Here is a 115,343-nt window from a genome sequence, read left to right on the forward strand (position 1 = left end):
ATAATATGACAAAAATGAGCACCCTGTGCTACATCCGCCGGGGCGGCGACGTCCTGATGCTGCACAGAATAGTAAAGAAAAACGACATCAACCACGACAAGTGGATCGGGGTCGGCGGCCATTTCGAGCACGCGGAAAGCCCTGAGGACTGCGTGCTGCGGGAGGTCAGGGAGGAGACCGGATACACTCTCACCTCCTTCAGGTTCCGCGGCATCGTGACATTCGTGTACGGAGAGGACACGGTGGAGTACATGCACCTTTTCACCGCGGATGGCTTTACCGGGGATCCGGTCGACTGTGACGAAGGCGTCCTCGAATGGATACCACGGGACCGGATACTGGATCTGGAACTCTGGGAGGGGGACAGGATCTTCCTGAAGCTTCTGGAGAAAGACATGGACTTCTTCTCACTGAAGCTGGTGTACAACACGGACGATGAGCTGGAAAAGGCTGTGCTGAACGGGCGGGAGCTCGATGCTTGATGCTTGAGGCGTGAGGCCTGGGACGTAGGATCAGGAATGGGGAAGCGCCGGTTCTCAGAAAGAGCCTGGGAAAACAGCCGTTCGAGTGTCGTAAAGCTCACGGGGTGCCACATTTATTCACAACAGATATATCTTCGTGCTTGTGACCCGGTGATGAGATTACCATCGATCAGTCGAGATCATACAGACCAGCGCCTTCCAAAAGCCGCCGGCCTCCGCAAACCGCAAAAACGGCCCGCGGCCCCATTTCCGGAACCGCCAGCCGTTTTTCAATTGCCGATATCGAGCACGGGCCGCGCGCCGCATTTCGCAGCGCCCGCGCGCCGCCCTTCGCATCATCTACGCACTGCTTTTTACAGCATTCGCGCGCCACGCGCCTCTTCCTATTTGCTTATCAGTCCTTTCTTGATCAGGAAGTTCCTCGCTACTGTGTCCACTGACTTTCCTTCCACGTCTACCTGATAAGTCATGTTCACCATGTCCTCGTTGCTGATCTGTCCGTTGAGCTCGCGCAGGACTTTTTTCAGCTCAGGGAAGCGCTTGAGCGTGTCGTTCCTAACGAAGAACGTCCCGTAGTAGTCAGGGAAGAAATGCCTGTCATCTTCCAGTGTGACCAGGCCGGCCTTCTTGTTCAGGCCGTCCGTAGCGTAGACCTCGGTGACCTGGAAGCTGCCGTTCTCTATGGCGTTGTACTTCAGGCTGGTATCGACGGATACGGTGTTCTTGAAGTTGAGACCGTAGAACTTGACGAATGGTTCGTACTTCATGCTTCCCTCGCGGCTGAAGAACTCGGACTCCGCGCCGAAGGTCAGCTGAGGAGCCACCCGCTGAAGGTCGCTGACCTTTTTCAAATTGTATTTATCAGCCACTTCCTTCGTGACAGCGATTGCATAGGTGTTGTCGAAGCCAAGCTTTCCGATGAGCTGGGAGTCATAGTGCTTTCTGGAATAATCGTCCACGTATTTCCACATGGTGGTGCCCGAAGGGACATCCGAAGTGTCCTGGTGCATGAACGTGGTGAGGATCGTGCCGTCGTAGCTGATCATCATGTCGCAGGACGGGTCGTTGCCCACCATGCACTTGAAGTTGTTGACCTGAGTCATCTGGTCCTTGATGGTGACGGTGTAGTCAGTCTGGTCTTCGACCAGATATTTCACCATCCGGTGCATTATCTGGGTCTCGCTGTAGTTGCCGTCGTAGAGGACAATCTCGTTGGTGCCGGAATTGCCCTTCATGCCGATAGGGATCATTATCAGCACGGCTATGCCGAGCACCACCGCGGCGGTGACCATCTGCCTCGTATTGCCGTGGGATTTTTTCACGTGCTTTTCATAGAGACCCATGGAAAGGTCCAGGATCACGGCGATGATCATCAGCGATGCGGTCCCCTTCATGAGGGTGCCCATGTCCTTGTTGCGGATGGCCTGGTTCAGTATGCCTCCGATGCCGCCGCCTCCAACGTATGCGGCGAAGACCGCGGTGCCGATGGCGTTGACGATGGCGATGCGGATGCCTGTGAACATCGTCGGGAAGGCGAGAGGGAGTTCTACCCTGAAAAGCCTTCCGGAGCGGCTCATCCCCATGCCCCGTGCCGCGTCCTTCACTCCGTCATCTACCTGCTGCAGGCCGATGCAGGTGTTCTGCACGATAGGGAGCAGGGAGTAAAGGGTTATTCCGATTATCACCGTGGTTTTTCCTGCACCGGCGAAGACCATTATGATGCCGAGCAGCGCGAGAGCCGGGATAGTCTGAAGGACGTCAACTGCCTTGAGGATCACCTTTCCGGGACCCGGGCGCTGATAGGATATGATCCCCAGTGGTATCCCTATCAGAATAGAAAAGAAGCCGGCTACCAGCACCATGAAAAGATGCTCGAGAATGATCTGTGCACTCATGACCTGCCTCCTTTCTTAAGCCCCTTAGGGGTGACTTTTTTCTGGAGAAGATCGATGATGCTGGTGAGCACAACGGCGAGTATTGCTGCCGGGATGGCTCCGATCAGTATCAGCAGGTTGTTGTTGGTGTACGTGCCCTGGTATATGAAATCACCGAGGCCGCCGAGGCCGATCATAGCAGCAAGCACCGCCCAGGATACCGTATATACTGTGGCCATGCGGAGGCCGGCGATGATGGTAGGCATCGCAAGGGGAAGCTCCACCTGGAAAAGCCGCTGGGTCGATGTCATGCCGCAGCCGTTGGCGGTGTCGATGTACTTCGGATCGATCTCCAGTATCCCGGTATATGTGTTTTTCATGACCGGGAACATCGCGTAGACCGACAGCGCTATTATCACGGTGGCGGGCTTCATCCCTATCCAGATGAAGAGCACGCCGATGAACACCAGGCCTGGAATGGTCTGGAAAATAGAAACTATGGGGAGCACCACGGTGGACCAGCTCGGTTTCCGTGACAGCAGGATCCCAACTATCAGCCCGATGGCGAAGCCGATGGCAACAGAAACCAATACATACACCGTATGGATCCCCAGAGCCTTCAGCAACGCAAGTCCATATGTGTTTATCAGTTCTCTCATTGCTCATCACCCCACAGATTTTCAGCCACACTGCGGGCGACACTGGTCTTGGTGACGATGCCGGCTATTCTGTCTCTGTCATCCAGGACTACCACGTAGCCCGCGCCGGAGTCTATCAGGTAGTCGAAACTCTCTTTTGCCTCGTCACCGACTCTGGCCGTCCGCTGCGTATCCCGCACGATAGGCTCGATGGTCTTAAGGGTCCTGCCGTATTTACGCAGATCTCCGATGGAGACGATGCCCATGTATTTCCCGTTACGGCTCTCTTCCACAAGCAGTGTGTCTACACTGTAGCGGGCCATCATCTCGGCACACTCGTGGACGCCGCGGTTCTTTGTGATCTTCCGGACATTGCGGAGCATGTAGTCCTCCACCTTGGTAGGAGCGGCCTGGTCGTGGACGTGCTTGCCAAGGAAAGACCTCACCAGGTCGGTGGCAGGATGGTCAAGCATCTCCTCAGGAGATGCGATCTGGATCACCTTGCCGTCTACCATGAAAATGATGATGTCCGCCAGCTTCAGGGCTTCGTCCATGTCGTGGGTGACGAAGACGATGGTCTTGTTGAGCTTCTGCTGCAGGCTCTTGAACTCCTCCTGCAGAGATGCCCGTGTCATAGGGTCAAGGGCGGAAAAAGGCTCGTCCATCAGTATTATCTCCGGAGATGCGGCCAGTGCCCGGAGCACGCCGATACGCTGCTGCTGTCCGCCGGACATCTCCGAAGGATACTTGTCTCTGTACTCCTCCATGTGGACCATGGCCAGCATGTCGTCCACGATCTTCTCACAGCGGGCCTTGTCGTATTTCAGGAGCCTTGGCACTACACTGATGTTCTCGGCCACGGTCATGTTAGGAAAAAGGCCTATCTGCTGTATCACGTAGCCTATGGAGCGGCGCAGCTCCACCTTGTCTCTGTCCATGATGTTTACTCCGTCGATCCGGACGGAACCCTCATCTATGTCGTTCAGCCGGTTAATGGTACGGAGCGTGGTGGTCTTTCCGCAGCCGGAAGGGCCGATCAGTGTCACGAACTTTCCGTCAGGAATTGTGAAGTTCAGATCCTTCAGGACCTGCTTCTTGCCGTAGTATTTGGAAACATGGTCGAATTCAATCATTTTCATCAACTCCTTTCACTAAGAGCCATTTATCGCGGGGGTGTTTTTTCAGGCGAAAAAAGATCTGGTGATGAAGCCATAAATGGCTGCGAGTCAATTAACGTCAATAATATTGCTATAATGCGGAATTGTAGCAGAATATTCGAAAAATGTCCATCGGTCATTTTTATGCATGACAATATCACTATCTTGTGTTCACGATATAACAAAAAATAAGATTATTTATATCGGGCGACAAAGAATTGCCTGCTGAAAAAATAAAAAATATGTGAATTTTATGTGAAGAGAACGCACCGCAGTCAAGCACCAGAATATGCAAAATAACGCATAATAATGCAAAAAATCAAGTATTGACCACGGTACAATATCGGCCGCACGATAAGTGCCAACTTCAATAAAAACCAATATTGTCAGATTAAGTGACCTTTGGTCATGATTTTCAAGTGGGATAAAAAAATCACAGTAAATTGTGAATATAATGCAAAGGAAACGGTTTACAAATGTGAAGGAAAAGTGTTAGAATCACCACAATGAAAAGTGACTGAGGATGCATCCGGCACTTTTGATTCATTATTTCGAGTACGTTACGATCTAATGTTAGGTTCTTATGTGGAGGTGTACAATGCCTGAAACTCAGACACAGGAAAGCAAGAGGAGGTATCCGTTCGCATTCTGGATATGCGGATGCACGGAGATCTTCGAGAGAATGTCTTTCTATCTCGGCAGGTCGCTGATCCTCGTGTTCGTTGCAGCAACAGTTGCAACCGGAGGACTGGGACTTTCCGACATTACCGCAGCGAAGATGCAGTCCAACCTGACCGCATTTTCATATCTGTTCGCTCTCTTGGGCGGATTTATCGTCGACCGCTGGATCCCGCCTCGGGTATCCACTCCTATCGGCATGCTGATCATCGCAGCCGGATATTTCTGCGGATCTATCGCTACTTCTGCCGGTATGGTCTACGTCATGATCTTCTGTGTTGCCTTCGGACTCGGCCTGTTCAAGACCGGACCAATGGTAGGAAGGATCGTAAAGACGGAAGATCTTAAGTCTGCTTACTCCATCCGTTACTCCCTGGTAAACATCGGTGCTCTGGTAGGACCGCTCCTGGTAGGCGTCCTGTACATGAACACGTTTGCTCATAATGGTGTCCTGGGATTCCGTCCATGCTTCAGACTGGCATCTATCGTTATCCTCGCCGGATGCGTATGGTTCACAGTTGGAATGCACCTGAAGGGCGGCGAGGCAGGAAAGAAGCCGTTCAAGGCAGAGAAGACCGAGGAGGAGCTCGCTCGTGAGGCAGCTCAGAAGGCAGCCAACAAGGAAGTAAAGCTGACCCTCAACTCCAACGAGAAGAAGCGTATCGCTGCCATCATACTCGTTTCTGCGTTCCAGATCGTATTCTGGCTGTTCTGGTACCTGGCTTACCTGCCGGCATATTACCACTGGGGAACAGCAATGAACTGGAAGATGGGTTCATTCACCATCCCGCAGACGTGGTTCGATGCTTGCAACGCTCTGTTCTGCATCATTTCCGGACCTATCACTGCTGCCCTCTGGCATAAGCTTGAGTCTCGTCCACAGGGCGACATGAGCATCTACAAGAAGCTGGGGATCGGCATCGCATTCCTGGGATGCGGATACATCTACTTCGCTATCATCGACGCTGTTCGTGGCAACTCAACTCCGAGCTGCCTGTGGCTCATCATTTTCCTGGTATTCCTCACTCTGGGCGAGATGTTCTTCTCCCCTCTGGGAAATGCCTTCATCGCCGAGTACTCACCGAGCCGTGTAATGGGCGTTATGCAGGCCGTATGGAGCCTTGGACTCTTCTTCGCCGCAAAGCTGTATGCTAACGTATACGCATTCGCTTTCGGCGGAAAGTTCTCCTTCGTACACGCTTGCATCGGCGTAGCCATCGTTGCATTTGCCTGCACAATCGTGCTGTTCATCATGGACAAGCCGCTGCGTTCGCTTGTTGAAAATAAGGACGAGAATGTTGAGGCTTAGTGCCGGCATCGGTCTGATTAAATGATTAACACCGCTCTGCCGTGAGGCAGGGCGGTTCTGTTGAAAGGAGATGTTTTTCATGAGCACTATTCCAGAAAGACTTGCTGATCTGAGAAAGAAGATGGCGGAGAATGGCGTCGATTATTACATCGTTCCAACTGCCGACTTCCATCAGGACGAGTACGTAGGCGAGCACTTCAAGGCCCGCGTGTTTATCACAGGATTCACAGGTTCCGCAGGAACGGCCATGATCTCAATGGACGATGCCCGGCTGTGGACAGATGGCAGGTATTTCATCCAGGCTGGAAAGCAGCTGGAGGGTACCACCGTGCAGCTGATGAAGATGTACGAGCCTGGTTATCCGAGCCTGAGCGAGTTCCTGGAGGAAAAGCTCCAGGCAGGCCAGACCATCGGATTCGACGGCAGAGTCGTTTCCATGGACGAGGGCACGGAGTATGCCGCGGTCGCAGAGAAAAAGCACTGCAACATCAAGTATGATGTCGATCTGATCGACGAGATCTGGAACGATCGTCCTCCGATGTCTGACAAGCCGGCATGGGAGCTTCCTGTTAAGTATGCAGGAAAGACGGCCGCAGACAAGATCGCGGACATCCGCGGAAAGATGGCAGAGGCCGGAGCAGATGTTCATGTGGAGACCACTCCGGACGACATCTGCTGGACCCTGAACATCCGCGGCGACGACATCGATTATTTTCCACTGCTCCTGTCCTACGCCATCATCACTCCTGAGGATTACCACCTCTACGTCGACGACGCGAAGCTGAGCGACGAGATCAAGGGCCACCTGGCTGAGCTGGGCGTGACCCTCCATCCGTACAACGATGTCTACGAGGACGTAAAGAGCATCTCGGCTGACCACATCGTGATGCTGGATCCTCACAAGGTGAACTACGCCCTCTACAGCAACATCCCTGCAGAGGTCGCCAAGGTCAACTGCATGAGCCCTGAGGAGTGCTTCAAGACGGTGAAGAACCCTGTGGAGATCGAGAACATCAAGAAGGCTGAGCTGAAGGACAGCGTGGCCCACATCCGCTTCATGAAGTGGCTGAAGGAGAACGTGGGAAAGATCAAGATCACCGAGATCAGCGCTTCCGACAAGCTGGACGAGTTCCGCAAGGAGATGGGCAACTACATCAAGCCGAGCTTTGAGCCTATTTCTTCTTATGCAGAGCACGCCGCTATAGTTCACTACGCTCCGACACCTGAGACGGACGTCGAGCTGAAACCGGAGGGCATGCTGCTCACAGATACAGGAGCAGGTTTCTGGGAGGGTTCAACAGACATCACCAGGACATACGTTCTGGGCCCGATCACCCAGCAGATGAAGGACGACTTCACTCTGGTCGCCATCAGCAATCTGTCCCTTGGCAACGCCGTGTTCACATACGGAGTCACAGGTGTGGCCGTTGACAACCTGGCCAGGAACCCGTTCTGGAAGCGCCGCATGAACTTCAACCACGGCACGGGACACGGCGTCGGATACCTGCTGAACATCCACGAGAGCCCTGCAAGCTTCCGCTCCAGGTTCATCGAGGGAGACACCGCGATCATGGAGGAGGGTATGGTCATAACTGACGAGCCTGGCTTCTACCGTGAAGGCTCCCATGGCATCCGCCTGGAGAACGAGCTGCTGGTCTGCAAGGACGAGACCAACGAGTTCGGGCAGTTCATGCACCTCGAGCCGATAACATGGATCCCGTTCGACCTGGATGCCATCAACCCGGACCTCATGTCCGTAGAAGAAAAGCAGATGCTGAACGACTACCACAAGCTGGTATACGATGTGACTTCGCCATACCTCAACGACGAGGAAAAAGAGTGGCTGAAGAAGTACACCAGAGCTATCTAGCAGCTTAAGCTATCCGGACGCGCTGGCCTTCAGCTCATTCAGCCGCGCTGGAAGGACCGGCTGATCAGGCCGGACGGCGGTCGAAAAAAAACAAGGAGGTGTCGCACCAAAGGGTGAGGCATCTCCTTTTCAATACTCGCATTTCTGTGTCAATGGCGTATCACCGGGGACGTTCACACTGACACATTTTGTGTCGCTGGGGACATTTCGCACTGGCACATCCCCACATCTCGACTCACTCCCGGGAGAGCAGCTGCAGCGAGCTTTCTTTTTTCCGGGAGACATCGCAGTTAGGAACATTACAGTTAGGAACATTACAGTTAGGAAAGATCGGCATCAAGGATGGCGCAAGTCATCTGGCTGTCCACTTTCCACTGGCTATGTCAGAAATGATCCCCTCCACAAGTTCGATGTCCAATGGATGATCGGCGGATTCGAATGTGGCGATCAGCTGGTGCCCCAGGTGGAATCCGTTGATCTCGTATTCGTTCAGCTTTTCCACTGCCTTGCTTGCATACTTCGGATCGTCCATCATCCCAAAATGTTCCCAGTATATTTCTTCTCTCGTCTCTGGATCGAGAAGTGTAAAATCAGGATAGACCCACTTTTCTGTCAGCGGAAGGAACAGGCCTCTTTCATACAAGAAGGGCAGTCCGAAATCCTTGAGATCAGTGGCAAGGATGTGTTCGGATTTGGAACGAGTGCGTATGCTGCTGACGCTGCCAAATCGCTTGCTTTCTTCTTTCAGTTTAAGGAACCTCGCAGGTCGATTGAGCCACCATTCAAAAAATTTATCATCTGAAAGGTAATAAGGTTTCACAAGCTCGATCATTCTGTCCGACATGGTCGATGTCATGGACTCAATGGTGCCATCCGGATAGAAATTAATAATACGCAGACAAAGATCGAGTTCCACGGAATAGATCATAGTGCCGGTTCCCGTGGCATTTTATTTATAGAGGTACCACGGAAAATATTAAATTCATGAATCTCGTGGAACCTGTTTTACAAAAGAGCCACGGAAAAGGGAGAAATGATAAATCGAGTGGTATCGAGTGGTATCTTTTTCGCATAAGTTCCACGGAATTTAAAAAAATGTCTGATCCCGTGGAACCCGCCGTGCGAAAGAGCCACGGAAAAGAGACGATCGCTGGATCCCGTGGCATTTTTCCAGACCGTAATATTTTACATCATCAACGAAATGCCGCTGATGTAGGGCATCCGTGTGACCAGTGCGCCGCAGTCACCGCGACCGAGGTGCGGCTTTTCCAGGTCGGTCCAACAATGGACACTGACCGCGAACCAAATCTGCCGGGGCACTGACCGCGAAACAGATTTGCCTGGGGCGCCGCCTGTGGTACCTACTGCGGCCTAGATCTGCCGGAGGGCGCCGTCGACTATTATGTCTTTTGAAAACTCCTCCATGGCCCGGCTGAAGTACCGGGCTTTTTTCCAGTAAAAGTAGATGTTCCGCGTCGCCAGGGGGCTTCCGAGCCGGTAGCAGCAGAGCGAGTCGTCGCCGGACGTCTTCGACAGGAGCAGCTGTCCCACGAAGGCTATGCCGCCGCCTGAGCTCGAGATATTGTAGGCGGTCTGCTGCTGATCCAGGAGATACGCGATGTCAGGGTGGAAGCCTTGCTCCTGGCAGATCCTGAGGGCCCGCGAGCCCGTGTCGTTGACGCTGCGCAGGATGACAAAGGGCAGGCTTTCGAACTTTTCCAGAGGCACCGGCAGGTGATCCTCACCGCAGAACTCCGGATCCCTGATCGAGTCCAGGGGCACCTGGTATTTTGTCAGCTCCGCGTTGATGGAATAACTCCGGGGGACCGTGAGGAGGAGCTCCTCGTCGCCGACGCATTTTCGCTGGAAGACGGCCGGGTCCAGCTCCTTGTTGTCCAGGAGGAAGTCGATCTTGCCGTCCCGGAGAAGGGTGATCAGCTCCGAGGACTTGGCCTCCTCGAGGGAGATGTCGAGCTCAGGGTATTTTCTGGAAAAGCGGGCTATCATCCGCGGCAGTACCCACGAGGAGAAAAAGCTGCTGCCGCCGAGGCGCAGTGTCCCGGTCTTCAGCGTGCCCATGTCGTTGACGTAGGAATGAAAATCCTTCTGGATGCTCATGATCTCCTCGGCGCTCTTGATATACGCCCTGCCGACGTCGGTGAGCTCAAGGGGTTTGGTGCTCCTGTCGAAGAGCGGGTATCCGATCTTCTGCTCGATGCGCTTAACGTTCGCGCTGAGAGACGGCTGAGAGATGTAGAGATTCTCGGCGGCCTTGGAAAAGCTCTTTTCCTTGTAGACCTCGTACACGTATTCCATTCCACGAAACATACGTCGCTCCTTTTCCTGTTTTCCGGCTCAAACACACTTTCCACGATATAGCGTAAAAACTATATAAAAAATAAAAATATATATATTAGCCTATGCACTTCCAGGACATTATACTTTATCCGTAAGAAAAATGGAAACAGTGGAGGTTGAAATAATGAATTTCCTGGATCTGCAAGGCATAAATCCATCAAAAGTGCACCATAACGCCAGTACAGCAGAGCTGGTCAGCGACGCGCTGAGAAGAAACGAAGGGATGCTCACCGACACGGGAGCCCTGGCCGTCCGCACGGGCAAGTACACCGGCCGATCCCCTGAGGACAAGTTCATCGTGGATTCCGCCGGCACGCATTCCAGGATACACTGGGGCAAGGTGAACCGCCCGGTGTCCCGCCAGGTGTTCAACCAGATACGCGAGGAGATGATCAGGTATCTCGATGGAAAAGAGATCTTCGTTTTTGACGGTTTTGCGGGGGCGGACCCGAAGTATCGCAGGAAGTTCAGGATCATCAACGAGAAGGCCTGGCAGAATCTCTTCATTCACGACCTACTCATAAGGCCTGACCAGGAAGAGCTGGAGGAATTTCTGAACCCTGATTTCACCATCCTGTCAGTCCCTGGATACAAGTGCGACTTCCGCCGCTTCGGCATCCATTCCGAGGCTGCCATCATGATCGACTACGACGCCCATCAGGCCATAATCGCAGGGACCGCATACGCCGGCGAGATAAAAAAGACCGTCTTTTCCATAATGAACTACGTGCTCCCTGTGGAGAACAACGTTCTTCCGATGCACTGCTCCTCAAACATGGACCCGGTGACTGGAGACACGGCTGTTTTCTTTGGCCTCTCGGGGACCGGAAAGACAACGCTTTCCGCGGATCCTTCCCGCATGCTCATCGGGGATGACGAGCACGGCTGGTCCAGGGACGGCGTTTTCAACATCGAGGGCGGATGCTACGCGAAGTGCATCGACCTCAAGGAAGAGGAGCAGCCTGAGATTTTCCACGCCGTGAAATTCGGAGCGGTGGTGGAGAACGTGGCAGTGGATCCGCATACGGGAGCAATGGACTTTTCCGACAGGACCCTCACGGAAAACACCAGGGTGGGATACCCACTTGATTTCATAACCAACTCAGTTGCCGAAGAAAGGGGCGGTATCCCTAAGACGGTGATCTTCCTCACCGCAGATTCCTTCGGGGTGCTGCCGCCGATCTCCAGGCTTTCCAACGAGGCGGCAATGTACCAGTTCGTCACGGGCTTCACCGCGAAGCTTGCGGGTACCGAGAGGGGAGTAAAGGAGCCGCAGCCGACATTTTCCACGCTGTTCGGTGAACCGTTCATGCCTCTCAAGGCCGAGACCTACGCCAGGATGCTGGGAGAGCGCCTTGAAAAATACGGGACAAAAGTATATCTCGTGAACACCGGCTGGTCCGGCGGCCCGTATGGTACGGGGCGCAGGATGAAGCTCAGCTACACCAGGGCGATGATCAGGGCGGCTCTGGCCGGCAGGCTGGAAAAGCAGGAGTTCGTCCACGACGACCTGTTCAACCTGGACGTGCCGAAGGCTTGTCCGGGGGTCCCTGCGGAGATCCTGAACCCGCGGAACACGTGGAAGGACAAGAACGCATACGATCAGCAGGCTCTCCGTCTGGCGGAGATGTTCGAGAAGAACTTCCAGGAAAAGTATCCCGACATGCCGGAGGAGATCGCCACTGCGGGACCGCATCCCGAGGCTCTGGAGTCGAAGGCTGTTTAGGACCGGAGTGTCGCGGTCTGTATCTTCGGGCGGAGGCCGGTGCCGGTAATTGAATATGTTTGACCAGAGGGAAGCCCGGGCATATACTAGGCGTAAGCCTGACCGCCCTCCGGTGATGTTTCTTATGAAAAAAGTTTTCAAAGGACGCTGCGGCAGACGCATCGTCCTTTTTTTGCGGGAACTCCCGAGGGTCACGGGACGCGCGCAAGCCTGCGAGGAGCGCGGGAGTATGCATATCGCCGCATATTCTGACATGACTGCGCTGCGCGCCAGTGGAAAAGGTCGCGGGTAATTGGAGGCGTTTACGGAAATGACGGGATTTGATGAAAGCGAAAAGCTGATTTTTGCCGGCCAGCTGCTCCTGGCCCTGTGCTGCGGAATCTACATCCCGTGGTGGTTCAAGGTCTTCAAGCCGGGGCAACCCCACGACTGGGTGGCCGGAGGAGCGGGTGCGATGCTCCTGATGACGTTCCTCTCGGGACTCGCCGGGTTCGTTCTGACCACCATGGGGAACAGCCGGGCGGAGAGCACGAGAGATTTTTTTCCGGGCTTCCATCCTCTGATGGCAGGCGTGATACTGTACTTCGCCATGATGGCCCTGACGGTGGCCGCCTTTCACCGCCCGGTGACCACAGAGCTTTTCCTGATCACCGGATGGCTGGTGCTGGAGGTCGTGACGGTCAACGCGCTGTACGGCACGGAACGCTTCGGCCACGGGATGGCCGTGGGTGCGATAGCGGTGGAGACAGCGGTATTCGCCGCGAACATGATACTATATGTTCTCTATTACCGGGTTGACCAGTGGCTGGCCTACCGGCTGGCGGCGGTGCCGCTGGCGCTGGACGGGGTGGTCATGCTCGCCATAGCCGGGATGATGTTTTTGCGAAGGTAGATCAATGAATTTTCTTGAAGAACGGATAATACAGTCCATGAACGACGAGACTGGGGATATAACATTCAGAAGGGGGTATTAAATGGAAAAACTCACACTTGAGGAAGCGAAGAAGATCAATGCCACCATGGTCACGGAGGAGCACCTGATCCTCCACGCGGCGAACGTTTCCGCCGCCATGGGCGCCATGGCCGATCACTTCGGAGAGGACAAGGAGGAGTGGGAGGCAGTCGGCTGGCTACACGACTTCGATTACGAAAAATATCCTGAGGAGCACCTGGCCCACACCGAGGAGCCTCTGCGGGAACTGGGAGTGCCGGAGGCCGACATCAGGGCTATACTGGCGCACGGCTACGGCCTCTGCAACGACGTAAAGCCTGAGACGAACATGGAAAAAAGCCTTTTCACCGTCGACGAGCTCACGGGCATCGTCCAGGCAGCCGCGAGGATGCGCCCTAACGGCATCACCGACATGGAGCTGAAGAGCTTCATGAAAAAGTGGAAGGACAAGCGCTTTGCCGCCAAGTGCGACAGGCCGCTGATACTCCAGGGCTGCGAGATGCTGGGCATGGACATCAGGGACGTGGCAGCCATCGTTATACAGGGCATGAAGGACCACGCAGAAGAGCTGCAGCTTACGGGAAAGTAAAAGGAGGACAACATGAGCATAATAAATTCACTCGAAAAAAGAAGAAGTTTCTATCAGATCAACAAGGAGCTGCCTGTGTCTGAGGCAGAGGTGGTGGACACCATCAAGAGGGCAGTGGTACTGGTGCCTGACGCCTTCAACATGCAGAGCGCCAGAGTCATCGTGGCTCTGGGCGAAAAGCAGGACGAGCTCTGGGACGCCATCTACGACGCCTTCGGCGGCAAGGTGAAGAGGGAGAAGATCGACGGCTTCAAGGCCGGCGCCGGCACCGTGCTGTATTTCATCGACAACAGCGTCGTGGAGGGCATGCAGGAGCAGTTCCAGCCGTACGCCGAAAACTTCCCGATCTGGGCGCAGCAGGCCAATGGCATGCTCCAGATCTCCATCTGGACCGCGCTCCGCGACCTGGGTATCGGCGCCAACATCCAGCACTACAACCCGGTGATCGACGAAACGGTTAAAAAACTTTTCGACGTCCCTGAGAACTACAAGCTCATCGCTCAGATGCCTTTTGGCGGGATCGTGGCTCAGCCCGACCCGAAGCCGGAACAGGATCCGGACGCGAGGGTAAAGGTATTCAGATAGCCGAGTGCGTTCGGCGCGGTCTGGGACGGTAAGACTCAGATGATGGACCGTGAGACCTGGCCGGCAGACCAGGATCCGGACGATGCGCTTCCGGGCGCGGCCTGGACATAAAACAAAAATCGAGGAGAGACGCGAAAATGAGATATCTTATTGTCGGTGCAGGCGGGACCGGCGGCATCCTGGGATATTATCTTTCCAGGGCCGGCCGCGACTGCGTACTCATCGCCAGGGGGGAGCACCTCAGGGTGATGAGGGAAAAGGGCCTGACGGTCCTGCATCAATGGGAGGACAGGTCTGAGACCCAGCCGGTGCAGGCTTATTCGATGGAAGAGTATCTGGCTGATGATCGGGAGAATGCCGGCGCTGCTGGCTGCGCTGATGGCCTTGGCGGCAGTACTGCAGTTGCTACCGAAGGCTCTGCCGCACCTGATGTGATCTTCGTCTGCGTGAAGGAATATTCCCTCGAAAGCGTCGTGCCGTTTCTGAACTCCGCCGCAGGCCCGGACACCGTGATAATTCCGATTTTGAACATCTTCGGCACCGGGGGCCGCCTCCAGGAAAAGCTTCCTGGCAAATACGTCCTCGACGGTTGCATCTATGTATCCGCCAACCGCGAGGCCCCGGGCCTGATCCGCCAGCACGCTCCGATTTTGAGGGTGCTCTTCGGCGCCCGCAGGGGACAGGAGGCGCGGCCGGTGCTGGACGAGATCCAGAAAGACCTTAACGTCTGCGGTATCACCGGCATCCACTCCGAAAACATCGAGCGCGATGCCCTCGGAAAATTTTCTTACGTGTCGCCGATCGGTGCCGCCGGCCTGTATTTCGGCGCGGTTGCCGGGGATTTCCAGTGCGACCTGGAAAAGAGGGCTTTCTTCGCCGCCATGATCCGGGAGATCGCTCGGCTGGCGGAAGCCATGGATTTTCCGTTCCAGGAGGACTACGTGGAACTCAACATGGAGATCATGGATAAGTTGCCGCCGGAAACGGACACATCCATGCAGCGCGACGTGGCCGCCGGAAGGCAGTCTGAGGTGGATGGTCTGGTCTACCAGGTGGTCCTCATGGGGAAAAAGTACGGGCTGTCTCTGCCATGCTACGAGAAGGTGGCCGCAGAACTGGAGAGGAGAGGGCTGAGAAAATAGTTTGGACATCATATGGACCCCGGCCAGAGATCGGCCGGGGCCTTTTTATGGAATGCTGATCAGCGAGCGCGAGAAGGGTTTGGGTCTCATCAGCGAGTCACATGATAGTAAATATATAGGACCGTGAGACCATCTCGTGTGACAGAATGATAGAAATCTTAGGTGAGGTTCGCTCGCTGCATAATTATGCTGTTTTATGCATAGAAATATCCACAATTTCGGATGAAATTGTGGATACCGCTTTTTTGAGATGAGGATTTTCCAAGGGAAATGCCGATTTTCGGCGTTTCCCTTGGAAAATCTGCCGATAGATCTCCTGAAAAAAAGAACATGATAATACAATCTCTGCCTTGGCGTCTGGGAATTGTCAGATCGTCACAGGAATCATACGCTGATAGTCTCAGACATATAGCAATGAGACCTGGGTGCCGACTGCGGTGAGACTGGTACTAGCTTGAAGACGGAATATAAATACTTTTTCTATTCATTACCCCGTCAGCTCCTCCGATCACTAGAAAAAGTTCCAGGGGAAACGCCGAAAAAATGGCATGTTTATGGAATCAAAAATTTACATAAATATCCACAGCCCATTGTAGAAACTGTGCTGACTATTTGTGCTGAAAAATTTCGCAACTGTCTATTTACAGCTGCGAAAATTCATGATTTTTGCGGTACGCAGGCGACTGGACGTCGCCTGCGTTTTTCACCCGGGCGTCCCCGCAAGCGCATCGCGCCTCTCCGCTGCGAGCGCGTCGCATCATTTCGCGTCCCCCAGACCGCCGTAGGCTCGACCCGGGCGCCCCGCAAGCGCATCGCGCTTTTCCCAACTCGCGCATAGCGCCAATTCGCAACCCGCTTTTTTTGCCAGTCCGCAATGCGTTTTCCAGGTGGCTACACCCGTCGGCTATCATAAAATCTAATACCTGATGTATCCAGTATACAAAACCTCGATCTTAATCTGGCATCTTTTGCGTTATCATTAAACTCGATATCACAAAATCAACATAGAAGAAGGTAAAGGTATTGAAGAAGATCATTTTTGTTTCCCATTGTATTTTGAACACCGCTTCAAAGGTGGAGCAGAACGAGGCGGGCCTCGAAGGAGAGTACAGGGAGCGCCGTCGCCTGATGGAGCTGGTTCTGGAGAAGGACATCCAGGTGATACAGCTCCCCTGCCCGGAGTTTCAAATCATGGGCTCCAGAAGATGGGGACATGTGCGAGACCAGTTCGACAATCCTTTTTTCAGATCTCGATGCAGGTCGATGCTGGAGCCGTTCCTCCTGGAGATGGAGGAGTACTGCAGCCGGCCGGACAGATTCAAGATCCTGGGAGTCGTGTCTGTAGAGGGGAGCCCTTCCTGCGGCCACGGGCTCACCTGCATAGGCGATTGGAGAGGGGAAGTCGAGACTGAAGACAGGTTCCGTGAGATCAGAGGCGAGCTGAAGATGACAGAAGGTTCCGGAGTCTTTGTTGATGTCCTGGAGAGCGAGCTCAGAGCGAGAGGCCTGGATATACCCGTCCTTTCGATGGACAGCATGAGCAAGGTGATATCCGGTATTTAGGGAAAAAGTCGTGCCGTTCCGGCCCGCTGTCACCGGTCGTAATGCTTCGAATGCTGGAAGCCGTGTGACAGGCGGAGCACCATGGCAGTAGATCGGACCTTTTTCCTCGAGTCACTTTATCTTATTTCTTATTCTATCAGTTACAGTTACATTTTAGGGAGAGTTTATCATGAGCAATAAAACAGAAACAAAGAGAGCGTATGTTCTTGCCTTCTGCGGCATTTCCATCGCCATGAACATCATTCTGGGCATCATCACCAGCGCACTGGGTATCCCGCTATACCTCGATACGCTGGGAACAGTTCTCACAGCCGCAATCATCGGCCCGGTTCCGGGAATGCTGGTAGGTGCGCTGTCCAACATCATCACAGGACTTATCTTCTCGCCTACTGACATTCCGTTCTTCATCGTAAACCTGGCTGTAGGTCTGATCGTGGGTCTCGTGTGCAAGAAGTGGAAGCTCAACCTGGTGTCCGCCATCGTTCTGGGTCTCGCCCTCGCTGTTATCTGCCCGGCCATCGGGACACCTATCGGCATCTACGTTTACGGAGGACTGAACGGGTCCGCATCCGACGTTCTCGTTATGTCTCTGGTACAGGGAGGAAAGAGCCTGTTCACCGCTTCATTCATCAGAAACATTATTTCCAACCTGATCGACAAGGTCGGCACGATGGTCATCGGGTGGGCTCTGATCAAGGCCATGCCAAACCGCTTCCTTGAGAACATCCAGAGGACAAAGGGCGTCAAGTAGTAAAGCCGGGGGCCAGCTGATGATCAATATAGAAAACGTTGTTCATAAGTACAAGGTGTGGGAAGGTGACGAGTCCAGGCTTCTGACCGCGCTGGACCACATCTCCTTTGAGGTCGGAGATGGCGGGTTCGTGGCGCTGCTCGGTGCCAACGGCTGCGGCAAGTCCACGATGGCAAGGCACACGAACGCGCTCCTCCTTCCGGATGAAGGAAAGGTCACCGTCGATGGCATGGACACCTCGGATCCGGAAAACACGAACATGATCCGGCGGAAGGTCGGCATGGTCTTTCAGGATCCGGACAACCAGATAATCGGCACCAGCGTGGAGGAGGATGTGGCCTTCGGGCCGGAAAACAGAGCTCTCCCGCCGGAAGACATCCGCCGGTACGTGGCCGACAGCCTGAAAGCTGTTGGCCTTTTTTCAGAGAGAAAAAGTTCTCCGGTCCATCTTTCCGGAGGCCAGAAGCAGCGTGTGGCTGTGGCAGGTGTCCTGGCGACGGATAACTCCTGCATCGTCCTTGATGAACCGACGGCCATGCTGGATCCAAGATCCCGGCGCGAGTTCATGGAGACCCTGGAAAAACTCAGGTCCATGGGCAAGACCATCGTCCTGATCACTCATCACACCGACGAGGTCACAGGAGCAGACGTGATCGTTGGGATGAAAGACGGCCGTGTGATCGCAAAGTCTTCACCATCCGAATTCTTCGGCAATAGAAAACTCATTCAGGAACTCAGGATGGACGTCCCGGCGTCTGTGGAGATCGGAAGATCCCTGGCGGACATGTGCCTGATACCGGAAGGGGTGTACCTTTCACCGGAGATTCTCTGCCAGACCGTGATGTGCGCCTGGGAAAAAGAAGGCAGCCTTCGGCCTGAGATGTCCGGCGATGCGCCGCAGACCGCTTTTTCGGAGAAGAACAGAGACTGCAGTGGCTGCTGCGATATCCGGAACGATAGCCGTAACGAAACTCGAAGCGAATTCCAAAATGACGCTCCGCCACTGATGCAGCTGCAGGAAGTATCTTTTTCATACGAACAGGGAACGGCGCGGGAAAAGTCCGTCCTTAAAAACATAACGCTCGACATAAGAAAAGGCGAATTCGCCGCTCTTGTGGGTTCCTCCGGATCGGGGAAGACCACTATGGTGAAACTTCTGAACGGACTCCTGAAGGCATCCTCAGGACGCATCTTCTTCGAAGGCGAAGACATATATGGGAAGAACTATCAGCTGAGAGGTCTGCGGAAAAAAGTTGGGATGATCTTCCAGAACCCCGAGCAGCAGCTCTTCTGCAAGACCGTGCTGAGTGACGTTGAATTCGGGCCACTTCACGTGGGCATGAGCCGGGAGGAGTCTGACGAGGCAGCCCGTCACGCCCTGGAGCTGGTTGGCATCACTGAGGACAAGTTCCAGATGAACCCGCTGGATCTTTCGGGCGGCCAGAAAAAGCGCGTCGCCATCGCCGGTGTTCTCGCCATGAGGCCTTCCGTACTCATCATGGACGAGCCTGCCGCAGGCCTGGATCCGGGATCGAGGGACCAGATCTTTCAGCTGATCCAGAGGATCCGCCGGGAAGAGGGCACTACCGTCGTCCTCATTTCCCATGACATGGACGAGGTGGCCAGATGGGCCGACCGTGTGATGGTCCTTCACGATGGCACCATCGAAGCTGACGGCCGGCCGGAGGATGTTTTTCAGGAGGAAAAGCTCCTGGAGGATACGGGCGTCGACCTTCCGCAGTCGGGGAAGATCATGAGACTGCTCAGGGAAAAAGGTTTTCCCGCTGGCAGGCTTGAGATGACGAACGAGGCGGCGATCCGGGCGATAGCCGCAGTTTTGAAGGCAGGTGATGAAAATGCATGAGGTCACTCTGGGACAGTACTATCCTCAGGACTCGGTATTCCACGGGCTCGACCCGCGGACGAAGCTGGGGACGATACTGCTGTATATCATCGGGCTTTTCCTGGTGAAAAACTCATTGTGGTTCCTGGCCTTTCTCGCAGTGCTCGTCATGCTGTTCAAGTCCGCCAGGATCCCGCTGTCATACATGCTGAAGGGGACGAAGGGCTTCGCTCTGCTCCTCGTGTTCACATTTATATTCCGCATGCTGTGCACGCCGGGCAGGGAGCTGGCCAGCTTCTGGATCTTCCAGATAACCATGGAAGGCATAAACAAGGGGATACAGCTGTCCGCTCGCATAGGACTCATGGTGGCCGCGGCCTCCCTGCTGGGGTACACGGCCACGCCGAAGGAGCTGGTGGACGGACTCGGCCAGGTCATTTCCCCGCTTAAAAAAATCGGCGTTCCCGTCTCCGACATCTCCATGATGGTGATGATCGCCTTTCGCTTCATCCCGATAATGATGAACGAGGCCTTCGATCTGATGGACGCCCAGTCGTCCAGGGGCGTGGAGTTCAGGCAGTGCTCGTTCGCGGAAAAGTGCAGGAACATTTTTGCTCTCCTCGTGCCGCTGTTCGTGAACTCGGTCTACAGGTCTGCAGATCTGGCTATGGCAATGGAGTCACGCGGATACACTGGGGACGGCAACGTGACCATGATGTATCCCCTCGAGTTCCACAGGGGTGACGGCATCCTCTGGGCTCTGTCTCTGCTGGTGTTCGCAGCAGTGGTGGCCCTCAGGATTCTGGGCTTGCTGTGATCCTGGGGAAAAAGTGAATTTCTATCTTCGAAAGAATTCGGGTCCCGGCGGGAGTCGCGAACTCTGACGGGGCTCAGCGGCCAAGCGACTCAGCGACTCCGGGAAAGTGCTGCTCGCGATGCTGATCACCGAGCGCGAGATAGGTTTGGGTCTCATCAGCGAATCACATGATAGTAAATATATAGGATCGTGAGACCATCTCGTGTGACAGAATGATAGAAATCTTAGGTGAGGTTCACTCGCTGCATAATTATGTTGTTTCATGCATAGAAATATCCACAATTTCGGAAGAAATTGTGGATACCGCTTTTTTGAGATGAGGATTTTCCAGGGGAAATGCCGATTTTAGGCGTTTCCCCTGGAAAATCTGCCGATCGATCCCTTGAAAAAAAGAACATGGCAATACAATTTTCGCCCTGGCGTCTGGGAATTGCAGGATCGTCACAAGAATCAAACTCTGATAGTCTCAGGAATATAGCAATGAAACCAAGATGCCTACTGCGGTGAGACTGGTGCCAGCTTGGAGACGGAATATAAATACTTTTTCTATTCATTACCCCGTAAGCTCCCCTGATCACTGGAAAAAGTTCCAGGGGAAACGCCGAAAAAATGGCATGTTTATGGAATCAAAATCTTACATAAATATCCACAGCCGTTTTTAGAAACTGTGCTGGTCGTTTGTGCTGAAAATTTTCGGAACTGTCTATAGACAATTCCGAAAATTTATGATCTTAAGCGCATCGCGCTCTTTCGCCGCCTCAAACCGCCGAAGACTCGGCTGGAGCGCCCCCCGCAAGCGCATCGCGACTCTCCGCTGCGAGCGCATCGCACCTATATTGCGCTCCTTCGCGGAACCGCAACGCGCTTTTTCCGGGCGCCCGCAAGCGCATCGCGCCTCTCCGCTGCAAGTGTATCGCACCACATCGCTCTCGTTTTCAAATTCCTTTCAAATTCGTGTTTTATAATACATTGTTATTTTCGGCTCGGGCGGCGTGGGCTGACAGCGCTGCCTGGTTTTGAGATGCCTTTTTTAACAACAGCAGGAAGGAACGATAACGAATAACATGAGCACAGCTTCAGAAAGCAAGAGAAAATATATTTTTGAGTCAGCGCCGGTGTCAAAAGCCGTGTGGTCCATGGCGATCCCAACTGTGGTCACGCAGCTCATCAACATTATCTACAACTACGCGGACACCTGGTACGTAGGCAGGACCGCCAATGCAGCAATGGTTGCAGCGCTGGGAGTCTCGTTCCCGATGTTCGTGATCATGGCAGCGATAGCCAATCTTTTCGGGATCGGTGGGGCCAGCGTGATATCAAGGGCCCTGGGTGAGGGGAACAGGAAGAAGGCAAGGGAGACCTTCGCCACCTGTTTCTGGTTCGGGCTCCTGGGGGCCGTGGTCTACATGGCAGTCATCAACCTGTTCAGGAGCAGGATCATCTACCTCGTGGGAGGAGACGAGAACGACTTTCAGTACGTGTCCAGCTACATGTTCTGGACCATGATAATAGGCGCAATTCCATCTGTGGGTAACGTGCTTTGCGGCCACCTCGTCCGCTCCATCGGTGCGTCGAAGGAGGCTGGCATCGGCATGTCCATGGGCGGCATCCTGAACATCATCCTGGATCCGATCTTCATGTTCGTCATTTTGCCCGACGGCATGGAGGTCACCGGTGCCGCCATGGCCACACTCATATCAAACACCGCGGCGTTCATCTATTTCCTTATATATATGAAAAGGCGTGATATCCGGTCGTCAGCCGACGATGCAGAGCAGAGCCGTGCCCAGTACCCGGGCATAATAAACCTGAAGCTCCCCGAGGCGGGCGCCATCTGGCCTGCCCTCTCACCGGTCCTCCTCATCGGATTCCCGGCGGCACTCCAGACCACCCTTGCCATGGTGTCCAACATTTTCGCCAACGTGTTGATCCGCCCATATGGCAGTAGTGCCGTCGCCGGAATGGGGGTGGCAAAAAAGATCAACATGATCGCCTTCAACACATGTATGGGCATGACCATGGGAGTGCTTCCGCTCCTGGGATACTCATTCGGCGCAAAAAATTTCAACCGCATGAGGCGCATTATACGCTATACTGGTACGGTAGTGGTCCTCTTTGGCAGCGCATGCACGGCGGTGTTCGTCATCGGCGCGCCTGAGATGATACGCTTTTTCATAGACGAGTCCGGCTCCGTCGAATACGGCACGGAGTTCCTCCGGATCATCGGCTTCGCCGCACCTATGGCCGCGCTCTCCTACCTGGCATATACTGTATTCCAGTCCGCCGGCATGGAGAAGTCAGCCTTCATCCTTTCCATTTTGAGAAAAGGTGTCCTGGACATCCCCGGGATGTTCATACTTCGCGCGTTCATGGAAGCGAGGGGCGTGTGCCTGGCCACACCGGTGGCGGAGATCCTTTCGGTATTCATAGGGCTGTTCCTGTATGCGTCCTTCCGCAGGAAGATCGATGCCATGGACGTGGAGACCGGGGAAGGCAGCCTGAGCGCATAGAATAGCAAGAAGGCAGAATAAGAAGGTAAAGGGTAATAAGGGGAGAGATCATGGGAAAAAACAGCGTTGACGGCGGTAAAAACAGGAGAAGCCTCGGGCGCAGGATCCACGACTTCGTGGGAGCGTATCGGCTGGAGATAAGAGCGAATAAGCGGACTTTTACCGTATACACCGTGCTGAGAGCACTGGTGGTCCTCTGCATCGTAAGGCAGTTCATGCTGGGTAATTATGAGGCGGTTTTCACTGCTGTTCTCACACTGGTGCTTCTGACGATCCCGGCCAGTCTGGAGCTCAGGCTCAAGGTGGATATCCCCCAGACCCTGGAGATAATAATCCTCATCTTCATATACTCTGCGGAGATCATGGGAGAGGTGAATCAGTACTACGCACGCATACCATTCTGGGATACCATACTCCATACCTTAAACGGGTTCCTGGCGGCGGCCGTGGGCTTCTCTCTGGTGCTGGTACTGAACAAGCGCGAAGATGTCATCTTCGACGTTTCGCCGTTTTTCGTGGCACTGGTGGCGTTCTGCTTTTCCATGACAACAGGCGTCTGCTGGGAGTTCATCGAATTTTCGCTGGACCATCTCCTGGGACTGGACATGCAGAAGGACACCGTGATACACACCATTTCCAGCGGCCTCCTGAGCCCGGACGGACGGACACCTGTCAAGATACACCACATCCACAATGTGGTGGTGAACGGGCAGGACCTGGGCGTGGGCGGCTACATCGACATCGGCCTCATAGATACCATGGAGGACCTGTTCGTAAACTTCATTGGTGCCCTCACATTTTCGATCATCGGCTATTACGGCTTGAAGGGCAACCGGATGCTCAGACATATAACAGGCATGTTCACCCTGCATAGAAAAACAGGATCCACGGATTACCTGGCCCAGGAAGAGGACCAGGATGCCGTGGACGATGCACTGCGCGAGATGGAGAAGAGATCAGAGGAAGAGAGCTAAGTGTTCTGATTTATTTATGTTTATTTATGGGGCTTTCTCATGTGGAGGGTCTCCTGGATAGAGCAGATCTTATCTGCTATGCAGATGGCGAGGGCCTCGTTTGAAGAAGGCGGGTCTTTGATGTTCAGGGGCCACATGTGGGTCTCGATGCTCTTCAGCTCCTTCTGTGTGAGGTGGAAATCCCGGGCGGCGTTGTACGCAGCGATATATGGATGGTGGTAGCCGTGGAGGTGATCACCGTGGCCGTGCCAGTCGTAGAGATAATAGTCGTGGAGGATGGCAGACCTGACCAGGGATTCTTCGTCCACCTTCAGGTGAAGGCGACGTGCTACCCTGATGCTCTCCCGGGCGACGCGGAAAACGTGATCGTATGAGGTCACATTCCCGTGCTGTATGAATTTTTTCATCTGGAGCACCCGCGGATCGGAGGCCATCTGCTCCATCAGGACGCGGATGCGCTCTTCTTCTGCGGGATCCTCCGGCATTTCCCAGGCGGTCCCCGCCTTATCATGTTTGCCTGCCTTATCTGCGTTATTTGTCTTGTTTGTTTTATTTGTAGTCTTGTTGCTTTTCATTGTCGCTCGTATCGTCTTTGTCACCTGCTGTGATCACAGGTGAACTGTCTGTTTTTTCTGTTTCTTTTACATCCTTATGGTCTATGTGGTCCTTGAGGGCGGTGAAGATCTCAGGATAGTCCCGGTGCTCCATATCAGGAAAAGCCCTGAGGAGACGGCCGATGCCTGCGACTTTGTGGTGGTTGACCTTTTCCAAGAGGTAGTCACGCAGCTCCTGCTGCCTCTTTTCCAGCTCCTGATAGCGCTGGAACGCCTCGTTCTCGTGCTTTTCCGCCCGTTCTTCAATGTTTTCCTTCAGCTCCGCTCCCGCGAGAGCGCCCTGTATCCTGGCTTCGTCGACGTGCTGGGCCGTGTAAATTCCGCCCTCTGCAAGTTTTTCGGTCAGGCCGTCACTGAACCGGCGCATTTCCTTCCTCACGTTGTCCAGCTCGGCTATCTTCTTGTTGAGCCCCGCCATTATGGAAACTGAAACGATGAAGTCCGCCAGGAGCAGCGCGTAGAAAATGCCCATGATGATCCAGCCCGGTTTATGCGGGATGCCTGCATGGGTCATGGTGGCGACCTGAGGCTGGAGTATCCTCACCACCATCAGTATGGCCAGACCCCACAGGATGCTGAACTCCGGGCAGATGTACCCGTGGAAGTTGAATGGCTTGTTGCTGTAGTCCCACCACCTGGCGTGGAAGATCCTGTCCAGCAGAAAGCCGCCAACAAGCTCCATGAGTGTGGAGAGGATCATGCCTCCAAGAAATATGTAAAAAGCGTTCACGCTGGTCATGTCATCCGCCAGCTGGCCGCTCTCAGAGGAGCCGATGAAATGGACCATGGCGAAAATGCAGATCATGGTCACTCCGTATATGGGGCAGACGGGGCCGTTGAGGAATCCTCTGTTCACCACTATCCCCTTGGATACCGCATGATATACTACCTCCAGGCACCAGCCAAGAAATGAGTAGATCATGAAGTACATGAGAAGATCGTATATCTCTATTCCGAAAATCACCATTTGCTTCCTCCCGTTCACCTGGCGGAGGGCCAGGCTGGAACCTTTCTCCAAAAGAAAAACGATATGGACCGATTATACAGCAGCAGGGCCGTGGTGCAAACTGCAGACTGCATGAAAAAAAGGATCCTATATGTAGGACCCTTCGAAGTACGGCTGCGGCAGGTCTGCCAGTTGGCCGATGGTTATAGATGAAAAATACTCCTCTGTGAGATGGCCCCATTCCTTCCACATGGTGACGGTAGGGCACTGATCCGCTCTGGGACACGGCTGTGAGTCCGGCTCGAGACAGGCAACGGGGGCCAGGTCGTCGGCCTCCAGGATGGATATCACATCCCAGACGGTGTAAGCGTAGGGATCGCGGCTGAGCTTGTACCCTCCGTTCTTTCCCCTTTTTCCTATCAAAAGCCCGTTGCGGACCAGGACCTTGGTTATGGCTTCAAGATATTTCTCTGAGATCCCTTGCCTTGTGGCGATCTCCTGAAGAGGAATGTAATTCTCATTACCGTCATGCTGAGCCAGGTCGACCATCTCACGGATAGCGTATCTTCCTTTTGTTGAGATCTTCATGAGTTCATCCTCCTTCTTTTCATTCTTCAATAGGATTGTAAATGATTATTGGAATAAAAACAAGAAAAACCTATTGACAAAGTGGGTAATTCAATTTATCATACCAATAACATATCAAACAGGTGGGTAATTAAGAAACGCCACAAACAATTCATAGGAGATTTGTGGAAAATCTGAATATCCGTACCGGGGTATATGGGATAAGAGATCATTATCGGATTTGTTTAAGGAAGGAGACAAGATCATGCAAGTGATATTCACGAAACTGCTTAGATCGAATTACAGGTTTGGGCGAATGTTAAGCTCTCGTGCAGATCAGACGGCGAGGGTGGAAAGTTCTTCCTGTCCTTCCTGTTGCAGGTTTTAGTCGTCGTCCTGATCTGTCCGGGAGAGACTCGCTGCTGACAGCTAATGAAGCGTCAGCGGAAAAGGGCCCAGAATAGAAATCAGAAAACCATTCAGACAATATCATTAAAAACGAACAGATCAAATAAAGGAGAAATTAAAATGAGCAACAACAATTACAGATTCGAGACACTGCAGCTTCACGTAGGCCAGGAGCAGGCCGATCCGGCAACAGATTCCAGAGCAGTTCCTATTTATCAGACGACATCCTACGTTTTCCACAACGCTCAGCACGCCGCTGACAGATTCGGACTGAGAGACGCAGGAAACATCTACGGAAGGCTGACGAACTCCACGGTGGACGTCCTGGAAAAGAGGATCGCCGCTCTGGAGGGAGGCGTTGCAGGCCTGGCTCTTTCATCGGGAGCAGCTGCTGTTACATATGCGATCACAGCGCTGGCAAAGGCCGGAGATCACGTAGTAGCACAGAAGACCATCTACGGCGGTTCCTACAACCTGCTGAAGCACACGCTGGCAGAGTTCGGCATCGAGACCACATTCGTAGACGCCCATAACCTCAGCGAGGTAGAGGGAGCCATCCAGGACAACACCAAGCTGGTATACCTTGAGACCCTCGGAAATCCTAACAGCGACATTCCAAATGTGGACAAGATCTCCGAGATCGCAAAGGCTCACGGACTCCCGGTAGTAGTGGACAACACATTCGGAACTCCATACTTCTTCAGACCTCTGGAGCACGGAGCAAACGTAGTAGTTCACTCCGCCACGAAGTTCATCGGTGGACATGGAACAACGCTGGGCGGCATCATCGTAGACGGAGGAAACTTCGACTGGGCGGCAAGCGGCAGATATCCGCAGCTCTCCGCACCTAACGAGAGCTATCACGGAGTATCCTTCGTACAGGCGGCAGGCCCTGCAGCGCTGGCGACATACATCAGAGCTATCCTCCTGAGAGACGAGGGAGCTACGCTTTCTCCGTTCAACGCATTCCTCCTCATCCAGGGAGTCGAGACACTTTCCCTGAGGCTGGAGAGACACGCAGAGAACACTAAGAAGGTCATCGATTACCTGAAGACAGAGCCTCTGGTAGCTCACATCAACCACCCGTCTCTGCCTGAGCACCCTGACCACCAGCTCTATGAAGAGTACTTCCCTAACGGCGGAGCTTCCATCTTCACCTTCGAGATCAAGGGCGGGCAGAAGGAGGCCTTCGCATTCATCGACGGCCTTGAGCTGTTCTCACTTCTGGCAAATGTCGCCGATGTAAAGAGCTTGGTGATCCACCCATACACCACGACTCATGCGGAGCTGTCCCCTGAGGAACTGGCAGATCAGGGCATCAAGGAAAACACCATCCGTCTCTCCATCGGAACCGAGAACGCCGAGGACATCATCGCAGACCTGAAGAAGGGCTTCGACGCAGTAAGAGCGCTGGAAAAGTAGTTCCTCGCAGTATCTGCATCAAACCATTTTCATAGGCAACTGACTTAACTCCATACCGAGCTCAGGGCACCATCAGGTGCCCTGCCGAAAGCCCGGTCCTGTGGAGAAGCCTGGAAAACAACATTTTTTCCAGAAGATAGCATATAATACACATACAGAAGGCTGAAACGAGCCGCCCTGCGGGGCATGAAGAAGGAAGGAAGTAACAGAAATGAGCAAGGTTTTTACATCTGCAGATCAGCTGATCGGAGGAACTCCGCTGCTGGAGCTCAAGAATATCGAAGAGGAGCTTGGACTTAAGGCAAAGATCCTGGCAAAGCTGGAGTACCTGAACCCTACCGGTTCCGTAAAGGATCGTATCGCAAAAGGTATGCTGGACGACGCCGAGAAGAGCGGAAAGCTGAAGCCGGGCTCCACCATCATCGAGCCGACCAGCGGAAACACGGGCATCGGTCTGGCATCCGTTGCGGCAGCAAGGGGATACAGGATCATCATTGTTATGCCTGAGACCATGAGCGTTGAGAGAAGACAGCTCATGAAGGCTTATGGCGCGGAGCTGGTGCTCACCGAGGGCGCTAAGGGAATGAAGGGCGCCATTGCAAAGGCCGACGAGCTGGCGGCAGAGATCGAAAATTCATTCATCCCTGGTCAGTTCGTGAACCCTGCAAACCCTGAGTATCACAAGGCTACGACAGGCCCTGAGATCTGGCAGGATACAGACGGAAATGTGGACTATTTCATCGCGGGCGTCGGCACAGGCGGAACGATCACAGGAACAGGTGAGTACCTGAAGTCACAGAACCCTGACGTGAAGGTCATCGCTGTAGAGCCGAAGGATTCCCCGGTGCTGTCCGAGGGAAAGTCCGGCCCTCACAAGATCCAGGGCATCGGTGCAGGATTCGTTCCTGATACTCTGGACACGAATGTATACGACGAGGTCATCACCATCTCCAACGAGGATTCCTTCGAGGGCGGCAGACTCATCGCTAAGAAAGCAGGCGTGCTGGTCGGGATCTCCTCTGGTGCGGCCCTCGAGGCAGCTATCGAGGTAGCAAAGAGACCAGAGGCCGAAGGCAAGACCATCGTTGTCCTCCTTCCGGACTCCGGAGACAGATACCTGTCCACACCGCTTTTCGAGTAGTAAACGATAGTCAGCAAGGTTATAGAAAGCGATACGCGGTCGCGATAGACATAGACTGCAGAATTGCGGATCTGCAGTGTCATCTGGTCAACTCCTTAAGATTTCAAATACATCACACTTCAAAAAAACACGGTTTTTTTCCCGGCCCCCATCGCCCATGGGAGCCGGTTTTTTCTGTTGCTGGGCATGAATTGCGACACATTGCGCCGGAGCGCAGCGCGCCGGATCGCGGCATTGGGATGGACCGTACTGGGCAGCGCTGGACCGGGCCGGATCGCGAAGCATCGCACCGGGACGTACTGGGCAGCGCCGGATCGGATCGCGAAGCATCCAACCGGGCAGGACTGGATAGTGCGCTGCCAGCGCATGAGAACGGCGATCCGCGCCGTGGTGCGTATGAAACCAATACGTGTTAAATGGCTTTGCGCACCACTGCGGTTTCAAGGCACCTCGATGTAGTGTGAAATCTTCTCGAAAAAGTGGCAATCCTTTTTTTATTGTTATAGAATACACCAGTATACGACAGACGGCCGCGCGGCGGCACGTACAGGAGGTATAATGAATTCGACCAAGTTTACAAGAAAAATCACTGCGGTGCTGTGCGCCGCTCTCATGATCACGGCCACGGCGGCCGCCGCGAGCGTCCCGACGTACGCGGGTATTTTTACAGGAGACAAGCCTTATCTGTCTCTCGGCGCGGATCTGACCGCCTCTGAAAAGCAGACCGTCTACAGCCTGCTCGGCGTTGACTCGAGTGACCTTAGCGACTACGGCCAGGAGACTGTGACCAATGCCGAGGAGCATGAATACCTGGACGATTACATTCCTTCGTCCCAGATAGGGACACGGGCGCTTTCTTCAGTCCTGATAGAGAAGGGCGACAGCGGAAGCGGCATCCAGGTGGAGACAAAAAACATCGCATACTGCACTGAGGGCATGTACCAGAACGCCCTGGCCACCGTGGGCGCCAAGGACATCAAGGTGACCGTTGTCGGACCGACTGAGATCTCCGGGACCGCGGCTCTGGTGGGAGCCATTAAGGCCTATTCCGGGATGACAGGAAAACACGTCAGCGACAGCCAGATCGATGGCGCCGTCGATGAGCTCACCACCACAGGTGACCTGGAGCAGAACACTGACGCCGACCCTGCGGCCGTGGAGGGCATGGTCGCGGATCTCAAGGAACAGGTGGCCTCCGGAGACGTGGACAACAGCGAGATCCCTCAGGCCATTGAGGAAACCGCCTCAAAATACGGCGTCACCCTCACCGACGCCCAGAAGCAGCAGCTCCAGAGCCTGCTGGAAAAGCTGTCCGGCCTCGACCTAAACCTCAGCGCCCTGAAGAGCCAGGCATCGCAGCTCATGGACAAGCTCGGCGACATGGGGATAAACGTGGAAAACGGCAAGAACCTCTGGCAGCGTTTCGTGTCCTGGATCCAGAGCGTGATGTAGGACATCTGCACCAGAGGGATGGATGAGGATTTTTCCAGTGAAAAGGGACGTTTTCGGCGTTTCCCCTGGAAAAATCCTCCTTATATCTCCACAAAAAAGTACAATCGACTTATCTTGTACTAAAAAAACATTTAGTGCATAGGATTTCCTATTATGAGTCATAAAAATGAGTCACAAATGGATTCAGATAATTAATATGAGACCAGAATTTGAGACCTGATTGCCTTTTTTTTGATCTTTCTGAATAATAATCAATGGAGCAAGAATTTTGCTGAGAAATTTTCCAGGGGAAACGCCGAGTTTTGGGCATGTGGAGTGGAATCAAATTTTTTCATATTTATGAATTCCTAGCGGTACGAACTGTACTTGTGGTTTTGATGATTTTTGCTTAAATCTGTATATTGACAGAAGCATGAAGATCTGATCCGATAGCATCTCAGCATCTGCCACTGCTTATCTCTATTTTTTCCTGATCTGTTTCTTCGATCTCAATCATCTCGAAACATGAAACCTGGTTTGCTTTTTAAACATATCTTCACTTGGTGACCAGCCTGCTCGTACTGGTATACCCTGGTACCACAGTTGCTATCCGAATGGTGTACACAGTTTCTTTGGGCAGACTGCTTGTGCAAAAAAATCACTTTAATCTACAAGTTTGTATCCAATTGTTCAAGGTGCATTGCGGCGCTATATGATTGGATGATATAAACTGAATGACCAGAATTTGCACCAGGCCACGCGGTTCGGTAGACCCGGTAGCCAGACAGTCTGGCAACTCAGCAACTCGACGACCCATTAAAGAGGGAAGGGCAGGATAAGTGTATGTCACTGGATCTGTTTAACAATGTTTCTCAAGTTATTTCCATATTGAACGGGAGACTCGAATTTCTGGAACAGCTGATAGATGAAAAGTCGGATGCAATCACTGCCGCTCCGGATGGACTCCTGACGATCATCGAAAGAAGTGAGCGTGACAGAGTGGAGTACTACTGGCGGATGAATAGCAGTGACAAGAGAGGAAAGTATCTGAGCAAAAAATGCGATGATCAGATCAGGCAACTTGCACAAAAGAAATATGACAGACTCACTCTTGAAGAGGCAATATCAGAAAAGGTTGAAATAGAAAGGCTGCTGAAAACATATTGCAGAGGTACAGTAGAATCCACACACAGCAGAATGAACAAGAGGTTTCAAAGTCTTTCGGAGCCGTTCATGGAAAGCGATGATGAGTTCCTCGAGAACTGGCTGAACCAGGAATTCGAACCCAACCCGTATCATCCTGAGGAAAAAATATACAGGGTCACGGACGATCTCATGGTGCGTTCGAAGGGTGAGCAGGATATCGCGATCATGCTGCTGATATATGGCATACCTTTTTTCTATGAAAAGCCGTTGACGCTTTTTGTGGATGACCGTGACGTCACCATTTACCCGGATTTCACCATCCTGGATGTGGCAAACAGGAGGGAGATCTACTGGGAGCACATGGGGATGATGGACATCCCGAGGTATCGAGAGTCGTCTCTATGGAAAATCAAGTGGTTTCAGTTGAATGGTTATGCTCAAGGAGAAAGTCTGATCGTTACTATGGAGGACGAGCGTGAAAAGCTTGATATGGTGCTTATCAAAAAAATAGTATCTCATATCGCCCCAGACGCGGGGCCGAAGCCGGGCGAGTGGAGATGCGATAAATTTTTTTCGTAAAAAACTCAAGCTGTATCAGGCCGCAGGTTGCGGGATGCCGCTACAAACGTGCGGCCTGCCAGAGCGAGCCACTGTAATATGCGATGTGCCGCAGCCTGCTGCATATTGCTACATTTCTTCTTTCAGGATTTCACCAGCGATCTCGATAGCTGCCAGAACCATGGGAGCACAGACCTTTTGCATGAGGCCCTGGGACTTGATCTTTTCAAGGTCTGACGGGTCTGCCGGATCGTAGTCCATGAGGAGCTGCGGACAGCTGCAGCTTCCAAAGCGCCGGGTAAACTCCTGGAGGAAGCGCTGGCGCTTTTCGAAAAAGGCGGTCCGCCGATCTGCCTGCCCCGGCACGAAATTGCCGAACCGGCAGCCGAGCGCCATGAGCGCACCGGTCACACACCCGCACGTGCCGGCGCAGGTCATACCGGACCCGAAACCCGCAGCGATCTTCCGGGCAGACCTGCCATCGATCCCTGCGGCCGGCGCCAGCGCCCCGAAAACCTGTGCGGCGCAGCAGATACCTTCCCCAAAACGCTGGTACACCAGCTCCGCCGTCAGAGGCTGCGCCTCGAATTCCCGCTCTTTTGCAGCGAGCTCATCGTCACTCATGCTGGTATGATTATTTGAATTTCTGCATGAATATTCACTGCTCCGCCTGTTCACATCATCACGTGAATATTCACCGCTCCGCCTGTTCACATCATCGCAGGAATATCCAACCCCGCAGCAGCAGTTTGAGTTCGCATCGTCACACGAATATCCGCCGCAACCATTGTCGCAGCTCTCATCAGCTTCCATTTCCCGGTGATTATATTCGTATTCACACATAACATCAGCCCCGTTCACATCTGTTTCAACGTGTTGAGTTCAACACGTCGAGTCTTACAACACTTTCAGCTCTCGCCGATATGATATCACAATTGGTTATAAAAATAACGACATCCAATTGAAAAGTGTTCTGCAAGTTCACGGCAGCTCTCGGATCTGTTCAAATTGATTTTAGATCCTGCAGATGTTTGCTATTCACTTAAATGTGAGATGGCAGTATTGCCTCCATTATTTTCTTATTCTGGCATGCAACAGGAACGCTGCCGCTGGCAGTGAACTGACTAGTGGCTGCTTCCAGCGGCACGGCGTTGTTGCTGGATAGCAGACCATGTTAGCTCAGTTGAAAGAAAACGAGAGCGGTCGAATCATAGATTTTTCAAAATGTAAATATACAGTTACTGAAATTTTCTGCCAAAATGAGGAGTACAGAGGTCAAAACCCTGTATTAATATTTATTCAAATTTGCGATTCCACTCCACATGCCCGAAAATCGGCGTTTCCCCTGGAAAAATTCTGCTTCAGAAATGAAAAGCAGGTGAGAAGCCGGCTCGGTTTACGGAAAAAGTCATTGCTCAGGGTCTCAGTGTCACAGTATCGTGCCACACGTGACCAACATGTGTGACCAAGGCCTTTGGATAGGTAAGATTACGCCACGCGTGTGGCGCAATCCCCCGATTGTACATCGATTGTATTTTTTTCCAGAGGAAACGCAAAGAATTTTTCCAGTAAAACATGGCATTTTCGGCGTTTCCCCTGGAAAAACACTTCTTCTCAATAAAAAAAAGATGGGTTTCAGCGTGTCAGGCTGTCCCATCCCTCAAATCTCGTCTGAAACTAGCGGACACTTGCCACTAGTGCGCAGCTAAAAGTCAACTGTCCGCGATACACGGACGCGCATTTCTGAAGCGGACGCATATTTCTGAAGCGGACGCGCATCTCTGAAGCGGACGCGCATTTCTGAAGCGGACGCGCATTTCTGAAGCAGACGCGCATCTCTGAAGCGGACGCGCATTTCTGAAGCGGACGCGCATTTCTGAAGCGGACGCGCATCTCTGAAGCAGATGCGCATCTCTGAAGCGGACGCGCATCTCTGAAGCGGACGCGCATCTCTGAAGCGGACGCAAATCCCTGAAGCGACCCGCTCCCTCGCGCCGACCCGCTCCCTCGCTCAGGCGGCCGGGCGCAGGCCGGGCGAATGCTAACAGAGATCGGGGTGCTTGCGCCCTCGCTCAGACGGGCGTAAGCCCAGCATGCAGGTGCAACCACTGCACACGGGCACTCAATACTATGCTTTTCCCCCGAGCCTGTCCCACAGCCTCCCGAAGAAGCCTTTTCGGTGGCCCGGATCCGGCTCGTGTATCGAAACCCTCATGAACTCGTCCTGGCTGCTGCACGGGGAAACGCTGCTCGGGCGGTTACGCTCATAGAGGCCGTTCGGAAGGACGGTGCTGGATTTCACGTCGTCGTGTAGCTGGACCTTGAGGATCCACTTCAGCTTTTTCTTCAGGTCCTGGTCGTAGACCGGGCAGGCGATCTCCACGCGCCTGTTCAGGTTCCTGGTCATGAGGTCAGCCGATGATATGTAGAGCCTGCAGTCGTCACCGCGGCCGAAGCAGTAGATCCTGGCGTGCTCGAGGTAGCGGCCGACGATGCTGACCACGTGGATGTTCTCGGTGTAATCCTTGACTCCAGGCAGGATGCAGCAGATACCCCTGATTATCATGTGGATCTCGACTCCTGCGCAGGAAGCCTCCATGAGTTTGTCGATGATCTCACGCTCGGTCACCGAGTTGGCCTTGATGCAGATGTATCCGTCCGGGCCGAGCTGGATCTGCTGGTCGATCATCTTGATGAGGGCCGGCTTGATGCCAGTCGGAGATGCCAGCAGGTGGTTGTAGTGGCCGTCCAGGTTGCTGACCATCATGTTCTGGAAAAAGGATGTTGCGTCCTCGCCGATCTCCCGGGATGCGGTCATGAGAGAGAGGTCGGTGTACTGGGCGTTGGTCTTTTCGTTGTAGTTACCGGTGCCCACTTGGGTGATGTAGTTCAGCTTTCCTCTTGTTTTCATGGTGATCAGGCAGATCTTGCTGTGGCACTTGTAGTCTTCAATGCCGTACATCACGGTGCACCCGGAGTCCTCCAGGACCCTGGCCCAGGCGATGTTGTTGGCCTCGTCGAAGCGGGCTCGGAGCTCCATGAGGACGATGACCTCTTTTCCGTTTTCCGCGGCGTGGCACAGGGCGCGGGCGATCTTCGAGGATGTCGCCAGCCTGTAGAGGGTGATCTTCATGGATACCACGTCAGGTCTTTCGGCGGCCTCCATCAGGAGGCGCAGGAAAGGATCCACCGAATCGAAGGGGTAGAAGAGCAGGCGATCCTTCCTCTGGATCTGCTCTATCATGTTTTCGGATGGGCTGAGATCCTCAGGCCATCTCGGTGTGTAGGGTTCGTAGAGCATCTCGGCGGCCTCCTCGGCAGGAAGCAGCTTTGACAGGCCGAACACATAGCTCATGTTGAGGGGGCATGGATCCTGGAAGACCTGATTTTTGTCAACTCCCACCAGATCTTCCAGCTTGTTCATGAACTTTCTGGAGATGGGATCGCTGACCTCCAGACGCACTACAGAGAGGCGGTTCCGCAGCTTGAGCATCTGGGAGAACCTCTCCAGGTAGTTTTCCTCGTTGTCGTCGAACTTATCGTCGTCGAAGTTTATGTCTGCGTTCCTCGTTACGCTTATCACGCAGGACTCCTGAATGGTGTACAGGTCGAACAGAGATGATATGAATTCCCGGATGATATTTTCGGTCCGGATGTATCTCAGACCTGGACCCGGAAGTTTGACGTAAGGATCCAGGGTCGTCGGCACGGGAGCCAGCCCGATGAAGTTCTTTCCATTGGAGTTGGTGAGAAAAGCGGTAACGTAAAGATTTTTGTTGATGAGGTGCGGAATGGGGTGACGGCTGTCGATGACCATCGGAGATATCACCGACAGGACGTTTATCGCAAAATAGTCCTGGATGAACTGCCTGTCGGTCTTCGTGAGCTGTGAGACAGAAAGGTCACAGATGTCACGCTCGTTCATTTCCCGCTGGAGCTCCTGATAGATGAAGGACTTCAGGGGCATGAGATCGTGGACGGCATCGTAGACCTTTTCCAGCTGTTCCTCTGCGTTCCAGCCGGTCTTGTTGTCACGCTCGTCCGGTGAGACCTGGGACATGTCCACCAGGCTTCCGACTCTGACCATGAAAAACTCGTCCAGGTTGCTGGAGAAGATGGAGACGAATTTAAGCCGCTCCAGCAATGGAAGACTGTGGTCTCCCGCCTCCTCCAAAACCCTCTGGTTGAACCGAAGCCAGCTCAGCTCACGGTTCTGGGTGTACACGAACTGCCGCGGCTGTTCCGACGGGCCGTTCTCGTTTTTTACATTTACTTGATCAATCGCTGACACAGGTATCCCTCTCTTACGCCGTATTTGCTGACGATAATCTCGTCGGCCTGGAATTTTTCTGCTATGTGCCTGAGGATAAGGGACCCGGGGATGAGTGTGTGGATGCGTTCAGGCTCGATCCTGAGGATAAGGTCCCGCACAGGGGTGCCGCCCTTGTAAAAGAACTCGTACAGCTTGTCCAGCTGATATCTGTCGATGGAGGTGCAGCTCTCCGGGAGGTCCAGGTAGCTGCGGGCGATCTTCATCACCGCTCTCGAGGTACCACCGGTGCACACCAGTGGAGAATACTTGCTGAAGTGGAAATCCTCAGCGCCGTCGATCTTCTCTTTTATCTCGTCCTCCATGCGCTGGAAGGAGCCAAGGCCCGGCAGTATCTTCCGGACGTTGTGCTTGAAAAGAGAAAGGGATCCCACTTTGAAGCTGGCGGATTCCAGGAGCTTTCCGTCCTCGTACTTCACGACCTCGGTGCTGGCACCGCCGATGTCCACGAAGGAACCGTTCCTGATCTTTTCCAGGCCGATCATGGCGCCTGCGTAACCGTAGGCGGCCTCCTCCTCGCCGCTGATCACCTCGATCTGGTAGCCGGTGGCGCCCTCGATGAAGTGGAGGGCCTCCTCTGTGTTGTCGATGTTTCTCAGCGAGGCGGTGGCAAAGACATTGGTATTCCTGATCCCCAGTGCGTTCAGCGTGTTCCTGAACTCGGAGAGACCGCTGCACGCGCGGAGGATGCCGGCGGTGGTGAGCCTGCCGTCCTCAACGTATCCTGCCAGTCCGGCCATGTACTTCTGCTTGAAAAGAACCTTGAAATCGCCGTGCCTCACGTCGAATACCGTGAGCCGCATGGAGTTGGAACCGATGTCGATCAGAGCCTGCTGCATTTACTTATCCTTTTTTTGTGTGATCGGGCCCGCAGATCCCGGAAATATCCACCGGACTATCCCGGCCTCATGTGCAATAACATTTATAAATTATAGGGTACTGCTGTAAAAACTTATGGAATGCTAACATTAATTCCTTGTTAAATCAAGTTGCGCACGGTGCGCGGCCGCGGTGGCCGGAGACTCCTTTTCATTGTATAATCAAAAATACGCGGGATGTTCCGCTGCGATGCGGCGGGGCGGTCCTATGGACCATACGAACAGAATTGGAGGTTGGTTATGTACGATTCGGATCAGCAGCTGAGACCTGTATTCAAGGATGGCGTGGCGCAGCCGGTATTTCCTTTTACCGACGGAAAGACGGGCGCGGCCTACGACAGGAATGCATCGCACGTCGTGAGGTACTGCGTCTACGTGGAGACGGACTTCGACATGGACGGGGATGGAAAAAGGGACCTGGTAAAAGCCTTCGTTCAGGTGCCGAGGGCAGCGGCTCTCGGGAGCTACAAGGCGCCTGTTGTCTATGAGGCCCGGCCGTATTCCTCCGGCATACAGGGGGACGCCTACGACCACATGAAAGAGGTGGACCACGGGAATTTCAAGGCTTTTCCTGACGACGGCCTCGAAAACCAGTGCGGCGGAAGGGCTCCGGAAAAGGAGATCACCACTCTGGAAGCCGCGGAGATCGCGGATCCTGCAGACTGGTACTACGAGGACAAGGGCAGAGGTGAGGGAGTCACCTGCTACGACAACATCGACTTATATGACTACTACCTCGTGAGAGGATATGCGGTGGTCCAGAGCGCCGGGATCGGCACCCTCGGTTCCGAGGGCTTCGAGTACACGGGCTCTTACTATGAAAGAGACGGATTCAAGGCCGTAGTCGAGTGGCTCCACGGAGACAGGATCGGCTTCGCGGACAGGGCCGGCACCATGGAGGTAAAAGCCGACTGGTGCAGCGGAAAGGTGGCCATGACTGGGCGGTCCTACGGAGGCACCATGCCTTTTGCAGTTGCCACCACCGGCGTTGAGGGCCTGGAGACCATAGTTCCTGTCGCGGGCATCGCCGACTGGTACAGCTTCCTGAACCAGCAGGGCGCACAGAGATACTGGCCGCAGGAGATGCTCATGAGCTTCCTGTCTTACTACTGCTCCAGCCGCTACAACGACCCGGAGCTCACCCCTGAGATGAGGGAGAAGATCCTCAGCTTCCACAACTGGTTCGCGGAGAAGCAGCTGGAGGGCGGATTCGATTATGACAGAGAGTTCTGGGATCCGGGCAACTACACACTGAACTGGGAGAAGATCAGGTGCAGCGCGCTCATCATCCACGGCTTCAACGACGAGAACGTTTCCACGAAGCAGTTCGAGATGATGCACGACTCCTTTGAAAAGGCCGGCAAGGACGTAAAACTGGTACTCCACCAGGGATTCCACTTCACCCCGACCATGGCCACCAAGGGATACGGCATCTCCGTCGACGGACAGAACTACGATGACCTGGTAAACAAGTGGCTTTCCCACTATCTTTTCGACCAGGAGAACGGCGCCGAGAACATGCCTGGCGTCCTGGCTCAGGACAACCTGGATCAGCACAACTGGGTGAAGGAAGACAGCTGGCACACCGGCAAAAACATCGCTCTCTCCAGCACAGACGCCGGCAACGTAACTCTTGACACGGAATGGAAGGCGGCAGGCGTGGACGCCGACAACTTCGACGAGAAGATGAGCCTCAGCTCCACCAACATGAACATGAGACTCTCAACAGACGAGCTGAAAAAGACTCTCACCATCCAGGGCACCGTCAAGGTCGACTTCAGCGCTGCACTGAAGACCGGGAACAAGGCCACGTTCTTCGACGGCGAGAACGCAAACGATGCCGACAAGATCACCATGAAGCTCGGCTCAGCCGCCGGAAAAATGGACGACGTAAAGCTTACAGTACTCCTCTGCGACGTCTGCGACCAGGAGTTCGAGAGCGTTCGTACCACAGATGCATCCAGGAATGTGGTACCGCTCAGGACCGTTGAGGAAAAGGTCATCGACAACGGCCCAGGCCTGCCGAGATTCGATCGCGTGGAGTTCGAGACCACCTCGAAAAAATACAGAGTCTTTTCCAGGGCATACATCGACCTGTGCAACCCTGACTCCGGCTACGCCCCGGAGACCTCTGAGAAGAGCATCGAGCTCAATTATGGAGAGTTCCACGACTATCACTGCTACCTGAACGCCACAAGATACACATTGGCGCCGGGGCACAGGCTGGAGATCGTCATCGGAACGGAGGATCCGGTGAACTGCCTGATCCACAAGAACTACTCCGTGGAGGTCGGCAGTTCCGTTTCCGCAGAGGTGCCGGTGACGGATATAACGGAAGAAAAAATGGAGATCAGGATGATCTAGAGCGCCGACGCGTCGACGGGAGGATCATGACCACCAGTTGAAGGAGAAGAAAAGAGCAGCAGATGGCGGGTCTGCTGCTCTTTTCGTAAACTCCTATGGAAAACGCAGGCAATTATGCGAAACTCCTATGGAAAACGCAAGATTTTTTGCAAAAGTCATAGGACTTTTTGCAAAGACCGGGAACTGGATCGCTACATCTCATTCCGACTGTTCGGGTCCGACACCCAGATCATCTCCTTCAGCCTGGTCTGCTTCCTCCGGCAGCACGACGATCCTTGATCCCCTGACGTCGGTCGCCTTCACCCGGGCACCCGCCGGAATGACTTTTTTCGAGATGACCTTTACTTTTTCCCCCTCAAGATCCACAAGTCCTTTGCCGTTTATCTCGCCGACGGCCGTTCCCGCGCGACCGACGAACTTTGATTCCAGGGCCTCCCGCCTGTTGTCCGCGGCCGTGCTGATCAGTATCTGGATCACGATGGTGATCAGGACGAGCACTGCGGTCATGATCGGCGAAAGCATGAGCAGGGCTATGGCGATGGACACGATGATGGCGCCGTTTGCGTTTGAGCCGGCGCTCTGGGATCTGCCGTACCAGAACGGGAGATCAAGGTGCCTTTCCACGGCGAAGATCACGATGGCGTAGACGTAGAGCAGCAGACCGATGATGTGCAGCCACGAACCGGAAAGCGAGTAGTTGGCTGCGGTCTCCCCGGTTCTGGTGTCAACTCCCAGGCTCGCGATCAGGGCTGGGATCGTGAGCCTGAAAAGAAAGGTGAGCACGATTATGCCAATGACCTGACTCGGTTTGATGTGTTTGGAAAAGCGTTTCATAAGACACCTCCGTTTCTGAGAGGTCCACGGCTTGCGGCGGCGCCAGCATCTGTTTGTGCCAGCCTGCGCCGCTGGCTTCCATGGCGCCGTTGGTGGTTGGCGGGGCCGTTGCTGGCTCGCGCCGCTGGCAGTTGGCGGGGCAAGGCGCCGGTTGGCGGGGCAAGGCGCCGCGCCGGCTCGCGTCACTGGCGGCTGCCTGATGCTGGTTTGCGCTACCGCGTTGTGCGACGCTTGCACTGAAGTGGCTCGCGCCGTTGGCGGTTGCCAGTGCTGTGGACTCTCTTCCTGATCCCATATATATCACGAAAAACTCCGATGTTAAGAAAAAACGCTCATTAAACGCTCATTTTTCGGGTATACCAACCGTAGAGTCGGGCGGTGAGACCGAATGTCAGAGATTCTGTGATGAGTTGTGGCCAGAGAGCAGTACAGAACGCGATTCCAGTTGAAAGTACTGCTCGTGGTTGGGCCTTCTTGGTCAGCGCATGCTCCGGGTCTCATATGTGAGTCATATGATAGTTAATGTATACGTTCGTGAGACCGATGTGTGTGACCGGTTAAGTAGATGACGTGGGTGAGATGTGCCTGGTGTATGTTTATGCGATACATTGTATGTGAACATCCACAATTTCGAATGAAATTGTGGATACCGCTTCTTTGAGATGAAGCTTTTCCAGGGGAAACACGGATTTTCGGCGTTTCCCCTGGAAAAGCTACCGGTCTATCACCATGAAAAAAGAACAATATAATACAATCCTCGACCTGGCGGCTGCAAGTCGCCAGATGGTCACAGTAAGCAGGCTCTATTAGTCACAAAATCATATCAGTAAGACTCAATATCTTGATGCTGTGAGACCAGTTCTCGCTTGAAGACAGAATAAAAATGCTTTTTCAATTCATTGCTTCCTCAGTGCCTCTGATCGCAGAAAAAAATTCCAGGGGAAACGCCGAAAAAGGGGTATGTAGAGTGGAATTAAAATTTTTCATAAAAATACACAGCAGATTTGGGAAACTGTATTGATGCTTTGAGAGGAAAATTTTCGGAACTGTCTATTTACAATTCCGAAAATTTATGATTGCCTTGCGGTGCGCAGGCGACTGGACGTCGCCTGCGTTTTTTCTCGCTTCAAGCGCATCGCGCCTCTCCACGCCAAGCGCATCGCGCCCACGCAGGTGCGGCCAGCACGCGATACAACGACATTAGTGCGCGTATCGCGGACAACACTTGCAAAACGCGCATCGCGCCTCTCCACGCCAAGCGCATTACGCTCACGCAGGTGCGGCCAGCATGCAATACAACGACATTAGTCCGCGTATCGCGGACAACACTTGCAAAACGCGCATCGCGCCTCTCCACGCCAAGCGCATCGCGCCCACGCAGGTGTGGCCAGCACGCGAAGCAACAACATTAGTCCGCGTATCGCGGACACCACTTGCAAAACGCGCATCACGCGCCGCTTGCGCATCGCGCTTTTCTGCTCCTGCCGCAAGCGCAACGCGCCGCCCCATCTGCTTTTAAGGAAATCTTAAGGCTGGTGTTCAAGGCCCTTAAGATTGCTTCCCTATACTTGATATCGTTGATCGAGAGAGAAGGAGGCGGAGAACTTGAACATTCTGATCCTCACAGCCAGATTCGGTATGGGACATGTCAAGGCGGCGGAGGCCGTGGAAGAGAAGCTGGGGGCCGACCCGCGCTTCGGGAAAGTGGAGACGGTGGATTTTATAGACTACCTTTTCCCGCATATCAGCAGAAAAATATACAGCACCTTCAACAGGATGGTGTTTCACAATACAGAACTGTACAACAAGGCAATCGACGCCACGGATAACGTGAGCCTGCTGCCGATGAAGGCCTACATATCATGGAAGATAGGCAGTCTCATCCGCCAGAAGGACGCTGACGGGATAATAGCGATCTTTCCCTGCTGTTCAAGATACGTGGCGGCGTACAAGGAGTTCACGGGAGACGACATCCCGCTGTACACATGCATCACCGACATCCATCCACACAACGAGTGGATAGCCGACCACACTGACGGGTATTTTGCAGGAAGCATGGAGACCAGGCAGCAGCTCATCGAGAGGGGCGTGTCGCCGGACCGCATCTGGGTGACCGGCATCCCGGTCCGCAGGGAGTTCACGGAAAAAAATCATCATCGCCCGTCGGAGGCTCCGGGGTCCCGCATGGCAGATGGGATGCCAGAGGGTTCGGCCTTCAGCGAGGCGACTCAAATGCCGGCAGGTTCGGCCCGCAGCGAGGCAACTCAGTTGCCGGAAGCTACGTCTCCGCGCATCCTGGTCATGGGCGGAGGTCTCGGCCTCGCCTCTGATCAGGAAAAGCTGGATAAGCTGCTCTCGGCCGTGGTAGGCAGATACGGCGCAGAGGTCACAGTGGTCTGCGGCAGCAATGCAGAGAGGAAGGCGGAGCTCGAGAGGGAGCATCCGGAGTTCCGGACGCTTGGATTCACAGATGAGGTGGACAGCCTCATGAGAGACTCCGACCTGCTCATAACGAAGCCGGGAGGGATCACTCTTTTTGAGGCCATCGAAACGGGGATCCCGCTGCTCTTCATCGAGCCGGAACTCAGCCAGGAGGTCTACAACGCCCGGTTCGCCGAGCGCCACGGGATCGCGAAAGTTTTCTGGTCGGGTGATGAGGTAACCCCGGAGGGGCTCATGTCTTTTCTGAGAGACGGGCGCGAGATGGAAAAAATGGAGAGGCACATGGCCGACCTCAGGTGGTTGTACGGAAGGGTCAGCATGACGGACGCCATCGACGCCATCGCAAGAAATACAGGAAGAAACAACGGCGGCCAGAGCCGGATAGGAGCGTTGAGCTATGGCTATTAGTGGAAAAAGTTTTTTTGCTGCCGCGGCAGTCGCGGCTGGCCTGTATCACCTGGCCCCCACGGCCAGAGAGAAGTACAGCTACATGCTCAGCACCAGGCGCGTCAGGAGCATGAAGGCAGGCGCCGGATCAGGTACTGGCACTGGCAGCGCTGAAAGCGCCGGCAATAGCGCAGGTGATGGCGCCTTCGGCGCCACAGAAGAAAAAAAAGTGATCTACCTCACCTTCGACGACGGTCCGGGAGAGCACACATTGGAGCTCCTGGACCTGCTGGAGGAATACGACGTGAAGGCCAGCTTTTTTGTGGTCACGGAATTCGTGGAGAAATACCCGGAGGCGGTGATAAGAATGAAGGATGACGGGCACCTGGTGGGACTCCACTCCTGGCGACACAGGAGCGCACTGCTCGCGTCCGGGGGCTTCACGAAAGAGTCTTTTTCCAGATCCATGAAGACCCTGAAAAAACTGGGTATCAGTCCGAAACTTTACAGGGCTCCCTGGGGGGAGATAAACAGAGAGACCATTCTGCAGACGGACAGGCTCGGGATGGAGCGTGTCTACTGGACCGTGATGGCAGAGGACTGGCGCGGAGGCCAGCCGGCGAATGTCACGGCCGGGAAGCTCCTGGCCAGGACGGGTCCTGAGGACGTGATCTGCATCCACGACGGAAGAGGGAGCAACGACGCGCCCGCCAGAACGATAGAAGCCCTGAAAATGGTGCTTCCCGTATGGAAAAGTGAAGGATACGAGTTCCGGACACTGGACCAGAGGGAATGCCCGGTGAGAGGATAGAGGAAGTTTTTTGCAGGTACAGCGAGGAAGACAGGGAAAAATAAATGGAGGAAATCGGTAGAAATCGGCCTGAAGTGAATGTAAGATTGGTGCTGAAGGAGGAAGAACTTATGAAATACACGGTTCTGGTGGCAGAGGACGACAAGGACATTGCTAATCTGCTGAAGCTGTATCTCACCAGCAGCGGATACGAGGTCATGGTCGCCGGAAACGGCCAGGAGGCTTACGAAATGGCCGTTGATAACCCGCCGGACATCGGGATCTTCGACATCATGATGGACAAGATGAACGGGTATGAGCTCACCATGAAACTGAGAGAGAAATACAGCTTTCCAATAATCTTTCTCTCTGCGAAAAACATGGACAGCGACAAGATCCTGGGCCTTGACCTGGGGGCGGACGACTACATGACCAAGCCTTTCAACCCGCTGGAAGTGGTGGCCAGGGTGAAGTCCAATCTCAGGAGATACTACGACCTCAAGGGCCCCGCAGGGCAGGACGGTCAGGAAGAGAGCCACGAAAGAGAGATCCTCAATGTGAAGGACCTTGTCCTGGATAAAGACGGGAAGACGGTGACCCAGGACGGCAGGGAACTGGTCCTCACGTCGACGGAATTCAAGATACTGGCCCTTCTCATGAAGGAGCCGGGAAGGGTGTTCACCAAGCAGCAGATCTGCGAGAACGTGATCGGTGACTACTTCCAGTCCGACGACAACAGCATCATGGTGCACATCTCGAATCTCAGAGACAAGCTGGGAGACGACTTCAGGCATCCCAAGTACATCAGGAACATAAGGGGTCTCGGGTACAAGATTGAAAAAGATGATCAATAAATACAAGGGGATCAGAGTGAAGCGGGGGAGCTTCATAAACACGATAGTCCGGAACTACATCATCTTCTCCGCTCTTCTGATAGTCCTGATCTATGCCGTGGCATACCTCACCAGCTACAACACATATGAATCGACCATCGATAATGGAGTGAAAAAGCTGGCATCTGCCTACAGAGAGGCAGATGATCTCGATAAGGTGAAATACCAGAAGTACATCGGAAATGGAAGCGGTGTCGTTATCCTGGACCGCAGCGGGAAGACGGTCTACATCAAGGGCAGATGCCCGGTGAAGACCTTCACCCAGGATTCAATAAAGCTCATCCCGAAAAACGATGAGATAGTAGATGTGGACATACACACATCGACGAGAGGAGACGGTGAAAAGGTACTCTTTATACAGAGGAGGTGGACCACCGACATCTATTCGGAATACATCGATTCTGCGGACACGGATGTGCTGGACACGAAGCACAACGTCATATATTCCACGAAATTCCCTGACAAGACAAAATACACGAATGATGAATATAAGGTCCTCACTGGAAAGTTCGGGAAGGACATAAGCATCATCAAGACCGGGCTGCGGCTCGATGGGAAGAAGTATACTCTCGTGGCGTTCCAGAAGCTGGACATGGTGTCCGCCATGAACCGCCGGGAGAGGAACACCCTCCTGATAGTCGCAGGAACCATCGTTGCCTACGTGCTGATGATACTCATCTTTTCCAGGCTCATCACCAGGAAGGTGAAAAAACCTGTCAACGCCCTGGAGCGGGCCATGAGCGACGTGAGCCAGGGAAAGACCGGAGGTCTCATAGTATACGACGGCCCTACAGAGTTCGTGGACATGTGCGACAGCTTCAACGTCATGTCAAAGAAGCTCGAGGAATCGGAGAAGGAGAACCAGGCCATGAGGGATGCCCAGCAGAAGATGATCTCCGGGATCGCTCACGATCTGAAGACTCCGGTCACCGTGATCCAGGGATACGCCAAGGCCATAAACGACGGCCTCGTGGACGACCAGGAGAAGTACCTCAAGACCATCGAGGAAAAGTCCCAGCGCCTCACGGAGCTCATCGACGAGTTCCACCAGTACGCCATGATGAACAGGCCGGATCTGAAGCTGAACATAGAGACCGTTGACATCTGCGAGTACACCAGAGAGTATCTCGCAGGAAGGTACCCGGAGATGGACATCGAGGGCAGGCACCTTTCCCTGGACATCCCGGACGACTGCATCCCTGTGAGGATAGACAAGTCCCGCTTCAACAGGGTGTACAACAACATAGTAAACAACTATCTCAAGTACTGCGGCGAAAATTCCACCTTCTACTGCTCCATATACCAGCGTGACGACAAGGCCGTGATAACCCTGGGCGACGATGGTCCGGGCATTCCCGCAGAAGTCCGGAAGACCATCTTCGATCCTTTTGTAAAAGGAGACTCCTCCAGGGCCTCCGGAGGATCCGGCCTCGGTCTATCCATCGCCAGAGACGTGGTGAGGGGCTGCGGAGGAAATATCATCCTCACGGATTATCCGGCGGATCCGATGAAGACCGAGTTCGTGATAACTCTGCCTGTCTGGCAGGAAGAGGGAGAGGACCGGAGCTCCCGCAGGACCGATGCCGGATCCGGGGAGGAAAAATAGAAAAATTCACATTTTCTCCTTGATGAAAGCCAGAATGATGGTAAAATATCCCTCGTACAAAAAAGAGAGACTTGTACAGAAAAGACGAGATGATCACATGATCATGGGATACAGGGAGTAGTTGGCCGGATCGCATCGAGCGTGATCCGGTTGCTGCATTCGTCATGCCGCTGCCGTATGGCAGCCGGATGCAGCGCGGTTTACATAAACGACGACGAGACTTTATCACAGACAAATCTGTGGTGAAGTCTTTTTTGTTTCCCCGGAGCCGGGTGGTGACGGGGATGAGTCAGCTCTGTGTTTCACCAGAAGAAAAGGAGTCTGCGTATGGAAAAGAGAAAGTACTGGCTGGAGGATTCCGGCCAGGTCATGGCTGACCTGGGGACGGGAGAGAATGGTCTTTCAGCCGTAGAGGCGGAAGAGAGGCTTAAGAAATACGGCTACAACAAGCTGAAGGAGGCGCCGAAGGATTCTGCGATGAAGCGGTTCCTGGCACAGCTGAAGGATCCGATGATCGTGATCCTGCTGGTGGCAGCCTTCATATCGGCGGTCCTGGATGTTTTTGAGGGAAAGACCCCGTACGACACCCTGATCATCGCCTTTGTGGTCATTGTTAACGGCATTCTTGGCGTGGTCCAGGAGAGCAAGGCAGAAGCCGCCATCGAGGCCCTGAAGAAGATGTCGGAATCCACTAACAGAGTTCTTCGGGGCGGTGAGACCGTGTTCGTGAAGAGCTCTGATCTCGTCCCGGGAGACATCGTCCTCCTGGAGGCGGGAGATGCGGTCCCTGCGGACGCCAGGATAATCGAGTCCGCCAGCATGAAGATCGAGGAGGCTGCACTGACTGGAGAGTCCGTTCCTGTGGACAAGACCACCGGAGCCCTGCAGTCTGATGACGGTGAGATCCCTCTGGGCGACAGGACCAACATGGCCTTCATGGGCAGCACCGTCGTATACGGAAGAGGCCGCGCTGTGATCACCGGCACTGGTATGGACACCGAGATGGGCCAGATCGCCGACGCCATAACCCAGGCTAAGAGCGGCCTCACTCCGCTCCAGATCAAGCTCGCCCAGCTGAGCCACATCCTCACGAGGGTGGTCCTGGGAGTCTGTATCTTCATTTTCGCCTTCGACATGATCAAGTCCTTCATGTCGGGGCAGCAGCCGGGACTTTCAAACATCCTGAACTTCTTCATGATAGCGGTGTCCCTGGCCGTGGCCGCCATCCCGGAGGGGCTGGTGGCAGTGGTGACCATAGTCCTTTCCATCGGCGTCACCAACATGTCCAAGAAGAACGCGATCATAAGAAAGATGTCCGCGGTGGAGACCCTGGGGTGCACCCAGATCATCTGCTCGGACAAGACAGGAACGCTTACAAAAAACAAGATGACCGTCACACAGGAGTATTCTCCTGACGAGAAGCTCCTGGCCACGGCCATGGGCCTTTGCAACGACAGCCAGATCAACGGCGACGGAAAAACGGTCATCGGAGAGCCAACGGAAGCGGCACTCGTGGAGTACGGCATCTCAGCAGGTCTCCCGAAGACCGCTCTCGAGGAAAAGCAGCCGAGGATCGGCGAGGTGCCTTTCGACTCCGGCCGCAAGATGATGTCCACCGTCCACGACAAGGACGGCCAGATCATCCAGTACACCAAGGGCGGGCTGGACGAGATCCTCAGGAACTGCACCCACGTCCTGACAGAGGACGGAGTGGTCCCGATCAGCGAGGAGCTGGTTGACCACATCACATCCGAGAACAAGAAGATGGCCGACCAGGCCCTCAGGGTCCTGGCATGCGCCTACAAGACATACGACGAGAAGCCTGAGGAGTGGACGAGCGCCGCTCTGGAAAATGACCTTACTTTCATCGGGATCTGTGGCATGATCGACCCGGTTCGCCCGGAGGTCGAGGCCGCGATCAAGGAATGCCGCGAGGCCGGCATCACTCCAGTGATGATCACAGGAGACCACAAGGACACCGCGGTGGCCATAGCAAAGGAGCTGGGTATCATCACCGACAGCAGCCAGGCGGTCACCGGAGCGGAGCTCGGACAGATGAGCGACGAGGAGTTCAAGTCCAGGATCAGGGACATCCGGGTGTACGCAAGAGTGCAGCCTGAGCACAAGACCCGCATCGTAAGGACCTGGCAGGAGCTCGGATACGTCACGGCCATGACCGGAGACGGCGTCAACGACGCGCCTTCCATCAAGGCCGCGGACATCGGCCTCGGAATGGGCATCACAGGAACTGATGTGACCAAGAACGTTGCGGACATGATCCTGGCGGACGATAACTTCGCCACTATAGTATCCGCCGTAGCAGAGGGAAGGCGCGTATATGACAACATCAGGAAGGCGATACAGTTCCTCCTGAGCTCGAACCTGGCAGAGGTGATCTCAGTTTTCCTGGCATCCGTCATGGGCTTCACCATACTGATGCCGACGCACCTGCTTTTCATAAACCTGATCACCGACTGCTTCCCGGCGCTTGCCCTCGGAGTCGAGGCCCCGGAGAAGGACATCATGAACAGGGAGCCGAGGAAAAAGGACGAAGGCATCCTCGCGGGAGGCATGGGCTTCGACACCCTGTATCAGGGCATAGTGGTTACGATCCTCACCATGACCGCGTATTTCATCGGCAGGAGCGGGGACGGTTCCATCGGCGCCGACGGCTTCAGCAGCCTGGGCGTGACCATGGCGTTCTTCGTGATGTCCATGTGTGAGATCTTCCACTCCTTCAACATGAGATCGAGGCGTGAGAGCATCTTCAAAATGGGAAGCCTGAACAAGCCGCTTCTCCTGGCGATGCTGGCATCGCTGGCCCTCACCACGCTGATCGTGGAGGTGCCTGCGCTGGCGAGCATGTTCCAGTTCAGAGAGGGAGGCCTGGACCCTGAGCACTACATGATCTCCTTCGGACTCTCGATCCTTGTGATCCCGATCGTGGAGATAGTGAAGCTGATCCAGAGAAAAACCGGAAAGTAACTGAAAACAGCGAGGCTGCCGCGTTTCAGACGAAATGCGGCGGCCTCTTTTCCTTGACAATCCCATCACAGGGGAATATCATTTTCCGCGGAATGACAACTGAATAGTTTTATCACAGGAGTGCCCTGAACTGGGCTGAGATATGGCGAGCAGACATAAATCCTTATTACCTGATCAGAGTAATTTCTGCGTAGGGATGATATCAATATACACGGTCCGCATTGCTATCCTGCAGTGCGGATCTTTCTTTTGTGAGAAAACGAAAAAACGGCGTTCCAGATGAGATTTTCAGCTTCATGACATTAAATCGGAGGATCAGAAATGGAAAGAACGTACAAGACCCAGATGGATGCGGCGAGGCAGGGCATCCCGGGCGCCAGAGACAGGGACGACCGCATGGCGGAGGCCAGGAAAAACCTCGACTGGGACGCCCAGTACGCCGAGGCCCTTGATCCTGAGAGGGCGAAGGCCATCAGAGACAGCAGGCTCCCAGAGGACGACCACAGCGACACCTGTTCCATGTGCGGAAAGTTCTGCGCCGTGAGGAGCATGAACAAGGCGCTGGCGGGAGAGATGATAGACATACTGTAGCTTTTCGGGGCGGTGCGGAAGAGCGCGCCCGAGGAGTGTGCAAGAAGTGGGCACTGCACGAAAGCGTCAGCAGAGTGTGGCAGATGAGCTTTTCACGCGAGAGCGTCTTACAGGCAAAGCGGCAGCCACAGCACATGACTGCAGCACGTGATAGCACATGAGCAGAAAGAGAGAAAAATGGTAAAGATAAATGGTGAAATGACGGGCGCCGCCGGGACCGTCCTCGAGGATCTCCTCCTGGAAAAGGGCTACAACATGAAGTTCATAGCCGTGGAGATCAACGAGCATATAGTAAAGAAGGCAGACTACCCGGAGACCGTCCTGCAGGACGGCGACTCCGTGGAAGTGGTGTCCTTCGTGTCGGGAGGCTAGAAGATGGTGACGGAAAAAGAGCTTTTTGACGCCCTCGCTTCGAGGCACACGGTGGAGGGCCAGGAAAAGATCTCCCGCGCCTCGGTGGCCATCTGCGGCCTCGGCGGCCTGGGGTCTAACGTGGCCATCCACCTGGCACGATGCGGAGTGGGCCGCCTTCACCTGCTGGACTTCGACAGGGTGGACCTGCCGAACATCAACAGGCAGCAGTACAGGCTCGACCAGATCGGAATTCCAAAGACCGAGGCACTTAAAGACGAGCTCAGGGAATTCGCCCCGTATATAGACATCGTGACCGATCAGGTGAAGCTCACGCCGGAGAATATCCCTGAGCTCCTGAAGGACGAGCACTACATAGTTGAGGCATTCGACAAGGCCGACCAGAAGGCCATGCTCTGCAACTCCGTCTTGGAGGAACTCCCTGGTGCGGTCCTGATCGCGGGCTCAGGCATGGCCGGATACGGAAAGAGCAACGACATTGAGACCCGCCGCATATCCTCCCGCTTCTACGTATGCGGAGACGGAGAGACGGGGCTGGAGCAGGCCGGCACACTCTTTTCCCCGAGAGTGGCCATATGTGCGGTCCACCAGGCGAACCTGGTGATACAGCTGATCATGGACGGGGAATGATGTAAAAAACAGGCCGCCGCGCAGTCACGCCGGCGACCGATGAAAGAAAGATGGCCGCCACGTAGTCACGTCGGCGACCGATGAAAGTAAGATGGCCGCCACGTAGTCACGTCGGCGACCGATGAAAGAAAGATGGCCGCCACGTAGTCACGCCGGCGACCGGAGGAGGAGAAAATGGCAGAAGAGATAAGAAACGACAGCTGGGAGCTCGGCGGACACAGGTTCACATCGAGGTTCATACTGGGATCCGGAAAGTATTCGCTGGATCTGATCAAGGCGGCGGTGGAAAACGCCGGCGCTCAGATCATCACCCTGGCTGTCAGAAGGACGAACACTAAGGAATCGGAAAACATTCTGGACTACATCCCGGAGGGCGTCACGCTCCTTCCGAACACCTCGGGCGCAAGGAATGCGGACGAGGCCGTGAGAATCGCAAGGCTTTCAAGGGAGCTGGGCTGCGGGGACTTCGTGAAGATCGAGATCATGAGGGACTCCAAGTATCTGCTCCCGGACAACAACGAGACCATCAAGGCAACGAGGATCCTGGCGGACGAGGGCTTCGTGGTGATGCCTTACATGTATCCTGACCTCTACAGCGCCAGAGCGCTGGTAGATGCAGGAGCTGCCTGCGTGATGCCGCTGGCCGCCCCTATCGGCTCGAACGGAGGGCTTCAGACCAAGGCCTTCATCCAGATCCTCATCGATGAGCTGGACGTTCCGGTGATAGTGGATGCGGGGATCGGCCGCCCGTCCCAGGCCTGCGAGGCCATGGAGATGGGGGCAGCCGCGATCATGGCCAACACAGCCATCGCAACTGCCGGAAACGTGCCGGAGATGGCATGTGCTTTTAAAAACGCCATCGACGCCGGCCGCCAGGCCTACCTTTCCGGCCTGGGGAGAGTTTTGCAGCGCGGCGCTTCCTCCAGCGACCCGCTCACGGGATTCCTGAGAGACTAGGAGGCGCGAGATGACGGACTACGAAAAGAACGAATTTTTCCTGGACGGCAAGAACCTCACTCCCGAGGCCCTCGCGAAAAAGCACCGCATCGAGCAGGATCCTTCCGCCCGCACCGATCACATGAAGTACATGCCGGACATGGAGGTCATCCAGTCGGACATGCTGGAAAAGCTTCTCGGTGAGGTGGAGGCCTACGATCCTGCGGCCTATACCGCGGCGGACGTTCGCCGGGCCCTGGACAAGGACGACATAGGCGTTGAGGACTTCAAGGCACTGCTGTCGCCGGCGGCCGCTCCTTTTCTGGAGGAGATGGCCGTGAAGGCCAGGAACGAAACGGGAAAGCACTTCGGGAACACGGTGTACATCTTCACGCCTCTCTACCTCGCGAACTACTGTGAAAACTACTGTGTCTACTGCGGTTTCAACTGCTACAACGACATCAAGAGGCTCCAGCTCAACGAGCAGGAGATGGAGCACGAGATGAAGGTCATCGCCGACTCCGGCATCGAGGAGATCCTGATGCTCACGGGCGAGAGCAAAAAGATGAGCAGCCTGGAGTACATCGGCACGGCCTGTAAGCTTGCCCGGAAGTACTTCAGGAACGTTGGACTGGAGATCTACCCTGCAAATGTAAAGGACTACAAGTACCTGCACGAGTGCGGTGCGGATTACGTGACTGTTTTTCAGGAGACCTACGACAGCCGCCGCTACGAGGAGCTCCACCTGATGGGCCACAAGCGCGTTTTTCCATATCGCTTTTACGCCCAGGAAAGGGCGATCCTCGGCGGCATGAGGGGCGTGGGTTTCTCCGCGCTGCTCGGACTGTCCGATTTCAGGAAGGACGCTTTTGCAAGTGCCATGCACGTGTATCTGCTCCAGAGAAAGTACCCGTATGTTGAATACTCGCTGTCCTGCCCGAGGCTCAGACCGATCATCAACAACGACAAGATAAATCCGCAGGACGTACACGAAAAGGAGCTTTGCCAGGTGCTCTGCGCCTACAGGCTCTTCCTCCCGTACGTGGGGATCACCGTCTCCTCCCGGGAGAGCAAGAGCTTCCGTGACGGCATAGCAAAGATAGCCGCCACCAAGATCTCAGCCGGAGTTTCCACCGGCATCGGTGACCACGAAAGCAAGTACTCCCACACCGAGGACGACAACACCGGGGACGAGCAGTTCGAGATAGCAGACGTCAGGAGCCTGGACCAGATGTACAACGACATGTCAGGCGAGGGCCTCCAGCCGGTGCTCAACGATTACCTGTATCTGTAGCGGGCGGCCGGAACGATCACCCATGTCTGCAGTTGGAGTCCTGAGCGAATGAGCGAAAGGCCGCTGGCGGGGCGGGCGGTAACAGAGTGACCCGCTGGGTGTCCGATGGAGCGGCTGGCAGGCCTGATGTCGGCACTTTCGTTGCCCTCCGGGCTTCCGACATGATGGGCTTCCGGAACCTGGCGCCTTACGGGATGCGCCCGCTGGGCATCTGCAAACTGGTGCTCACCCCAAATGCCCGCTGGGCGTCGCAAACTTGTGTCTTACGAATATGCCCGCTGGGCGTCGCAAACTTGTGTCTTACGAATATGCCCGCTGGGCGTTTTTTCAGAAAAAAAGATGAACGAAGAATTTATTTGCGTAACAAACCGAAAACTCGTGGAAGGCGAATTCCTCTCATGGCTCGACCTGATCCTGGACCGCGGCGTCAACGGCCTATCGGCTCCGGATCGGCTGATCCTGAGGGAAAAAGACCTTTCCCCCGCAGCTTACACATCGCTTGCTCGCCGGGTCCTGGACCTGTGCAGCACAAAGGGAAAGATCTGCATCCTCCACAGCTATCCGGAGGTCGCTCTGGAGCTGCGCTGTGAGCACATCCACTTACCTCTCGAAAAACTGCGCCACATGAGCGAGGAGGAAAAAAGCTTTTTCCGGACTCTTGGGGCCAGTGTTCACAGCCCGGAGGAGGCCAGGGAAGCCGAGGCCCTCGGTGCGACCTGCGCGACCTTTGGCCACGTCTTTGTGACCGATTGCAAAAAAGGCCTCGAGCCCCGGGGCCTTGAGGCTCTCGGTTCTTGCTGTGCCGCCGTCGCCTGCCCGGTGTACGCTATCGGCGGGATCAACGAAAAAAATTATCGCGACTGCCTGAGGGCCGACGCCGCCGGAGTCTGCGTAATGTCGGACTACATGCGCGCGGCTGGGTGTCACTTGTGATCCAGGCCTCGACTGCGATTTGGGTGATACCTGCGAATCAGGTGTCACCTACGATTCGGGTCTCACAACGCTCGAACAGTGGGCCTTCAATGTTTCTGTTGTGACTATTGTGACTATTGTGTGCTTATGCAGCTAATTGCATAAAATTGTCCACAATTTCGGATGAAATTGTGGACACCGCTTTTTGAGATGAGGATTTTCCAGGGGAAACAGCCATTTTCGGCGTTTCCCCTGGAAAATCTACCGACCTATCACCTGAAAAAAAAGAACACGACAATACAATCTTCAGCTTTATTGCTGAGATCTGCAATGTGGTCACATGAGTTCAGACTCTAGAGTCACAGGGAAATAGCAATGAGACCAAATGCCTTGATACAGTGAGACCGGAGTTCACTCGAGGACAGAATAAAAATATTTTTTCCATACATTGTCTTGTCAGCACCCCAGATCGCGGAAAAAAGTTCCAGGGGAAACGCCGAAAAAGAGCATGTTATATGGAATTAAAATTTTGCATAAAAATTCGCAGCTAATTTTAGAAACTGTGCTTGTCATTTGTGCAGAAAATTCCCGGAACTGTCTATTTACAATTCCGGGAATTCATGATTTTTGCGGTGCGCAGGCGACCTGACGTCGCCTGCGTTTCTTTCCCATCGCCCCCACGCGCATCGCGCCGCCGAAGGCCCCCCAAATGGCCCGCGGCCTCAAACCGCCATCGGCGCGGCCCTCGGCCCCTCCAGCCCCGATATCGCCAGTGCCTCGCCATTTCTTGACCCGGCACCGGCTTTTCCCAAAAACGGCCGAAGGCCGCCGAAGGCCCCCAAAACGGCCCGCGGCCCCAAACCGCCATCGGCGCGGCCATCGGCCACTCCAGCCCCGATATCGCCAGTGCCTCGCCATCCCTTGACCCGGCACCGGCTTTTCGCCAAACGGCCGAAGGCCTCTCAAAGCGCATCGCACCCTAAACAGCCATCGGCCTCATTGTTTTCAATGCCCTCGGCCTCTCCAATCCCGGATGTTATAATACTTAAGAATTTCATAATGATTTTGACAGGGTCTGCTTAATCCCCCTGTTTTACCATAGACACATCGAATGGAGGACATGGACAAATATGAAGATTCTTATCTGTGACGACGACAGGGAGATCGCAAGGGCGATCGGCATCTACCTCAGGAATGCGGGATACGAGACCTGCGAGGTCTACGACGGCAGGGCTGCGGTCGAGGCTGCGAAGGACGAAGAGGTCCAGCTGATAATGATGGACGTGATGATGCCCGGAATGGACGGTATCAGGGCGACCGAGGCCATCCGCCGGGTGCGGAACATACCGATCATCATGGTCTCCGCCAAGGGCGAGAGCTACGACAAGGTAAGCGGCCTGGACTGCGGAGCCGACGACTACATCACCAAGCCTTTTGACCCGGTGGAGATGGTGGCGAGAGTGAGGGCCTGCCTCAGGAGATACAGATCCCTGGGGAGCGCAGAGGAAGCGCCATCGGTCCTTAAGACCGGCGGCCTCAGGCTTGACACCGAGACCAAGGAGGTCACCGTGGACGGCGAGGAAGTCAACCTGACACCGAAGGAATTCGGAGTCCTGAAGTTCCTCATGGAGCAGCCGGGGAGGGTCTACTCCATGGAGCAGATCTACGAGGCCGTCTGGAAGGAGCCGGCGTTCAACTTTGAGAACACCGTTGCTGTCCACATCCGCCACATTCGAGAGAAGATAGAGATAGATCCCAGGAATCCGGCGTACCTCAAGGTCCTGTGGGGCATCGGCTACAAGATCGAGAAGATCGACGAGCCCGGTAACGAGACGGAAGGTGCGTCCGGCAATAAGCCGGAAGGTGCGCCCGCAGGCGCCGGAGGCGGCCCGGGATCGGGAAAATAGTGGAGGAAGCAGATGAGCACGAGTATAGATCAGAAAAAGAGGACGACAGCATGGCTCGTATCCAGCGTCGTCTGTGTGGCGGGATTTTGTGCAGCCCTGTGCTGCGGAGTCTCAGGGTATCTCCTGAGCTGGATGGCAGACTACCAGGGATACGCGGCCCCCATAGCGAAGGCGATCAGAGCCGCCGCGAACAGCTACAACACAGAAGAACACATGAGGCTCATGATACAGCTGGGCATCGTGTTCGGCGTGCTTGCTGCGGCAGGGCTGGTGGTGTCCGTGATCTTTTCAGGAAAAAAAGACGAAAAAGGAGTCCGTCTCGCGCCACTCGACCGGTGCTTCGGTGAGGTCCAGGTATTCGCAGGCATTCTTGCGGGATGCGCGCTTTACCCGGCGGCCATCCTGCTCACGTCGGCCTATGTGGGATCCAGAAAATTCATAACTGGCGGCATTTACCACGATGTGGTCGCGGCCCTTTCAAGAGGTGACAGGACGGAGTACCTGACGGGGTTCTACGAATACAGAAACATCTCAAACCTGCTGTCACCGTGGTTCGCCTTCGTGATCGCCATCATCATGATACTGGCGATCGCGGCCTTCGAGCTCTGGGTGGTACAGAGCATCGCGAGGAAGCTCAAGAACCATTCGTTCTGGGAGAATACCATTATAGGAAAAGTATTCGCCTTCTGTGCCGGGGAGTTCGGCAGGAGCACCAGGCTGCAGCTCAAGGTCATGGCAGTTCTGATAGTCGCCGTTATCGTGTCCGGCTACTGGCTTGGAGCCGTGGCCGTTATCGGGCTGATACTCTGGCAGGTACCTAAGCTCCTCAGGAGGTTTCACGACATCCAGACCGCGACGGCTCAGGCCGCAAGCGGAGACCTGGACGTCTCCGTTCCGAGGAACTACAGCGGAGACGACCTGGACAGACTTTCCGAAGACATCAACGCCATCTCGGGAGCCACCCGCCTGGCAGTTGAAAAAGAGCTGAAGAACCAGAAGATGAAGACAGACCTCATCACCAACGTATCCCACGACCTGAAAACACCTCTCACATCGGTGGTCACCTACGTGGACCTGCTCAAGAAAGAGGGGCTCGACAGCGAAAACGCCCCGGAGTACCTGGAGATAATCGACCAGAAGGCGAACAGGCTCCAGCACCTGACACTGGACCTTTTCGACGCCGCCAAGGCCTCCAGCGGGGACCTGCCGGTGGAGCTCCACAGCGTGGACCTCGTTTCCATGGTGAACCAGGCCGCTGGCGAATTCGATGACGACCTGAAGAAGAGAGATCTCGAGCTGATAATCAACTCTCCGGAAAAAGTCCAGGTAATGGCCGACGGCAGGTATCTGTGGCGAGTCATGGAGAACCTCCTGTCCAACATCCGGAAGTACGCCATGAAGGGCTCCAGAGTCTACATAGATGTTTCCAGCGATGACGAACAAGGCATCGTCTCCGTGAAAAACATGTCTCAGGAAAGGCTCAACATCTCCGCGGATCAGCTCATGGAGCGCTTCACCCGCGGTGACGAATCCAGGACCAGCGAGGGAAGTGGGCTGGGCCTGTCCATTGCAAAGGACCTCACATCCTTGATGGGCGGCCGCCTGAGGATAACGGTGGACGGAGACCTTTTCAAGGCCGAGGTTTCTCTCCCGCTGGATAACAGCAGGAAGGCCGAACCGGCAGAGACGGCCTGATGATCCCGCCGGCCGGGGACCCTTCAGAACGGTGTCCCGGCCGGCGGTTCTTTTTCCGGAAAAACCTTATGATTGCCTTAAGCCTGTTGATATTGACCCGGCAACTCATTATCATTCATTCACAGAGGACGGGCATGAGGTGCCGGGGACAGCAGCGTCACATACACAGGCCGGTTTCAACATATGAGGAAGGACGTTAGAGCAGATGGAGTTTGGAAAGGGAAAAATCATCATATTGGCGGTGATCATTGTGGCCGCGGGTGTTCTGGGGGCCAGGACCGGCTCATCTCTCCAGCCTGTTGAAGACGACGATTACGACCCTGCTGAGTACTTCACGATGGATAATGTACCTACATTTTTCATACACGGCCTGAACAGCAGCTCCGTGGCCATGGACTTCATGGTGAACGAATTCAGGGAATTCGAAGTCACGGAGAACGTGATCTACGCCAACGTCACCCCGGAGGGCAAGGTGTCCCTGGTGGGCAAGGTGGTGAAGGGCGCAGGAAACCCCATCATCGAGATAAACTTCGAGAACAACAGGCAGAGGAACTACCACATCGAGGGCCAGTGGCTCAAGTCGGTGATAGACGCCTACAGAGAGAAAAACCATTTTGACAGATTCAACGTTGTGGCCCACTCCATGGGGAACATGGCCATCTGCTACTACCAGCTGGACTACGGGGACGACCCGGACCAGCCGAAGCTCCACAAGGTGGTGGATATCGCCGGTAATTACGACCGGCTGAACGGCCACTATAAGAAGTGGAAGAACAACAAGCTGGACAAGGACGGAAAGCCGAAGTACACGGACTCCGTGTACAGAGAGCTCCTGGGCCTGAAGACCATGGACGTGTACAAGAATGTGGACGTCCTCAATATCTACGGAGACCTGGAGGACGGAAGCGGCACCGATGGGCGGGTGAGCACCGTCAGCGCGAAGTCATTCAAATACATAATCAAGGACTCCGCCAAGTCCTACAAGGAGATAGAGTTCAAGGGGAAGATGGCCGGCCACAGGATGCTCCACCACAACTACGAGGTGAGCGACGACATCATGGATTTCCTCTGGGCGAAGTAAAAGACGAAGCAAAGTCTGAGCAACGCTGAATGGGCATTGACGCAACATTGATGCAATATTGAAAACAGGTGGACAGTCGATATCCGGGACCGCTGCGTGGTGACGCGCAGTGGCTTTTTTTATGCTTATATAAAACAGATACTGGCCGCAGATACTGCCTCAAAAGGAGAAAAAGGAAAAGTTCCGTCGCGAATTGGCCCGGTCGCGGTAGTATCGTAAATGCGTGAAAGTGGATTTTGTGTTTTATAGTGGTAGAATACTGAAAAATGGCGTTCTAGACGCTGCAGGGGGTATAACAGGGGACATGGATGAGATTTTTTTAGAAAAAGGACCGCTTTCTGAACAATACAGGGATCTGCTGGATCAGATACCTGGAGGGGTCTTCGCCTTTAAGTGGAACGGGGCGGGAGAACCTCTTTTCGTGAACAGCACTATGCTCTCGATACTGGGAGCCGACAGCCTCGACGAGATCAGACAACATGCGGGAGAAGATTTCGACACCATGATCTACGTCGAGGACAGAGAGAAGACCCATGAGCTCTTCAGACATCTGCTCAAGAAAAAAGGAAGATCTGAGAGATTCGAATGCAGGATCTATACGGTCCGCGGAATGGTCAGGCTGGTGAGAGGGTGCATCAAGGTGCACGACACCAGTTCAGGGGAAAAGATCTTCGTTGCGGCAGTCATGGATCTGGGACTTATCAGCACCGGAGGGACCGTCTACGAGATGGACGGCCTTACGGGCCTCATGAAAAGGGAACCATTCCTGTCCTTCATGTACAAGTGCCGGGACGGTATCGTCGAGGGCAGCGGAAAGAAGCTGGTGGTCCTCTATTACGACATAGTCAACTTCCGCTTCATCAACAAATACGACGGCATGTCTGCTGGAGACGAATTTCTGCGGTCGACGGGGCGCATGCTTCAGGAGCTCTTCCCGGAATACGTTGTAGCCCGTTTTTCCGAGGACCACTTTCTGGTGCTCACCGACGGCAAGAATATAAAAGAACGGACAGAGCGTTCAAGAGAACGGATCAAGAGGATGAGCTCAAATGCCATGCTCGACTGTTCTATCGGCGCATGTGCCTGGGACGACCCGGAGCTGGATCCCGGGAGCATATGCAGCAGGGCCAGGCTCGCCTCCGACGACAACCGGGAGAGAGTCGGCACCTTCTTTTCCTTCTACAGCACAGAACTCGGCAACAGGCTGGACCTGTCGGAATACGTTGTGTCTCACATAGATGAGGCCATCATCAAGGGCTGGATCAAGGTATACTACCAGCCTATCGTCAGGGCTATCTCAGGTCAGATCAGCGAAATGGAGGCGCTGGCCAGATGGGACGACCCTGAGAGGGGGTTTCTGGCGCCGATGCAGTTCATCAAGCCTCTGGAAAATTCCAATCAGATATACAAGCTGGACCTCTGCGTGATCGACCAGGTGTGTCGGCGTATCGCCCAGTCGCAGAAGCAGAACAGGCCGGAGATCTCCTTTTCCGTGAACCTGTCGCGTGTGGACTTCAGCTGCTGCGACATGTTCAAAGAGGTGGAAAGGATAGTTCGCCACTACGATATCCCCCGCCGCACACTTCACATCGAAAACACCGAGAGCGCACTGCTGTCCAGTGGCGACGATGTGGTGGAGACCCTTAACAAGTTCAGAAAAGCCGGTTACGAGATCTGGATGGACGATTTCGGTAGCGGTTATTCAAATCTCAACCTTCTTAAAGACTATTCCTTTGATGTACTGAAACTGGACATGGCCTTCCTCAGGTCCGACACGCCACGGGCCAGGAGCATCATAGAGTCTATGATAGCCATGGACAAGAGAATAGGCAACCTCACCATCGCCGAAGGTGTCGAGACGAGAGAGCAGTGGGAGTTCCTCAGAAAAGCGGGATGCGACAAGATGCAGGGATACTACTTCGGAAAGCCCCTGCCTTATGATGAGTCCCTCAGCCACTGCATGGCCTCAGGAATGAGCATTGAATCTTCCAAGTGGAAGAGCTACTACGACTCTCTGCACAAGGTGGACTTCAATGTCGACCTGGCGATGATGCTCGTGGAATACCAGAAGGGTGTCTTTAATGTTCTGTTCATAAATGACCGCTTTGGTGAATTCACCGGCTTCCGAAGCGAAAATATCCTGGAGAGGGTGGAAAATGCCATCAACGACAGGAGTGATCCAGCATGCAGGGAGCTGATCAAGACCGCAGAATATTCTTCCTGGTCCGGAGCTTCGGGGGAATACTTCTACAGCATCAAAGGGCGGGAGCTTAAGTGCAGATACCGCATGCTGTCGAAACGCGGAAAGCGGACTCTTTTCGAAGTGCGGATGACCAGCGTCTCAAACGAACCTGCGCAGGTGGAGGCACAGAACCGGCTGGTGATGGCTCTGCGCCGCTTTTACGATGATATGTATGAAATAGATCCTTCCTCGATGGAGGTGCGGCCGGTTCAAATGCTGGGAACGCGGGGAGATGAGGATTCTGAGGGAAAGTCCTGCGCATTCACAATTGCGATCCACGACTTTGTTCCGGACATCTTTCAGGCTGATCAGGGCAGGTACAAGAAGTTTATCGATCCTGTAACACTGGAAAAGAGGGTGAAGGGGACGAAGGGCGGCGTGCTCAGCGACGTTTTCAGGACGCTGGACGAGAACGGGTGCTTCGTCTGGAAGTATCACAAGATTTTTCAGGCAATAGAGCTGGATCCACCTGTCCTGGTCTACTGTACCCAGATGCTGGATACGGAGGAGGAGATCAGGGAGTTGTCCATGATCCAGAGCGATCCGTACAGGCGCCTGGTATCAGGTGAGGAGGGAGACGTCTCGGAAAAGGAGACCCTCTGGGATGACCTTATGCTCCACATTCCTCTGCCAATCTTCTGGAAGGACCGGAACAGGCGGTTCCTGGGGGCAAGCAAGACTTTCCTGGATTACTACGGCTTCGATTCGATCGGACAGATACTTGGAAAGACCGATGAAGAGGTGCACTGGCATCCTCAGGACGGGCCTTATATCTCCGACGAAGAACAGGTCATGAACGATGCATCCATGCACGTCAACGTTCCCGGAAAAAGCATCGCCAGGGGAGTTGCCCACAACATCATGGCCACGAAATGGCCGGTGTACCGGAAAGGAAAGGTATGCGGTCTCATGGGCTATTTCCTCGATGAGGACATGGTCAGGAAGCTGACCGGAGAAGAGGTGGCTGCAGTCAAGCTGGATCCCGTCACCGGGGTCGAAAGCCTGCCGGCTTTCATGGACGATATTTCCCAGTACACCAGGGATCACCAGATGGGGCGTGGCATGTTCGGCATGATCGTATGCAATATCCCGGGCACCGCCCGGTTTACTAAGGTGTACGGCGAAAAAGCCAGTGAAGATCTGCTGAAGGCCTGCGCAGATGCGGTGGTGTCCGCTGTGGGCAACACGGGAGCCGTTGGCAGGCTAGGCTCTGAGTATCTGGCCGTTCTTTACAAATACGAAAATCCTGACGAGATCAACGAGCTCGCACGTGAGATCAAGCGGAGGCTGGAATCCATACACTCTGTAGATGGAAACAGCTGTACACTGTTCGCAAAGATACAGATCGTGTACGCAGATGTGTCTCTGAAGTTCGAGGACGCCCTCCACAAGATCCTTACAGGAGATACTCAGGAATCGATCGCCCTCAAGCTGGACAGCGGGGATCTCATAAGGAGCCAGACCACCCGCGACTTCCTGAATGAGTTGCCTATGGGGTGTTACATCATCAAGCCGGATCAGGTGATCACCTTCTGGAACCGGAAGGCCGAGGACCTTCTGGGGTATACGGCAGATCAGATGGTGGGCGGAAAATGTTCCACTTCCAGGCTGGAGTGCTGCGACTGCAACGAGAAGCGCGTGCCTCAGCACATGTGCCCGGGCGTCCGGGCTTTTTCCACCGGAGAGACCCAGACCGTGAACGTGGTTTTCCACAAGGCAGATGGAAAAGGTCTCATGGTGAAGAACACCCTCATCCCTATAAGAAATGAAAAAGGCGAGATCACCGAATCCATAGGTGTATTTCTCCCTGCAGGCAAGGGCGACATCGATTTCAACGTCGTCACCGAGATCTACGAAAAGGCCACCATGGATCCTGTCACAGGTCTGCCGGGCAGGCGGTTCATGGAGGCCTGCGTCCAGGATTCACTGGAGCTGTACAGGAGAAACGGAGTGAAGTTCGCCGTATTCTTCGCCGATGTGGACAACCTCCACGATATAAACAACACTTATGGTCACGAGACCGGAGACAAGATACTCCGCATTCTGGGAGACGAGATGCGCAAGCAGGGCCGGAGGACTGAGCGCCTCTGCCGGTGGGGCGGGGACGAATTCGTAGCGGTGATCCACATCAACGATCCCCGCGACATCATCGGAGCCTCCCGCCGACTGGCCGCAGTGGCTGGAAACATCGAGACAGAGTGCGACGGCAGGCGGGTGTCCGTCAGTATTTCAGTCGGCATCACCGCCGTCCGCCCGGACGACGACGGAAAAAAGATCGTTGACCGCGCGGACCGCTACATGTACCTGGCAAAAAAACTCCCGGATAAGAATATCGTCACAGACTTCAACGTGGACGACCTGGGTGACTGAACTGGTGATGGCGCGCCAATGACAAGCACAGTTTCTAAAATTAGCTGCGAATTTTTATGCAAAATTTTAATTCCATATAACATGCCCTTTTTCGGCGTTTCCCCTGGAACTTTTTTCTGCGATCTGGGGCGCTGACGGAGCAATGAATAGAAAAGGCATTTTTATTCTGCCTTCAAGCGAGTAACGGTCTCACCAAGTCAAAGTATTGGGTCTCACTGCTATAGCCTTAAGACTCATGAAGATTGCTCCTGTGACCATCTGGCTATTTCCAGCCATCAGTTCGACAATTGTATTGCCATGTTCTTTTTTTCAGGTCTTTGGTCGGTAGCTTTTCCAGGGGAAACGCCGAAAATCAGCGTTTCCCCTGGAAAAGCTTCATCTCACAAAAGCGGTATCCACAATTTCGTCCGAAATTGTGGATGGTCTTATGTGATTTTTTGCATAAATATATAATGGTCACAACTGGGATCTGAAAAATCAGCTATTCGAGTGTCATGAGACCCGAAATCTCTGTGAGACCCGGAACTCCGTAGCCCTGTGAGACCCAGAGCCCCAACGCCCTGTGAGACCCGGAGCCCCAGCGCCTTGTAAGACGGGATCCCAGCGCCCTGGAGTATGTCAGGCGGAAGCGACCTGCACCGCTTGGCCAGGTCGCAACCTTCAAACACAAAAAGAGGCTCGCTCTCGCGCGAGCTCCCTTTTTTTACTAGTCAAACACGCACCGCGCCTCTTGGAAACGCGCACCGCGCTTCTTGGAAACGCGCAACGCGCCTCTTGGAAACGCGCAACGCGCCTCTTGGAAACGCGCATCGCGCCTCTTGGAAACGCGCATCGCGCCCCGCCATCTCGGCCATGCGATGACGAATGGTGATCTTGCCTTTTGATCTCGGATCCGTCCGACCGTTCAATCAGACGTACAGACGTACGGTGAGTTCCGGCGCTCTGGTCATGCATCCTATGCCTTACCCTGGCACCCCAGCACGTCCGTGATCTTGTGGGCTACGATCGCCTTGATGTTGGCTCTGCCCACCTTCAGGTAAGCGCGAGGGTCGAACACCGACGGATCTTCTGTGAGCGCCTGTCTCACGCCGGCCGTCATCCCGAGGCGCAGGTCGGAGTCGATGTTGATCTTGCACACGGCAGATCTTGCAGCTTCCCTCAGCTGATCCTCAGGAACACCGATGGCATCCTTCAGGGCGCCGCCGTTGCTGTTGATGACGTTCACGTATTCCTGCGGAACGGAAGAAGCGCCGTGGAGAACGATAGGGAATCCAGGGAGCCTCTTTTCCACCTCGTGCAGGATGTCGAAGCGCAGGTGTGGATCCGTGCCCGGCTTGAACTTGTAGGCGCCGTGGCTCGTTCCGATGGCGATGGCCAGGGAGTCGACGCCGGTCCTGCCAACGAACTCCTCCACATCGTCAGGGTTCGTATAGGAAGAGTCCTCTGCTTTTACATGCACTTCGTCCTCGATGCCCGCCAGAGTACCCAGCTCGGCCTCGACCACAACGCCGTGAGCGTGAGCGTATTCCACCACCTGCTTTGTAATGGCGATGTTTTCCTCAAAAGGCTTACCCGACGCGTCGATCATCACGGACGTGAAGCCGTTGTCGATACAGTCCTTGCAGATCTCGAAGCTGCTGCCGTGATCCAGGTGCAGCGCTATCGGCAGCTCCGGATACATCTCCACGGCCGCCTCGACGAGCTTTACGAGATATATGGAATTGGCGTATTTCCTGGCACCGGCGGAAGCCTGGAGGATCAGAGGAGCCTTCAGCTCGGCCGCCGCCTCGGTGATGCCCTGGACGATCTCCATGTTGTTCACGTTGAAAGCGCCGATGGCATATCCGCCTTCGTAAGCCTTTTTAAACATGTCGGTGGTAGTGACAAGTGACATATTTGAACTCTCCTTTCTTCTGCCCCGGAGGGCATCAAACAGGTACTGCGTGAGTTGATTCGTGATCAGCGGACGCCCGGCCACCGCGGGCGGACGTCCCACCCGATTATAACACACCCCGCAGGATCATCACATAAGATTTACTTTCCTTCAGATAAGTGAGTTTACAGGGTTTTGCGGGGGCTATATAATGAAAATACATTTTGGCCGGCGGCCCCGTTGTCGCCGGCGGTGTTGCGGGGAAAAGATATGAATGAAGATAAAAATATAAACGGTTACCCGAAGGCCGGCGGGGAGAGCGACGAGGAGCTCTTCGCCACCCAGGTGTCCAGGGCGGTCTCCAGCCAGGACTACTCCGGCCTTTCGGACAGCATACAGCAGGAGATGGACACCTTTACAAGGTCCCTGAACCAGCAGGTCGGGGCCATCAACATGGATCTTCGCGTGAAAAACGAGATCATCCCTGCGGATCAGAGCGGCAATGCCTCAGACGCCTCGGACGCCCAGCGGGCCGCCGCTTCAGATGCGGAAAAAGCAGACGCCGCTCCGCGCAGTTCTGCGGCTGATGCCCAGGCCGCGTCAGACGCCCAGCGGGCCACTACTCAGAGTGCGAACTCTCAGGGAGCTGCGACTAAGGCGGCAAACGAACAGAATGCCACAGCGCATTCTGCGTCGGCCGCCCATAAATCAAGCCGTGAAACGCACCAATCAGATCGCGCATCTCGTGCGGAGGAGCGCGCATCCCGACAGGAAGCCCGCACCAGACGCCAGGAGAACCGCTCGAATCGCAAGACGGGCCGCGACCCGCGCCCGGCCTCCGGAAACAGACAGGCGGCGCCTTTCCTTTTACACAAGCCGAGTAAGGTCTTCCACCACGGCAGGCTTTGGGCAAGCGGCATAGTCGGAGCGAGCATGCTGTCTGAGATTGGAGACGAGCCGGATGACGCGATCTTCGGCATGGTCGTGTTCGCATTCTGCCTGTTCGTCTTCGTGCGGACCATCATGAACAACGGCCTGATCAAGAGGTTTTACCTCTACAGCGACGTCATCGGGAACAGAGACCACATCACCACCCGGAAGCTGGCCGCCGCACTGGGTACCAGCAATGAAAAGGTCCTGAAGGATCTGAGAAAATTCAAGAACAAGGGCTGGCTCCCTCAGGGCGTCATCGACGAGGCCGGGAAAAACCTCCTCCTCACGGACGAGGCCGTTCTCGCATACGAGGACGCGGTGGCCAGGAGGAACGACCTGGACGCCAGGACCGAGAAGGCCATGACCGACCTGGACTCCGACGGGATCTCCCCGGAGGTGAGGTCGATGCTCGAGGAGGGTCAGAAGTTCGTAAGGGATATCCGCCGGGCAAACGACGAGATACCGGACGAAAACATGAGCGCAAAGCTCTACGCCCTGGAAGACATAGTGGCCAGGATCTTCGACCACGTGAAGAAGCACCCGGAGAACGCCGGCGAGCTCAGCCGCTTCATGGCCTACTACGTTCCGACCACCCGGAAGCTGATGAACGCCTACGTGGAGCTGGACAGGCAGCCTGACGTGGGCAGCAACATCACGGACACCAGGAAGCAGATCGAGGACGCCATGGACACCGTGATACAGGCCTGCCAGTCCCTGCTGAACACCATGTTCCAGGACGTGGCTGCAGACATAGCGACAGACATTTCAGTCCTGAAGTCCATGGCCTCCCGTGACGGCCTGACCAAGGGAGAAGGAGATGCGGAGGGAGAGACCGGCCCTCTGAAATTCTAGGAAACTGCAAGAACTTCAGTAAGACAGGAGGAGTTACCAATGGCAGAAGATTTCAACGGCGTTTCGGCCGCAGAGATGGACGAGGAAAAAAAGGCTTTTCAGGATGCGCCGGCCCCGGCTCTCAGCTTCGATGAGGATGTGGCGGGGGATCCCGCTCCGGACATGGCTTCAATAAACCAGGCCAGCGGTCTGAATCCACTGGCCGAGATGGGCGTGTCTTCTCAGAAGAAGGAGGACCCGGTCGAGAGGCTGGAGGACTCCCTGAGCCAGGAGGAGAGGGCGCAGGTGGATGCCTTCGTGGAAAAGATCGACCTCAGCAACTCCCAGGCCGTGCTCAACTACGGCTCTGCTACGCAGAAGAAGATGGCTTCTTTTTCCGAGAGCGCTCTGGCGAACGTGAGATCCAAGGACATGGACGAGATCGGCGACATGATCAACACCCTGGTCCTGGACCTCAAAAACTTCGACGCGGACGCTGAGGACGGCGGGATAAAGGGCTTTTTCCGGAAAAAGAAAAACAAGCTCGAGATGATGAAGGCCCGTTACAGCAAGATCGAGACCAACGTCAATCAGATCCAGAAGGAGCTTGAGAACCGCCAGGTGCAGCTCATGAAGGACTCGGCCGTGCTGGACAGGATGTACAAGGTGAATTTTTCGTATTTCAAGGAGCTCACCATGTACATCGCCGCCGGCAGGAAAAAGCTTGAGAGCGTGAGGACCGGCGAGCTCGCCCGCCTCCAGGCGGTTGCAAACCAGACGGGCAGACCGGAGGACGCCCAGGCCGCGAAGGACCTGGCAGACAGGTGCGAGTCTTTTGACAAAAAGCTCCACGACCTGGAGCTCACCAGGACGATCTCCCTGCAGACCGCCCCGCAGATCAGGATGGTCCAGGCTTCCGACAACGTGATGGCCGAGAAGATCCAGTCTACCATCGTAAATACCATCCCGCTCTGGAAAAACCAGATGGTCATCGCCCTCGGAGTCCAGCACTCCATGGAGGCCGCCAAGGCCCAGCGCGAGGTCACCGACATGACCAACGAGCTCCTCAGGAAAAACGCCGACTCCCTCAAGTCCGCCACCGTCGAGACCGCCCGGGAGTCCGAACGTGGGATCGTGGAGATCGACACCCTCAAGCACACCAACGAGGCCCTGATCTCAACCCTGGACGAAGTCATCGCCATCCAGAAAGAGGGCCGGGAAAAGAGGGCGGCCGCAGAAGCCGAGCTCGGCGGCATAGAAGAACAGCTCAAGGCAAAGCTCATAGAAGTTTCCATGAGCCAGAACGCCCGGCAATAGCGGGATCACAGGGCTCAGGCTCAAAAAAACCAGACTCACAGCAATCGCAAAACTCACAAATCCTGAATTATCGACTTAAATTCAACCGCAAATTCAATCGTAAAAATTTACGACCGAATTTGCGGTTGGTTTTAATTGGGAGGAAACCATGGAGCAGTACCGGGCGTTGAATCCGATAACGGTACTGCTTTCATTTAGGCCTATAAGCAGTAGAGAATAGTAAATCTGATGAAAGTACTGCCGGCTTATGCTTCAGTGAGCAGTACTGGATGGAAATCTGATAAAAATACTGCTCGTTTTGAGGCCAATGAGCAGTAGAGTAGGAAGAATCCATTGTTAGTACTGCTCGATAGTGTGGCCATGAGCAGTACTGGATGGAAAATCAGTTGAAACTACTGCTCGTTTTGAGACCAATGAGCAGTAGAGTAGGAAGAATCTATTGTTAGTACTGCTCGATAGCGTGGCCATGAGCAGTACAAAATGGAAAATCCACTGTTAGTACTGCTGAAATCGGGCTCCGAAAGCAGTAGAAAAAAGGATTTCCATAAAGAGTACTGCTAATGAGGTTTCCTTTCTTCAAACTGTTAATTGATCTAGGCTCAAAAAATTCAATTGTCCAGATCAGTTAGTGTAGTTATTCACAGATTCAATCTATTAGCAATCGCAAATGATGGATATCCAGAAAAATAAACATTATTTCAGTCGTAAATTCAATCGTAAAATTTTACGATTGAATTTAAAGCCATGTTAAAATAAAATGTAGCTGGGATCATGGAGGTAAGACATGAAAGAAACGAGGCGATTGGAGTTCAAATCAGAAATATCTAATACGTTCCTGAAAACAGTCAGCGCATTCGCAAACTATGACGGTGGCCGGATCTTTTTCGGATACTATGACAATGGAAAGGCTGTCGGGCTTGAAGATCCTGAGCAAGCATGTCTCAACATCGAGAATAAGATAAATGATTCCATCCGGCCTCAGCCGGACTACGAGCTGGCGATCCAGGAGTCCAGTCGAACGGTTGTCCTTACCGTAGAAGGTGGACTGAATAAACCTTACACATACAGGTCAAAGGCCTACAGGCGAAACGATACCGCAACCATTGAAGTGGATGAGCTGGAGCTGGCGAGGCTCGTGCTGCAGGGAAAAAACGTCGACTACGAAGAACTGCCGGCAGAAGATCAGGAGCTGACTTTTTCTTTTCTCGAAAAGAAAGCGAAGGAGGAGATAGGCATCGAGTCGTTGAACAGAGACGTCCTGAAGACGCTTGATCTGTACAGTGATGCTCAAGGATACAATCGGGCAGCAGAGCTCCTGGCTGACAAAAACGATTATCCAGGAATAGACATAGCCAGATTCGGTGCTGATATCAATACGATCCTGAAAAGAAAAACGATACAACACCAGTCAATCTTGAACGAACTGGAAAAGACGATCTCGATATTCCGGGATTACTATCAGTACGAGGAGATAAAAGGCAGTTACAGAGAAAATGTTGAATTGATACCGGAGACCGCATTCAGGGAAGCGGTGGCAAATGCATTGATGCACAGGGCTTGGGATGTAAATGCACAGATCCGTGTCCTGATGTTTGACGACAGGATCGAAGTCACGTCGCCCGGAGGACTTCCAGTGGGACTTTCGGAAGAAGAATATCTGAAAGGCAATGTTTCGGTGCTTGGAAATCCGATCCTGGGAAACATCTTCTACAGGCTACACCTGGTCGAGATCCTCGGCACAGGCATCCGGAGGATCAGGGAGTCATATCGCGACAGCGCAAATAATCCGGAGTTCGAAGTCTCAGAAAATTCAATAAAAGTGACGCTTCCGGTGATGAACGTTCTGAAGCTCTCCGAAGATGAAGAGCTGGTATACAAGGCCCTGAGCAAAACAATGCCGCGATCCTCAGGCGAGATAACAGAAGCAGTGCCGTTCGGAAAATCAAAGACCACAACGATACTGAAAAAACTGGTCAAAAACAACTACGTCACAGTAGTTGGGAGAGGAAGAGGAACAAAATACAAACTGTAACAAAAAATCAATGAAAATATTGGCGATTCAATAGTAACGAATTGATGAAAAAAATTATGCTAGTTCGATATTTGATAGTACAATCAACGTAGTGTTTTTATCATGATACAAAAATGCAAGAACGTGTCTCATAGCCTTGCTGATGCGCGGAGATCGCAATTAATCTGTACCTTGTTACATGAAATATGACGATACGATTTGAGGAGTTTCCAGATGGAGACATTTAATAATAGGACGAAGGTCGTAAAAGACGATCTAGTAAAAAAAATAAAATCGGGAAGCAAAGTATCCATCGCTGCTGCATGCTTTTCGATATATGCTTATCAGGCGTTGAAGGATGAACTGGAGAGTTGTGAGGAGTTTCGGTTCATCTTTACATCGCCTGCTTTTGTTGCGGAGAAAACACAGAAGGAGCGTCGGGAGTTTTATATCCCCCGTTTGAATCGCGAGAAAAGCCTGTATGGGACAGAGTTTGAGGTCCGTCTCCGCAATGAATTGAAACAGAAGGCGGTAGCAAAAGAATGTGTTGACTGGATCCGTCAGAAGGCTTCTTTTCGCACAAATACTACGCGAGAAGGAATGAACAACTTTCTTGTCGTGGAAAATTCAGAAGATACATATGTGTACACGCCGTTGGATTCATTTACTGCGGTGGATATCGGATGTGAACGTGGAAACAAGATAAGTAACATGGTCACCAGGGCGGAGAACCCTGCAAGCATGGAGTATATCGACCTCTTCGATACTGTTTGGAATGATGCGGAGAAACTTGCGGATGTAACGAACGATGTCATTGATATGATCGGAGCTGTTTATCAGGAGAATTCACCTGAGCTGATCTATTTCATGACGTTATACAATATCTTCAGCGAATTCCTTGATGATATATCCGAGGACGTGCTGCCAAACGAGGCGACTGGTTTTAAAGACAGCGCAATATGGAACAAGCTGTACAATTTTCAGAAGGATGCTGCCCTAGGCATTATCAACAAACTGGAGCAGTATAACGGATGCATATTGGCAGATAGCGTTGGCCTTGGAAAGACCTTTACTGCACTGGCCGTAATCAAGTATTACGAAGGCAGGAATAAGAATGTTTTGGTTCTTTGCCCTAAGAAATTGTCTGAAAACTGGATGACTTATCGCGGTAATCTGGTGAATAATCCTCTGGCAGCAGATCGCTTTCGCTATGATGTTCTTTATCATACTGATCTTTCAAGAGATAAAGGCATGACCTCCATAGGACTTCCGATAGACAGGATAAATTGGGGAAATTATGACCTGGTGGTTATCGATGAGAGCCACAACTTCCGTAATGGAAATGGCACCAATACACATGGCGGAGTAAAAGAAAATCGATACATGCGACTGATGAATCGTGTGATCAGGCCTGGGGTGCGAACAAAAGTCCTTATGCTTTCCGCAACTCCAGTCAATAACCGGTTCTATGATCTTCGCAATCAGCTTGCTCTCGCTTATGAAGGTGATCCTCAAGATATTAATGCGAAGATGAATACGAAGTCGGATATCGATACGATATTCAGACAGGCTCAGGGAGTTTACAACACATGGTGCGATCTCCCTGAGGACGAGAGAACGACACAAAATCTGCTCGAACGGCTGGATTTCGATTTCTTTGAAGTGCTTGATTCAGTCACTATCGCAAGATCACGTCGTCATATTCAGACTTATTATGACACGGGAGATATAGGCACATTTCCTAAGAGAAACAAGCCGATATCTCTATATCCGAAGCTGACAGACAAAAAAGGCGCTATCAATTATAAGGAAGTTTTTCAGTGTCTGTCAGAGCTTATGCTTACTATCTATACACCGACTCAGTTCATTTTGCAGAGCAAACTCTCCAAATACCTTTCTGAAGAGGAAACGGAAAATTTCCGAAAGGGACGTGAGGCAGGTATTCAGAGGCTCATGAGTATCAACCTGCTCAAACGGATGGAGAGTTCTGTTCACTCATTTCTTCTTACGTTGCAGAGAATGTATCAGTATTTGTCTGATACAGATAATATCATCAAGGACTTTATCAAAAGCGGCACAGGAAATTTGAATGAAATGACGGATCTGTCCGGGACAGCGACCGATTTTGACGATGATGATCAGAATACTGATCTGTTCACGGTAGGCAGGAAAATCAGGATCGATCTCAGAGACATGGACTATATCTCCTGGAAGCGTAATATCGAATCCGATATGGCGGTCCTATCCAGACTTATCGATATGGTCAAGGATATCACGCCGGAATATGACTACAAAATAAATCAGCTGATCAAGATAATCAAAGAAAAAGAAACATCTCCAATCAATCCTGGAAACAAAAAAGTGCTTATTTTTACCGCATTTGCCGATACCGCGGAATACCTTTACGAGAACATTGCGCCAAAGGCAAAATCGATCGGCCTGAACACAGCTCTCGTTACCGGGAGTGTTGAAGGGAGAACAACGATCCCGAACTTCCAGGCTGAGATGAATCACGTTCTCGCTTGTTTCTCACCCATATCGAAGGATAGAGATATTCTTTATCCTCAGGACAGAAATAATGACATTGATATCCTGATAGGCACAGATTGCATATCTGAGGGGCAGAATCTTCAGGACTGTGATTACTGTATCAACTATGATATACATTGGAATCCTGTGCGGATCATTCAGCGCTTTGGCCGTATCGACAGGATAGGGAGCAAGAACAAGGTCATACAGCTTGTTAACTTCTGGCCGGATCTGACATTGGATGAATATATAAATCTGAAGGCGAGGGTAGAGACGAGGATGCGTATTTCCGTCATGACTTCCACGGGTGATGATGACCTGATCAATCAGGATGAAAAGGGAGATCTCGATTACAGAAAGGCTCAACTTAAAAAACTGCAGGAAGAAGTTGTAGATCTGGAAGACATGACAAGTGGAGTTTCGATCATGGATCTGGGGCTGAATGATTTCCGTATGGACCTGCTTTCATATATGAAAGATCATCCCGATATAGACCATGTTCCATTTGGGATCCACGCTGTGGCACATGGCGAAAAGCCGGGTATCATCTTCGTGCTTAAGAACGTGAATACAAAGATCAACATTGAGAACCAGAACAGACTTCATCCGTTTTATATGGTCTACGTTGGAATGAACGGCGAAGTGATAATCAATCATTTGAAGCCGAAAGATACATTGGATGAAATGCGTCATATGGCAAGAGGGAAGGACAAACCAGACAAGGATCTTTGCCGGATATTCAACAAGAAAACGAAGGATGGCCGCAATATGGAAAAGGTGTCCAAACTCCTGGAGGATGCCATAGGTTCGATCATAGAGGCCAAGGATGAGGAAGACATATCGAGTTTCTTTTCATCAGGAGAAACGACATTTCAGTCTGGTGGATTCTCTGGACTAGAAGATTTTGAGCTGATCTGTTTTATGGTGGTGATGTAGATGATCGATTTTCCGGAAAGCACGGCAGTGCATCGGCGCATACCGAAAGAAGCGTTTTATAAGCATCTGCCACTCACGGCGGCATTGAAGGCAAAATTTGTATCGGATGTCGACAGGATCGTAGTTGAAAACAGTCTGACCAAAAGGAATCTGAACCTTGCAAAGGACTCTGAAATAAAAGAGATAATGCTGCTGTCCATAACTCTGAAGAAGCAGAATTTCGATGGAAAAATCGTAGAAGCTATCGCAAGGCAGAATCCGCACAAGCTTATCTTTCTCCTTGAATATGAAGGTGAAGGGCAGCTTGCGATATACCACAGCAAGTTGTATAGAACAGAGTGGATCAAGAAGAATGGCCTGAAACTCACTTTGAGTGGAAATACACTTGATGAGATCTGGGACGATCTGGTGCGTCAGATAGCGATCTCTTCCGAGACTTTACTGCACAGGCCGAATCAGACAATAGATGAACAGCTTACAGCGCAGGATGAGATCAATCGGTTAAACAAGCTTATACAAAAAACGGAAAGAGCTACATGGAAGGAACAGCAGCCGAAGAAACGATTCGAACTATATACGAAGCTGCAGGAATACAAAAAACAACTGGAGGAAACAACACATGGAGAAAATTAAGATGCACACACCGGATCTCGCCGAGGAAAACTACAAGAAACTGGCAGAGCTGTTCCCCAATGCGGTGACTGAGGCGAAGGATGAGGAAGGAAACACCGTTCGGGCCATAGATGCAGATGTGCTGAGACAGGAGATCTCTGCAACGGTAGTTGAGGGCGATCAGGAGAGGTATCAGTTTACATGGCCGGATAAGAGAAAGTCCATTGTGCTGGCAAATGCTCCAATTGCCAAGACGCTCCGCTTGGAAAAGGAAAAATCTGTCGGTAGAGATGGCACTCCGGGTGGGACAGACTCAGAGAATATTTATATTGAGGGCGACAATCTGGATGCTCTTAAGCTCCTCCAGGAGACTTACCTTGGGAAGGTGAAGATGATCTATATTGATCCGCCATATAACACGGGGAATGATTTCATCTATGAGGATGATTTTTCTCAGAGAGCCGCTGACTATATTGATAATAGTGGACAGACAGATGAAGAAGGTAATCGTCTGGTACAGAATAGCGAAAGCAATGGTCGGTTTCATACTGATTGGCTTAATATGTTGTATCCGAGATTGAGTTTGGCGAGAGATTTATTGTCCGACGATGGAGTTATTTTTATTTCAATAGATGATAACGAGCAAGAGAATCTTAAAAAAATATGTGATGAAATCTTTGGAAGTCAGAATTTCGTTGCGCAGTTGATATGGGAAAGGGCTTTTGCACCAAAAAATGATGCCAAATACATTTCTAACAGTCACGATTATATTATTATGTACGCAAAAAAAATAGATAATTTTAAGATCGGAAGACTTCCTAGGACAGATGAAGCTAATGCGAGATATTCAAACCCGGATAATGATCCAAGAGGTGTTTGGCAGTCAGATAATCTGACAGTAAAAACATATTCACCTTCAGGAGACTACCCTATTACGACCCCTTCGGGGCGTGTAGTAGAGCCTCCAGCAGGGCGCTGCTGGAGTCTTTCCAAAAAAGCTTTTTTGGAAAGACTCCAGGATAATAGGATATGGTTTGGTGCAGATGGAAACGGAGTACCTAGAATAAAGCGGTTTTTGTCTGAGCTAAAATTTGATGGAATGGCACCAACGTCAATACTCTTTTACAAGGACGTAGGACATAGTCAGGAGGGATCTCAGGAGTTAATTAGAATTATGGATGCCGGTGTTTTTGATGGACCAAAACCTATCAGGTTGATAAAACGTCTCATAACACTTGCTAATTTAGATACCGATTCACTTGTACTGGACTTCTTTTCTGGATCCGCTACTACTGCACAAGCACTGATGGAAGAAAATAAAGAAAAGAATACAAAACACCATTTTATCCTTGTTCAAGTGCCAGAAGATGCAAATAAGAGGAAAGAAACAAAATTTGAAACCATCTGCGACATCGGTGAAGAGCGCATTCGTCGCGCTGGTAATAAGATCAAGGAGGAGACTGGTGCGGACATCGACTATGGCTTCCGCTGCTTCAAGGTGGATTCTACGAACATGGAGGATGTATTCCAGAGGCCTGCGGATCTTGCACAGGATCAGCTTTCTCTGTTTGACAGTAACATCAAGCAGGATCGTACTCCTGAGGATCTGTTGATACAGGTGATGCTTGATCTGGGAGTGCTTTTGTCTTCGAGGATAGAAGAAATTGGTATCAAAGGGAAGAGAGTATTTTCCGTATCAGACGGATATTTGTTAGCATGCTTTGACGAGGATGTTGACGAAGATGTTGTAACTGAAATTGCTCAAAAGAAACCGTATTATGCTGTTTTCAGGGACAGCAGTATGGCGGATGACAGCGTGGCTGCAAACTTTGAACAGATTTTTGCAACATACAGCCCGCAGACAGTAAGGAAGGTTCTGTGATATGGAGGACATGAATTTAATCGAATATCACAGAACTGGTGATGTGCTTAAAGATACGGAACAGATTGTCGATGCTGCCCAAAGGCGTGCACATCAATCTGTCAATGTCCTTCTTGTACAGAGAAACTGGCTGATCGGCAAACGCATTGCGGAGGAGGAGCTTACGCATAACGGCAGGGCGGAATACGGGCTTGAAGTGATCAAGTCTCTCTCGAAAAGCCTGACGAAGAAATACGGGAATGGTTTCACAAAGACTAATTTGTATAATTTTTATTCTTTCTATAAAGAATTTCCTGAGATTTTCCACTCACTGAGTGGAAAATCTGATCAGCTCCTTTCATGGACACATTATCGTGTCCTTTTGCAGGTGAAAGATCGTCAAGCCAGAGACTGGTATGAACACGAAGCCTTTCAGGAAGGCTGGAGTGTCCGGACGCTGCAGCGGAACGTATCATCTCAGTATTATTATCGTATGCTGAAGACACAGCAGCCGGAAGCGGTGAAACAGGAAATGAAGATGCTGACCTCTTCTTATCAGAACAAACTTGAGTTCATTAAGAATCCTGTCATCGCTGAATTCCTTGGTATGCAGGAAGATACATCATATCTTGAGTCTGATCTGGAACAGAGCATTATTGGTAATCTCCAGAAGTTCTTGATGGAGATGGGAAAGGGATATGCCTTTGTTGCCAGGCAGCAGCATATTCACACGGAAAAGGAAGACTATTATATTGACCTCGTCTTTTACAACTATATTCTGAAATGCTTTGTGCTTATCGATCTGAAGACAAAAAAGATCACACATCAAGATGTTGGTCAGATGGACATGTATATCCGGATGTATGACGAATTGAAGAAAAGACCGGATGATAACCCGACCCTTGGAATCGTTCTCTGTACTGACACTGATGAAGATATTGCAAAATATTCTGTCATGCACGGCAATGAACAGCTCTTTGCATCAAAATACAAGCTGTATCTTCCTTCAGATGAGGAGTTGCGGGCCGAGATAGAGAGTCAGAAAGCATTTTTTAAGCTGGCACACATTGAGTCGGAAAATGACCAGAACGATTGAGATAGGAAGGATGATTATATGTCCGAGATGAAATTCAAATATACGATTCAGCAGTATCAGTCAGATGCGGTCGATAGTGTAGTTAAAGTGTTTGCTGGCCAGCCTTTTAGTGATCACGTTCATTACAGGATGGATACGGGGAATGATTCGAATAGCAGTAGTTTGCTCAGTACCTTGTCTCCAGAGGAATTGAGCGCTGGAAATATCGGTGGGATAAGGTCTGAGCTGGGCTTTTCCAATGCGCCGGTGGCATTAAGCAATGTGCAACTGGTGAAGAATATCCAGGATGTACAGAATGAGAATAACATCAAAAGATCCACTGCACTGGCAAAGCATCTTGGTGCCTGCTCTCTTGATGTTGAGATGGAGACCGGTACTGGAAAGACCTATGTGTACATCAAAACCATGTTTGAGCTGAATCGTCAGTATGGCTGGAGCAAATTCATCGTTGTTGTTCCTTCCATTGCAATTCGTGAAGGTGTTCAGAAGAGTTTCCAGACCATGCAGGATCACTTCATGGAACTCTACGGAAAGAAGGCACGTTTTTTCGTTTACAATTCCAAGAACCTGGCTGATATAGACAACTTCAGCTCCAGTGCAGATCTATCTGTCATGATAATCAATGTTCAGGCCTTCAATGCCAGAGGCAAGGATGCCAGAAGAATACGAATGGAACTGGATGAGTTTGGCAGCCGTAGGCCTATGGATGTTATTCAGGCCAACAGGCCGATAGTGATATTGGACGAACCACAGAAAATGGGCGGGACTAAGACGCAAGAGTCACTAAAGGAATTTGATCCTCTTTTTACATTGAATTACTCTGCGACCCATAAGGAACATCACGACCTGGTGTACGTCCTGGATGCCATGGACGCATACCAGAAGAAGCTGGTAAAGAAAATAGAAGTCAAAGGCTTTGACATTAAGAACCTCCGCGGGACCGATGGATATCTTTTCCTGGAGAACATTGTTATATCACCGAAAAAGCCACCGATGGCGAGACTGGAATTTGAGATCGGATATGACAAGTCTATCAACAGGGAAACGCGGATCTTGGGCGAAGATGATGATCTCTACTCTCTTTCCAAAGGAATGGAACAATACAAAGGTTATCATATCAATGAAATAGACCCGATCCACGGCAAGGTAACGTTTACGAATGGCGTTGAGATCCATACCGGAGAGGTGATGGGTGACGTAAGCGAAAAGGACATCCGCCGTGTGCAGATCCGGGAGACTATTCGGTCTCATTTTGAAAAAGAAAGAGAACTGTACGATCGCGGGATAAAAACTCTTTCACTTTTCTTCATAGATAAAGTCGAAAACTACCGCAAATATGACGATGAAGGCAATGAAATTAATTCTGAATATGGACAGATGTTTGAAGAAGAATATCTGTCGATACTGAACGAAAATGTCACAATATTAGATACACCTTATGACCGTTATCTGAATGGGATAGATGTTCACGAAACACATGCCGGGTACTTCAGCATTGACAAGAAGGGCCATAAGGTGGACTCCAAGATAAAGAGGGGCACTGATGTCAGTGACGATGAATCAGCTTACGAACTGATCTTGAAGGACAAAGAGAGATTGCTTTCTCTCGATAATCCGGTACGCTTTATCTTTTCCCATTCAGCACTTCGGGAAGGCTGGGATAATCCGAATGTTTTCCAGATATGTACGCTTAAGCACGGGGGAGACAGCACGACAAATAAACGGCAGGAAGTGGGTCGTGGACTCAGGATCTGTGTCGACCAGTCTGGTGACCGGATGGATGAACAGGTCCTGGGATCCGAGGTGCAGGATGTAAACAAGCTCACAGTGATAGCCAGTGAAGGGTATAAAGATTTTGTAGCAGGCCTGCAGAGGGAAATAAAGGAAGACCTTTACGATCGCCCAACGAAGGCTTCACCAGAGTATTTCATTGGAAAGCGTGTGAAGCTCGGAAACGATGTCGTTACAGTTTCGGATGATCAGGGACGTGCTATTTATCGTTATCTGATCAAGAACGATTACGTCGATGAAGATGATCATGTTTCCGAAAAATACCGTACAGACGCAGAGAATAATGCTCTTGCAGAACTTCCGGATAAGGTGAAGAATATAGCACCAGCCGTTCATGCTCTCATCAGGGGAATTTTCGATGAACATGCACTTGAGGATATGATCGAAGACGGTCATACAACAAAAGTTCCAGAGAACAAATTAAATGAGAATTTTTACAAGAAGGAATTCCAGACGCTTTGGAACTACATCAACCATAAATATAGTTATACTGTGCACTTCGACAGCGATGAATTGATACAAAAGTCGATCGAAAATATCAACAGCAAGCTCGTTGTTGCAAAACTTCAATACACGGTGACAAAGGGGATACAGGGAGATGACTGGTCTTCTTCAACCGTAAAAGACGGAGAAGGTTTTTATGCTAATGAAAAACGCACGTTTGAGTTGAATCGTGCTGAAACAAGTCAGGTGAGATACGATCTTATCGGAAAAATAAGCGGTGGGACTCACCTTACCAGGCGTACTGTCTCCAGGATCCTTCAGGGGATCTCTGCTGAGAAGTTCTACATGTACAGGAATAACCCTGAGGAGTTCATCACAAAGGTGACCAAGCTGATAAACGAACAGAAAGCTACCATGATCGTAGACGATATAACCTACAACAAGACGGAAGGAACATACGAGTCGACGATTTTTACTGCGGAAAAGAACAAAGATTTTTCAAAGGCTTATCCTGCAAAGAAAAACGTTCAGGACTATGTCTTTGCCGACGGTACTGCGGAAAAATCTGTTGAACGGAAATTCGCAGAAGAGATGGACCTAGATGATAAGGTGGTCGTGTATGCGAAGCTGCCGAGAGGCTTCCAGATACCTACGCCGGTGGGAAACTATGCGCCAGACTGGGCGATAGCATTCCAGAAGGGTACGGTGAAGCACATTTACTTTGTAGCTGAGACGAAGGGCACGATGGATAGCATGGAGCTTCGTCCGATTGAGCAGGCAAAGATTAAGTGTGCAAAAAAGCTGTTTAATGAAATATCCACCGAAGACGTTGTATACGGACAGGTGAAGACTTACCAGGATTTGATAAATGTGATGGATTCGATATAGATGGAGGAAAAAATATTCGTTCTGGAGAATAACTCTATCTGGAAAGTGGAGAAGCGATAGGAGTCTGTTTTATGAGTTTTACGGACAAAATTAGGCGACTGAGAAATGCAAAAAATAATACGCCGCAAAAGATCCAATGCGACGAGAATTATCGTGCACTAACTCCAAAAGACGATATACAGAACGGGCATGAATATTTAGCTGCTCTTGACTGGGCAATTGATAATGATGATATTCGTAATATAGCCATATCTGGTCCCTATGGATCAGGGAAAAGTAGTGTCATAAGAACTTACTTTAATACTAGAGAGAGAAAGCCTGCAATAATTATTTCTTTAGCGGCTTTCAATCTGGAGAGTATAGGAGTTGAAAATGACAAAGAACTAGAAGAAGAACTGGAAATCGGCATATTAAAACAACTCTTCTATCATGTTCGTGCGAATAGGATTCCGAAAAGCCGCTACAGGAAACTACAGCCTGATAATAAAATTAAAGATGTTTTTATTGGTTTTTTTACTGAGATTCTGTTGCTTTCTCTGTTACTATTTTTTTCTCCACGACGAGTAAGTCTGTTTATTGAATCACTAAACAGACTTGAGGGATATTTGGGTGCAATTGTAGTTGTTCTTGCCTTGGCTGCTGTGTGGGGTGCCTGCTTCGCTGCCATAAGATGGTTTGGACGAGGTACTGGTGTCAAAGAAATTAGTATTTTGAATAAAGCCTCTTTCAAGAATGGGGAGGGAGAAGCAGAAGAGTCGGTTTTCAATCGGAATATTGATGAAATATTATATTTTTTTGAAGTAACAGGATACCAGTTAGTGGTCTTTGAAGATTTGGACCGATTTAATAATACAAATATTTTTGTGCAGTTGAGAGATTTGAATAATCTTCTCAACAATTATGAAGGGATAGATGAAAAAATTGTTTTCATATACGCAATAAAGGATAATATGTTTCAAAAGGAGGGGGAACGAACTAAGTTTTTCGATTTCATCATCCCAATTATCCCTTACATTAGTTCTACAAACTCTGGTGAAATATTGCGACATGAACTCCAGTTTGATGAAGAAAAAAATGCAAGCCGTCTTTATGATATTTCTGGTAAATTTATATCTTTGATTTCTCCATACATAAGTGATATGCGAGTTTTGAAATGCATCTGTAACGAGTTCATCATATTCAAGAATACTCTCAAAGGTAATCAACATCTGGATTTGAACGATACTCAGATGTTTTCCTTGATAGTATTTAAAAACCTTTATCCTAATGACTTTGCTCAACTAGAGAATGAATCAAATGATAGCATTGTTCGTAAAGCTTTTTTCGACAAAAGAAAATATTTCTATGAAAAGGAAGTTCATTTGAAAGAGAAGCAACAAGAACAAGAAGCTATTATTAATAGGGTGAAAGATGAAAATTTAAGAAGTATTAGAGAATTAAAGATAGTACTTTTTAGTTCGCTAGTAAAAAACAATGGCTGTATTATTTCCATAACATGTGATGGAGTTAGATATTCATACTCGAAATTATTGGATGATGGTTTTGATATCAATATTCTAAAAGGAAAAATCTTGGAAGTAAACTATTATCCATTAGACAACGGTTATCAGAGAAGTTTAATGGTCGATGATATTGAAAAAGAGATAATAGATAATGGTGGTGATTTTTTTGAACGGATCAGTCAACTGAAAAGAGGCTTTGAAAATTGTAAGGAAGAGGCAAAAGGGAAGATTGAAGATTTTGAACGACTGATGAATACACTGCATACATATTCAATTCGTCAAATGTTTGAACAATTTGGCACAGATTTCTTGAGTGAAGATGTAAAAGAGAATGATCTTCTAATTTTCCTGTTGAGAAATGGATTTGTAGATGAGAACTATACTGACTATATTAATTATTTTCATCCAAACAGTATTTCCAAAGATGAAATGAATTTTGTTCTAGCAGTGCGAAATCATAGATCAGAATTGGAATATGAATATCCATTAAATAATGTTTCACGGGTATTTGAAAAATTACAAGACTATGAATTCGAACAGGAAGAAGTTTTGAACTTTGATCTTATTGATTATGTATTGGAAAGTAAAACCGGATCTCCTGCTGAGAATTTGCTTGTAAAACAACTTTCAAATCATTCTCAAAGTAGCATGACTTTTGTAAAAGCATACGTTGAGAGAGGTAATAATGAAGGACGTTTATTAAAGCTCTTGTGCCATGAAAATGATAGATTATGGGAAGATATTTGCGAAGATACAGGGATTTCAATAGATACAAGATATAAGTATTTGAGCACGATTCTTTTGCATGCCGACATTGATGACATTGTAGCACAGGATAAAACAGAAAATGGTGAGAGACCGTTAACAGACTTTTTCCTGACACATCCTGATGTTCTGGAAAGGCTAAAAGACGTAACAGAGAAGAAAATTATTCAGATAATTGATACATTGAAAATAAACTTCATAAATCTTGAAACTGCCAATCTCCCAGAGCGTGTTAACGAACACATCTTTGGAAACTGTCACTATAAACTAAATGAAGTAATGATAAGACAATTAGTAAATTGGATAAAACCTGAGTTTGTGGAAGATTTGAAAAGGAAAAATTACACAACTGTGCTGACCATTGATTATCAACCATTGACTAATTATGTTCATGAATATTTCGATGACTATATTCGTAATTTGGTAATAGGTGTTGAGTCGAATACAGAGGAAGATAGCAGTGCAGTTGAAAATATTCTTGAAAGGCTATTCCCTGATAATCTCGAATTAGCACTTTCAGTACTGAATAAGGAAAAAATCGTTTGGAATAGCATTGAAGACTGTTGCGTAAACATTTCGGGAAATGATTATGAGTATAAACAGAAAATCTGGGACTATCTATTTGAGAACAATCAGATAAGCTGTACTTGGGATAATATTGAATCTTATTTTAATGAGTATGGAGAAAGCGAAACGTGGCTGAGCTATATCATTGATAATGTTGATCTACTTACTTCTGATGTAGCAAATTTCGAAATTTCGAATGATGTGAAAGATGCACTCCTTGATGCAGAATTATCAGTAGAAGCATTCCGAAAAATTGTCAAAGGGATTCATTTTGAAATACATGACACAGTACTAAGTCGGTTCGACACTATGAAAATCCGTGTGCTAATTGAAGAACAAATATTACCATTTGATCCGATGTATTGGTCAGAGATGGAATCGGTATCAAATGAATTAAGAGTTTTATATGCAAAAAAAAATAATCGAACCTTTATTAAATATATAGACAAATTAAATCTTACAGTCGATGAAGTGAATCAATTGATCAAAGTTGATGAATTTGATAATAGTGAAAAACGTACTATTTTAAAGAAAATTAATTCAGCAAATGTTGATGCTGAAACAGCACAAATCATTGAAAGAGCAACTTTTGATATTCCTAAGGAATATGTAAATGCGGCGTGGCAGTTACTTTCGTATGATGAGAAAAAAGAGTTGTTACTCAATCATATCAAAGTGTTTGAAAATGATGAGCTATCAGAGTTGTTCAGTCAATTAGGGCCGGAATATGAACCACTTGTTGAAAGGAGACGTCACAAATATACTTTAGATTATTCGGATTATAATAGGAAACTGCTTGAAAAGTTGAGGCGATGCGGCTATATAACTAGTTCAAATGAATCTTGGACTGATGATATAGACAAAGAGTTGTCAGGAAAGAAAAAAATATTGACTGGATATGTTAAGGATGCTAGGTAGTGAAATGTCGGAGCATTCGACAAAATAATAATATAGATAGGTGCTTTTATTTTTATCATGAGCAAAATGCTAGAGGAGTTAAAATGTCAAAATTAAACATAGATCAACAGACAGTAAAAGAACTGTTTTCAAACAAAAAATCTGATTTTCTGATTCCTGACTATCAAAGACCATACGCTTGGGGAGATGCGGAATGTGAAACACTATGGGATGATATTTTTGCTTTCGCTTTTCCGGATGATGATTATTCGAAGTTTGATAGTGACAATGATGAGTATTTTTTGGGACCAATTGTTACATTCAAGAATGAAAATAAAAAGCTTGAAATAATTGATGGGCAACAGAGATTAACAACATTGATGCTTTTACTGCGTGCATTCTATTCTTTTTTTGGAGCGATGAAAGATTCAAATTCAAAAAAAACGGCTGATGATATTGCTAAATGCATCTGGAAAACAGATGAGTTCGGCACGCCTAATATGGATGCCTTAAAAATCGATTCGGAGGTATCGTCGGATATTGACAAAGATGAGTTCTTAACACTGTTAAAATCTGGAACAGTAAATAACAATATGAAAAGTATTTATGCGCAAAATTACAGATTCTTTTTAGATTGCATAGAAGGATTTAAAAATAGTTATCCTACTTATTTTCCGTATTTTCCAAATAGGATCATGAATAACTGTATTCTCTTGCCTATAGAGGCTGAGTCACAGGATACAGCATTGACAATTTTTTCCACATTGAATGACAGGGGGAAACCTTTATCAGACACAGATATATTTAAGGCGCAGATGTATAAATGCTTTAAGGAAGCGGGCAAAAAAGATGAATTTGTTAAAAGATGGAAAGCGCTAGAAGATGTGTCTAATAGGATCTTTAAAGTAACGACGGGATCTCCAATGGATGAACTTTTCACACGTTATATGTATTATGAGCGTGCGAAGCAGGGAATAAAGAATACAACAACTGAGGCTTTAAGAAAATTTTATGAGAAGGACAATTATCGTTTGTTGAAAAATAATGAAACACTTGAAAATTTAGAGTCATTGGCTGACTTCTGGGAGAAGATCGACCGGCTGGATGATAGTTTGTCAGATGAGGTACTGCGAGCACTTGAAGTGCTTCAGTATGCTCCAAATGGTATGTGGACCTATCTTCTATCAGTTTATTATATGCACAATCGAAAAAAAGATGGTTCGATAGATGAAAAACAACTGTGTGAATTTCTTGATAAAATTACAGCCTTCATTTGGGCTTATGCACTTTTGAGACCTGGTGTTAATGCACTGAGATCTCCAGCATATCCAGAAATGATCAAAATAGTGACTGATAAACAAGTCGATTTTGCGGAGTTTAAATTTAATGAGTCGGATGTTCGTAATTCTTTGAATAATTATACATTTTCCAATGGGCGGCCAATAACAAAATCTATTCTAGCTTGGTGGTTATTTCAAAATCCAAATCAGGAACTTGTTCCCATGAATACCATATTGGAGATAGAGCATATTTACTCGAAAAAGAGAGAGGATAATGAAAAGAGCTTGAAAAATCCAAATAATATCGAATCATTGGGTAATAAAGCATTATTAGAGAAAGGAATAAATATTCGAGCATCAGATTATCGGTTTAGCGATAAAAAGAAATACTACGAAGGATTTACAACAGGAAAAGGAAAAGTGAAATCTCCTACAATTAATGTTGAGTTGCGGGAAATAGCAAATAATAAAAAGGATTTTACAGAATCAGAAATAACAACTCGCGAAAAAATAATTGTTGATAGTTTTATTGACTACTTAAAGAAGAATGATCTTATTAAGTAAAATTAAACTCCAATTAATGAAAATAGTATTGATGATTACGAGTCATGCATAGTACGCAAATATTTTGTGAATATGTCCATTTTATTCCTCTAATCGGGAATTCACTTTTCTATTGCCTGACGGATGAATGTTGCTGTGATTTTACATAAAATGACTTCTACTGGATTCAAGACAAGGATTGGTATTATCCTGAGGTAGCGCATCACGTTTGCTCTAGCCTCCCCGCATAAGCTGGCCCGGCTACACGATTTTTTTCCGGGTCTGCCTGCGAGGACACCCAAATCTTTAAATACTATGCAGTTACGATGATCTTCTCGAGTGTGTTTTAATAAAGGTGTAAGTCCATGGCATCAAACAAAGCGATACACGATTTCGCAATCAAGTATCATAATCTCTTTTCAAATCCACAGGCGTCGGAAAACGCTGTGACTTCCACTTTTGGCGAGGACTGCCAGGCTCTCGGTTTCGATCTGTATACTGGTGAAGACCTTCAGAATGCTTTTCCGGATCTTGATATGGAAGATGCTGAGAAACTTAAAGAGGTTATTGACAGTATCTCAGATGCGCAGCTTCTTGGATCTGCCATCTATTCGAAGTGGTGGAACATCCTTCGCCGGGATTTTACGAAAGAGGAATGCGGCTTTCTCAGCCTTGAAAACAGAGGCTGGTTCATCGTTGCCCTGACAAGGCTGGCAGTTCTTTCGGACGGCGAAAGCCCGTTTGTTTTCAGGGGATCACTCAAGAGAGCCAGAATTATTTCCAATAATATCTGCGATTGGCCGGAGCCGCATCCGGGTGATGAAATAGAGCAGCGTATCTCGATAACAGAAGGAAAAGGGATATGGCTGACCCGCTATCGTTATGGCGGTCCGGATGACAGGCTGCAATTGATGAGAAGGGAAAAGATCCGAACTGAAGACGCCGTTTTAAAAGACATTCTGAACGCGATCACCATAGGTTTTGAAGATCATGTCAATGACTTTGAGCTGGATGTTGGCTCCTGGACCATCGAGCTTACAGATGAGGAAGGGAAGGTCACGAAATTAAAAGGTTCGCTGGTCCCAAATGCTTTTGATGGCCTTTCCGACTATATCAGGGAGCGATTGAACAGAGATGATCTGTTCCTGTTCGATGGAAACCCGGATCATGTCGACCAGATAGAAATGACATATGACCGTCATCAGGAGTTCGAGGTGGATGATCATGCAGATCCTGAGCAGCCATATGCGATCTGGGATTACCATGAAGAGCTCAAAATCAGCAGGGATACGGAGACTGTTGAGCTCTACAGACAGATATTTTCTGACTGCGATGTGCGAAATACATATCATATTGCAGGGGGAGTTTCGGATTTTCTCGATAGTCTGGAGCCATATGCGCTTTCCGAGGCGGAAGGAAACCCGCCGGATGTTTTTGTAGATCCATTTCGCACGGAAAAATATAAGATCACCGTGACTACCAGGCGCGCAGGAACGCGGGAGATATCTGGGCTATTTGATAAAAAAGGACTGCCGAAAGACTGGCCGGAGTTTTCCCAGCGCCTCCTTGATTTCCTCTTGTATTACGGGCTGGGCGAGATCTTCGACGAACGCGCATATGGCAAGGTCCGCAGGAGAGCTGGTGATCTGATCTTCTGCAACGTCGTTTTCACAGATGGAGGCAAGGAATACTGTTATTTGTCTCATGAAGATCACGATGTTGGCGACCTGGTGGTCGTGCCTGCGGGAAAAGACGACCATGAGGCCGTCGTCAGGATCGAGTCGGTGGAGTATCACCCGGCGGAAGAGGCACCATATCCGCTCGATAAGATCAAGATAATCATCAGAAATTTTGACAGAGAAAGGGATCTGGAACTGATACAGGACTAGATTTGCATTTCTGAACGGGAGAGGAGATCAACCGCTATGGACAGCCCAAGAGTCAAGGAATACAAGAAACAGATCCAGACGCTATTCAGCCGCGCAAAAGTGCATGGCTTCGTCGACTGGCGGCACATGGGTCCGCTGACAAGCGGAATATTAGATCTGATGGACGATGCCAGGAAAGTGATGTCCGCCCCGGAGGACCGGTGGGATCTTTTTGCGGTAGCGAATGCTGTTTTCCTGAAATGGGGAAAGACCGACATGGATGATGACGGCGATACGCAGATGGTCATGGATGAAGTGACTGACGCCTGGGACGATGTTATCTGCCGCCTTGCCGATGAGAAAGAACAGAAGAAGGCACTGGATTTTTTCATGAAGAACACGGACGGCAAAGTGATAGACTACGTGGAGAACTACCTTTACCAATTCATGGACACGCACTTCAGAACACCCGAATTCCTCAAGATCAAGAGAAGTTTTCTGGAGGATAAGATCCGGCAGGTGGAGTCATCGGACAAGGATGACTTCTTGAAAGAATGCGATAAGACCGATCTGAAGGAATACCTGCTGCAGGTGCTTTCTGACGAGGGTGCTCCCATCGAAGAAGTTGAGGCGTATGCGAAGACCGTCGGGAGACAGGATATTAGCGACAGAATGCTCCGGATCTATGAGGAACGCGGTGAGATCGAGAGGGAGATCGCGCTCCTTCGAAAAATCATAGAGGAGCAGAAAGGCCGCCCGTTCAGGAGTTTTTCGTATAAGAAGTATGAAATGAAACTGAAGGATATCTATCAGCGGACGGGCCGCGCGGAAGAACATTACGCTCTGCTCGGGCAGATGTTTTATGAGTACCCGGGGAACGATGAGCTGTACAAAGAATACAGGGCGACATTTTCGGACGATGGCTGGTGCGATGAGGCAGAGCAGCACCTCTTTCCTGCCGTCATCGGACGCTATGACGCCATGTCCCTTTTTGAAAAGGAAAAACGCTACGACCTCATGATGGACACCGCGGAAAGGGTAGGATATTTCGATGGCTACGAGAAAGTCCTGAGGGAACGCTATCCTGAGAGATGCCTGAAGATCCTGGCGATGAACGCCGACGACGAAATGGAGCGTGCTACCCAGCGTAAGGGGTACCGCAAGGTAGCAAGGATTCTGAAGAAAATGCTTAAATATCCTGGCGGCGATACGGTCGCAAAAGCCTTGGCGGAAAAGTACAGGAAAGAGTACCCGCGAAGACCGGCGCTGTGGGAAGAGCTGGAGAGATTCTGACAGAATTCACATATTCAACTTGCCATTTACGACGACCGCCTTGAGATCACTTCGCCTGGAGGTCTGCTTCCGGGAGTGACGGTTGAAAAAATGCGAGAGGGATATTCCAAGATCCGAAACAAGGCACTGGCACATGCATTTCTCTACATGAACATGATCGAGGAGTGGGGAAGCGGTGTCCCGAAAATCGTGCGGGAAATGGAAGAATATGGCCTCCAGGAGCCGGAGTTTATAGATATGGAAATAGGATTTCGTGTCAATCTGTACCGGTATCAAGATTTGTCTACTAACCAAGAAACTAACCAAGAAATTGAAAACACTAACCAAGAAACTAACCAAGAAATTGAAAACACTAACCAAGAAACTAACCAAGAAATTATTCAGAAAGCCACGGATACTGAGCAGAAGGCGTGCCAAAAGACAGATCTTGTATCTGAGATGTCAAACATGGATAAGATCCGCAACGCAATTGCAGAGAATCCTTACGTTACGCAAAAAGAACTTCAGAAAATTACAGGCCTATCTAGAAGTGGGGTGCGTTACATTATTCAGCATATGAGGGACTCAGGAGAATTGGAGAGAGTCGGAGCAACGAAAAAGGGCAAGTGGATGCTCAAATAAGCACTGATAGCGTCAGTGCTCATTATCTGACAACCTGTCGGAGATTCCGACAGGTTGGAAATAAAATTGGAGGAAACGAAACCAGAATGTCTTTTATGATATCCTTCACACCCAAAGCACGGATTTTGTGGTAGAGAATATCGCTGAATATCTGAAGGAAAGAGGGGTGAAGGCATGATCGTTTATCATGGATCGAATACTGTGAAGATAAAGGTGTATCCGGGATATGATCAAATTGCCTTCATTTCCCAGAAGGCAATAGATAAGCTCCTGTCATTGCCGGAGCTGTTTTCTCGTTGAATTTTGAATTCGCATTTTAACTTGATCGTTGCAAATAAATACATGTCTTAGTATGTTGAAATTTCCACCTGGACAGTATAAATCCCGCAGAGCACCTTCCTTCCGGACTCCCGCAGACTGCAGATCTGCGGGGACTTTTTTTGCAAAAATATATCTCATACCCCATGAGGTCAGGGGGTGCCCAAGGCCGTCAGCAGTTGGAAATCAGATCCGGCAGTTCTTTCGCCAGGGTTCTTCGCAGCGACAGGATGGTGGGGTCGTTCTCACATTCCTTGCGGTATGCCAGCACGATGGGATGGGTGTCATCCAGGGTAAAATAATCGAATTGATCCATGTATACTGGCTGGCTCCACAGGTCCATGATGGCTACGCCCTGTCCGTTTTCCACCTTGGAGATCATGGTGGCCTGGTTTTTTACCAGCTTGATTTTAGGGCTGAAGTGGTAGCGCTTAAAGCTCCTCGTGACCTCATCATTGATATCAGGAGATGTTTTGTCATCAAATATGAAGAACGTTTCATCCTTAAACTGCAGTGGTGAAGTGGGGTGAGGAAAGTGCTTCGGGTACAGGATCACCTTTGGCAGCTGGTAGATGGGCTTTCGCTCCAGCTGAGGTGAATCAAACAGGCGGTTATCTATGGTCAGGACCAGGTCCAGGTCATTCTGAAGCACCAGCTGGAACAAGTTGTCAAAGGGATGACATTCCACTTCGATGTTTATGTACGGGTACTCCTGCTCCAGAACATTCATCATGGCAGGAAGGAAGTGGGAGATGGTCCAGCCGGAAGCGTAACCGAACCGGAGGATCTTGGAAGACCGTCTCTTGAGCTGGTCGCACTTCTGGCGGGCAGATTGAAATTCCTTTTGAATATTTGAAAAAGCTTCATAATAAATCTGTCCGCTTTCCGTAAGTTCCAGGGGTTTCCCAGGGGTGCGGACAAACAGCTTAGTTTCTAATTCCCTCTCCAGTGAGGCAATAGTACGGCTGATTCCCGGCTGTGTCTGGTAGAGATTTTCCGCTGCACGGGAAAAATTCTTTTCTTTAGCCGCTTCCAGAAAACAGATAATCTGATTGTCGTTCATGTTTATCGCCCTTCTTTATTGCCCTTCTTAGCGTCAATGTTTCCGAGAACATCATAACATTTTTGATATGGCCTTTAAAGGAATACTTATTTCAAATCCGGCGGTGAAAGTGAGAGAATCTAATCAAACAAATAACAAACATGTTAATAACAACATACTTAATAATTACCTGAACAAATTAAGGAGGATTCACCTATGTCTTTTGAGTATCGCCCTATGCGCAGTGTTATTTATGTAGACTGTGTCCGTGAGGAGTATCGTCATCTTCTTCAGCACTGGGTATATGCTGTTCATGTACCTGACAGTATCAGCAAGTTCGAGCCATATTGCAGCAAATATGCTTTCTATAATGCGCTTCCAGTGCCACCAGAAGGAGAGCGTTTCGGTACCCGCCGCATGCAGATGACAGAGCATTACTGGACAGTCAACGAAATGACCCCGGAGATGTCAAACAATATTTTTGCTGAAAGAATGCCTGCTGACGTTCTCCGCTGGCAGGGAATGATTCCTGACTCCGATGAGGCTGTTGCTGCTATGGCTAACCTGGACGGTGATGAGGCCAGAGCATCTGGCGGTGACAATGGAATGCCTCCATTCGTATTTGCTCACGTACCAATGAATTGGCAGGACGATTACAAGGGAGCGGGACGTACTGTAGATGATGGTCCTAATTACCGCTGGCAGTTTGTTCTGCGCTGGCCAGATGAAGAGGCTGGGGAGAAGTGGTTCAACGAAGTATTTGTTCCTTACTTCCAGGGCCGTCCGGAGGTTAACCGTTTTGTGTCCAGCAAGATCTACCATGATGTAGTAGGATGCCAGTTCCATCGCCTGGTAGAAATGTGGTTCGACGGTCCGGACGAATGGTACGCTGCTGCTGTTGAGGGCACTAAGGACATGGCTAAGCCTGATTGGGCAAAGGCTGCTCCAGAACAGGCTCCACAGGCTAAGTTCCCATTCCTCAAGTCCAATCATAACATTGTAGGAATGTTCCTGACAGACATGGCCGCTTGCGACAATCTGAAGCAGTATCGCGGCTATCTGACAATGCGTTAATCTAAGACAGAGCAATATTAGGAGGAAGAAACATGAAGATTCTTGGTATTTCCCTTGGCCGTCAGAACGGAAATAACGATTGTATGTGCAAAGAGGCTCTGATGGGAGCAAAGGAAATGGGCGCAGAGGTGGAATTCATCCACCTCATGGACCTGAACATACAGCATTGCACAGGCTGCAACGCCTGCAGCGCCAAGGCTTTTTCCGGCAAAGGCAATAAGTGTGTTATAAACGATGACTTCGAGTGGCTGGTCGACAAGATGTACGATGCCGACGGAATCATCTTCGCCGTTCCGATCTTCTGTGAAGGAGCTCCAGGCGTTTTCCATAACATCATGGACCGCTTTGGACCGAGAATGGACAAGGCAACTTGCATGATCGGTGAGAAGACTGCACCAGGCAGCATTGATCCTAGATACATCAACAACAAAATCTGCGTCAGCTACATTTCCTTCGGCGGTTCCGAGTGGATCACTCGTGTTCAGGCTGACTGCTTTATCCAGTCCATGACACCACTGTGGAAGATCATAGACAACAAGTTTTACGATCATTCCCTGAACATCATGGGCGACGACGCAAAGCTTGCTGAGATCCATCAGGTAGGCGTCAATATGTATAACGCATGCAAGGACCCGGATAATGCTACATATCAGAGCGAGCCGGGAGTTTGCCCTCACTGCCATGGACGGGAGTTCTATTTCGCTGAAAATGGTGATGTAGTGTGCAACCAGTGCGGCATCGTAGGCAGAATGGAGATCACTGAGAATGGACCAAGCTTCATCTACGATGAGGAAAAGCAGATTCCTATTGCCCATGATGTTCTCAGCGGTAAATTCGCCCACATGGAGGACATCGGACGGGCCCTGGGAGCTCAGATGGAGTTCAAGAAAACAGATACATACAAGACTCGTCTCCAGAAGTACAAGGACTTTATCAGCCCGATCAAACCAGAGAATTAATGGGCTGCAAGACTGTAAGCAAGGAGTATCCAAATGAGTGAAAAATTTTATGCCAAAGGACCAGGTAATGAGGGGTATATAAAGAACATGGAGGTAGTCAGCTTCCATGATGCCGACGATCATTACCTGTTCCAGACACAGTTATATAAAACGAAGGATGGACGATATTATCTTTACGGGGGCTGTTTTTATGGCTATGGCGTGGAGATAATTGAGGTTACGGATCCGGCTCATCCACGACACGTCCAGTACATGCCGGTAATGGATCCAGAGGAGTATTCCTATATGTCCACCCCTAAGGTCCAGATCTGTGACGACCTGATGATCGTAGCCAACGGCAACTGTATTCCGATCATCCACGGACCTGCTCCGGAACACTATAAGCCGGCACCAGGCGGCGTACATATCTACAGCCTGAAAAATGATCCGGAACACCCAGAGAAGTTGTCCTTCTGGGCTACTGGTGACGATGATAACCCGGGAGCAGGAGTTCACCGTTTCACTTACAACGGAGGAAAATATCTGCATCTGTCGGCAACCGCCCCAGGTTTTATCGGTTATATTTACAGGATCATCGACATATCCGATCCAAGGAATCCTGTGGAGGCTGGACGCTGGTGGAATCCAGGCCAGTTTCTTGGAAACCAGACTAAAGCCACACAGGAGAGGAATATCCATGGTTGGAACGGCTTTGACACCTATCCGGGCTACGTCCACTTCCCATTTGCAGATACGGACAGAAACCTGACTTACATCAGTTGTGTGGGAGCAGGATTCAAGATCCTGGATATTTCCAACCCTCAGTTACCTCAGGTTCTGGGAGAGGTCCAGATGACGCCTCCATTTGCCACCAAATTCGGCGGAGCTCTGTGCCATACATTCATGCCGATTCTGGGAACAAATTATGCTGTGGGCATGCAGGAAGGTGAACGGTTCTGGTGCTACTCAAAGGAGATTCACGATAAATTCGGAACTCAGGCAATGTGCGGCATTGAGATGTTCGATGTGTCCGATCCTACGGATCCGGTGATGATCGCAGTGTTCCCTTATCCGGAGGTGCCGGAGGACTTCCCGTATAAGAACTTCAACTACTGCGGCATGGACTATCCAGGTCCTATGGGGCCGCATAACCTTCACGAGCCTATGAGCCACAAGCCATGGCTGGAGAACAGGAAAGACAGAGTATATGATTGCTATTTCCATGCGGGTCTCAGGGTTTATGACGTGTCCGACCCATTTGTGCCTAAAGAGATCGCATATTTCATTCCGCCAAACCCTGAAAAGCCGTTGTGGGAACTGGAGATGGCCAACAAACCTTTGGGAACTGCAGAAGATGTGGTTGTGGATGATCGTGGATATATCTACCTCAATACCATGCATGACGGAGTATATATTCTCAAGAGCTTAGTGTAAAATCCGGCTCAGTATGAAGTGTCGATCAGTATAAAGCGCACCATAGCGCATCATTGGTGGTAAAAACATAAATCGCCGTACCAGGCGTTTCGAATCATAGCGGCTGACTGAAATTCAGTTAGTCGCTTTTGTTATACACTGGATGCACTTCGTTGACTTGTTTTTTCCAGATAAACACCCGCCCCGTTGTGTTATAATCACCCTTGTCGCGTATCTCTGGAAGTTGCTCATGTTGCCAGGCGCCTTGCGCCGCAGGTCCGGCCGGCAGCTTGCAGAGCGGCATCAGTAAGGTGAAACTAAGCACAGCGGGTAGTGAGGGAATGAGAAAACAGACTTCAAGAGTCGTCAAGAACGGCCAGCTCATAGACGAAAAAGAATTTTACATAGAAAAAGACGCGTCCGACGATTACGTCTACGACGTCATCCGGGTCATCAACGGGAGACCGCTTTTTGCGGAGGACCACTACAACAGGCTCGCCCGGTCGCTGCATGGCGTCGGAAAGAACATACCTTTTTCCCTGGACGAGATGTGCGGACTCATCCAGAAGCTCCTTGACGCCAACGGCGTCGCGAACGACAACGTGAAGATCATAATCCCGGGCGACCGCACGGGAAGCGACGTCTATCTCATGCTCATGAACGCCGTGTACCCGGCGCCCGCCGACTACGAAAAAGGAGTGGACACCGAGCTTTACCGCGCCGTCCGCACCGACCCCCACGTAAAGAAGCGCAACCTGGCCCTCCGCGAGGCGACCAACGAGATCATCGCGCGGGACCGCGTTTTCGAGGTCATCCTGACGGACCAGAACGGCGACATAACCGAAGGGAGCCGCTCCAACATCTTTTTCATCCGCGGGGACGTGGTGTACACCTGCTCGGAATCGGGCGTTCTGCAGGGGGTGACCCGGAAAAAGATCATCGATATCTGCAGGGCCAGCGGCATAGAGGTAAAAGAGTGTATCATCTCCGCGAAGTCTCTCGGCGATTACGATGCGGCCTTCATCAGCGGGACATCCCCGAAGGTCCTTCCCATCCGGAGGATCGGAGACGTGCAGATGGACGTGAACAACGAGCTGCTGCGGAGGATCATGAGACTCTACGACGAGGAGATGGAGAGGTCCTGCGGCAAATAGTTTTCATATCTCCAGGCTGTGCGGATCAAGCAGGAAATCAAAAATGCTCATGACCAGGATGCCATCCTCATTGTACAGCGGTGCCAGCGCATCCTTCGTGATGATGATCTTCTTGAAGCCGTCGCCCGTTGAAAGAAGCGACCTCTGTTCCTGCTTTTCCTTTTCCTCATCTTGCATGGCGAATGCCGACTGAATGTAGTAACGCTTCGAACCGCGATTGCACACAAAATCGATCTCGAGCTGCTTCCGGACGCTTTTTCCAGTACGATTTTTTTCGCTGACGGGAACGATCCCCACGTCTACGTTGTATCCCCTTACCTTCAATTCGTTGAAGATCACATTTTCCATGGCATGCGTCTCTTCTACCTGCCTGAAGTTGAGCCTGGCGTTTCGCAGGCCGAGGTCGGTGAAGTAATACTTCGCGGGAGTGTCGATGTATTTTTTCCCCTTGATGTCATAACGGATAGCCTTGTCGATCAGAAATGCATCGCACAGGTAGTCGATGTACCGTTTGATGGTGGTGGGACTGATCTTCCTGTTCTTTACGGTTTTGAAGGTGGAGGAAAGTTTGTTTGGATTAGTAAGTGACCCCATTGCGGAAGATAGAATATTCAGGAGCTCTTCAAGTTCGTCTTTGTTGCGTATGTTGTTGCGGCCGGTAATGTCCGAAATGTAGGTCTCCTCAAAAAGCGCTTTCAGGAAATCCGATTTCTGGTCAGGCGTCTGAAATGAGAAGATCAGCGGCAGCCCTCCATACAGAACGTAGTCCCGCCATCCCTGGTAGCGGTCTCCGGTATATGCGGTCATGTACTCGGAAAAGGTGAGCGGGTACATGCGCACTTCATCGCCGCGTCCTCTGAATTCTGTGATTATGTCCTTAGAAAGGAACTTTGCATTGCTGCCAGTTACGTAAACGTCAGTATTTCTCCTGCGGGCAAGGCTGTTAAGTATATCCTCGAAGTCATCGAGAAGCTGCACTTCGTCAAGAAGAACATAATACATGGAATCATCTTTCAGCCTGTCAACAAGATACTGATAAAAAGCCTCTGGATCCCTGTACTTCTTATTCTCAAATGAATCAAAGGCCATTTCAATAACGTGGTCGTCTGGAACACCTTCGCTCTTCAAATGATCCCTGAACAAGTTGAATAAAAGGTATGATTTCCCGCATCTGCGCATACCCGTAACGACTTTGATCAGGCCGTTGTTCTTCTTGGAGATCAGCTTGTTCAAAAATATATCACGTGCTATTTCCATTTCACCCTTCTTTCCTGTGATACAAAAATGCATCCTGCTGCATCTTTATTTACTGGAATTATATATGATTTTACTTTCAATGCAAATCCTATGTGATATTTTTGCATCTTACTGCATTTTTGTAACATAGCTCGAACCCGCATACATCCGTACACAAGTCGCCAGCCCGCATGGGTGTGCGAAGCCGATGCCTGGGTAGGATGCGAGCAGTAGAGATCCGGAAAACGGCGCCTGGTACTGCTCGCCGAGCCGGTCGCGAGCAGTAAAGATCCGGAAAACGGCGCCTAGTACTGCTCGCCTAGCCGGAATCGAGCAGTAGAGATCCGTAAAACGGCGCCTGGTACTGCTCGCCGAGCAAGAAGCGAGCAGTAGAGATCAAGAAAACGGCGCCTGGTACTGCTCGCCTAGCCAGAAGCGAGCAGTAGAGATCCGGAAAACGGCGCCTGGTACTGCTCGCCGAGCCGGAATCGAGCAGTAGAGATCCGGAAAACGGCGCCTGGTACTGCTCGCCGAGCAAGAAGCGAGCAGTAGAGATCAAGAAAACGGCGCCTGGTACTGCTCGCCGAGCCGGAAGCGAGCAGTAGAGATCCGGAAAACGGCGCCCAGTACTGCTCGCCGAGCCGGAATCGAGCAGTAAAGATCCGGAAAACGGCGCCTGGTACTGCTCGCCGAGCCGGAATCGAGCAGTAGAGATCAAGAAAACGGCGCCTGGTACTGCTCGCCGAGCCGGAATCGAGCAGTAGAGGTCCGGAAAACGGCGCCCAGTACTGCTCGCTGGTGCTCCAACCACGCTCGCTGGGTCACACCTCCGGATTCCGGTGCATGGATCACAATATCCTGAAAAAAAGAGACAGGCTGCATTTCTACAGCTTGTCTCTTTTTACCAGGTACACCTTCGATGCCACTATCGCTATGGTGATGATAGCGATCAAAGTGTAGGCAAGGTATTCGATCTTTTCCTTTTCCATTGGACTTCTCCCGGGTTACATGGAAACAGCGAATGGAATCGTTCCTGGAATGATACTAAAAGAAAAGATCGCTTTTTTCAATAGTTGTGAGTTATTTTTATGACGATTTTTCCCCGAAACTACTCCACCGGCTTCGGGTTGTATCTCACTTCGCCCACGTTGTACACGGTGACGAAGGCCTTCGGGTCCTCCTTCGAAAGGAAGGTCATGAGCTTCTGGTACTCGTTCTTGTCCACGATCACAAGGACCTCGTGGCGGACTACCTGATCGTAGGCGCCTTTTACTTCATAGATGCTGGCCCCGCTGTGGAGCGTGTGGAGGACGTAGTCCACGATCGCGTCCTCGTGGTCGGAGAGGATGCACACACGGCGCTTGATGTTCCGCCCGAAAATGAAGTGATCCAGCACGATGCCCTGGAAGTAGGTGCCCAGCACTGAGATGACCACGGTCTTGCTGTCGTAGGCCAGCGCCGCGGTGAGGGCGATGAGCGTTCCGAGGATCGAAAAGGCCTTGCCGATCTCCATGTGGAAGTATTTGTTCATTATTTTTGTGATGATGTCCAGTCCGCCGGAAGACGCGTTCAGCGAGAAAAGCATGGCCATGGCGAAGCTCACCGAGACGATGTATGTCAGGGCGTCCAGTGTCTGGCTGCCGGTGAGCGACTGGTTGTTCGGGAGGAGCACCTCGTACATGCGCTGGAACAGCGGGATCGCGATGGAAGTGTAGACGGTTTTGGCCCCGAACTCCTTGCCGACGAAGATGAAGCCCACCACCAGGAGTATCATGTTCATGATCAGGGTGAGAATGGCTACGGAAAAAGGAGTGAAGTTCGTCAGGACGATCGCGAGTCCCGTTACGCTTCCCATGGCCGTGTGGCTCGGCATCAGGAAAAAGAAGACGCAGGTCGCCACGAGAAACGATGCCACGGTGATGAGAGCGTACTCTTTTACAGTGTTCTTATTGATCAAATCGAATCCTCCATATTGCTTTCTTTATTTAAAGTGTCCGGCCGCCCGGATTCCCGGATTTCTCAGCCAGCCGGGATGTCGTACCGCGGAATTGACCGCGGTACACAAGCCCGACAATTATATCACCATTGAAAATAATATTGAACTGCATTTGAAGCGCTATCCGAAGATTTGAAGCGCCACCGGCACCCGGTCAAACTCCATTTGCCATTCGCCCCGTGAAATAGTAATATGTACGGAGTTTCCGGCCTGAATGAGGGGAAGGCCGGGGAAGTTGGAGGTAAATATTGGAAAACTTCAGGCAGCTTATCACCGGATCGGCTGAGAACTACGGCAGCCGCATCGCCTTCACCTTGAAGGAAGGAAAAGGAAAATACAGAGACATCACATATTCCCGGTTCTGGGACGAGGTCCGGAGCCTCGGTCAGGCCCTGATGGCCCGCGGATACGGCGGCCAGAGGATCGCCATCATCGGAAAGAACAGCTACCAGTGGGTGCTGGCCAACGCTGCGATCCAGGTGGAGGGAGGCGTCTCCGTGCCACTGGACAAGGAGCTCAGATACGACGAGTTCCTGGAGTGCCTGGTGCGCTCGGAGGTCACGGCGATCTTTTACGATAAGAAGGAAAAAGAGAACGTGGAAAAGGCCATGGCTTCCGGTGAGACGAAGCTCAAGGAGGCGTTCCCGCTCTACGGAGTGGTCGGCGACAGCTCGCAGACCACGATATTCGACCTAATGGGAGCCGGCATCGCCCAGTTGTGGAACGGTGCAAGAGACATCGATGAACTGGAGATCGATGCCCACCGCGTTTCCACACTGCTTTTTACATCCGGGACGACTTCCCAGTCCAAGATCGTCATGCTGACACAGCACAACATCGTGGCGAACGTGGACAGCGTCATGAGGATGAACATAATTTTCCCGGAGGACACTAATATCGCACTCCTGCCGTATCACCATACTTTCGGGGGCACGGGCCAGTGGGTGATGCTGGCGGCGGGAGCCAGGACCGTCTACTGCGACGGCCTGAAGCACTTGCAGTCCAACTTCAAGGAATACGGCGTCTCTGTCTTCGTGGGAGTGCCTCTGATAGTGGAGACAATTTACAAGAAGATAAGGAAGTCGATCGACCAGAAGAACATGAACCTGGGTGTCAAGGCCATGAGAGTCTTTGCACGGGGCCTTGGAAAAGCTCGGATCGACGTTCGCCGCAGGGTCTTCGCCAGCATCCAGGAATCGCTGGGAGGCCACATGAGGCTGGTAGTCCTCGGCGCGGCAGCCGCGGATCCTGAGTGCATCAAGGCCATGAACGACTTCGGCGTCACCTGCATCCAGGGATACGGACTCACCGAGACATCTCCTATTCTCTCTGCCGAGAGGCCTGACAAGCTGAGATCCGGATCTGTGGGACAGCCGATCCCGGGAGTGGAGATGAAGATCGACGAGCCGGACGAGAACGGCGTCGGGGAGATCATCGCCAGGGGCGAGAACATCATGACCGGATACTACGGAAACCAGGCGGCCACAGAGGAAGTCCTCCAGGACGGGTGGTTCCACACGGGAGATCTGGGCTGGTGTGACGAAGACGGTTATTTCTATATAACCGGCAGGAAGAAGAACGTGATCGTCCTGAGGAACGGCAAGAACGTTTTCCCGGAGGAGCTGGAGCAGGAAGTGAGCCAGCTGCCGTACGTGCTGGAGAACATCGTGCTCGGAGTACCTGACGGCGGCAACGACAGGGATCCTATAGTCACGCTCAAGCTGGTGTACGACGAAAAAGCGTTCCCGGACAAGACCCGGGACGAGATATACGACCTGATCAAGGCAGACGTGGAAAAGATCAACGACTCCACACCGCCTTACAAGAGGATCAGAAAGATCATCGTCACTGATGAGCCTATGATCAAGACCAGTACTGGAAAGGTCAGGAGATTCATGGAGCTTCAGAAAATAGTGGAAGGGGAGAACTGATACCGGCGGAGCCGGAGAAAGGAAAAGGAAAATGGCTGTTGAAAGAACTTATATCATGCTGAAGCCTGACTGCGTGAGAAGGGGCCTGATGGGCAGGGTCATCTCGAGGATCGAGGACAAGGGCTACAAGATCGTGGACGCCAAGATGATGCACCTGACCAGCGACAAGCTGAGAGAGCACTATGCCCACCTGGTGGACAAGCCTTTTTACCCGAACCTGGAGGCGTTCATGATGTCCGGCCCGGTCCTGGCCATGATCGTGGAAGGGGAAAACGCCATCCTTGGTATGAGGAACCTCATGGGTGCCACGAAGTTTGAAGACGCGGCAGCAGGCACTATCAGAGGAGATTTTGCCAACACCACTACAGAGAACCTGATACACGGTTCCGACTCCCCGGAGACGGCCGGGGCGGAGATAAAGAGGTTTTTCGGCTAGGAGAAGATCAGGTAAGTCATGCAGCGAGATCGGCATGGCAGAGGTGATCTTTCTGTATCGCAGAGAGAACTTATCTTCCACTTGACATAGTATGGCCACTAATGTAACATATCACTGTGCTTTACCGCTTTATTCCGATAAAGCGGTAAATATTTTTACTCACGACACTTTACTACGATAACGTGCTACATTCATAGAGCACCAGGGAGAACATCATGAAAAAGAAGATTTTGACAGTGACGCTGGTCTGCATGCTGGCGGGAGTTATGGGTATCCTGACAGGTTGCGGTTCCGTGGGCGAGAAGACGGACTGGGACTACATCCAGGACAAGGGCACTCTGGTCATCGGACTGGACGATACCTTTGCGCCGATGGGTTTTAGAAATGAGAACGACAAGCTGGTCGGCTTCGACATCGACCTGGCGAGGGCAGTCGGCAAGGAGCTGGGAGTTAAGGTGAAGTTCAAGCCTATCGACTGGGATGCCAAGGAGGCTGAACTGAAATCCAAGAATATCGACTGCATCTGGAACGGAATGTCCGCCACGCCTGACAGACAGAAGAGCATGTCACTTTCCAAGAAATACCTGGAGAACAGGATCCTCGTGATGTCTCTTGATCCGTCCATCAACATCAAGAGCGCGGACGATCTCAAGAACTACAAGATCGGCACACAGGCCGGATCCTCTGCCCTCGAAGCCATCGAGAAGAACAAGAAATATGACGAGTTCAAGGACAACATCTCCGAGTATGATACATACGACGAAGCCATCCTGGACATGAAGGCCGGCAGGATCGACGTGGTCGCCATCGACGAGGTCTATGCGATCTACAACAACGCAAACAAGGACAAGCTCTACGAGTCCGATTTCAACTTCGGAGCTGACTACTACGCAGTGGGCTTCAGGAAGGGCGATACCGAGCTGACCAAGAAGTTCAACGCTGCTCTCAAGAAGACCATCGACAGCGGTGAGGCAGCCGAGATCAGCAACAAATGGTTCGGCAAGGACCTGGTGGTATTCAAGGGCTACGGAAAATAGGCTGAAAAGCGATCTGAAAACAAAATGTTCGCGAGGCTGAGGCGCTGCTTCAGCCTCATTCTCTGAGAAGAGCCGGAGGGAGTCTAATGGCTGAATATATTGGAATGATAATCCCCGCACTGATGCAGGGGGCCGTCGTATCTGTGGAGCTGTTCTGCGTGACGCTGATCTTTTCGCTGCCACTGGGCCTCGTTGTGTGCCTCGGGGAAAACAGCAGGATCAGGATCATCAGCTTGATCTTCAAAGCATATGTGTTCGTGTTCAGGGGAACGCCGCTGATGCTCCAGCTTTTCTTCTTCTACTTCTTCTTCCCTATAAACATGGGGATAAGGATGACAGCCTTTGCAACGGCGTCACTCACCTTCGTGCTGAACTACGCTGCGTACTTCGCGGAGATATACAGAGGAGGGATCAACAGCATCGACAGGGGCCAGTACGAGGCCGCCAAGTCCCTTGGACTTTCCAGGTCTCAGACCCTTTTCGGTATCATCCTGCCACAGACCTTCAGAGTCGTTCTGCCGCCTGTGTCCAACGAGGTGATCGTCCTCATCAAGGATACGGCTCTGGCATCATCCATCGCCCTGGTGGACATAATGAGGGTCTCCCAGAAGATCGTGAACAGGGACGGCTCGCTGGTGGCATACGTCATAGCCGCAGCCCTCTATCTTGTCTTCACCTTCTTCATGACCGTGATACTCACGAGGCTGGAAAAACGCTTTTCCAGGTACGACGAACAGAGCGCTTAGTGCGAGGGGGGATGAAATGGCGATTCTCGAGATGAAGAACATAGTAAAAAATTTCGGCGGCCTGTCGGCTGTCAACGGGGTGAGTCTCTCTGTGGAAAAGGGTGAGACGGTGGCGATCATCGGCCCGTCGGGATCCGGAAAATCCACGCTGCTCAGGTGCATCAACTGCCTTGAGAGGATCGACGGCGGAGAGATAACACTGAGGGGCGAGCGCTTCGCCTGGGAGGAGAACGGGAGGACCGTGTACCTTCCCGAAAAGGAGCTCAAGAGGATCTCCGCGGAGACGGGTATGGTCTTCCAGCACTTCAACCTCTTTCCTCACATGACGTGTCTGGAGAACATAACTTATGCTCCGGTGAAGGTAAAGGGTGTGCCGAAGGCACAGGCTGAGAAGACGGGGATGGAGCTCCTGGAAAAGGTTGGGCTGGCAGACAAGAGGGACCAGTACCCGGGCCGCCTTTCAGGCGGGCAGAAACAGAGGGTGGCGATCGCCAGGGGCCTGGCGATGAACCCTGAAATAATGCTCTTTGACGAGCCCACTTCTGCCCTGGACCCTGAGATCACGGGGGAGGTTCTTCAGGTGATGAAGGAGCTTTCCCAGGCGGATACCACCATGGTGGTGGTGACCCACGAAATGGGCTTCGCCAAAGAGGTATCGGATAAGGTGGTGTTCATGAACAGCGGGAAGATCGAAGAGCAGGGGGATCCTCTCGAGATCTTCAATGCTCCTAAGAGCACCAGACTGAAAGAATTTCTCAGCTCGGTCGTCAGCGCCTGATGTGCGGCGACGGCCGGACCGGGGCGCAGAAACGCTAGATGCCGGTCTCTTCCAGAGCCAGATCGAGGAATTTTTCCAGATCCCTGATCTGTTCTCCGGTGGTGGCCCAGCTGGTCACGAAGCGCACGGGAGTGGTGGCTTCTCTTTCAGGTCCCCACAGCTCGAACATCACGTTCTCCCTGAGACGGTGGATCAGCTCGTTCTTCATGACGAAGAACTGCTGGTTCGTAGGTGAATCGATATACAGCTCAATGCCCCGGGACAGGAAAAGCTCCCGGAGCTCCATGGCGCGGCGGATGCCGTTGGCCCCGAGCTCGTAATAGAGACCGTCGGTAAACAGAGTATCGAACTGGATGCCGACGAGACGACCCTTGGCCAGAAGGGCACCATGCTCCTTGATGATGGTGTCGAAGTGGTCAGGGGTGTTGTTTTTTGTGAACACCAGGGCCTCCCCGTTGAGGGTGCCGACCTTGGTCCCTCCGATATAGAAAAGGTCGGCCAGCTCTGCCAGCATCGGCAGGGTCACGTCAGTGTCGGCCATGAGGCCGTATCCCAGTCTAGCCCCATCTATATAAAGAGGTATCTTGTACTCCAGGCAGAGAGAGGACAGGCTCCTCAGCTCGTCTGCCGTGTACAGCGTTCCCAGCTCCGTCGGCTGGGAGATGTAGACCATGCCCGGGAACACCATGTGGCTGTATGTTCCGTCAGCCCAGAAATCCTCGAGGAGCTTTCTCACATCGGCGGCGCTTATCTTGCCATCTCTGGACGGGACGGTCAGCACCTTGTGGCCCAGGAACTCGATGGCCCCAGCCTCGTGGATGCTGATGTGGCCGGTGTCTCCCGAGATCACACCCTCGTATGGGCGGAGCATGGAGTCGATGGCGATGGCGTTGGTCTGGGTGCCGCCGCTGAGGAAGAAGACATCGGCATCAGGGCACTGGCATGCCTGCCGGATCTTGTTCTTCGCGGACTCGGTAAAAGGATCGAAGCCGTATCCGGAATACTGTTCTCTGTTCACTGAGGCAAAGGCCTCAAGTATCTTCTCGTGACATCCCTCGGTATAGTCGCACTGGAACGAAAGCATTTTTTCTCCTTTTTCCATGACCTTGAACTAACTTGCCATTACCTGCGGCGCCGTGACCGCATCGCCGGGATCCGCCAACCTGCGGACGGGCGTTTCCCAGAACCGTTTCGTGAGACGAGTATATAATAAAAATTCCCCTTATTCCATAGCCTGTTGCACCTCAAAGGACTATAATGATGGCCATGAGCCCCGGAACATATACGTGCCCTGGAGGAAAAGGACAGGGCGGACCAGGAGATAGCGGAGGAGGAGATGAAGGCGGCCGCGGCTGCCACCATGGATCATTCCGTGAATTAGTTATCACTTCAGTTTGAGCAGAAAAAGCAGAAAAGAGGTTGGCTATGAAGAAGGAAGAAATGACGATCCCTTCCACTGATGAGAAGACTCAGCTCCATGTCATCACATGGACTCCTGACGAGGAGCCGAAGGCGGTGGTGCAGCTGGTGCACGGAATGGCTGAGTACATGGACAGGTACGATGAGTTCGCCAGATATCTCACCACGAGGGGATACGCAGTCATCGGACACGACCATCTGGGACACGGAAAATCTGTGACGGATCCGAGCATGCTGGGCTTTTTTGCGGAAGAGAACGGGGACAAGATAGTCATCCTGGACATGTACGGTGTGACGCAGCTGGCGAAGAGGCTGTGGCCGGACAAGCCCGTGTTCATCCTGGGGCACAGCATGGGATCTTTCCTCGTGAGGAGATATATAACGAGATATTCTGACGATATCGCCGGTGCGGTAGTCATGGGAACAGGAGATCAGCCGGCAGCCGCTTCGGCAGTGGGACTCGCCATCGCCAACAACAAGAAAAAGCATCACGGAAACATGTACATCAGCAGTACTCTCGACAAGATGGCTCTCGGAAGCAACAACAAGCCGTTCAGGCCGAACAGGACTCCGGTGGACTGGCTTTCCGTGAACGAGGAGAACGTGGACAGGTACATGGCCGACGAGCTGTGTGGATTCAGCTTCACCGTCTCCGCTTATGCCGACTTCTTCAAGGTGCTGCAGGACCTGGCTCATAATGCGGACGCGGAAAAGCTTTCCCGTGGCCTGCCGGTGCTAATCATCTCCGGTGAACTGGATCCCGTGGGAGGGGAGAAGGCCTGCAAGGCAGTCCTTGCAAAGTACAAGGGCCTCGGCATGGAGGACGTGACCCTCAAGCTCTACCCTGGAGACAGACACGAGATCCTGAACGAAAACGACAGGGAGCAGGTCTACGAGGACCTGGGCGACTGGTTCGACAGCAAGCTGTAAGTAGCTGCGCACTGAGGCATCCTCGCACATCTGCGCATATCTACGCATATCTACGCATATCTTCGTGAACGGCCTCGCACACGCCCCGGACTGACCGCAGCTTCGCAGGACTCCCGGGATACTGCGCGTGGCCGCATGTTTTTTTTGCAGGGACCCTCATGGAAGCAACTTTTCCTTGAAATACATCCCTCCGCCGGTATAATAATTTAGGAATTTTTTACTGCGGTTAATGGAAGGATGTGTTTATGAAAGAGAGAAGAGTTATTGGCGTAAACGAGAGAGTGCCTCTGTCGCACGGCATCCCGCTGAGTATTCAGCACACATTTGCGATGTTCAGCGCATCGGTGCTGGTGCCTTTCATCCTTGGGATAAGCCCGGCGATCGCCCTGCTGATGAACGGTATCGGAACTCTTCTCTTCATTTTGATAACCAAGGGAAAGGCTCCTGCCTATCTCGGCTCCAGCTTTGCATTTATCTCCCCGGCACTTCTGGTCATCAACAACCCGAAGCTGGGATATGAGTACGCCCTTGGCGGATTCGTGATCACGGGACTGATCTTCATGGCTGTGGCCATACTGGTGAAGTTCGTAGGGGTAAAATGGATCGACGTCGTGCTCCCGCCTGCGGCCATGGGCCCGGTCGTGGCGCTGATCGGTCTTGAGCTCGCCGGGAACGCAGCTCAGAACGGAGGCATCGTCCTCACCGATACCTACACCCACATCAACCCGAAGTTCGTCATCGTCTTCCTGGTGACACTTCTGGCTGCGGTGTTCGGACAGGTGCTTTTCAGAGGGTTCGCCTCTGCAATAGCGATCCTGATCTCAATCATTATCGGATACGTGGCGGCACTCATGGCCGGCATCGTGGATTTCACACAGCTCAACCAGGAGACATGGTTCGACCTGCCTAATTTCATGGCTCCGAAGTTCAGCCTTCAGGCCATACTGATCATAATCCCGGCGTCGCTCACGGTGATCTCGGAACACATCGGACATCAGGTGGTGACCTCCGAGATCGTGGGCTACAACCTGCTGGAGGATCCGGGCCTGCAGAGGTCTCTGTTCGCAGACGGTATCTCCACGACGCTGTCCGGACTCTGCGGTTCCGTGCCTACAACGACCTACGGCGAGAACATCGGCGTAATGGCAATAACAAAAGTCTACAGCGTATGGGTCATCGGCGGTGCCGCGCTGTTCTCCATTGCGCTGTCGTTTATCGGAAAAGCCTCCGGCCTCATCCAGACCATTCCGGCTCCCGTGATGGGCGGCGTGAGCTTCCTGCTCTACGGTATGATCGGCGCTTCCGGTATCAGGCTCATGGTGGACTCCAAGATCGACTACAGCAAGCCTAGAAACCTGGCTCTCACATCCGTCGTGTTCATCACCGGACTCTCCGGGGCATTCATCCAGATCGGCTCTGTTCAGCTGACCGGAATGTCCCTGGCCACGGTAGTTGGCATGGTCCTCGGGCTGGTGTTCTACATCCTCGACAGACTCGGGCTCACCAACGACAGGGAAAACGAGGAAATGGAAGCCGCAGAGGCGGCAGCGGCAAACGATATAGCGGCGGCAGAGGCCGGGGGAGCGTCCGGCTCGGAGACTTCCAGGTAAAAAAGCTCTGACGGTCCGCGTTGCGTTTGCGGCACTGCACTGAGAAAACACATGAAAGAGGAAAAGAACGATGACGAATTTCGAGAAGATCACCGGACAACAAAAGAAGAGCATCAGGAACCACGGCCTCATCGCCATGCTTCTCATCGTGGTGGGGATCCTCGTTGCCTTTGCAAAACAGGTCTCCGGCTACATTTCCCTCATCATGGGAGTCCTCCTCCTGGTGACCGTCTGGACCCAGTACAGAAACTACTCCCGTGAGATGGAGAAGGTCCGCGGCAACCTCGAACAGTTCAAAAAAGAAGTCAACGAGGGCAAGATCTACGACGCCTTCGGCCTCATCCTCACCCCGAACTACGCAGTGGTCGATGGAAGAGAGCTCCACATCTACAAGCTGAAGAACATGAAAAAATTCGAGGTCGGCATCGAAGAGCGCATCCGAAAAGCCCTTTTCCTCACAGACAAGTCTGGCAAAAGACATCAGATCGCCGAGACCTACACCGGCGACGGCCGCCAGGAGCAGTTCGACAAGCTCTACGGCGACGTAAAAGAATACTTCAGAAAGAGACATTAGTGTAATTATGTGTCACTGGGTGATGCCAGGTGATATAGTGAAAAACGAATTTATGAGGGCGATCAAAACGACAGGAGCTGCCGTTTTGATCGCCCTTTTTCTTGTGATCTTTAGTGTAAAAAAACCACCGGCTAAGCCGGTGGAGTAAGAAGCTTTAGCTTCAAGAAAAAACCTCCTGTGATATCATGAATGAGGCTTCCAACCGCACTCATGTAACAAAGGAGGAATAAATCGATGGGTAATATTACCAAAACCGACATCAATAGTTTAACACATTCGAAGTGGCGGTGTCAGTATCACGTAGTGTTTGCGCCGAAGTACAGGAGACAAATTATCTACGGAAAAATAAAAGAGGATATTGGCAAGATACTTAGGCAGTTGTGTGATCAGAAAGGCATAGAAATAATAGAAGCGGAGTTGTGCCCTGATCATGTACACATGCTGATATCAATTCCGCCAAAATACAGCGTATCGCAAGTGATGGGATATCTGAAGGGAAAAAGCTCACTGATGATATTCGACAGACATGCGAATATGAAATATCGGTATGGGAACAGGCATTTCTGGTGCCGTGGCTATTATGTCGATACAGTTGGCAGAAACAAAAAGGCAATCGCAGAATACATACGAAACCAACTGCAAGAAGATATCGCAAATGATCAATTAACATTGAAGGAGTACATAGACCCGTTCACGGGTAGCAAGAATACGAAGGCATAATAAAAAGCGCCCTTAGGCGCAGCCGGAAAATAGAGATGCGGTTGGCAGTCTATTTCGGTGCGTCTTAAGACGCCTGCAAGTAACAGGCCCTTTTAGGGCAAGGACAAACCACCAGTTCAACTGGTGGTTATGATTNGTGATCTTTAGTGTAAAAAAACCACCGGCTAAGCCGGTGGAGTAAGAAGCTTTAGCTTCAAGAAAAAACCTCCTGTGATATCATGAATGAGGCTTCCAACCGCACTCATGTAACAAAGGAGGAATAAATCGATGGGTAATATTACCAAAACCGACATCAATAGTTTAACACATTCGAAGTGGCGGTGTCAGTATCACGTAGTGTTTGCGCCGAAGTACAGGAGACAAATTATCTACGGAAAAATAAAAGAGGATATTGGCAAGATACTTAGGCAGTTGTGTGATCAGAAAGGCATAGAAATAATAGAAGCGGAGTTGTGCCCTGATCATGTACACATGCTGATATCAATTCCGCCAAAATACAGCGTATCGCAAGTGATGGGATATCTGAAGGGAAAAAGCTCACTGATGATATTCGACAGACATGCGAATATGAAATATCGGTATGGGAACAGGCATTTCTGGTGCCGTGGCTATTATGTCGATACAGTTGGCAGAAACAAAAAGGCAATCGCAGAATACATACGAAACCAACTGCAAGAAGATATCGCAAATGATCAATTAACATTGAAGGAGTACATAGACCCGTTCACGGGTAGCAAGAATACGAAGGCATAATAAAAAGCGCCCTTAGGCGCAGCCGGAAAATAGAGATGCGGTTGGCAGTCTATTTCGGTGCGTCTTAAGACGCCTGCAAGTAACAGGCCCTTTTAGGGCAAGGACAAACCACCAGTTCAACTGGTGGTTATGATTCTGCATACTATCTGCCAGGGATATATAATGGCTGTAGTCATATATGCAATAGCACGAAGGAGGACAGCAATTGAAAGAGGACGTATCTATTCAGAAAATAGATGATCATTTGGATAAGCCGGTCCTGGGAGCCGCAATGGTGACTGCTTTCATAACGACGTTCATGAGCAGCGCCCTTAACCTGTCGATACCAGCACTTGAAAGCTATTTCCATGTGAATGCTGCAACGATAGGATGGGTGGTGAGCGCATATACGATGGCGGTAGCGGCAATGAGTCTTCCTTTCGGAAAGATCGCAGACGCAGCAGGAATGAAAAAAGTCTTTCTCACGGGAATAGCCGGCTTCGGTTTGCTGTCGCTGGCCAGCGCTTTTTCCACGAACATAGGCTTTCTCCTTGCCTGCCGTACACTCCAGGGAGCTTGCGGCGCAATGATGTTTGCCACGAACAATTCGATACTGATCAAAGCTCATCCCAGAGAAATGCAGGGAAGGGTCCTCGGGCTGTCCGTCGCAGCAACATACGCAGGTCTTACTCTGGGTCCCGCCCTCGGTGGAGTCATGAACAGAACGCTGGGCTGGAAAGCGATATTCATTCTTTCTGCTTTGACAGCCGCTGTGGCTTTCTGTGTCAGCGTGAAAGGCGTGCCCGCCGACAACAGGACAGCAAAAAACGAAAAAATGGACAAGGCAGGAGCCTTGCTCTACATTACAGCTGTGGTGATGAGCTTATACGGCCTTACAGATCTTACTGTTTCAAGGAGAGCCGAGGCGATCCTGATCGCCGGTGTGATTATGATAGCTGGTTTCTTCGGCTGGGAATCGAAGGCGGAAAACCCGCTGGTGAAGGTCTCCATGTTCACATCGAGCAGAACATTTACCTTTTCCAACCTGGCTGCACTCCTGAATTATGGCGCCACATTCGCAATAACCTACGAGGTCAGCATTTATCTCCAGATGATAAAAGGCTTCAGTTCCGACAAGGCCGGAATTATCATCATCTTCATGCCGGCGGTCCAGGCGATCCTGTCCCCAAAGATGGGGGCTCTGTCCGACCGGATCCGGCCGTCCCTGCTTGCCAGTCGCGGAATGAGCCTTTGCGCATTTGCTCTTGGGATGCTCGCAGTCCTTCCGGAACACGCACCAACAGCATACATCGTTGCCGTGCTTTCCCTGGCAGGCCTTGGCTTTGCGATGTTCTCATCGCCTAACAACAACGCGATAATGAGTTGCGTCGATTCTTCTGATTACGGAGTAGCAAACTCTATAATCGCAACGATGAGGACTTACGGACAGTCTTCTGGGATGGCTGTACTCAATATAGTAACGGGTGTGGTCCTTGGAAAAGGAACTTACGAAGGTGCGACAGCGCCGGTCCTGATGAAAATGATCCACGTGTCGTTTCTCGTTTTCGCCCTGATATGTCTCGCGGGGATCGCATGTTCTATGGCAAGAGACAAAGGGACAGAAACTGACGCGAAAACAAAGCGGGATGCAAAATAAAAAACGTTGCATAATGCATGATTCTTTGATGTGCATAACAATAAACTTTATATGCACTTGTTACTCATACTAAATTTCTGTAAACTATTCATAAGCAAACTGTAAATTCAGGTTCATGTGCGAGAAAGGATGTGCAGAAATGAAATTAGGATTTATAGGCTTGGGGATCATGGGCCGTCCAATGGCTAAGCACCTGGTGGAGGCGGGTCACGACGTGATGGTCACCGACCTGAACCAGGATCTGGTGGACGAGCTGGTCGGCATGGGCGCCACATCGGGAAGCTACGAGGAGATGGGAAGCCAGTGCGACATCGTGATGATGATCCTCCCGACAGCAGCAATAGTGAAATCTGTGATCTTCGGAGAAAAAGGAGTCGCCTCTTCCATGAAGAAGGGCGGGATCATAATAGACCACAGTTCCGTTACGCCGGTGGAGTCTAAAGAGTGCTACGACGGCCTGAAGGAGAAGGGGATCGGATTCCTGGACGCCCCTGTATCTGGCGGAGAGCCGGGAGCCATCGCAGGATCCCTGGCCATCATGGTCGGAGGAGATGAGGATATCTTTGAAAAGGCAGAGCCGTATCTCCAGGCGTATGCGAGCTCCGTACTCAGGATCGGTGAGTCGGGGGGCGGCAGCATCGCCAAGCTTGCAAACCAGATCATCGTAAACAACAACATCGCCATCGTATCGGAGGCACTGGTATTTGCTAAGAAAGCAGGAGCAGACCCTGAGAAAGTCTACCAGGCCATCAGGAGCGGGCTGGCAGGCTCTTCTGTGCTGGACGCCAAGGCTCCTATGATGATCGAGCACAACTTCGTTCCTGGCGGCACCATCAAGGTGAACCACAAGGACATCACCAACGTTGTGAAGACGGCTCATGCCATCGACGTGCCGATCCCTTATACAGCCCAGCTCTATGAGATCATGCAGTCCCTCAAAGTCCACGGACACCTGGGTGACGATCACTCCGGCATTGTGCAGTACTTCGAGGCTCTTGCAGACGTTTCTGTGGAAAAGGAGAACTGATCATGTCGATTAGCACTGACGTACTGAGCAGCTTCAAGCAGATCCCGGAGGATCAGGTGGACCAGCTCCTCCAGGAAGAACTCAGAAAGAACGACAAGAAGATCGTCGTGCTGGACGATGATCCTACCGGTGTCCAGACGGTCCACGACATCTCGGTATACACCAGCTGGGACCTGGATAGCATGAAGGCGGGATTCATGGAAGAGAACGATCTCTTCTACGTGCTCACCAACTCCAGAGGTTTCACGGCTGAGCAGACAGAGAAAGTCCACAAAGAGATCGGCGAGGTCGTGCACCAGGCCGCAAAAGAGACTGGAAAAGACTACATCTTCATCAGCAGGAGCGACAGCACCCTCAGAGGCCACTATCCTCTGGAGCCTGAGATCCTGCGCGACGAGTACGAGACCAACACCGGAAGGAAGATCGACGGTGAGATACTCTGCCCGTTTTTCAAGGAAGGCGGCCGCTTCACCATAAACAACATCCACTACGTGAAATACGGAGATCAGCTGGTACCTGCCTGTGAGACGGAGTTCGCAAAGGACAAGACATTCGGGTACTCCGCGTACACCATGCCTGAGTACGTAGAGGAGAAGACCGGCGGAAGGTTCAAGGCAGAGGACGTGACATGCATCTCCGCTGAGGACATCCACAACTGCGACTACGACAGGATCCAGGAGCAGCTCATGGCTGTGAAGGATTTCAACAAGATCGTGGTGAACGCGGTGGACTATCCGGACCTGAAGGTGTTCTGCGTGGCGCTTTTCAGAGCCATGAGAGAGGGAAAGAACTTCATGTTCCGTACCGCAGCGTCCATCGTGAAGGTCATGGGAGGCGTCACGGACCAGCCTCTCCTCACCAGGGAAAAGATGGTGGTGAAGGAGACGGACAACGGCGGTGTGATCGTGGTGGGATCACATACCGAGAAGACCACAAAGCAGCTGGAGTGCCTCAAGACACTGGACAACATCGAGTTCGTCGAGCTCGACGCAACACTCGTGAGAGACGACGAAGCTTTTTCAAGAGAAGTGGAGAGATGCCTCGACCTCGAAGAGAAGGCCATAAGATCCGGCAAGACCGTCTGCTGCTACACCACGAGAAAGCTGATAACTGCAGACACGGGAGACAAGGAGGACGAGCTGAGGCTTTCGGTTAAGATCTCAGACGCCGTTCAGTCACTGGTGGGAAGGCTTTCCGTTACCCCGAGCTTCGTTATAGCAAAGGGCGGGATCACCTCCAGCGACGTTGGAACCAAGGCCCTCAAGGTGAAGAAGGCGAACGTCCTCGGACAGATCATGCCGGGCATCCCGGTTTGGCAGACAGGGGACGAGAGCAGGTTCCCGCTGACTCCATATGTCATCTTCCCGGGAAACGTTGGGGAAGTGGAGACGCTAAGGGACGCCGTAAAAGTCCTCATGAAATAGGAAGGAAGCAGCATGTCGGAATGTGTTGTAATAGCAGATGATCTCACTGGAGGAAACGCCACGGGGGTCCTGCTCAAGAAAATGAAGTACGTGGCTCACACCGTTCTCAACATGGACGCCATCGACCAGAACACCCTGGACAGCTGCGACTGCCTGATATACCCGGCGAACAGCCGGGGCTTTTCCAGGGAAGAGGCCTACTCCGCGGTGTACGACGCCTGCAGCAGGCTGATGTCCCGGGACGTGCTCCTCTATTCCCACAGGATAGACAGCACTCTCAGGGGCAACCTGGGGAGCGAGACGGACGCCATGCTTGACTGCCTGGGCGAGGATTATATAGCGGTGTCGGCACCGTGCTTTCCGGCCACCGGCAGGATCATCTGCGGAGGATACATGCTGGTGAACGGCATCCCGCTCCACAAGACCAGTATCGCCATCGACCCGAAGTGCCCGGTGAAGGTGTCCGACGTTGCCGAGATCTACAGGAGCCAGAGCAAATACCCGGTAGGGACGCTGGACATCAGCGACCTCATGGAGGGAAGCGGCAGTGTTGCCAGGAAAATGAAGGACTTGGCTGCCCGTGGGATCAGGATAATATCATTCGACTGCATCACACAGGAGGACCTCGACCTTATTGGAGACGCCGTGATAGAGAGCGGGCTGAAGATCGTGGCGGTGGATCCGGGAGTTTTCACGGCCACAATGGCCAGGAAGTTGATCAAACCTAAGGAAGACCGGGCGGACAAGAGGATCCTGGCGGTCGTGGGATCTGTACATCCGAACGCGAAGGCCCAGATGGAGCAGCTCTGGCTCTCCCAGGATACAAATTCCGTGCTGGTGGAGACGGCGAAGTTCCTGGAGAGCCCGGAGGCCCGGGAAAAGGAGATCGGAAGGGTCGTAGAAGCCGTCCTGAAGGATGCGGACAGGCACCAGATATCCACGGTGTGTGGAGACGGGATCTACCCGGAAAACAGGATCGATTTCGGCCCGTACATGGATAAGCACGGCTGCACTCTTGAGGATGCCACGGACGTTATAAATCAGGCCATGGCGGAGATCGCCTACAGGGTGTTCACCGCAGACAGGACCTTTGGAGCCATGTA

83 protein-coding genes and 1 riboswitch (1 of these 84 only partly in view) are annotated in these 115,343 nt (G+C 51.6%); of the genes, 66 read left to right on the forward strand and 17 right to left on the reverse strand.

The features are described from left to right. The first annotated feature begins 5 nt into the window (after positions 1-5). Positions 6-482 carry an NUDIX hydrolase gene (locus BQ7382_RS02485; protein WP_077390551.1) on the forward strand — a complete coding sequence of 159 codons (477 nt, stop codon included), beginning with the start codon at positions 6-8 and terminating at the stop codon, positions 480-482. 383 nt (positions 483-865) lie between these two features. On the opposite strand, the gene BQ7382_RS02495 is transcribed toward BQ7382_RS02485, so the two are convergent. The 3 genes from BQ7382_RS02495 to BQ7382_RS02505 are packed head-to-tail and all read right to left on the reverse strand — an operon-like array spanning position 866 to position 4,127. After that, on the reverse strand, positions 866-2,377 hold the full coding sequence (locus tag BQ7382_RS02495) for a glycine betaine ABC transporter substrate-binding protein (RefSeq protein ID WP_077390553.1): 1,512 nt from the start codon (positions 2,375-2,377) through the stop codon (positions 866-868). Next, complete coding sequence (locus tag BQ7382_RS02500) at positions 2,374-3,015, reverse strand: ABC transporter permease (RefSeq protein ID WP_077390554.1); 642 nt, start codon at positions 3,013-3,015, stop codon at positions 2,374-2,376. Before BQ7382_RS02500 ends, BQ7382_RS02495 begins: the two co-directional genes overlap by 4 nt. After that, positions 3,012-4,127 carry an ABC transporter ATP-binding protein gene (locus BQ7382_RS02505; protein WP_077390555.1) on the reverse strand — a complete coding sequence of 372 codons (1,116 nt, stop codon included), beginning with the start codon at positions 4,125-4,127 and terminating at the stop codon, positions 3,012-3,014. Before BQ7382_RS02505 ends, BQ7382_RS02500 begins: the two co-directional genes overlap by 4 nt. A 622-nt stretch (positions 4,128-4,749) precedes the next feature. Here BQ7382_RS02505 and BQ7382_RS02510 point away from each other — a divergent pair. Then, positions 4,750-6,138 (forward strand): peptide MFS transporter, encoded by a 1,389-nt coding sequence (locus BQ7382_RS02510; protein ID WP_077390556.1) that lies wholly within the window; start codon positions 4,750-4,752, stop codon positions 6,136-6,138. Between the two features lie 79 nt (positions 6,139-6,217). Then, positions 6,218-8,008, forward strand: a complete 1,791-nt coding sequence (locus BQ7382_RS02515) for an aminopeptidase P family N-terminal domain-containing protein (RefSeq protein WP_077390557.1) — start codon at positions 6,218-6,220, stop codon at positions 8,006-8,008. Between the two features lie 352 nt (positions 8,009-8,360). Here the strand turns inward: BQ7382_RS02515 and BQ7382_RS02520 are convergent, their stop codons facing one another. Then, positions 8,361-8,936, reverse strand: a complete 576-nt coding sequence (locus BQ7382_RS02520) for a hypothetical protein (protein WP_077390558.1) — start codon at positions 8,934-8,936, stop codon at positions 8,361-8,363. A 443-nt stretch (positions 8,937-9,379) separates the two neighbouring features. After that, complete coding sequence (locus BQ7382_RS02530) at positions 9,380-10,336, reverse strand: LysR family transcriptional regulator (protein ID WP_077390560.1); 957 nt, start codon at positions 10,334-10,336, stop codon at positions 9,380-9,382. 130 nt (positions 10,337-10,466) lie between these two features. On the opposite strand from BQ7382_RS02530, the gene pckA reads away from it, so the two are divergent. The 11 genes from pckA (at position 10,467) to BQ7382_RS02590 (ending at position 23,818) form a co-directional block, all read left to right on the forward strand. After that, the gene (pckA, locus tag BQ7382_RS02535) at positions 10,467-12,092 is read left to right on the forward strand and encodes a phosphoenolpyruvate carboxykinase (ATP) (protein WP_077390561.1); all 1,626 of its coding nucleotides are present in this window, start codon (positions 10,467-10,469) and stop codon (positions 12,090-12,092) included. Between the two features lie 310 nt (positions 12,093-12,402). After that, entirely contained in the window at positions 12,403-12,984 is a 582-nt protein-coding gene (locus BQ7382_RS02545; protein ID WP_077390563.1) for a hypothetical protein, read from the forward strand. 82 nt (positions 12,985-13,066) lie between these two features. After that, positions 13,067-13,633 carry a hypothetical protein gene (locus tag BQ7382_RS02550; RefSeq protein ID WP_077390564.1) on the forward strand — a complete coding sequence of 189 codons (567 nt, stop codon included), beginning with the start codon at positions 13,067-13,069 and terminating at the stop codon, positions 13,631-13,633. Positions 13,634-13,645: 12 nt separating this feature from the next. Further along, positions 13,646-14,218 carry a nitroreductase family protein gene (locus tag BQ7382_RS02555; protein WP_077390565.1) on the forward strand — a complete coding sequence of 191 codons (573 nt, stop codon included), beginning with the start codon at positions 13,646-13,648 and terminating at the stop codon, positions 14,216-14,218. A 137-nt stretch (positions 14,219-14,355) separates the two neighbouring features. After that, the gene (locus BQ7382_RS02560) at positions 14,356-15,360 is read left to right on the forward strand and encodes a ketopantoate reductase family protein (RefSeq protein WP_077390566.1); all 1,005 of its coding nucleotides are present in this window, start codon (positions 14,356-14,358) and stop codon (positions 15,358-15,360) included. A gap of 1,023 nt (positions 15,361-16,383) precedes the next feature. Next, entirely contained in the window at positions 16,384-16,923 is a 540-nt protein-coding gene (locus tag BQ7382_RS02565; protein ID WP_077390567.1) for a CD3072 family TudS-related putative desulfidase, read from the forward strand. Positions 16,924-17,092: 169 nt separating this feature from the next. Beyond that, positions 17,093-17,674, forward strand: coding sequence for a CD3073 family putative ECF transporter S component (locus BQ7382_RS02570; protein WP_077390568.1), 582 nt, complete (start codon positions 17,093-17,095; stop codon positions 17,672-17,674). Positions 17,675-17,693: 19 nt separating this feature from the next. Then, complete coding sequence (locus tag BQ7382_RS02575; protein WP_077390569.1) at positions 17,694-19,538, forward strand: energy-coupling factor transporter ATPase; 1,845 nt, start codon at positions 17,694-17,696, stop codon at positions 19,536-19,538. Beyond that, positions 19,531-20,334 carry an energy-coupling factor transporter transmembrane component T family protein gene (locus tag BQ7382_RS02580; protein WP_077390665.1) on the forward strand — a complete coding sequence of 268 codons (804 nt, stop codon included), beginning with the start codon at positions 19,531-19,533 and terminating at the stop codon, positions 20,332-20,334. Before BQ7382_RS02575 ends, BQ7382_RS02580 begins: the two co-directional genes overlap by 8 nt. 1,064 nt (positions 20,335-21,398) lie before the next feature. Continuing rightward, entirely contained in the window at positions 21,399-22,844 is a 1,446-nt protein-coding gene (locus tag BQ7382_RS02585) for an MATE family efflux transporter (RefSeq protein ID WP_077390570.1), read from the forward strand. 50 nt (positions 22,845-22,894) lie between these two features. Then, the gene (locus BQ7382_RS02590; protein WP_077390571.1) at positions 22,895-23,818 is read left to right on the forward strand and encodes a hypothetical protein; all 924 of its coding nucleotides are present in this window, start codon (positions 22,895-22,897) and stop codon (positions 23,816-23,818) included. Between the two features lie 20 nt (positions 23,819-23,838). Here the strand turns inward: BQ7382_RS02590 and BQ7382_RS02595 are convergent, their stop codons facing one another. The 3 genes from BQ7382_RS02595 to BQ7382_RS02605 all read right to left on the reverse strand — a co-directional run bounded on the left by BQ7382_RS02595 (position 23,839) and on the right by BQ7382_RS02605 (position 25,966). Next, the gene (locus BQ7382_RS02595) at positions 23,839-24,393 is read right to left on the reverse strand and encodes an HD domain-containing protein (protein WP_235847920.1); all 555 of its coding nucleotides are present in this window, start codon (positions 24,391-24,393) and stop codon (positions 23,839-23,841) included. Continuing rightward, complete coding sequence (locus BQ7382_RS02600) at positions 24,368-25,399, reverse strand: putative ABC transporter permease (RefSeq protein WP_077390572.1); 1,032 nt, start codon at positions 25,397-25,399, stop codon at positions 24,368-24,370. The genes BQ7382_RS02595 and BQ7382_RS02600 overlap by 26 nt, the downstream gene beginning before the upstream one ends. A gap of 126 nt (positions 25,400-25,525) precedes the next feature. Further along, on the reverse strand, positions 25,526-25,966 hold the full coding sequence (locus BQ7382_RS02605) for an RrF2 family transcriptional regulator (RefSeq protein ID WP_077390573.1): 441 nt from the start codon (positions 25,964-25,966) through the stop codon (positions 25,526-25,528). Between the two features lie 507 nt (positions 25,967-26,473). On the opposite strand from BQ7382_RS02605, the gene BQ7382_RS02610 reads away from it, so the two are divergent. The 4 genes from BQ7382_RS02610 to BQ7382_RS02625 all read left to right on the forward strand — a co-directional run bounded on the left by BQ7382_RS02610 (position 26,474) and on the right by BQ7382_RS02625 (position 32,072). Next, the gene (locus BQ7382_RS02610) at positions 26,474-27,775 is read left to right on the forward strand and encodes an O-acetylhomoserine aminocarboxypropyltransferase/cysteine synthase family protein (RefSeq protein ID WP_077390574.1); all 1,302 of its coding nucleotides are present in this window, start codon (positions 26,474-26,476) and stop codon (positions 27,773-27,775) included. Positions 27,776-27,986: 211 nt separating this feature from the next. Next, a complete protein-coding gene (gene cysK / locus BQ7382_RS02615; RefSeq protein ID WP_077390575.1) occupies positions 27,987-28,916 on the forward strand; it encodes a cysteine synthase A in 930 nt (309 codons plus the stop codon). A 558-nt stretch (positions 28,917-29,474) separates the two neighbouring features. Beyond that, the gene (locus BQ7382_RS02620; RefSeq protein ID WP_077390576.1) at positions 29,475-30,368 is read left to right on the forward strand and encodes a DUF1002 domain-containing protein; all 894 of its coding nucleotides are present in this window, start codon (positions 29,475-29,477) and stop codon (positions 30,366-30,368) included. An 822-nt stretch (positions 30,369-31,190) separates the two neighbouring features. Next, on the forward strand, positions 31,191-32,072 hold the full coding sequence (locus tag BQ7382_RS02625) for a hypothetical protein (RefSeq protein ID WP_077390577.1): 882 nt from the start codon (positions 31,191-31,193) through the stop codon (positions 32,070-32,072). A gap of 108 nt (positions 32,073-32,180) precedes the next feature. On the opposite strand, the gene BQ7382_RS02630 is transcribed toward BQ7382_RS02625, so the two are convergent. From BQ7382_RS02630 to BQ7382_RS02640, 3 genes are all read right to left on the reverse strand, one after another. Next, on the reverse strand, positions 32,181-32,864 hold the full coding sequence (locus BQ7382_RS02630) for a C-GCAxxG-C-C family protein (RefSeq protein WP_159437206.1): 684 nt from the start codon (positions 32,862-32,864) through the stop codon (positions 32,181-32,183). A 1,315-nt stretch (positions 32,865-34,179) separates the two neighbouring features. After that, positions 34,180-36,342: a polyphosphate kinase 1 gene (gene ppk1 / locus BQ7382_RS02635; RefSeq protein WP_159437207.1), complete on the reverse strand. Its 2,163-nt coding sequence runs from the start codon at positions 36,340-36,342 to the stop codon at positions 34,180-34,182. After that, positions 36,321-37,220, reverse strand: coding sequence for a Ppx/GppA phosphatase family protein (locus tag BQ7382_RS02640; protein WP_077390579.1), 900 nt, complete (start codon positions 37,218-37,220; stop codon positions 36,321-36,323). Before BQ7382_RS02640 ends, ppk1 begins: the two co-directional genes overlap by 22 nt. A 279-nt stretch (positions 37,221-37,499) precedes the next feature. Between BQ7382_RS02640 and BQ7382_RS02645 the strand changes: the two genes are divergently transcribed. Then, positions 37,500-39,623: a CocE/NonD family hydrolase gene (locus tag BQ7382_RS02645; protein ID WP_077390580.1), complete on the forward strand. Its 2,124-nt coding sequence runs from the start codon at positions 37,500-37,502 to the stop codon at positions 39,621-39,623. 198 nt (positions 39,624-39,821) lie between these two features. Here BQ7382_RS02645 and BQ7382_RS02650 read toward each other — a convergent pair whose 3' ends face one another. Next, entirely contained in the window at positions 39,822-40,457 is a 636-nt protein-coding gene (locus BQ7382_RS02650) for an NfeD family protein (RefSeq protein ID WP_077390581.1), read from the reverse strand. Positions 40,458-42,062: 1,605 nt separating this feature from the next. Between BQ7382_RS02650 and BQ7382_RS02655 the strand changes: the two genes are divergently transcribed. The 15 genes from BQ7382_RS02655 (at position 42,063) to BQ7382_RS02730 (ending at position 63,590) form a co-directional block, all read left to right on the forward strand. After that, positions 42,063-43,307: an MGDG synthase family glycosyltransferase gene (locus tag BQ7382_RS02655; RefSeq protein ID WP_077390582.1), complete on the forward strand. Its 1,245-nt coding sequence runs from the start codon at positions 42,063-42,065 to the stop codon at positions 43,305-43,307. Then, positions 43,297-44,097 carry a polysaccharide deacetylase family protein gene (locus tag BQ7382_RS02660; RefSeq protein ID WP_077390583.1) on the forward strand — a complete coding sequence of 267 codons (801 nt, stop codon included), beginning with the start codon at positions 43,297-43,299 and terminating at the stop codon, positions 44,095-44,097. The genes BQ7382_RS02655 and BQ7382_RS02660 overlap by 11 nt, the downstream gene beginning before the upstream one ends. 110 nt (positions 44,098-44,207) lie before the next feature. Beyond that, on the forward strand, positions 44,208-44,930 hold the full coding sequence (locus BQ7382_RS02665; RefSeq protein ID WP_077390584.1) for a response regulator transcription factor: 723 nt from the start codon (positions 44,208-44,210) through the stop codon (positions 44,928-44,930). Beyond that, positions 44,920-46,575, forward strand: coding sequence for a sensor histidine kinase (locus BQ7382_RS02670; RefSeq protein WP_077390585.1), 1,656 nt, complete (start codon positions 44,920-44,922; stop codon positions 46,573-46,575). The genes BQ7382_RS02665 and BQ7382_RS02670 overlap by 11 nt, the downstream gene beginning before the upstream one ends. A 327-nt stretch (positions 46,576-46,902) precedes the next feature. After that, positions 46,903-49,560 carry a cation-translocating P-type ATPase gene (locus BQ7382_RS02675; protein WP_077390586.1) on the forward strand — a complete coding sequence of 886 codons (2,658 nt, stop codon included), beginning with the start codon at positions 46,903-46,905 and terminating at the stop codon, positions 49,558-49,560. A gap of 105 nt (positions 49,561-49,665) precedes the next feature. Continuing rightward, a riboswitch (TPP riboswitch) is annotated at positions 49,666-49,774 on the forward strand. 107 nt (positions 49,775-49,881) lie between these two features. Beyond that, positions 49,882-50,151, forward strand: coding sequence for a phosphomethylpyrimidine synthase ThiC (locus tag BQ7382_RS02680; protein WP_331465907.1), 270 nt, complete (start codon positions 49,882-49,884; stop codon positions 50,149-50,151). A 177-nt stretch (positions 50,152-50,328) separates the two neighbouring features. Further along, positions 50,329-50,523 carry a sulfur carrier protein ThiS gene (gene thiS / locus BQ7382_RS02685; RefSeq protein ID WP_077390587.1) on the forward strand — a complete coding sequence of 65 codons (195 nt, stop codon included), beginning with the start codon at positions 50,329-50,331 and terminating at the stop codon, positions 50,521-50,523. A gap of 3 nt (positions 50,524-50,526) precedes the next feature. Further along, a complete protein-coding gene (thiF, locus tag BQ7382_RS02690) occupies positions 50,527-51,153 on the forward strand; it encodes a sulfur carrier protein ThiS adenylyltransferase ThiF (protein ID WP_077390588.1) in 627 nt (208 codons plus the stop codon). Positions 51,154-51,327: 174 nt separating this feature from the next. Then, on the forward strand, positions 51,328-52,110 hold the full coding sequence (locus tag BQ7382_RS02695; RefSeq protein ID WP_077390589.1) for a thiazole synthase: 783 nt from the start codon (positions 51,328-51,330) through the stop codon (positions 52,108-52,110). A 10-nt stretch (positions 52,111-52,120) separates the two neighbouring features. Next, on the forward strand, positions 52,121-53,383 hold the full coding sequence (gene thiH / locus BQ7382_RS02700) for a 2-iminoacetate synthase ThiH (RefSeq protein WP_077390590.1): 1,263 nt from the start codon (positions 52,121-52,123) through the stop codon (positions 53,381-53,383). Between the two features lie 339 nt (positions 53,384-53,722). Further along, entirely contained in the window at positions 53,723-54,316 is a 594-nt protein-coding gene (locus BQ7382_RS02705; RefSeq protein WP_077390591.1) for a thiamine phosphate synthase, read from the forward strand. Between the two features lie 1,109 nt (positions 54,317-55,425). Continuing rightward, complete coding sequence (locus BQ7382_RS02715; protein ID WP_077390593.1) at positions 55,426-56,202, forward strand: response regulator transcription factor; 777 nt, start codon at positions 55,426-55,428, stop codon at positions 56,200-56,202. A 12-nt stretch (positions 56,203-56,214) separates the two neighbouring features. After that, positions 56,215-57,897, forward strand: a complete 1,683-nt coding sequence (locus BQ7382_RS02720) for a HAMP domain-containing sensor histidine kinase (protein ID WP_077390594.1) — start codon at positions 56,215-56,217, stop codon at positions 57,895-57,897. A gap of 205 nt (positions 57,898-58,102) precedes the next feature. Beyond that, positions 58,103-58,978 carry an alpha/beta hydrolase gene (locus BQ7382_RS02725; RefSeq protein ID WP_077390595.1) on the forward strand — a complete coding sequence of 292 codons (876 nt, stop codon included), beginning with the start codon at positions 58,103-58,105 and terminating at the stop codon, positions 58,976-58,978. Positions 58,979-59,282: 304 nt separating this feature from the next. Beyond that, positions 59,283-63,590 (forward strand): EAL domain-containing protein, encoded by a 4,308-nt coding sequence (locus tag BQ7382_RS02730; RefSeq protein WP_077390596.1) that lies wholly within the window; start codon positions 59,283-59,285, stop codon positions 63,588-63,590. Positions 63,591-64,545: 955 nt separating this feature from the next. Here the strand turns inward: BQ7382_RS02730 and fba are convergent. Beyond that, positions 64,546-65,484: a class II fructose-1,6-bisphosphate aldolase gene (gene fba / locus BQ7382_RS02735; protein ID WP_077390597.1), complete on the reverse strand. Its 939-nt coding sequence runs from the start codon at positions 65,482-65,484 to the stop codon at positions 64,546-64,548. Positions 65,485-65,733: 249 nt separating this feature from the next. Here fba and BQ7382_RS02740 point away from each other — a divergent pair, with 249 nt between their 5' ends. The 14 genes from BQ7382_RS02740 (at position 65,734) to BQ7382_RS09855 (ending at position 90,226) form a co-directional block, all read left to right on the forward strand. Next, a complete protein-coding gene (locus BQ7382_RS02740) occupies positions 65,734-67,248 on the forward strand; it encodes a 5-bromo-4-chloroindolyl phosphate hydrolysis family protein (RefSeq protein ID WP_077390598.1) in 1,515 nt (504 codons plus the stop codon). 39 nt (positions 67,249-67,287) lie between these two features. Beyond that, on the forward strand, positions 67,288-68,544 hold the full coding sequence (locus BQ7382_RS02745; RefSeq protein ID WP_331465908.1) for a toxic anion resistance protein: 1,257 nt from the start codon (positions 67,288-67,290) through the stop codon (positions 68,542-68,544). Positions 68,545-69,328: 784 nt separating this feature from the next. Then, positions 69,329-70,576, forward strand: coding sequence for an ATP-binding protein (locus tag BQ7382_RS02750; RefSeq protein ID WP_077390599.1), 1,248 nt, complete (start codon positions 69,329-69,331; stop codon positions 70,574-70,576). 213 nt (positions 70,577-70,789) lie between these two features. Continuing rightward, positions 70,790-74,020, forward strand: a complete 3,231-nt coding sequence (locus tag BQ7382_RS02755; protein ID WP_077390600.1) for a helicase-related protein — start codon at positions 70,790-70,792, stop codon at positions 74,018-74,020. Further along, positions 74,021-74,653: a DUF4391 domain-containing protein gene (locus BQ7382_RS02760; protein ID WP_077390601.1), complete on the forward strand. Its 633-nt coding sequence runs from the start codon at positions 74,021-74,023 to the stop codon at positions 74,651-74,653. Next, on the forward strand, positions 74,640-76,514 hold the full coding sequence (locus tag BQ7382_RS02765; RefSeq protein ID WP_205408158.1) for a site-specific DNA-methyltransferase: 1,875 nt from the start codon (positions 74,640-74,642) through the stop codon (positions 76,512-76,514). Before BQ7382_RS02760 ends, BQ7382_RS02765 begins: the two co-directional genes overlap by 14 nt. 1 nt (position 76,515) lies before the next feature. Then, positions 76,516-77,589 (forward strand): PDDEXK nuclease domain-containing protein, encoded by a 1,074-nt coding sequence (locus BQ7382_RS02770; protein WP_077390602.1) that lies wholly within the window; start codon positions 76,516-76,518, stop codon positions 77,587-77,589. 18 nt (positions 77,590-77,607) lie between these two features. Continuing rightward, on the forward strand, positions 77,608-80,712 hold the full coding sequence (locus tag BQ7382_RS02775) for a type III restriction-modification system endonuclease (protein WP_331465909.1): 3,105 nt from the start codon (positions 77,608-77,610) through the stop codon (positions 80,710-80,712). A gap of 71 nt (positions 80,713-80,783) precedes the next feature. Beyond that, entirely contained in the window at positions 80,784-84,464 is a 3,681-nt protein-coding gene (locus tag BQ7382_RS02780; protein ID WP_077390603.1) for a YobI family P-loop NTPase, read from the forward strand. 83 nt (positions 84,465-84,547) lie between these two features. Continuing rightward, on the forward strand, positions 84,548-86,287 hold the full coding sequence (locus BQ7382_RS02785) for a DUF262 domain-containing protein (protein ID WP_077390604.1): 1,740 nt from the start codon (positions 84,548-84,550) through the stop codon (positions 86,285-86,287). A 344-nt stretch (positions 86,288-86,631) separates the two neighbouring features. Continuing rightward, positions 86,632-88,155, forward strand: coding sequence for a hypothetical protein (locus tag BQ7382_RS02790; protein ID WP_077390605.1), 1,524 nt, complete (start codon positions 86,632-86,634; stop codon positions 88,153-88,155). A gap of 36 nt (positions 88,156-88,191) precedes the next feature. Next, positions 88,192-89,427, forward strand: coding sequence for a hypothetical protein (locus tag BQ7382_RS02795; RefSeq protein WP_077390606.1), 1,236 nt, complete (start codon positions 88,192-88,194; stop codon positions 89,425-89,427). Between the two features lie 12 nt (positions 89,428-89,439). Then, a complete protein-coding gene (locus BQ7382_RS09645; protein WP_268874714.1) occupies positions 89,440-90,048 on the forward strand; it encodes an ATP-binding protein in 609 nt (202 codons plus the stop codon). A gap of 100 nt (positions 90,049-90,148) precedes the next feature. Then, the gene (locus BQ7382_RS09855) at positions 90,149-90,226 is read left to right on the forward strand and encodes a hypothetical protein (RefSeq protein WP_077390671.1); all 78 of its coding nucleotides are present in this window, start codon (positions 90,149-90,151) and stop codon (positions 90,224-90,226) included. A gap of 312 nt (positions 90,227-90,538) precedes the next feature. Here the strand turns inward: BQ7382_RS09855 and BQ7382_RS02810 are convergent, their stop codons facing one another. Then, a complete protein-coding gene (locus tag BQ7382_RS02810; RefSeq protein ID WP_077390607.1) occupies positions 90,539-91,429 on the reverse strand; it encodes a LysR family transcriptional regulator in 891 nt (296 codons plus the stop codon). Positions 91,430-91,624: 195 nt separating this feature from the next. On the opposite strand from BQ7382_RS02810, the gene BQ7382_RS02815 reads away from it, so the two are divergent. From BQ7382_RS02815 to BQ7382_RS02830, 4 genes are all read left to right on the forward strand, one after another. After that, positions 91,625-92,482 carry an acetyl-CoA hydrolase gene (locus tag BQ7382_RS02815; RefSeq protein WP_077390608.1) on the forward strand — a complete coding sequence of 286 codons (858 nt, stop codon included), beginning with the start codon at positions 91,625-91,627 and terminating at the stop codon, positions 92,480-92,482. Between the two features lie 32 nt (positions 92,483-92,514). Further along, positions 92,515-93,441: an NAD(P)H-dependent oxidoreductase gene (locus BQ7382_RS02820; protein WP_077390609.1), complete on the forward strand. Its 927-nt coding sequence runs from the start codon at positions 92,515-92,517 to the stop codon at positions 93,439-93,441. Between the two features lie 33 nt (positions 93,442-93,474). After that, positions 93,475-94,854 carry an LVIVD repeat-containing protein gene (locus BQ7382_RS02825; protein ID WP_077390610.1) on the forward strand — a complete coding sequence of 460 codons (1,380 nt, stop codon included), beginning with the start codon at positions 93,475-93,477 and terminating at the stop codon, positions 94,852-94,854. Between the two features lie 320 nt (positions 94,855-95,174). Further along, positions 95,175-95,987, forward strand: coding sequence for an aminotransferase class IV (locus tag BQ7382_RS02830; RefSeq protein ID WP_077390611.1), 813 nt, complete (start codon positions 95,175-95,177; stop codon positions 95,985-95,987). 3 nt (positions 95,988-95,990) lie between these two features. On the opposite strand, the gene BQ7382_RS02835 is transcribed toward BQ7382_RS02830, so the two are convergent. Then, a complete protein-coding gene (locus BQ7382_RS02835) occupies positions 95,991-97,244 on the reverse strand; it encodes an ATP-binding protein (protein ID WP_077390612.1) in 1,254 nt (417 codons plus the stop codon). A 1,087-nt stretch (positions 97,245-98,331) separates the two neighbouring features. Then, positions 98,332-99,180, reverse strand: coding sequence for a YitT family protein (locus BQ7382_RS02840; RefSeq protein ID WP_077390613.1), 849 nt, complete (start codon positions 99,178-99,180; stop codon positions 98,332-98,334). 287 nt (positions 99,181-99,467) lie between these two features. Here BQ7382_RS02840 and BQ7382_RS02845 point away from each other — a divergent pair, with 287 nt between their 5' ends. The 5 genes from BQ7382_RS02845 to BQ7382_RS02865 all read left to right on the forward strand — a co-directional run bounded on the left by BQ7382_RS02845 (position 99,468) and on the right by BQ7382_RS02865 (position 104,147). Further along, complete coding sequence (locus BQ7382_RS02845) at positions 99,468-101,150, forward strand: AMP-dependent synthetase/ligase (RefSeq protein WP_159437208.1); 1,683 nt, start codon at positions 99,468-99,470, stop codon at positions 101,148-101,150. 31 nt (positions 101,151-101,181) lie between these two features. Continuing rightward, complete coding sequence (gene ndk, locus BQ7382_RS02850; RefSeq protein WP_077390615.1) at positions 101,182-101,586, forward strand: nucleoside-diphosphate kinase; 405 nt, start codon at positions 101,182-101,184, stop codon at positions 101,584-101,586. 215 nt (positions 101,587-101,801) lie between these two features. After that, entirely contained in the window at positions 101,802-102,623 is an 822-nt protein-coding gene (locus tag BQ7382_RS02855; RefSeq protein WP_077390616.1) for an amino acid ABC transporter substrate-binding protein, read from the forward strand. 86 nt (positions 102,624-102,709) lie between these two features. After that, positions 102,710-103,369 carry an amino acid ABC transporter permease gene (locus BQ7382_RS02860; protein WP_077390617.1) on the forward strand — a complete coding sequence of 220 codons (660 nt, stop codon included), beginning with the start codon at positions 102,710-102,712 and terminating at the stop codon, positions 103,367-103,369. 16 nt (positions 103,370-103,385) lie between these two features. Further along, a complete protein-coding gene (locus BQ7382_RS02865; protein WP_077390618.1) occupies positions 103,386-104,147 on the forward strand; it encodes an amino acid ABC transporter ATP-binding protein in 762 nt (253 codons plus the stop codon). 34 nt (positions 104,148-104,181) lie between these two features. On the opposite strand, the gene BQ7382_RS02870 is transcribed toward BQ7382_RS02865, so the two are convergent. Then, positions 104,182-105,249 carry a threonine aldolase family protein gene (locus BQ7382_RS02870; RefSeq protein ID WP_328587311.1) on the reverse strand — a complete coding sequence of 356 codons (1,068 nt, stop codon included), beginning with the start codon at positions 105,247-105,249 and terminating at the stop codon, positions 104,182-104,184. A gap of 323 nt (positions 105,250-105,572) precedes the next feature. Between BQ7382_RS02870 and BQ7382_RS02875 the strand changes: the two genes are divergently transcribed. From BQ7382_RS02875 to BQ7382_RS02915, 9 genes are all read left to right on the forward strand, one after another. Further along, complete coding sequence (locus tag BQ7382_RS02875) at positions 105,573-106,496, forward strand: alpha/beta hydrolase (protein WP_077390620.1); 924 nt, start codon at positions 105,573-105,575, stop codon at positions 106,494-106,496. A 245-nt stretch (positions 106,497-106,741) separates the two neighbouring features. Next, positions 106,742-108,106 (forward strand): uracil permease, encoded by a 1,365-nt coding sequence (uraA, locus tag BQ7382_RS02880; protein ID WP_077390621.1) that lies wholly within the window; start codon positions 106,742-106,744, stop codon positions 108,104-108,106. 70 nt (positions 108,107-108,176) lie between these two features. Continuing rightward, positions 108,177-108,680, forward strand: coding sequence for a hypothetical protein (locus BQ7382_RS02885; protein WP_077390622.1), 504 nt, complete (start codon positions 108,177-108,179; stop codon positions 108,678-108,680). 234 nt (positions 108,681-108,914) lie between these two features. Further along, positions 108,915-109,400, forward strand: a complete 486-nt coding sequence (gene tnpA / locus BQ7382_RS02890) for an IS200/IS605 family transposase (protein WP_077390623.1) — start codon at positions 108,915-108,917, stop codon at positions 109,398-109,400. 267 nt (positions 109,401-109,667) lie between these two features. Then, positions 109,668-110,153 carry an IS200/IS605 family transposase gene (tnpA, locus tag BQ7382_RS02895; RefSeq protein ID WP_077390623.1) on the forward strand — a complete coding sequence of 162 codons (486 nt, stop codon included), beginning with the start codon at positions 109,668-109,670 and terminating at the stop codon, positions 110,151-110,153. 205 nt (positions 110,154-110,358) lie between these two features. Further along, on the forward strand, positions 110,359-111,789 hold the full coding sequence (locus tag BQ7382_RS02900) for an MFS transporter (RefSeq protein ID WP_077390624.1): 1,431 nt from the start codon (positions 110,359-110,361) through the stop codon (positions 111,787-111,789). Between the two features lie 115 nt (positions 111,790-111,904). Further along, positions 111,905-112,816, forward strand: a complete 912-nt coding sequence (locus BQ7382_RS02905; RefSeq protein WP_268874712.1) for an NAD(P)-binding domain-containing protein — start codon at positions 111,905-111,907, stop codon at positions 112,814-112,816. Between the two features lie 2 nt (positions 112,817-112,818). Continuing rightward, positions 112,819-114,240, forward strand: a complete 1,422-nt coding sequence (locus tag BQ7382_RS02910; protein WP_077390626.1) for a four-carbon acid sugar kinase family protein — start codon at positions 112,819-112,821, stop codon at positions 114,238-114,240. Positions 114,241-114,252: 12 nt separating this feature from the next. Beyond that, a protein-coding gene (locus tag BQ7382_RS02915; protein ID WP_077390627.1) for a four-carbon acid sugar kinase family protein crosses the window boundary here: on the forward strand, positions 114,253-115,343 show its 5' portion. It continues 214 nt past the right edge of the window; only the first 1,091 of its 1,305 coding nucleotides appear in the window; the start codon lies at positions 114,253-114,255; the stop codon falls past the right edge of the window.

Origin of the sequence: Mobilibacterium timonense (assembly GCF_900155555.1) — a bacterium.
GTDB lineage: Bacteria > Bacillota > Clostridia > Peptostreptococcales > Anaerovoracaceae > Allobaileyella > Allobaileyella timonense.

What these genes read in the sequence shown, in the direction of transcription:
- BQ7382_RS02585 (WP_077390570.1), top strand. Translation starts at nt 21,399, where the DNA reads ATGAGCACAGCTTCAGAAAGCAAGAGAAAATATATTTTTGAGTCAGCG.
- BQ7382_RS02505 (WP_077390555.1), bottom strand. Translation starts at nt 4,127, where the DNA reads ATGATTGAATTCGACCATGTTTCCAAATACTACGGCAAGAAGCAGGTC.
- BQ7382_RS02785 (WP_077390604.1), top strand. Translation starts at nt 84,548, where the DNA reads ATGTCAAAATTAAACATAGATCAACAGACAGTAAAAGAACTGTTTTCA.
- BQ7382_RS02815 (WP_077390608.1), top strand. Translation starts at nt 91,625, where the DNA reads ATGTCTTTTGAGTATCGCCCTATGCGCAGTGTTATTTATGTAGACTGT.
- cysK (WP_077390575.1), top strand. Translation starts at nt 27,987, where the DNA reads ATGAGCAAGGTTTTTACATCTGCAGATCAGCTGATCGGAGGAACTCCG.
- BQ7382_RS02675 (WP_077390586.1), top strand. Translation starts at nt 46,903, where the DNA reads ATGGAAAAGAGAAAGTACTGGCTGGAGGATTCCGGCCAGGTCATGGCT.
- BQ7382_RS02625 (WP_077390577.1), top strand. Translation starts at nt 31,191, where the DNA reads ATGTCACTGGATCTGTTTAACAATGTTTCTCAAGTTATTTCCATATTG.
- BQ7382_RS02905 (WP_268874712.1), top strand. Translation starts at nt 111,905, where the DNA reads ATGTGCGAGAAAGGATGTGCAGAAATGAAATTAGGATTTATAGGCTTG.
- BQ7382_RS02605 (WP_077390573.1), bottom strand. Translation starts at nt 25,966, where the DNA reads ATGAAGATCTCAACAAAAGGAAGATACGCTATCCGTGAGATGGTCGAC.
- BQ7382_RS02550 (WP_077390564.1), top strand. Translation starts at nt 13,067, where the DNA reads ATGGAAAAACTCACACTTGAGGAAGCGAAGAAGATCAATGCCACCATG.
- BQ7382_RS02590 (WP_077390571.1), top strand. Translation starts at nt 22,895, where the DNA reads ATGGGAAAAAACAGCGTTGACGGCGGTAAAAACAGGAGAAGCCTCGGG.
- BQ7382_RS02755 (WP_077390600.1), top strand. Translation starts at nt 70,790, where the DNA reads ATGGAGACATTTAATAATAGGACGAAGGTCGTAAAAGACGATCTAGTA.
- BQ7382_RS02650 (WP_077390581.1), bottom strand. Translation starts at nt 40,457, where the DNA reads ATGAAACGCTTTTCCAAACACATCAAACCGAGTCAGGTCATTGGCATA.
- BQ7382_RS02640 (WP_077390579.1), bottom strand. Translation starts at nt 37,220, where the DNA reads ATGCAGCAGGCTCTGATCGACATCGGTTCCAACTCCATGCGGCTCACG.
- thiH (WP_077390590.1), top strand. Translation starts at nt 52,121, where the DNA reads ATGACGGACTACGAAAAGAACGAATTTTTCCTGGACGGCAAGAACCTC.
- BQ7382_RS02750 (WP_077390599.1), top strand. Translation starts at nt 69,329, where the DNA reads ATGAAAGAAACGAGGCGATTGGAGTTCAAATCAGAAATATCTAATACG.
- BQ7382_RS02770 (WP_077390602.1), top strand. Translation starts at nt 76,516, where the DNA reads ATGGAGGACATGAATTTAATCGAATATCACAGAACTGGTGATGTGCTT.
- BQ7382_RS02825 (WP_077390610.1), top strand. Translation starts at nt 93,475, where the DNA reads ATGAGTGAAAAATTTTATGCCAAAGGACCAGGTAATGAGGGGTATATA.
- BQ7382_RS02910 (WP_077390626.1), top strand. Translation starts at nt 112,819, where the DNA reads ATGTCGATTAGCACTGACGTACTGAGCAGCTTCAAGCAGATCCCGGAG.
- BQ7382_RS02885 (WP_077390622.1), top strand. Translation starts at nt 108,177, where the DNA reads ATGACGAATTTCGAGAAGATCACCGGACAACAAAAGAAGAGCATCAGG.
- BQ7382_RS02865 (WP_077390618.1), top strand. Translation starts at nt 103,386, where the DNA reads ATGGCGATTCTCGAGATGAAGAACATAGTAAAAAATTTCGGCGGCCTG.
- BQ7382_RS02670 (WP_077390585.1), top strand. Translation starts at nt 44,920, where the DNA reads ATGATCAATAAATACAAGGGGATCAGAGTGAAGCGGGGGAGCTTCATA.
- BQ7382_RS02705 (WP_077390591.1), top strand. Translation starts at nt 53,723, where the DNA reads ATGAACGAAGAATTTATTTGCGTAACAAACCGAAAACTCGTGGAAGGC.
- BQ7382_RS02680 (WP_331465907.1), top strand. Translation starts at nt 49,882, where the DNA reads ATGGAAAGAACGTACAAGACCCAGATGGATGCGGCGAGGCAGGGCATC.
- BQ7382_RS02855 (WP_077390616.1), top strand. Translation starts at nt 101,802, where the DNA reads ATGAAAAAGAAGATTTTGACAGTGACGCTGGTCTGCATGCTGGCGGGA.
- fba (WP_077390597.1), bottom strand. Translation starts at nt 65,484, where the DNA reads ATGTCACTTGTCACTACCACCGACATGTTTAAAAAGGCTTACGAAGGC.
- BQ7382_RS02500 (WP_077390554.1), bottom strand. Translation starts at nt 3,015, where the DNA reads ATGAGAGAACTGATAAACACATATGGACTTGCGTTGCTGAAGGCTCTG.
- BQ7382_RS02620 (WP_077390576.1), top strand. Translation starts at nt 29,475, where the DNA reads ATGAATTCGACCAAGTTTACAAGAAAAATCACTGCGGTGCTGTGCGCC.
- BQ7382_RS02730 (WP_077390596.1), top strand. Translation starts at nt 59,283, where the DNA reads ATGGATGAGATTTTTTTAGAAAAAGGACCGCTTTCTGAACAATACAGG.
- BQ7382_RS02715 (WP_077390593.1), top strand. Translation starts at nt 55,426, where the DNA reads ATGAAGATTCTTATCTGTGACGACGACAGGGAGATCGCAAGGGCGATC.
- BQ7382_RS02765 (WP_205408158.1), top strand. Translation starts at nt 74,640, where the DNA reads ATGGAGAAAATTAAGATGCACACACCGGATCTCGCCGAGGAAAACTAC.
- BQ7382_RS02645 (WP_077390580.1), top strand. Translation starts at nt 37,500, where the DNA reads ATGTACGATTCGGATCAGCAGCTGAGACCTGTATTCAAGGATGGCGTG.
- BQ7382_RS02665 (WP_077390584.1), top strand. Translation starts at nt 44,208, where the DNA reads ATGAAATACACGGTTCTGGTGGCAGAGGACGACAAGGACATTGCTAAT.
- BQ7382_RS02570 (WP_077390568.1), top strand. Translation starts at nt 17,093, where the DNA reads ATGAGCAATAAAACAGAAACAAAGAGAGCGTATGTTCTTGCCTTCTGC.
- BQ7382_RS02545 (WP_077390563.1), top strand. Translation starts at nt 12,403, where the DNA reads ATGACGGGATTTGATGAAAGCGAAAAGCTGATTTTTGCCGGCCAGCTG.
- BQ7382_RS02575 (WP_077390569.1), top strand. Translation starts at nt 17,694, where the DNA reads ATGATCAATATAGAAAACGTTGTTCATAAGTACAAGGTGTGGGAAGGT.
- BQ7382_RS02515 (WP_077390557.1), top strand. Translation starts at nt 6,218, where the DNA reads ATGAGCACTATTCCAGAAAGACTTGCTGATCTGAGAAAGAAGATGGCG.
- BQ7382_RS02875 (WP_077390620.1), top strand. Translation starts at nt 105,573, where the DNA reads ATGAAGAAGGAAGAAATGACGATCCCTTCCACTGATGAGAAGACTCAG.
- BQ7382_RS02760 (WP_077390601.1), top strand. Translation starts at nt 74,021, where the DNA reads ATGATCGATTTTCCGGAAAGCACGGCAGTGCATCGGCGCATACCGAAA.
- BQ7382_RS02745 (WP_331465908.1), top strand. Translation starts at nt 67,288, where the DNA reads ATGGCAGAAGATTTCAACGGCGTTTCGGCCGCAGAGATGGACGAGGAA.
- BQ7382_RS02560 (WP_077390566.1), top strand. Translation starts at nt 14,356, where the DNA reads ATGAGATATCTTATTGTCGGTGCAGGCGGGACCGGCGGCATCCTGGGA.
- BQ7382_RS02495 (WP_077390553.1), bottom strand. Translation starts at nt 2,377, where the DNA reads ATGAGTGCACAGATCATTCTCGAGCATCTTTTCATGGTGCTGGTAGCC.
- pckA (WP_077390561.1), top strand. Translation starts at nt 10,467, where the DNA reads ATGGAAACAGTGGAGGTTGAAATAATGAATTTCCTGGATCTGCAAGGC.
- thiS (WP_077390587.1), top strand. Translation starts at nt 50,329, where the DNA reads ATGGTAAAGATAAATGGTGAAATGACGGGCGCCGCCGGGACCGTCCTC.
- BQ7382_RS02555 (WP_077390565.1), top strand. Translation starts at nt 13,646, where the DNA reads ATGAGCATAATAAATTCACTCGAAAAAAGAAGAAGTTTCTATCAGATC.
- tnpA (WP_077390623.1), top strand. Translation starts at nt 109,668, where the DNA reads ATGGGTAATATTACCAAAACCGACATCAATAGTTTAACACATTCGAAG.
- BQ7382_RS02600 (WP_077390572.1), bottom strand. Translation starts at nt 25,399, where the DNA reads ATGGTGATTTTCGGAATAGAGATATACGATCTTCTCATGTACTTCATG.
- BQ7382_RS02795 (WP_077390606.1), top strand. Translation starts at nt 88,192, where the DNA reads ATGGACAGCCCAAGAGTCAAGGAATACAAGAAACAGATCCAGACGCTA.
- BQ7382_RS02790 (WP_077390605.1), top strand. Translation starts at nt 86,632, where the DNA reads ATGGCATCAAACAAAGCGATACACGATTTCGCAATCAAGTATCATAAT.
- BQ7382_RS02520 (WP_077390558.1), bottom strand. Translation starts at nt 8,936, where the DNA reads ATGATCTATTCCGTGGAACTCGATCTTTGTCTGCGTATTATTAATTTC.
- ndk (WP_077390615.1), top strand. Translation starts at nt 101,182, where the DNA reads ATGGCTGTTGAAAGAACTTATATCATGCTGAAGCCTGACTGCGTGAGA.
- BQ7382_RS02580 (WP_077390665.1), top strand. Translation starts at nt 19,531, where the DNA reads ATGCATGAGGTCACTCTGGGACAGTACTATCCTCAGGACTCGGTATTC.
- BQ7382_RS02820 (WP_077390609.1), top strand. Translation starts at nt 92,515, where the DNA reads ATGAAGATTCTTGGTATTTCCCTTGGCCGTCAGAACGGAAATAACGAT.
- BQ7382_RS02595 (WP_235847920.1), bottom strand. Translation starts at nt 24,393, where the DNA reads ATGAAAAGCAACAAGACTACAAATAAAACAAACAAGACAAATAACGCA.
- thiF (WP_077390588.1), top strand. Translation starts at nt 50,527, where the DNA reads ATGGTGACGGAAAAAGAGCTTTTTGACGCCCTCGCTTCGAGGCACACG.
- uraA (WP_077390621.1), top strand. Translation starts at nt 106,742, where the DNA reads ATGAAAGAGAGAAGAGTTATTGGCGTAAACGAGAGAGTGCCTCTGTCG.
- BQ7382_RS02510 (WP_077390556.1), top strand. Translation starts at nt 4,750, where the DNA reads ATGCCTGAAACTCAGACACAGGAAAGCAAGAGGAGGTATCCGTTCGCA.
- BQ7382_RS02720 (WP_077390594.1), top strand. Translation starts at nt 56,215, where the DNA reads ATGAGCACGAGTATAGATCAGAAAAAGAGGACGACAGCATGGCTCGTA.
- BQ7382_RS02485 (WP_077390551.1), top strand. Translation starts at nt 6, where the DNA reads ATGACAAAAATGAGCACCCTGTGCTACATCCGCCGGGGCGGCGACGTC.
- BQ7382_RS02725 (WP_077390595.1), top strand. Translation starts at nt 58,103, where the DNA reads ATGGAGTTTGGAAAGGGAAAAATCATCATATTGGCGGTGATCATTGTG.
- BQ7382_RS02695 (WP_077390589.1), top strand. Translation starts at nt 51,328, where the DNA reads ATGGCAGAAGAGATAAGAAACGACAGCTGGGAGCTCGGCGGACACAGG.
- BQ7382_RS02775 (WP_331465909.1), top strand. Translation starts at nt 77,608, where the DNA reads ATGTCCGAGATGAAATTCAAATATACGATTCAGCAGTATCAGTCAGAT.
- BQ7382_RS02630 (WP_159437206.1), bottom strand. Translation starts at nt 32,864, where the DNA reads ATGGAAGCTGATGAGAGCTGCGACAATGGTTGCGGCGGATATTCGTGT.
- BQ7382_RS02740 (WP_077390598.1), top strand. Translation starts at nt 65,734, where the DNA reads ATGAATGAAGATAAAAATATAAACGGTTACCCGAAGGCCGGCGGGGAG.
- BQ7382_RS02835 (WP_077390612.1), bottom strand. Translation starts at nt 97,244, where the DNA reads ATGGAAATAGCACGTGATATATTTTTGAACAAGCTGATCTCCAAGAAG.
- BQ7382_RS02780 (WP_077390603.1), top strand. Translation starts at nt 80,784, where the DNA reads ATGAGTTTTACGGACAAAATTAGGCGACTGAGAAATGCAAAAAATAAT.
- BQ7382_RS02860 (WP_077390617.1), top strand. Translation starts at nt 102,710, where the DNA reads ATGGCTGAATATATTGGAATGATAATCCCCGCACTGATGCAGGGGGCC.
- BQ7382_RS02830 (WP_077390611.1), top strand. Translation starts at nt 95,175, where the DNA reads ATGAGAAAACAGACTTCAAGAGTCGTCAAGAACGGCCAGCTCATAGAC.
- BQ7382_RS02530 (WP_077390560.1), bottom strand. Translation starts at nt 10,336, where the DNA reads ATGTTTCGTGGAATGGAATACGTGTACGAGGTCTACAAGGAAAAGAGC.
- BQ7382_RS02810 (WP_077390607.1), bottom strand. Translation starts at nt 91,429, where the DNA reads ATGAACGACAATCAGATTATCTGTTTTCTGGAAGCGGCTAAAGAAAAG.
- BQ7382_RS02870 (WP_328587311.1), bottom strand. Translation starts at nt 105,249, where the DNA reads ATGGAAAAAGGAGAAAAAATGCTTTCGTTCCAGTGCGACTATACCGAG.
- tnpA (WP_077390623.1), top strand. Translation starts at nt 108,915, where the DNA reads ATGGGTAATATTACCAAAACCGACATCAATAGTTTAACACATTCGAAG.
- BQ7382_RS02660 (WP_077390583.1), top strand. Translation starts at nt 43,297, where the DNA reads ATGGCTATTAGTGGAAAAAGTTTTTTTGCTGCCGCGGCAGTCGCGGCT.
- BQ7382_RS02610 (WP_077390574.1), top strand. Translation starts at nt 26,474, where the DNA reads ATGAGCAACAACAATTACAGATTCGAGACACTGCAGCTTCACGTAGGC.